This window comes from Polaromonas sp. P1_F8 (genome assembly GCF_056405635.1).
Genome location: NZ_JBFUBS010000003.1, coordinates 505,393 through 615,824, shown reverse-complemented (window position 1 = coordinate 615,824; position 110,432 = coordinate 505,393). Strand labels below are relative to the sequence as shown.

Annotated in this window: 119 protein-coding genes and 1 riboswitch (1 of these 120 running past the window's edge); of the genes, 50 read left to right on the top strand and 69 right to left on the bottom strand. The window is 61.4% G+C overall.

Annotation, left to right across the window (positions count from 1 at the left end):
- A protein-coding gene (locus AC1D1J_RS14850; RefSeq protein WP_477695068.1) for a DNA internalization-related competence protein ComEC/Rec2 crosses the window boundary here: on the bottom strand, positions 1-848 show its 5' end (the start). Its footprint begins 1,711 nt before the window's first position; the window shows 848 of its 2,559 coding nt (coding positions 1-848); its start codon is at positions 846-848; the stop codon falls past the left edge of the window.
- Between the two features lie 262 nt (positions 849-1,110).
- On the opposite strand from AC1D1J_RS14850, the gene AC1D1J_RS14845 reads away from it, so the two are divergent.
- The 3 genes from AC1D1J_RS14845 (at position 1,111) to AC1D1J_RS14835 (ending at position 8,619) form a co-directional block, all read left to right on the top strand.
- Positions 1,111-4,713 carry a transglutaminase family protein gene (locus AC1D1J_RS14845; RefSeq protein WP_477695067.1) on the top strand — a complete coding sequence of 1,201 codons (3,603 nt, stop codon included), beginning with the start codon at positions 1,111-1,113 and terminating at the stop codon, positions 4,711-4,713.
- Positions 4,714-4,897: 184 nt separating this feature from the next.
- On the top strand, positions 4,898-7,687 hold the full coding sequence (locus AC1D1J_RS14840; RefSeq protein WP_477695066.1) for a circularly permuted type 2 ATP-grasp protein: 2,790 nt from the start codon (positions 4,898-4,900) through the stop codon (positions 7,685-7,687).
- Between the two features lie 17 nt (positions 7,688-7,704).
- Positions 7,705-8,619 (top strand): transglutaminase family protein, encoded by a 915-nt coding sequence (locus AC1D1J_RS14835; RefSeq protein WP_477686792.1) that lies wholly within the window; start codon positions 7,705-7,707, stop codon positions 8,617-8,619.
- Here the strand turns inward: AC1D1J_RS14835 and AC1D1J_RS14830 are convergent.
- A complete protein-coding gene (locus AC1D1J_RS14830; RefSeq protein WP_477686791.1) occupies positions 8,585-9,559 on the bottom strand; it encodes a LysR substrate-binding domain-containing protein in 975 nt (324 codons plus the stop codon). The two genes, AC1D1J_RS14835 and AC1D1J_RS14830, sit on opposite strands and share 35 nt — an antisense overlap.
- Positions 9,560-9,640: 81 nt before the next feature.
- Here AC1D1J_RS14830 and AC1D1J_RS14825 point away from each other — a divergent pair, with 81 nt between their 5' ends.
- From AC1D1J_RS14825 to AC1D1J_RS14810, 4 genes are all read left to right on the top strand, one after another.
- A complete protein-coding gene (locus AC1D1J_RS14825) occupies positions 9,641-10,837 on the top strand; it encodes a pyridoxal-phosphate dependent enzyme (RefSeq protein ID WP_477695065.1) in 1,197 nt (398 codons plus the stop codon).
- A gap of 42 nt (positions 10,838-10,879) precedes the next feature.
- Entirely contained in the window at positions 10,880-11,845 is a 966-nt protein-coding gene (locus AC1D1J_RS14820; RefSeq protein WP_477695064.1) for a tripartite tricarboxylate transporter substrate binding protein, read from the top strand.
- A gap of 223 nt (positions 11,846-12,068) precedes the next feature.
- Positions 12,069-12,521, top strand: a complete 453-nt coding sequence (locus AC1D1J_RS14815) for a RidA family protein (RefSeq protein WP_477657712.1) — start codon at positions 12,069-12,071, stop codon at positions 12,519-12,521.
- Positions 12,522-12,624: 103 nt separating this feature from the next.
- Positions 12,625-12,786, top strand: a riboswitch (FMN riboswitch).
- 125 nt (positions 12,787-12,911) lie between these two features.
- Positions 12,912-13,424, top strand: coding sequence for a 6,7-dimethyl-8-ribityllumazine synthase (locus tag AC1D1J_RS14810; protein WP_477686788.1), 513 nt, complete (start codon positions 12,912-12,914; stop codon positions 13,422-13,424).
- A 99-nt stretch (positions 13,425-13,523) separates the two neighbouring features.
- On the opposite strand, the gene parC is transcribed toward AC1D1J_RS14810, so the two are convergent.
- The 3 genes from parC to AC1D1J_RS14795 form a co-directional block, all read right to left on the bottom strand.
- Positions 13,524-15,875 (bottom strand): DNA topoisomerase IV subunit A, encoded by a 2,352-nt coding sequence (parC, locus tag AC1D1J_RS14805; RefSeq protein WP_477686787.1) that lies wholly within the window; start codon positions 15,873-15,875, stop codon positions 13,524-13,526.
- Between the two features lie 127 nt (positions 15,876-16,002).
- Positions 16,003-16,881: a lytic transglycosylase domain-containing protein gene (locus AC1D1J_RS14800; protein ID WP_477695063.1), complete on the bottom strand. Its 879-nt coding sequence runs from the start codon at positions 16,879-16,881 to the stop codon at positions 16,003-16,005.
- Positions 16,881-18,851, bottom strand: coding sequence for a DNA topoisomerase IV subunit B (locus AC1D1J_RS14795; RefSeq protein WP_477686785.1), 1,971 nt, complete (start codon positions 18,849-18,851; stop codon positions 16,881-16,883). The genes AC1D1J_RS14800 and AC1D1J_RS14795 overlap by 1 nt, the downstream gene beginning before the upstream one ends.
- 190 nt (positions 18,852-19,041) lie before the next feature.
- Between AC1D1J_RS14795 and AC1D1J_RS14790 the strand changes: the two genes are divergently transcribed.
- From AC1D1J_RS14790 to AC1D1J_RS14765, 6 genes are all read left to right on the top strand, one after another.
- Positions 19,042-20,262 carry an MFS transporter gene (locus AC1D1J_RS14790; protein ID WP_477686784.1) on the top strand — a complete coding sequence of 407 codons (1,221 nt, stop codon included), beginning with the start codon at positions 19,042-19,044 and terminating at the stop codon, positions 20,260-20,262.
- Between the two features lie 191 nt (positions 20,263-20,453).
- Positions 20,454-21,266: an SDR family oxidoreductase gene (locus AC1D1J_RS14785; protein ID WP_477686783.1), complete on the top strand. Its 813-nt coding sequence runs from the start codon at positions 20,454-20,456 to the stop codon at positions 21,264-21,266.
- Positions 21,267-21,286: 20 nt separating this feature from the next.
- Positions 21,287-21,877, top strand: a complete 591-nt coding sequence (locus AC1D1J_RS14780) for a class I SAM-dependent methyltransferase (protein WP_477695062.1) — start codon at positions 21,287-21,289, stop codon at positions 21,875-21,877.
- A 105-nt stretch (positions 21,878-21,982) separates the two neighbouring features.
- Entirely contained in the window at positions 21,983-22,867 is an 885-nt protein-coding gene (gene dapA / locus AC1D1J_RS14775) for a 4-hydroxy-tetrahydrodipicolinate synthase (RefSeq protein WP_457278927.1), read from the top strand.
- 31 nt (positions 22,868-22,898) lie between these two features.
- Positions 22,899-24,044, top strand: coding sequence for an outer membrane protein assembly factor BamC (bamC, locus tag AC1D1J_RS14770; RefSeq protein WP_477686781.1), 1,146 nt, complete (start codon positions 22,899-22,901; stop codon positions 24,042-24,044).
- A 48-nt stretch (positions 24,045-24,092) separates the two neighbouring features.
- A complete protein-coding gene (locus AC1D1J_RS14765) occupies positions 24,093-24,866 on the top strand; it encodes an MBL fold metallo-hydrolase (protein WP_477686780.1) in 774 nt (257 codons plus the stop codon).
- Positions 24,867-24,972: 106 nt separating this feature from the next.
- Here AC1D1J_RS14765 and AC1D1J_RS14760 read toward each other — a convergent pair whose 3' ends face one another.
- From AC1D1J_RS14760 to AC1D1J_RS14750, 3 genes are all read right to left on the bottom strand, one after another.
- Complete coding sequence (locus AC1D1J_RS14760; RefSeq protein WP_477646831.1) at positions 24,973-25,209, bottom strand: hypothetical protein; 237 nt, start codon at positions 25,207-25,209, stop codon at positions 24,973-24,975.
- A gap of 219 nt (positions 25,210-25,428) precedes the next feature.
- Positions 25,429-25,944, bottom strand: coding sequence for a hypothetical protein (locus AC1D1J_RS14755; protein ID WP_477686779.1), 516 nt, complete (start codon positions 25,942-25,944; stop codon positions 25,429-25,431).
- 30 nt (positions 25,945-25,974) lie between these two features.
- Entirely contained in the window at positions 25,975-27,207 is a 1,233-nt protein-coding gene (locus tag AC1D1J_RS14750; RefSeq protein WP_477695061.1) for a JmjC domain-containing protein, read from the bottom strand.
- A gap of 14 nt (positions 27,208-27,221) precedes the next feature.
- On the opposite strand from AC1D1J_RS14750, the gene AC1D1J_RS14745 reads away from it, so the two are divergent.
- Positions 27,222-27,746, top strand: coding sequence for an FKBP-type peptidyl-prolyl cis-trans isomerase (locus tag AC1D1J_RS14745; protein WP_477686777.1), 525 nt, complete (start codon positions 27,222-27,224; stop codon positions 27,744-27,746).
- Between the two features lie 82 nt (positions 27,747-27,828).
- Here the strand turns inward: AC1D1J_RS14745 and AC1D1J_RS14740 are convergent, their stop codons facing one another.
- From AC1D1J_RS14740 to coaBC, 4 genes are all read right to left on the bottom strand, one after another.
- Positions 27,829-28,338 carry an outer membrane lipoprotein gene (locus AC1D1J_RS14740; protein ID WP_477646834.1) on the bottom strand — a complete coding sequence of 170 codons (510 nt, stop codon included), beginning with the start codon at positions 28,336-28,338 and terminating at the stop codon, positions 27,829-27,831.
- A 233-nt stretch (positions 28,339-28,571) separates the two neighbouring features.
- Positions 28,572-29,018, bottom strand: coding sequence for a dUTP diphosphatase (dut, locus tag AC1D1J_RS14735; protein ID WP_411886537.1), 447 nt, complete (start codon positions 29,016-29,018; stop codon positions 28,572-28,574).
- A 3-nt stretch (positions 29,019-29,021) separates the two neighbouring features.
- Entirely contained in the window at positions 29,022-29,450 is a 429-nt protein-coding gene (locus AC1D1J_RS14730; protein WP_477695060.1) for a hypothetical protein, read from the bottom strand.
- On the bottom strand, positions 29,447-30,739 hold the full coding sequence (gene coaBC / locus AC1D1J_RS14725) for a bifunctional phosphopantothenoylcysteine decarboxylase/phosphopantothenate--cysteine ligase CoaBC (RefSeq protein ID WP_477695059.1): 1,293 nt from the start codon (positions 30,737-30,739) through the stop codon (positions 29,447-29,449). The genes AC1D1J_RS14730 and coaBC overlap by 4 nt, the downstream gene beginning before the upstream one ends.
- Positions 30,740-30,998: 259 nt before the next feature.
- Here coaBC and AC1D1J_RS14720 point away from each other — a divergent pair, with 259 nt between their 5' ends.
- Genes AC1D1J_RS14720 through AC1D1J_RS14695 form a run of 6 tightly spaced genes read left to right on the top strand, consistent with a single transcriptional unit; the run spans position 30,999 to position 36,020 of the window.
- Positions 30,999-32,690, top strand: coding sequence for a CTP synthase (locus AC1D1J_RS14720; protein WP_477695058.1), 1,692 nt, complete (start codon positions 30,999-31,001; stop codon positions 32,688-32,690).
- A 2-nt stretch (positions 32,691-32,692) separates the two neighbouring features.
- A complete protein-coding gene (gene kdsA, locus AC1D1J_RS14715; RefSeq protein WP_477695057.1) occupies positions 32,693-33,550 on the top strand; it encodes a 3-deoxy-8-phosphooctulonate synthase in 858 nt (285 codons plus the stop codon).
- A 33-nt stretch (positions 33,551-33,583) separates the two neighbouring features.
- The gene (locus AC1D1J_RS14710) at positions 33,584-33,889 is read left to right on the top strand and encodes a DUF1330 domain-containing protein (protein WP_457278940.1); all 306 of its coding nucleotides are present in this window, start codon (positions 33,584-33,586) and stop codon (positions 33,887-33,889) included.
- 27 nt (positions 33,890-33,916) lie between these two features.
- Positions 33,917-35,200 carry a phosphopyruvate hydratase gene (gene eno, locus AC1D1J_RS14705; protein WP_477695056.1) on the top strand — a complete coding sequence of 428 codons (1,284 nt, stop codon included), beginning with the start codon at positions 33,917-33,919 and terminating at the stop codon, positions 35,198-35,200.
- A gap of 14 nt (positions 35,201-35,214) precedes the next feature.
- Positions 35,215-35,490, top strand: coding sequence for a septum formation initiator family protein (locus AC1D1J_RS14700; RefSeq protein WP_477686771.1), 276 nt, complete (start codon positions 35,215-35,217; stop codon positions 35,488-35,490).
- A 29-nt stretch (positions 35,491-35,519) separates the two neighbouring features.
- Entirely contained in the window at positions 35,520-36,020 is a 501-nt protein-coding gene (locus tag AC1D1J_RS14695) for a hypothetical protein (RefSeq protein WP_477695055.1), read from the top strand.
- Positions 36,021-36,052: 32 nt separating this feature from the next.
- Here the strand turns inward: AC1D1J_RS14695 and hslO are convergent, their stop codons facing one another.
- Both hslO and AC1D1J_RS14685 read right to left on the bottom strand, forming a co-directional pair.
- A complete protein-coding gene (hslO, locus tag AC1D1J_RS14690; protein WP_477646843.1) occupies positions 36,053-37,021 on the bottom strand; it encodes an Hsp33 family molecular chaperone HslO in 969 nt (322 codons plus the stop codon).
- A gap of 161 nt (positions 37,022-37,182) precedes the next feature.
- The gene (locus AC1D1J_RS14685; protein ID WP_477695054.1) at positions 37,183-37,707 is read right to left on the bottom strand and encodes a gamma carbonic anhydrase family protein; all 525 of its coding nucleotides are present in this window, start codon (positions 37,705-37,707) and stop codon (positions 37,183-37,185) included.
- Positions 37,708-37,857: 150 nt separating this feature from the next.
- On the opposite strand from AC1D1J_RS14685, the gene AC1D1J_RS14680 reads away from it, so the two are divergent.
- On the top strand, positions 37,858-38,670 hold the full coding sequence (locus tag AC1D1J_RS14680) for a ferritin-like domain-containing protein (RefSeq protein WP_477695053.1): 813 nt from the start codon (positions 37,858-37,860) through the stop codon (positions 38,668-38,670).
- Positions 38,671-38,768: 98 nt separating this feature from the next.
- The gene (locus AC1D1J_RS14675) at positions 38,769-40,055 is read left to right on the top strand and encodes a class I SAM-dependent methyltransferase (protein ID WP_477695052.1); all 1,287 of its coding nucleotides are present in this window, start codon (positions 38,769-38,771) and stop codon (positions 40,053-40,055) included.
- A 375-nt stretch (positions 40,056-40,430) separates the two neighbouring features.
- On the opposite strand, the gene xerD is transcribed toward AC1D1J_RS14675, so the two are convergent.
- Both xerD and AC1D1J_RS14665 read right to left on the bottom strand, forming a co-directional pair.
- On the bottom strand, positions 40,431-41,333 hold the full coding sequence (gene xerD / locus AC1D1J_RS14670; RefSeq protein ID WP_477695051.1) for a site-specific tyrosine recombinase XerD: 903 nt from the start codon (positions 41,331-41,333) through the stop codon (positions 40,431-40,433).
- 89 nt (positions 41,334-41,422) lie between these two features.
- A complete protein-coding gene (locus AC1D1J_RS14665; protein ID WP_457278949.1) occupies positions 41,423-42,403 on the bottom strand; it encodes a tripartite tricarboxylate transporter substrate binding protein BugE in 981 nt (326 codons plus the stop codon).
- 110 nt (positions 42,404-42,513) lie between these two features.
- On the opposite strand from AC1D1J_RS14665, the gene AC1D1J_RS14660 reads away from it, so the two are divergent.
- Positions 42,514-43,419, top strand: a complete 906-nt coding sequence (locus AC1D1J_RS14660; RefSeq protein WP_477695050.1) for an AEC family transporter — start codon at positions 42,514-42,516, stop codon at positions 43,417-43,419.
- 80 nt (positions 43,420-43,499) lie between these two features.
- Here AC1D1J_RS14660 and queG read toward each other — a convergent pair whose 3' ends face one another.
- A complete protein-coding gene (queG, locus tag AC1D1J_RS14655) occupies positions 43,500-44,552 on the bottom strand; it encodes a tRNA epoxyqueuosine(34) reductase QueG (RefSeq protein ID WP_477695089.1) in 1,053 nt (350 codons plus the stop codon).
- Positions 44,553-44,567: 15 nt separating this feature from the next.
- Here queG and tsaE point away from each other — a divergent pair, with 15 nt between their 5' ends.
- The 3 genes from tsaE (at position 44,568) to AC1D1J_RS14640 (ending at position 46,849) form a co-directional block, all read left to right on the top strand.
- On the top strand, positions 44,568-45,056 hold the full coding sequence (gene tsaE, locus AC1D1J_RS14650) for a tRNA (adenosine(37)-N6)-threonylcarbamoyltransferase complex ATPase subunit type 1 TsaE (RefSeq protein ID WP_457278953.1): 489 nt from the start codon (positions 44,568-44,570) through the stop codon (positions 45,054-45,056).
- Positions 45,053-46,444, top strand: a complete 1,392-nt coding sequence (locus tag AC1D1J_RS14645) for an N-acetylmuramoyl-L-alanine amidase (RefSeq protein ID WP_477695049.1) — start codon at positions 45,053-45,055, stop codon at positions 46,442-46,444. The genes tsaE and AC1D1J_RS14645 overlap by 4 nt, the downstream gene beginning before the upstream one ends.
- Before the next feature lie 189 nt (positions 46,445-46,633).
- Positions 46,634-46,849: a glycine zipper 2TM domain-containing protein gene (locus AC1D1J_RS14640; RefSeq protein ID WP_457278955.1), complete on the top strand. Its 216-nt coding sequence runs from the start codon at positions 46,634-46,636 to the stop codon at positions 46,847-46,849.
- Positions 46,850-46,914: 65 nt separating this feature from the next.
- On the opposite strand, the gene AC1D1J_RS14635 is transcribed toward AC1D1J_RS14640, so the two are convergent.
- From AC1D1J_RS14635 to AC1D1J_RS14625, 3 genes are all read right to left on the bottom strand, one after another.
- Complete coding sequence (locus AC1D1J_RS14635) at positions 46,915-47,376, bottom strand: aromatic-ring-hydroxylating dioxygenase subunit beta (RefSeq protein ID WP_477695088.1); 462 nt, start codon at positions 47,374-47,376, stop codon at positions 46,915-46,917.
- A 29-nt stretch (positions 47,377-47,405) separates the two neighbouring features.
- Complete coding sequence (locus AC1D1J_RS14630) at positions 47,406-48,728, bottom strand: SRPBCC family protein (RefSeq protein ID WP_477695048.1); 1,323 nt, start codon at positions 48,726-48,728, stop codon at positions 47,406-47,408.
- Between the two features lie 118 nt (positions 48,729-48,846).
- Positions 48,847-49,863 carry a PfkB family carbohydrate kinase gene (locus AC1D1J_RS14625; protein WP_477695047.1) on the bottom strand — a complete coding sequence of 339 codons (1,017 nt, stop codon included), beginning with the start codon at positions 49,861-49,863 and terminating at the stop codon, positions 48,847-48,849.
- A gap of 129 nt (positions 49,864-49,992) precedes the next feature.
- On the opposite strand from AC1D1J_RS14625, the gene AC1D1J_RS14620 reads away from it, so the two are divergent.
- The 5 genes from AC1D1J_RS14620 to AC1D1J_RS14600 all read left to right on the top strand — a co-directional run bounded on the left by AC1D1J_RS14620 (position 49,993) and on the right by AC1D1J_RS14600 (position 54,768).
- Entirely contained in the window at positions 49,993-50,982 is a 990-nt protein-coding gene (locus tag AC1D1J_RS14620) for a substrate-binding domain-containing protein (protein ID WP_477695046.1), read from the top strand.
- A gap of 85 nt (positions 50,983-51,067) precedes the next feature.
- Positions 51,068-52,024, top strand: a complete 957-nt coding sequence (locus AC1D1J_RS14615) for an ABC transporter permease (RefSeq protein ID WP_477695045.1) — start codon at positions 51,068-51,070, stop codon at positions 52,022-52,024.
- Positions 52,024-52,833 carry an ATP-binding cassette domain-containing protein gene (locus AC1D1J_RS14610; protein WP_477695044.1) on the top strand — a complete coding sequence of 270 codons (810 nt, stop codon included), beginning with the start codon at positions 52,024-52,026 and terminating at the stop codon, positions 52,831-52,833. The genes AC1D1J_RS14615 and AC1D1J_RS14610 overlap by 1 nt, the downstream gene beginning before the upstream one ends.
- A 229-nt stretch (positions 52,834-53,062) precedes the next feature.
- Complete coding sequence (locus tag AC1D1J_RS14605) at positions 53,063-53,515, top strand: RbsD/FucU family protein (RefSeq protein WP_477686755.1); 453 nt, start codon at positions 53,063-53,065, stop codon at positions 53,513-53,515.
- A complete protein-coding gene (locus AC1D1J_RS14600) occupies positions 53,512-54,768 on the top strand; it encodes an ROK family transcriptional regulator (RefSeq protein WP_477686754.1) in 1,257 nt (418 codons plus the stop codon). Before AC1D1J_RS14605 ends, AC1D1J_RS14600 begins: the two co-directional genes overlap by 4 nt.
- Here the strand turns inward: AC1D1J_RS14600 and AC1D1J_RS14595 are convergent.
- Together AC1D1J_RS14595 and AC1D1J_RS14590 are read right to left on the bottom strand one after the other, a co-directional pair.
- Positions 54,752-56,602, bottom strand: a complete 1,851-nt coding sequence (locus AC1D1J_RS14595) for an AMP-dependent synthetase/ligase (RefSeq protein WP_477695043.1) — start codon at positions 56,600-56,602, stop codon at positions 54,752-54,754. The two genes, AC1D1J_RS14600 and AC1D1J_RS14595, sit on opposite strands and share 17 nt — an antisense overlap.
- A 127-nt stretch (positions 56,603-56,729) precedes the next feature.
- Complete coding sequence (locus AC1D1J_RS14590) at positions 56,730-57,383, bottom strand: DedA family protein (protein ID WP_477671146.1); 654 nt, start codon at positions 57,381-57,383, stop codon at positions 56,730-56,732.
- Positions 57,384-57,573: 190 nt separating this feature from the next.
- On the opposite strand from AC1D1J_RS14590, the gene mutL reads away from it, so the two are divergent.
- The 4 genes from mutL to AC1D1J_RS14570 all read left to right on the top strand — a co-directional run bounded on the left by mutL (position 57,574) and on the right by AC1D1J_RS14570 (position 62,306).
- The gene (gene mutL / locus AC1D1J_RS14585; protein WP_477695042.1) at positions 57,574-59,496 is read left to right on the top strand and encodes a DNA mismatch repair endonuclease MutL; all 1,923 of its coding nucleotides are present in this window, start codon (positions 57,574-57,576) and stop codon (positions 59,494-59,496) included.
- Between the two features lie 32 nt (positions 59,497-59,528).
- Positions 59,529-60,485, top strand: a complete 957-nt coding sequence (locus AC1D1J_RS14580; RefSeq protein WP_477695041.1) for an alpha/beta hydrolase — start codon at positions 59,529-59,531, stop codon at positions 60,483-60,485.
- A gap of 106 nt (positions 60,486-60,591) precedes the next feature.
- Complete coding sequence (locus AC1D1J_RS14575) at positions 60,592-61,920, top strand: ammonium transporter (RefSeq protein ID WP_477695040.1); 1,329 nt, start codon at positions 60,592-60,594, stop codon at positions 61,918-61,920.
- Positions 61,921-61,946: 26 nt separating this feature from the next.
- Positions 61,947-62,306, top strand: coding sequence for a hypothetical protein (locus tag AC1D1J_RS14570; RefSeq protein WP_477646866.1), 360 nt, complete (start codon positions 61,947-61,949; stop codon positions 62,304-62,306).
- Between the two features lie 43 nt (positions 62,307-62,349).
- Here the strand turns inward: AC1D1J_RS14570 and AC1D1J_RS14565 are convergent, their stop codons facing one another.
- The gene (locus AC1D1J_RS14565; RefSeq protein WP_477695039.1) at positions 62,350-63,108 is read right to left on the bottom strand and encodes a DeoR/GlpR family DNA-binding transcription regulator; all 759 of its coding nucleotides are present in this window, start codon (positions 63,106-63,108) and stop codon (positions 62,350-62,352) included.
- A 95-nt stretch (positions 63,109-63,203) separates the two neighbouring features.
- On the opposite strand from AC1D1J_RS14565, the gene nudK reads away from it, so the two are divergent.
- The 4 genes from nudK (at position 63,204) to AC1D1J_RS14545 (ending at position 66,743) form a co-directional block, all read left to right on the top strand.
- A complete protein-coding gene (gene nudK / locus AC1D1J_RS14560) occupies positions 63,204-63,842 on the top strand; it encodes a GDP-mannose pyrophosphatase NudK (RefSeq protein ID WP_477695038.1) in 639 nt (212 codons plus the stop codon).
- A 63-nt stretch (positions 63,843-63,905) separates the two neighbouring features.
- On the top strand, positions 63,906-65,147 hold the full coding sequence (locus tag AC1D1J_RS14555; protein WP_477686746.1) for a multidrug effflux MFS transporter: 1,242 nt from the start codon (positions 63,906-63,908) through the stop codon (positions 65,145-65,147).
- On the top strand, positions 65,125-66,099 hold the full coding sequence (gene miaA, locus AC1D1J_RS14550) for a tRNA (adenosine(37)-N6)-dimethylallyltransferase MiaA (RefSeq protein WP_477695037.1): 975 nt from the start codon (positions 65,125-65,127) through the stop codon (positions 66,097-66,099). The genes AC1D1J_RS14555 and miaA overlap by 23 nt, the downstream gene beginning before the upstream one ends.
- A complete protein-coding gene (locus AC1D1J_RS14545) occupies positions 66,096-66,743 on the top strand; it encodes an ABC transporter ATP-binding protein (RefSeq protein ID WP_477695036.1) in 648 nt (215 codons plus the stop codon). The genes miaA and AC1D1J_RS14545 overlap by 4 nt, the downstream gene beginning before the upstream one ends.
- Before the next feature lie 14 nt (positions 66,744-66,757).
- Here AC1D1J_RS14545 and AC1D1J_RS14540 read toward each other — a convergent pair whose 3' ends face one another.
- Positions 66,758-67,729, bottom strand: a complete 972-nt coding sequence (locus AC1D1J_RS14540; protein WP_477695035.1) for a threo-3-hydroxy-L-aspartate ammonia-lyase — start codon at positions 67,727-67,729, stop codon at positions 66,758-66,760.
- A gap of 193 nt (positions 67,730-67,922) precedes the next feature.
- Between AC1D1J_RS14540 and AC1D1J_RS14535 the strand changes: the two genes are divergently transcribed.
- From AC1D1J_RS14535 to AC1D1J_RS14525, 3 genes are all read left to right on the top strand, one after another.
- Positions 67,923-70,511: an ABC transporter permease gene (locus tag AC1D1J_RS14535; RefSeq protein WP_477695034.1), complete on the top strand. Its 2,589-nt coding sequence runs from the start codon at positions 67,923-67,925 to the stop codon at positions 70,509-70,511.
- A 217-nt stretch (positions 70,512-70,728) separates the two neighbouring features.
- Positions 70,729-71,181 (top strand): hypothetical protein, encoded by a 453-nt coding sequence (locus AC1D1J_RS14530; RefSeq protein WP_477686741.1) that lies wholly within the window; start codon positions 70,729-70,731, stop codon positions 71,179-71,181.
- Between the two features lie 296 nt (positions 71,182-71,477).
- A complete protein-coding gene (locus AC1D1J_RS14525) occupies positions 71,478-71,693 on the top strand; it encodes a hypothetical protein (RefSeq protein ID WP_477671159.1) in 216 nt (71 codons plus the stop codon).
- A 17-nt stretch (positions 71,694-71,710) separates the two neighbouring features.
- Here the strand turns inward: AC1D1J_RS14525 and AC1D1J_RS14520 are convergent, their stop codons facing one another.
- A complete protein-coding gene (locus AC1D1J_RS14520; RefSeq protein ID WP_477695033.1) occupies positions 71,711-72,619 on the bottom strand; it encodes a LysR family transcriptional regulator in 909 nt (302 codons plus the stop codon).
- A gap of 80 nt (positions 72,620-72,699) precedes the next feature.
- Between AC1D1J_RS14520 and AC1D1J_RS14515 the strand changes: the two genes are divergently transcribed.
- Together AC1D1J_RS14515 and AC1D1J_RS14510 are read left to right on the top strand one after the other, a co-directional pair.
- Entirely contained in the window at positions 72,700-73,122 is a 423-nt protein-coding gene (locus AC1D1J_RS14515; RefSeq protein ID WP_457278980.1) for a DoxX family protein, read from the top strand.
- A gap of 21 nt (positions 73,123-73,143) precedes the next feature.
- The gene (locus AC1D1J_RS14510; protein ID WP_477695032.1) at positions 73,144-73,836 is read left to right on the top strand and encodes a glutathione S-transferase family protein; all 693 of its coding nucleotides are present in this window, start codon (positions 73,144-73,146) and stop codon (positions 73,834-73,836) included.
- Between the two features lie 541 nt (positions 73,837-74,377).
- On the opposite strand, the gene AC1D1J_RS14505 is transcribed toward AC1D1J_RS14510, so the two are convergent.
- Together AC1D1J_RS14505 and AC1D1J_RS14500 are read right to left on the bottom strand one after the other, a co-directional pair.
- Complete coding sequence (locus tag AC1D1J_RS14505) at positions 74,378-75,043, bottom strand: glutathione S-transferase family protein (protein WP_477695031.1); 666 nt, start codon at positions 75,041-75,043, stop codon at positions 74,378-74,380.
- Between the two features lie 196 nt (positions 75,044-75,239).
- Positions 75,240-76,133 (bottom strand): LysR family transcriptional regulator, encoded by an 894-nt coding sequence (locus tag AC1D1J_RS14500; protein WP_477667501.1) that lies wholly within the window; start codon positions 76,131-76,133, stop codon positions 75,240-75,242.
- Here AC1D1J_RS14500 and AC1D1J_RS14495 point away from each other — a divergent pair.
- The 3 genes from AC1D1J_RS14495 (at position 76,132) to AC1D1J_RS14485 (ending at position 78,740) form a co-directional block, all read left to right on the top strand.
- Positions 76,132-76,461: a DUF1127 domain-containing protein gene (locus tag AC1D1J_RS14495; protein ID WP_477695030.1), complete on the top strand. Its 330-nt coding sequence runs from the start codon at positions 76,132-76,134 to the stop codon at positions 76,459-76,461. The genes AC1D1J_RS14500 and AC1D1J_RS14495 overlap by 2 nt on opposite strands.
- 78 nt (positions 76,462-76,539) lie before the next feature.
- Entirely contained in the window at positions 76,540-77,619 is a 1,080-nt protein-coding gene (locus AC1D1J_RS14490) for a PLP-dependent cysteine synthase family protein (protein WP_477695029.1), read from the top strand.
- A 17-nt stretch (positions 77,620-77,636) separates the two neighbouring features.
- The gene (locus tag AC1D1J_RS14485) at positions 77,637-78,740 is read left to right on the top strand and encodes a lipocalin-like domain-containing protein (protein WP_477695028.1); all 1,104 of its coding nucleotides are present in this window, start codon (positions 77,637-77,639) and stop codon (positions 78,738-78,740) included.
- 48 nt (positions 78,741-78,788) lie between these two features.
- Here AC1D1J_RS14485 and AC1D1J_RS14480 read toward each other — a convergent pair whose 3' ends face one another.
- Positions 78,789-79,031 (bottom strand): hypothetical protein, encoded by a 243-nt coding sequence (locus AC1D1J_RS14480; protein ID WP_477695027.1) that lies wholly within the window; start codon positions 79,029-79,031, stop codon positions 78,789-78,791.
- 168 nt (positions 79,032-79,199) lie between these two features.
- Between AC1D1J_RS14480 and AC1D1J_RS14475 the strand changes: the two genes are divergently transcribed.
- The 3 genes from AC1D1J_RS14475 (at position 79,200) to AC1D1J_RS14465 (ending at position 81,244) form a co-directional block, all read left to right on the top strand.
- Positions 79,200-80,111 (top strand): LysR family transcriptional regulator, encoded by a 912-nt coding sequence (locus AC1D1J_RS14475; protein WP_477695026.1) that lies wholly within the window; start codon positions 79,200-79,202, stop codon positions 80,109-80,111.
- A 63-nt stretch (positions 80,112-80,174) separates the two neighbouring features.
- Positions 80,175-80,468 carry a YciI family protein gene (locus tag AC1D1J_RS14470; protein ID WP_477695025.1) on the top strand — a complete coding sequence of 98 codons (294 nt, stop codon included), beginning with the start codon at positions 80,175-80,177 and terminating at the stop codon, positions 80,466-80,468.
- 164 nt (positions 80,469-80,632) lie between these two features.
- Positions 80,633-81,244 (top strand): hypothetical protein, encoded by a 612-nt coding sequence (locus AC1D1J_RS14465; protein ID WP_477686729.1) that lies wholly within the window; start codon positions 80,633-80,635, stop codon positions 81,242-81,244.
- Between the two features lie 132 nt (positions 81,245-81,376).
- On the opposite strand, the gene AC1D1J_RS14460 is transcribed toward AC1D1J_RS14465, so the two are convergent.
- The 41 genes from AC1D1J_RS14460 to AC1D1J_RS14260 all read right to left on the bottom strand — a co-directional run bounded on the left by AC1D1J_RS14460 (position 81,377) and on the right by AC1D1J_RS14260 (position 109,824).
- On the bottom strand, positions 81,377-81,577 hold the full coding sequence (locus AC1D1J_RS14460) for a hypothetical protein (protein WP_477646891.1): 201 nt from the start codon (positions 81,575-81,577) through the stop codon (positions 81,377-81,379).
- A 264-nt stretch (positions 81,578-81,841) separates the two neighbouring features.
- Positions 81,842-82,309: a hypothetical protein gene (locus AC1D1J_RS14455; RefSeq protein ID WP_477695024.1), complete on the bottom strand. Its 468-nt coding sequence runs from the start codon at positions 82,307-82,309 to the stop codon at positions 81,842-81,844.
- Positions 82,310-82,375: 66 nt separating this feature from the next.
- Positions 82,376-82,819, bottom strand: a complete 444-nt coding sequence (locus tag AC1D1J_RS14450; protein WP_477695023.1) for a DUF4826 family protein — start codon at positions 82,817-82,819, stop codon at positions 82,376-82,378.
- Between the two features lie 130 nt (positions 82,820-82,949).
- Entirely contained in the window at positions 82,950-83,528 is a 579-nt protein-coding gene (locus AC1D1J_RS14445; RefSeq protein WP_477695022.1) for a pyridoxine/pyridoxamine 5'-phosphate oxidase, read from the bottom strand.
- Between the two features lie 104 nt (positions 83,529-83,632).
- Positions 83,633-84,481 carry a DUF1444 domain-containing protein gene (locus AC1D1J_RS14440; RefSeq protein ID WP_477695021.1) on the bottom strand — a complete coding sequence of 283 codons (849 nt, stop codon included), beginning with the start codon at positions 84,479-84,481 and terminating at the stop codon, positions 83,633-83,635.
- Positions 84,482-84,589: 108 nt separating this feature from the next.
- Positions 84,590-84,949 (bottom strand): hypothetical protein, encoded by a 360-nt coding sequence (locus AC1D1J_RS14435; RefSeq protein WP_477695020.1) that lies wholly within the window; start codon positions 84,947-84,949, stop codon positions 84,590-84,592.
- 513 nt (positions 84,950-85,462) lie between these two features.
- Positions 85,463-86,050, bottom strand: coding sequence for a hypothetical protein (locus tag AC1D1J_RS14430; protein WP_477695019.1), 588 nt, complete (start codon positions 86,048-86,050; stop codon positions 85,463-85,465).
- Positions 86,051-86,152: 102 nt separating this feature from the next.
- Entirely contained in the window at positions 86,153-86,647 is a 495-nt protein-coding gene (locus AC1D1J_RS14425; protein ID WP_477695018.1) for a hypothetical protein, read from the bottom strand.
- A 97-nt stretch (positions 86,648-86,744) separates the two neighbouring features.
- Positions 86,745-87,422 (bottom strand): DUF1444 domain-containing protein, encoded by a 678-nt coding sequence (locus AC1D1J_RS14420; protein ID WP_477671182.1) that lies wholly within the window; start codon positions 87,420-87,422, stop codon positions 86,745-86,747.
- Between the two features lie 97 nt (positions 87,423-87,519).
- Positions 87,520-88,341: a DUF4261 domain-containing protein gene (locus AC1D1J_RS14415; RefSeq protein ID WP_477686722.1), complete on the bottom strand. Its 822-nt coding sequence runs from the start codon at positions 88,339-88,341 to the stop codon at positions 87,520-87,522.
- A 164-nt stretch (positions 88,342-88,505) separates the two neighbouring features.
- Complete coding sequence (locus AC1D1J_RS14410) at positions 88,506-88,898, bottom strand: hypothetical protein (RefSeq protein WP_477686721.1); 393 nt, start codon at positions 88,896-88,898, stop codon at positions 88,506-88,508.
- Positions 88,899-89,002: 104 nt separating this feature from the next.
- Positions 89,003-89,476 (bottom strand): hypothetical protein, encoded by a 474-nt coding sequence (locus AC1D1J_RS14405; RefSeq protein ID WP_477695017.1) that lies wholly within the window; start codon positions 89,474-89,476, stop codon positions 89,003-89,005.
- Between the two features lie 670 nt (positions 89,477-90,146).
- On the bottom strand, positions 90,147-90,494 hold the full coding sequence (locus AC1D1J_RS14400) for an iron chaperone (protein ID WP_477695016.1): 348 nt from the start codon (positions 90,492-90,494) through the stop codon (positions 90,147-90,149).
- A gap of 104 nt (positions 90,495-90,598) precedes the next feature.
- Positions 90,599-91,351 (bottom strand): transglycosylase domain-containing protein, encoded by a 753-nt coding sequence (locus tag AC1D1J_RS14395; protein WP_477686718.1) that lies wholly within the window; start codon positions 91,349-91,351, stop codon positions 90,599-90,601.
- A 583-nt stretch (positions 91,352-91,934) separates the two neighbouring features.
- Entirely contained in the window at positions 91,935-92,564 is a 630-nt protein-coding gene (locus AC1D1J_RS14390; RefSeq protein WP_477686717.1) for a glutathione S-transferase family protein, read from the bottom strand.
- 110 nt (positions 92,565-92,674) lie between these two features.
- Positions 92,675-93,127 (bottom strand): DUF3592 domain-containing protein, encoded by a 453-nt coding sequence (locus tag AC1D1J_RS14385; RefSeq protein WP_477686716.1) that lies wholly within the window; start codon positions 93,125-93,127, stop codon positions 92,675-92,677.
- A gap of 209 nt (positions 93,128-93,336) precedes the next feature.
- Positions 93,337-94,029 (bottom strand): orotidine-5'-phosphate decarboxylase, encoded by a 693-nt coding sequence (gene pyrF, locus AC1D1J_RS14380; RefSeq protein WP_477686715.1) that lies wholly within the window; start codon positions 94,027-94,029, stop codon positions 93,337-93,339.
- 82 nt (positions 94,030-94,111) lie between these two features.
- On the bottom strand, positions 94,112-94,786 hold the full coding sequence (locus AC1D1J_RS14375) for a hypothetical protein (RefSeq protein ID WP_477695015.1): 675 nt from the start codon (positions 94,784-94,786) through the stop codon (positions 94,112-94,114).
- Positions 94,787-94,826: 40 nt separating this feature from the next.
- On the bottom strand, positions 94,827-95,246 hold the full coding sequence (locus tag AC1D1J_RS14370) for a DUF3052 domain-containing protein (RefSeq protein WP_457279017.1): 420 nt from the start codon (positions 95,244-95,246) through the stop codon (positions 94,827-94,829).
- A 1,038-nt stretch (positions 95,247-96,284) separates the two neighbouring features.
- Complete coding sequence (locus AC1D1J_RS14365; RefSeq protein WP_477686712.1) at positions 96,285-96,545, bottom strand: hypothetical protein; 261 nt, start codon at positions 96,543-96,545, stop codon at positions 96,285-96,287.
- A gap of 56 nt (positions 96,546-96,601) precedes the next feature.
- A complete protein-coding gene (locus tag AC1D1J_RS14360) occupies positions 96,602-96,886 on the bottom strand; it encodes a hypothetical protein (RefSeq protein WP_477695014.1) in 285 nt (94 codons plus the stop codon).
- Positions 96,887-97,229: 343 nt separating this feature from the next.
- Positions 97,230-97,682: a hypothetical protein gene (locus AC1D1J_RS14355; RefSeq protein WP_477686711.1), complete on the bottom strand. Its 453-nt coding sequence runs from the start codon at positions 97,680-97,682 to the stop codon at positions 97,230-97,232.
- Between the two features lie 130 nt (positions 97,683-97,812).
- Positions 97,813-98,127: a 1-deoxy-D-xylulose-5-phosphate synthase gene (locus AC1D1J_RS14350; protein ID WP_477695013.1), complete on the bottom strand. Its 315-nt coding sequence runs from the start codon at positions 98,125-98,127 to the stop codon at positions 97,813-97,815.
- Between the two features lie 25 nt (positions 98,128-98,152).
- Positions 98,153-98,863 carry a hypothetical protein gene (locus tag AC1D1J_RS14345; RefSeq protein ID WP_477695012.1) on the bottom strand — a complete coding sequence of 237 codons (711 nt, stop codon included), beginning with the start codon at positions 98,861-98,863 and terminating at the stop codon, positions 98,153-98,155.
- 560 nt (positions 98,864-99,423) lie between these two features.
- Positions 99,424-99,885 carry a methyltransferase family protein gene (locus AC1D1J_RS14340; protein WP_477695011.1) on the bottom strand — a complete coding sequence of 154 codons (462 nt, stop codon included), beginning with the start codon at positions 99,883-99,885 and terminating at the stop codon, positions 99,424-99,426.
- A 78-nt stretch (positions 99,886-99,963) separates the two neighbouring features.
- Complete coding sequence (locus tag AC1D1J_RS14335) at positions 99,964-100,410, bottom strand: hypothetical protein (RefSeq protein WP_477695010.1); 447 nt, start codon at positions 100,408-100,410, stop codon at positions 99,964-99,966.
- 124 nt (positions 100,411-100,534) lie between these two features.
- Entirely contained in the window at positions 100,535-101,032 is a 498-nt protein-coding gene (locus AC1D1J_RS14330) for a hypothetical protein (protein ID WP_477695009.1), read from the bottom strand.
- 12 nt (positions 101,033-101,044) lie between these two features.
- Positions 101,045-101,392 carry a hypothetical protein gene (locus tag AC1D1J_RS14325; RefSeq protein WP_477667528.1) on the bottom strand — a complete coding sequence of 116 codons (348 nt, stop codon included), beginning with the start codon at positions 101,390-101,392 and terminating at the stop codon, positions 101,045-101,047.
- 915 nt (positions 101,393-102,307) lie between these two features.
- Entirely contained in the window at positions 102,308-103,048 is a 741-nt protein-coding gene (locus AC1D1J_RS14320) for a hypothetical protein (RefSeq protein ID WP_477667529.1), read from the bottom strand.
- A 159-nt stretch (positions 103,049-103,207) separates the two neighbouring features.
- Positions 103,208-103,588: a RidA family protein gene (locus AC1D1J_RS14315; RefSeq protein WP_477686703.1), complete on the bottom strand. Its 381-nt coding sequence runs from the start codon at positions 103,586-103,588 to the stop codon at positions 103,208-103,210.
- Between the two features lie 805 nt (positions 103,589-104,393).
- Positions 104,394-104,771: a rhodanese-like domain-containing protein gene (locus AC1D1J_RS14310; protein WP_477686702.1), complete on the bottom strand. Its 378-nt coding sequence runs from the start codon at positions 104,769-104,771 to the stop codon at positions 104,394-104,396.
- Positions 104,772-104,858: 87 nt separating this feature from the next.
- Positions 104,859-105,260, bottom strand: a complete 402-nt coding sequence (locus tag AC1D1J_RS14305; protein ID WP_477686701.1) for a hypothetical protein — start codon at positions 105,258-105,260, stop codon at positions 104,859-104,861.
- Positions 105,261-105,268: 8 nt separating this feature from the next.
- The gene (locus AC1D1J_RS14300) at positions 105,269-105,679 is read right to left on the bottom strand and encodes a GFA family protein (RefSeq protein WP_477695008.1); all 411 of its coding nucleotides are present in this window, start codon (positions 105,677-105,679) and stop codon (positions 105,269-105,271) included.
- 93 nt (positions 105,680-105,772) lie between these two features.
- Positions 105,773-106,231: an N-acetyltransferase family protein gene (locus AC1D1J_RS14295; RefSeq protein WP_477686699.1), complete on the bottom strand. Its 459-nt coding sequence runs from the start codon at positions 106,229-106,231 to the stop codon at positions 105,773-105,775.
- 366 nt (positions 106,232-106,597) lie between these two features.
- On the bottom strand, positions 106,598-107,119 hold the full coding sequence (locus AC1D1J_RS14290) for a hypothetical protein (RefSeq protein ID WP_477695007.1): 522 nt from the start codon (positions 107,117-107,119) through the stop codon (positions 106,598-106,600).
- 82 nt (positions 107,120-107,201) lie between these two features.
- Positions 107,202-107,729, bottom strand: coding sequence for a hypothetical protein (locus AC1D1J_RS14285; protein ID WP_477686697.1), 528 nt, complete (start codon positions 107,727-107,729; stop codon positions 107,202-107,204).
- 91 nt (positions 107,730-107,820) lie between these two features.
- Complete coding sequence (locus AC1D1J_RS14280; protein ID WP_477686696.1) at positions 107,821-108,171, bottom strand: hypothetical protein; 351 nt, start codon at positions 108,169-108,171, stop codon at positions 107,821-107,823.
- 63 nt (positions 108,172-108,234) lie between these two features.
- The gene (locus AC1D1J_RS14275) at positions 108,235-108,480 is read right to left on the bottom strand and encodes an Imm32 family immunity protein (RefSeq protein ID WP_477695006.1); all 246 of its coding nucleotides are present in this window, start codon (positions 108,478-108,480) and stop codon (positions 108,235-108,237) included.
- Between the two features lie 93 nt (positions 108,481-108,573).
- A complete protein-coding gene (locus AC1D1J_RS14270; RefSeq protein WP_477668236.1) occupies positions 108,574-109,014 on the bottom strand; it encodes a hypothetical protein in 441 nt (146 codons plus the stop codon).
- 103 nt (positions 109,015-109,117) lie between these two features.
- A complete protein-coding gene (locus AC1D1J_RS14265) occupies positions 109,118-109,345 on the bottom strand; it encodes a hypothetical protein (protein WP_477686695.1) in 228 nt (75 codons plus the stop codon).
- Positions 109,346-109,461: 116 nt separating this feature from the next.
- Entirely contained in the window at positions 109,462-109,824 is a 363-nt protein-coding gene (locus AC1D1J_RS14260; RefSeq protein ID WP_477695005.1) for a hypothetical protein, read from the bottom strand.
- Between the last annotated feature and the right edge of the window lie 608 nt (positions 109,825-110,432).

Here is a 110,432-nt window from a genome sequence, read left to right as displayed (position 1 = left end):
TCCCAGTCGGCACGTTCGATGGCGGCCTGGTCGCCGACCACCAGCGCGGCAATGACGCCTGCCAGCTGCCGGTTTTCAATGCGCCCAAAAATCGCTTCGCGCACGGCTTGCCGGGCCTGCTCAATGGGGTGTTGCCAGCTGCTGGAGAGTTTTGCCGGCGGTGCGTCGCGCGGGCCGGCACGCACATAGCCCGTGGCCTGTATGCCCTGCTCCCACAGCCAGAGTTCGTAGTCAAAACCAAACGGGTTGCTGTTGCCGTGCGGCGCCTTGAGCCGCACCGTCATTTGCCAGCGTTCTCCGGCGCGCAGGGCTTGCGGCTGGCGCTGCAAGGCCAGTGCTATCTCGAACGGGTCGGCGTCCTGCGCCGGCACGGTGGGCTCGCGCCCGGCAAAGCCCCAATACCAGCCCAGCATGATTTGCGGCGGCAAGGTGACTGTGCCGCCATTGAGGCGGGCAGATTCCACGGCAAGGCGGAAACGCAGGCCGTCTTCTCCGGGTTGCGGCATTGCCAGCACCTGGCCTGTGACCTCGATATCGCGGCCCTCCAGCGCCGGATCGAGCGCCGCTGACAGGAAGACGCCAGCGCGCCAGCCGGTGAGGCCCACGCCGAGCAAGGCAGCAAGGGCAAAGGCCGAAACCACCCGGCCCCATGAAGGAAGGCCCTGTCTGCCAAAGCGCAGGTACAGGCCAGCCAGGATGCAGGCCAGCAGGGCCATGGCGGCATAAACCTGTTGCGGCCACAAGGCGGGCTGCTGCAACTGCAAGGCAACACCCGCAATAAAACCGGCAAACACCGGCCCCGGGCTTGCCGCATACAGCCGTGCCCCGGCCGATACAGGTCGATTCAAACCCCGCCTCCCCTTTGAACTGTTTTTATGCGCTGACCGCTTTGAGCTTAACGGGAAAGCGCGGCAGGTAAACAACAAACAGCGCCAAACAGCCGGTTCACACTCAAGAGACCACGTGGCGCAGCTCTTGCTTTCAGAAATGCCACCAAATCCGGGTAAGCTGTTTACACGGCGTTCCTGAGACCGCAAGATGTGGCGGTCTGCTGAGCGTATTTTCCTGAGGGCGTGATTGCACGCCCGTTCCTTTAAAAGCGAGGTTGCCTTGTCCATCCACGTCGCCCTGAGCCACATCACGCATTACAAATACGACCGCCTGGTCAAACTCGGCCCCCAAGTCGTCCGCCTGCGGCCTGCGCCGCACAGCCGCACACAGGTACTGTCGTATTCCCTCAGGGTTGAGCCCGCCGGCCACTTCATCAACTGGCAGCAGGACCCGTTTGCCAATTACCAGGCCCGGCTGGTGTTTCCCGAGCCGACGCGCGAGTTCAAGGTCACGGTGGACCTGGTGGTGGAAATGGCGGTGTTCAACCCGTTTGACTTCTTCCTGGAACCGGCTGCCGAGGAATTCCCGTTTACCTACAACGCATTGCAGGCCCGCGAACTGGCGCCCTACCTGGCCACCCAGCCGGCCACACCGCTGCTCAAGCGCTACCTCGAAAAAATCGACCGCACGCCCAAGCGCACCATCGACTTCCTGGTGGGCCTGAACCAGGGCCTGCAGTCGGACATCAAATACTCCATTCGCATGGAGCCCGGCGTGCAGACGCCTGAAGAAACCCTGCGCCTGGCCTGCGGCTCCTGCCGCGACACCGGCTGGCTGCTGGTGCAGTTACTGCGGCACATGGGCCTGGCCGCGCGCTTTGTCTCGGGCTATTTGATCCAGCTGAAAGCCGACGTCAAATCCATCGACGGCCCCAGCGGTGCGGAAGCCGATTTCACCGACCTGCACGCCTGGTGCGAGGTGTTTTTGCCCGGCGCCGGCTGGGTCGGCCTGGACCCGACGTCCGGCCTGATGGCCGGCGAAGGCCACATCCCGCTGGCGTGCACGCCCGAGCCATCCAGTGCCGCCCCGGTCGAAGGCGGCGTCGACAAATCCGAAGTCGAGTTCGAGCACCACATGGCGGTGCAGCGCATTTACGAATCGCCGCGCGTGGCCAAGCCCTACACCGAGGAGCAATGGCAAGCGGTGCTGGCATTGGGCGAAAAGGTCGATAAAGACCTGGCGGCCGGCGACGTGCGCCTGACCATGGGCGGCGAACCGACCTTTGTGGCCACCACCGACCGAGACGCGGCCGAATGGAACATCGACGCACTGGGCCCGACCAAACGCGGCTATGCGACCGAGCTCGTGCAAAAGCTGCGCGCCGAATATGGCGAAGGCGGCTTCCTGCATTTCGGCCAGGGCAAGTGGTACCCGGGCGAGCAATTGCCGCGCTGGGCACTCAGCATTTTCTGGCGCAAGGACGGCCAGCCGATCTGGCAAAACCCGAGCCTCTTCGCCGACGAGCGCCAGCCCTGCAACTACACCAGCGCCGACGCGCAGCGTTTTGTGCAGACACTGGCGGGCAAGCTGGGCCTGGCCACCACCTACATCACGCCAGGCTATGAAGATACCTGGTACTACCTCTGGCGCGAACGCCGGCTGCCAGTCAATGTCGACCCATTTGATTCGAAGCTGGACGACGCCATGGAGCGCGAACGCCTGCGCCGCGTCTTCATGCAGGGCCTGGATTCCGTCGTGGGCTATGTGCTGCCGCTGCAAACCAAGGAGCAACTCAAGCAACGAAACGCAGGCGCCTCGCCCGCGCTGAGTGGGCCCAAATGGACCACCGGCCCCTGGTTCTTCCGCGAAGAGCGCATGTATCTCATGCCGGGCGATTCGCCCATGGGTTATCGCCTGCCGCTGGATTCGGTGCCCTGGGTGTCCAAGACCGACTACCCTTACATGATCGAGTCCGATCCATTTGCGCCGCGACAGGACCTGCCGGCGGCTTCCTCACTGGCGGCGCGCTACAACGGCAGCTTCAGCGCGCCCAGTGGTGCCACACCGGCAGCCCCTTCGGCAGGCGGCAGCGCCAGTTCGCTGGCGCAATACATGGCGCGCTACATGACGGGCAATACCGCGCTGTCGCAAGCCAGCCGCATCCTGCAGTTCCGTCCGCTGGGAAACAACGGAACGAACGGTACGGACGGGTTGAATGGCAAGCCAGCCGCAGAGGAAACGACGCCTGCCGACGATCGCGCGCCCAAGCCCTTTGAATCGGCCGCCTGGCTCACTCGCACCGCGCTCTGCGTGGAAGTACGAGACCCATCCCGCGCCAATGGCCCCAAAGACAAACCGAAGGCCGACCCGGACAGCAAAGCCAACAAGTCGGGCCGCGGCGAAGTGGGTGCGATCTATGTCTTTATGCCGCCGATGGAGCGGCTGGAAGACTACCTCGATCTGCTGGCCGCAGTGGAAGCCACGGCGCAGTCGCTGCGTGTGAGCATCGTGCTTGAAGGCTACCCGCCGCCACGCGACCCGCGCCTGAAAATGCTGCAGGTCACGCCTGACCCAGGGGTCATCGAAGTCAACATCCACCCAGCCTACAACTGGGGCGAACTGGTGGAACACACCGAGTTTCTCTACCAGATCGCACACGAGACGCGCCTGTCGGCCGAGAAGTTCATGACCGATGGCCGGCACACCGGCACAGGCGGCGGCAACCACTTTGTGCTGGGTGGCGCGACGCCCGCCGACAGCCCCTTCCTGCGCAAGCCCGAGGTGCTGGGCAGCCTGATCGCCTACTGGCACAACCACCCGTCGCTGAGCTATCTGTTCTCGGGCATGTTCATCGGCCCGACCAGCCAGGCACCGCGTGTGGACGAGGCCCGCAACGACCAGCTGTACGAACTGGAAATCGCCCTGCGCGAGATCGAGAACAACCGCAAAAAATACGGCGCCGACATGCCGCCCTGGCTGGTGGACCGCACGCTGCGCAACATCCTGGTCGACGTCACCGGCAACACACACCGCAGCGAGTTCTGCATCGACAAGATGTATTCGCCCGACTCCGCCACCGGGCGCCTGGGCCTGCTGGAGTTGCGCGCGTTTGAAATGCCGCCACATGCGCGCATGAGCATTGCCCAGCAATTGCTGCTGCGCGCGCTGGTATCGCGCTTCTGGAACAAGCCCTACCACGGCCGTGTCACACGCTGGGGCACCGAACTGCACGACCGCTTCCTGCTGCCGGGCTTTATCCGCATGGATTTTGAAGACGTGCTGACCGAGCTGCGCGAAGCCGGCTACGCCTTCGACATGGCCTGGTTCGAACCTCACTTCGAGTTCCGCTTCCCGCTGATCGGGCAGGTCAAGTCCAACAGCATCGAACTCACGCTGCGCAGCGCGCTGGAGCCCTGGCACGTGATGGGCGAAGAAGGCTCGGCCGGTGGCACGGTGCGTTACGTGGATTCATCGCTGGAGCGCGTCGAAGTGCATGTGACGGGCCTGAACGACAACCGCTATGTCGTCACCGTCAACGGCCGGGCATTGCCGCTGCAAAGCACCGGCCGCGTCGGCGAATATGTGGCCGGTGTGCGCTACAAGGCCTGGAACCCGCCGTCGGCCCTGCACCCTTCCATCGGTGTGCATGCACCGCTCACGTTTGACATCGTCGACACCTGGATGGAACGCTCGCTGGGCGGCTGCCAGTACCATGTGGCGCACCCAGGCGGGCGCAGCTACGACACGCTGCCGGTCAATTCGTACGAGGCTGAAAGCCGCCGGCTCACGCGCTTTTTCCGCATGGGCCATACACCCGGCAAGATGCGAGTGGCGCCGGCGCAGCCGAGCCGGGAGTTCCCGTTCACGCTCGATCTGCGCTGAATCCGTGCCTGCGGCAGCGGCCCGGGAGCTTGAGAGCCCCGGGCGAAGCGCCTCCCCGTACCGTCAACGGCTGTCTTATGGCTGCAACATTTGCATGCACAGGCGGCATAAATAGCCATTTGGCCGCGCATTGAACCCGCCTTGAGCCTTGCAGGGGATGGGCCGCAGGCATACTTGCACCCACGTGGAAAATAACACCCAGTCACTTTTTGCCGCCCAGTCGCTTGAATCCCCCTGCGCACTGGCTGCCGCGCTGGCGCCTCATGCGGCAGCGGGGCATTTCGATGAGTTGCGGGGCCGTGTGTCCGAAGGCCCCGCGCCCGCTGAAGCAGCCGCGCCGGCACAGCCCGCGCTGCGGGCCGCGGGCAGCCCCCCTGAAACAGCCCCGGCCCGGCCCGAAGCCCCGGCGGCCGGGATGGACGACGCCCTGTCGCCCGACTGGACACGCTTTTTCAATTTCCTCGGCAGCGACGGTTTTTACGACCTGAACCACCGCACCGCCAACCTGCGCCGCCAGATCCGCGACAACGGCGTGACCTACAACGTCTACGCCGACGCCAACGGCCCGCAGCGGCCCTGGTCGCTGGACCTGTTCCCCATGATGGTTTCGCCCGCCGACTGGGCGCAGATCGAGGCCGGTATCCAGCAGCGCGCCCGCCTGCTGGACCGCGTGATGGCCGACATCTACGGCCCGCAGGAGCTGCTCTCCAAGGGCCTGCTGCCCAGCGCGCTGGTGCATGCCCACCCGGGTTACCTGCGCGGCATGCAGGGCGTGCAGCCGGCCGGCGGCACCTATCTGCACATTGCCGCCTTCGACATCGCGCACGGCCCCGACGGCCGCTGGTCGGTGGTGTCGCAGCGCACGCAGGCGCCTTCGGGCCTGGGCTACCTGCTCGAAAACCGCCTGACGATTTCACTGCTGTTCCCCGAAGCCTTCCGCGAAATGAAGGTCGAGCGGCTGGCCGCGTCGTACAAGGCGCTGGTGGATGGCCTCAAGGCCATGAGCCCGACGGACAGCAACGAGGAAAGCCGCGTGGTGCTGCTGACGCCCGGCCCCTACAACGAAACCTATTTCGAGCATGCCTACCTGGCGCGCTTCCTGGGCCTGACACTGGTCGAGGGCAGCGACCTGCTGGTGCGCGATGACAAGCTTTACCTGAAAACCCTGCGCGGCCTGGAGCGTGTGCACGGGCTGCTCAAGCGCCTGGACGACCAATTTCTCGATCCGCTGGAACTGCGCTCGGACTCCACACTGGGCGTGCCCGGCCTGCTACAGGTGATACGCGCGGGCAATGTGCTGGTGGTCAACACGCCGGGCTCGGCCTTCCTCGAATCCAGCGCGCTGCTCGGCTTTCTTCCCGCGCTCTCCGAGCACCTGCTCGGTGAAACGCTGGCCCTGCCCTCGCTGGCCACCTGGTGGTGCGGCGAGCAGGCGGTGATGCAGGACGTGCTGAGCCAGCTCAAGACCTGCGTGATCAAGCCGACCTATCCGGGCACCGGCATGGAATCCGTCATCGGCCATACCCTGTCGCGCCGCGCGCTGGACGAATGGGCCGGCCGCATTGTTCGCCGGGGCGAAGACTTCACCGTGCAGGCCTACCTGCCGCTGCCGCAAACGCCAACCTGGCAGGGCGAGCGGATTTCCCCGCGCTCGGCCATGCTGCGCGTGTTTGCGGTGGCCGACGGCAACGGCTCCTGGCAGGTGCTGCCGGGCGGGCTGGCACGGCTGGCGGGCAAGAACGAAAACATGTCGTCGATGCAGCACGGCGGCAGCAGTGCCGACGTGTGGGTGCTGGGCGACCCCTCGGCAACCAAGGCGGCGGCCGAACACACCACCGCATCGCGCACCGAGCAGCCGGCGCCTGTCTGGGCCGCAGCGCCGCTGCGCCACCGTCCGCCAGTAACCAGCCGCGCGGCCGAAAATCTTTTCTGGCTGGGCCGCTACACCGAGCGTGCCGAAAACTCTACGCGCCTGGCGCAGATCACGCTGCAGTGCCTGGGCGGCGAAGACCAGACGTCGCAGCCGCTGCTGGCCTGGCTGACCAGCATGGCCGTCGGCAATGCGCTGGTGCTGGACACCGTGCCGCCGGCCACGCATGCGCGCCGTGTCTTCGAACGCGCCCTGATCGCCAACCTGGCCGACACCGAACAGGCCGCCAGCGTAGGCTTTAACCTGCGGGCGCTCAAGAGCGCCGCATCTGCCGTGCGCGAACGCCTGTCGCAGGAACAGTGGCACATGATCGTGCGCACCGAGACCGACTTCTTCCAGCGCTGCTCATCGTTCAGCGCCGTGGGCCAGACCCAAAGCCAGGGCGGGCAAAGCCAGAGCCAATCCAGCCAATATCTGCTCGAATACTCTTCCGTCGAGGCGCTGCGGGCGCTGGAATCGGCCAGTGGTTTCCTCTCAGCCATGACGGGTGCACAAACCGACCGCATGACACGCGACGACGGCTGGCGCCTCCTGAGCGTAGGCCGGCTGATTGAACGGCTCAATACCCTGGCCGGCGCGCTGGTGCGCGGTTTCGAAACCGGATCGGTCTTTGAAGAAGGCGGCTTCAACGCCATGGTGGCGCTGTTCGACAGCACCATCACCTTCCACGCGCAGTACCAGCAGCGCCGCGACATCCCGGCCCTGCTCGATCTGCTGGTGCTGGACCGCGACAACCCGCGCTCCCTCGGCTGGGTGGTGCAGACCCTGCGCGGGCGCCTTGCCAAGCTGGCGGGCAGCGCGCCGGGCGACATGCCCGACCTGGCGATGGAACTACCCGACCCCGGCAGTTGGGCGCTTGCTGATTTGTGCCAGGAGGCCCCAGCCAGCATTGGCGATGGCGAAGATGAAAACGGCGGGCAACATGACGGGCGGCTGGTGCAGTTGCTCGAGCAGTGCTGCGATGCCGCGCTGGAGCTGTCAGACACGCTGAGCCGCCGCTACTTCAGCCACGCGGCTTCCGCCAGCCAGAGCCTGGGCGCCTGAGCCCTAGGAGTTTTTCCGTGCTGCTTCACGTCGTTCACGAAACCCGTTACCGCTATGCCCCGGTGGTGGAAAACGCGCACCATGTGGTGCACCTCAAGCCCGCCAGCCGAAATGGCCAGACCCTGCTGGACTATGCGCTGCGGGTTGACCCCGAACCGGTCCAGCTGCGCGAAACCGAAGACGTCTACGGCAACACGCGCACCTACTTTTCCCTGCAGGCCGCACATGAGAGCCTGACCGTCGTGGCCGACAGCATCGTCTCCACGTCGGCCCTCAACCCCCTGCAATCAGAAGCGACCCTGTCCGCCGGCAAGCCTGCATCCCCCGCCTGGGAGCAGGTGCGCGAACAGTTCCGTTACCGTGCCGGCGCAGCTTACGACAGCGCCTCCGAATTCCTCTTCGCCTCGCCCTATGTGCCGCGCGACGATGCCTTCATTGAATTTGCCCGCCCCAGCTTCCTGCCGGGCAGGCCGCTGCCCGAGGCAGCGCGCGACCTGATGGAACGCATTCACAGCACCATGACCTACGAGAGCGAAAGCACCGAAGTCAACACGCCGGCGCTCGAAGCGCTCAAGCTGGGCAAAGGCGTGTGCCAGGATTTCGCGCACATCATGGTGGCCTGCTGCCGCGCCATGGGCCTGCCGGCGCGTTATGTCAGCGGCTACCTTCTCACCACGCCACCGCCCGGCCAGCCGCGGCTGGTGGGCAGCGACGCTTCGCATGCCTGGGCTTCGGTGTACTGCCCCGGCCTGGGCGCCTGGCTCGACTTCGACCCCACCAACAACCGTGCACCGGGTGAAGATTACGTCACGCTGGCCATCGGCCGCGACTTCCTCGATGTATCGCCCATGCGCGGTGTGATCCGCGGCGGCGCGCAGCACATCCTCGACGTGGCCGTTACGGTGGAGCCGGTGGCAAGCGCCGGCGATTGAGCGGCTTCGGCGGCGCTGGCAGCTCTTCCAGCAGCGAACCCTCCGGCAGGCTGCGTGCCAGGCAGCGCCGGCACAGGCTCACAAATTCCTGCGCGGCGCCCGACTGGGCCTGGCGCGGCTTGAAAGCCAGCAAGGCCCGGAACGACACATCCGCCGCCAGCGGGACGCTGCGCAGGCCCAGCGCTACATATTCACGCGCCACCAGCGGATTGGTAACGGCCAGCCCGGCCCCGGCCAGCACCAGCGAACACTGCGTTGCGCTGTAAGGCGTTTCAATCACAAAGCGAGGTTGCACACCCGCCTGTGCAAACGCGGCTTCCAGCCGGCGCTGGGCGGTATCCGAGGCAGACAGGCCCACCAGCGGCACTTCTGCGAGATCCCCGGGCTGCAGGACCTGCTTGCGAGCCAGTGGGTGGGCTGCAGGCATGATGCACACCGCTGGCACCTGGTAAAAAAGCGAGGACACCAGGCCGCTGGTGTCCGCCTCATCGCCCAGGAAGGCCAAGTCCACAGCGCCCTGGAACAGGGCCTCGCGCAGCACTTTCGAGCTGTCGACCAGCAGCAGGCAACGCGTGCGCGGGTAGCTGCGCTGAAACTCGGCAAGCGCCCAGGGCATCACGCTGGCGGCCATGGCATGCAGTGAACCGATGCGCAGCACGGTGTCCTCATGCGACTGCAGGGCCACGATTTTTCGCTGCACGGCTTCCAGGCCTTCGTAGACCCGCTCGACTTCTTCCATCAAAGCGTGCGCCTCCGGTGTGGGCGTGAGCTTGCCTTTGGGCCGGTCAAACAGCTTGAGCCCGGCGCGCGCTTCGAGCTGCTGCAGCAATTGCGTGACCGCCGGCTGGCTCACGTGCAGCGCCGCAGCCGCGCGGTTGGCGGTGCCCAGCCGCATGACCATGCGGAACACCTCAATCTGACGTGCACTGGCTTCGGCCATGGCAGCCTCCTATAAGTTTTACTTATTTTAAATCGCAAACAAGTGATGCAGGGAAGCCCATGGTCTACCTACCATCTGCCCATGAACCCTGTTTTCCCCGAATCCCTTCCAAACTCTGCGGCATGGAACGCCATCAGCCGCAATCCCCGGCTGACCGGGCTGCGCTGCATCCTCTGCGCCCGTGAATACCCGCTGCAGGATTTGCCCACCGGCTGCCCGCACTGCGCGGCGCAAGGCACGCCCGCGAGCCTGGAAGCCGTTTACACCGGGCTGCCCCAAGCGCTGAAAACTGCCAGCACAGGTTATAAGTGGGGCGACTGGCTGCCTTACACCCATGGCGTGTCTCTGGGTGAGGGCGACACGCCCTGCCTGGACCTGCCGCGCCTGGCGCGCGAGCTTGGCCTGCGCCAGCTCAGCGCCAAACACGAGGGCATGAACCCCACCGGCTCGCACAAAGACCGCATGTCGGCGCAAGCCGTCAGCCGGGCGCTGGACGCAGGCGCGCAGACGGTGGTGCTGGCCTCCAGCGGCAACGCAGCGGTGTCGGCAGCAGCCTATTGCGCCGCGGCCGGGCTGCCTTGCGAAATCGCCACCTACCGCGACATGCCGGCACCTTTCGCGCGAGCCCTCCATCACCTGGGCGCCCGGCGCGTGATGTTCGACCATGGCTTTGACCGCTGGAGCCATGTACGCCGGCGGGTCGAGCAGGACGGCGCCTTTGCCCTCACCAACTACAGCGTGCCCGCGGTCGGCAGCCCGGCCTTCGGCGTGGAAGGCTACCGCGCTGTGGCGCTCGAATTTGTCGCCGGCGGCTGCGTGCCGGACCACGTGCTGGTGCCCACCGCCCGCGGCGACCTGCTCTGGGGCATTTACAGCGCACTGCGTGATTTGCACCAGGCGGGGCTCATCGGGCACATGCCCAGGCTGTGGGCCGTTGAGCCCTTCCCCCGCCTTTCCCGCGTGCTCGAGGGCGCGCCGCTGCAGTCGGAATTCAACGGCCAGACGACGCAGTTTTCGACAGGCGGCAGCACCGTCACGCTGCAACAGCAACTGGCCGTGCAGCAGTCGGGCGGCGGCGCCGTGGTCATTGATGATGCCGGCGCCATTGAGGGCAGCGCCCGACTCGCGGCGCAAGGCCTGTGGGTGGAGCTTTGCGCCGGCGCCTGTCTCAGTGCGCTGGCCCGCCTATGCGCACTTGGCCAGGTGCAGGCATCAGAACACGCGTTGCTCCTGCTCACGGCCAAAGGCGACCGCGACACCTTTAACCCCGTCCCCTGACCACACGCCCCTTTTTCTTCAGCCCGCAAAGGAATTTTCACCATGAAGACCCGACTGCTCACCGCCCTGCTTCTGACCTGCGCCACCCTCGCAGGAACTGCCCATGCCGCCTACCCCGACAAACCCATCCGCCTGATCGTGCCCTGGGCACCCGGCGGCAGCACCGACGCCATCGCCCGCGCGATTGCCCAGCGCATGGGCGAAACCATGGGGCAAAGCGTGGTGGTCGACAACCGCTCCGGCGCCTCCGGGCGCATCGGCACCGAAGCCGCAGCCAGGGCCGCGCCCGACGGCTACACCTTCGCCATCGTCGAGCTGCCGCATGCGATTGCGCCGGCCGTGTTCAACAAGATGCCTTACGACCTGCTGCGCGACTTCACGCCGGTGTCCATGGTCGGCACCTCTCCGCTGCTGCTGTTTGCCAGCAGCGCACAGTACAAGAATGGCGACATCAAGGGCTTCCTCAAAAACTACCGGAGCAGCAAGGTGCCGCTGGCGCTGGCCCACAGCGGCAACGGTTCCATCAGCCACCTCTCCAGCGAACTGTTCTCCAGCGCCACCGGGATCAAGGTCAACGCCATTCCCTATCGCGGCTCCGCGCCCGCGCTCACCGACGTCGCGGCCGGCCAGGTGGACGCACATTTCGCCACGCTGGCCAGCGGCAGTTCGCTGCTGGGCGCGAACAGGATCTCTGCCTTGATGGTGACCGGCAATGCGCGCCTGGCTACCATGCCCGGCGTGCCGACCGCGCGCGAAACCGGCATTGAGGGCATGCAGTTCAACCAGTGGTGGGCGCTGGTGGCGCCGGCCACCACGCCGATCGAGATCGTCGAACGGCTGCGCAGCGAAGCAGTGGCGGCGCTGGCGCATCCCTCCACACGCGAACGCCTCACCACCCTGGGCATTGACCTGAAAGGCTCGACACGCGACGAACTGCGTGCCTTCATGCGCAACGAAGTGGACCGCTGGGGTGCAGTGGTGCGCAAGGCCGGCATCAAGCCCGAGTGACGCCGGCATGTGGAACGGTGAAAGGGGCGCGGAACAAGCCGCGCGGGCCCTGCGCCGTTCCATCATTTCCTTTCATGACCCCAAAGGCCTCCGGAACCCGGGCACCGTCCTACAATTCCCTGCACTGCCAGCCGGCCGCGCAGCCTCCTTCGCTATCAAAAGCATAGCTGCTAGCGCTCGTTCCCATTGGGCTGGAACCATTTTTCTTAACCAAAGGACCACCATGAGCGCCTACGACAAGCTGAAAGCACTGAACATCACCCTGCCAACCGTGGCAACGCCCCTGGCTGCTTACCTGCCCTTCGTGCAGACCGGCAACCTGGTGTTCCTGAGCGGCCATATCGCCAAGAAGGACGGCAAGCCCCTCGTCGGCCAGCTCGGCAAGAACATGACGACAGAAGAAGGCAAGGCCGCCGCACGCTCGGTCGCCATCGACCTGATGGGCACGCTCGAAGCCGCCGTCGGCCTGGGCAAGGTCAAGCGCATCGTCAAGCTCATGAGCCTGGTCAACTCCACCGGTGACTACACCGAACAGCACCTGGTGACCAACGGCGCAAGCGAGCTGTTCGCTGAAATCTTCGGCGACGCCGGCAAGCATGCACGCAGCGCGTTTGGCGTGGCGCAGGTTCCCATGGGCGCCTGTGTGGAGATTGACCTGGTGGCTGAAGTCGAATAAGCCGGCTACACAGCACCCGCAATGACTGTGGGGCCGACGCGCGGGCGACAAGCGCTATCCGGCAGCCCGGCTTAAACTCATAGCGCCCGGCCATTTCGCCGGGCAGCGTTCTCAGGGCGGGGTGAAATTCCCCACCGGCGGTGTTTGCAGGCAACTGCATCAGCCCGCGAGCGCCTGGTTGCCGTGCTTCATACGGCAACCAGGGTCAGCAGATTCGGTTCAACTCCGAAGCCGACGGTCACAGTCCGGATGAAAGAGAGCGCGATGTTTACGGCTGTGCCGTGGGCGACGATGGCTGGTGCGGACTCTCCGCGCGGGCTGTTCGCGCGTCCATGGGCTGGCCGCAGGCTCGTGCGCCCTGATTCTGGTAACACCTAATAAGAGGCTTCCATGAGTCAGACAGATATTTCCCCACCTTCGGCTTCCCGTTCGGGCGGCACACCCACCAAGGCACGTTTCGCCTTTATCCAGTCGTCCTGGCACGAAGACATCGTGGACCAGGGCCGCGGTGCCTTCCTGGCCGAGATGGCCCGGCAAGGCACAGGCCCCGAATCCATCGACACGTTTGAAGTGCCCGGCGCGTTCGAGATTCCGCTCCACGCCAAAAAGCTCGCGCAATCGGGCCGTTATGCAGGTGTCGTCTGCTGCGGGCTGGTCGTGGACGGCGGCATTTACCGCCATGAGTTTGTGGCCGACGCGGTCATCAGCGCGCTGATGGGCATCCAGCTGGAAACCGGCGTGCCGGTGTTTTCAGCGGTGCTGACGCCACAGCACTTTCATGAACATGAGGAACACCGAAAATTCTTCACGGAACATTTCCTGACCAAGGGCAAGGAAGTGGCGCAAGCCTGCCTGGAGACGGTGGCAAGCCTGAAAAAGCTTGATCTGTTGCTGGCAGCTTGATTGCTGAATAGCTGAATAGCTGGCCAGACCGGCGAGCGCAGCATATTGCTATCAAATCAATAGCTGCTTGCACCCGCCAGTTATGGCTTTCAGTCAGTTTTACTCAACGCGGCTGATGCCGGTGGGTTTGAAACCCAGGTCGGCCGCCTTGCCCTTGCGCGCGCGCGCCGCACGGGCATTGTTCAGGCTGCGGATTTCCAGCGTTTCCTCGCGCGCCTTGCCGCCGCGGCCAATACCTTCGATCTTCACACTGCGCGTGTAAGCGGCTGCACCGGCCAAAGTGTCTTTGGCTTCAAGGTCGATCAGCATCAGGCCGCGCCCGCCGGCGGCCTGCATCTTGAGTTCGCCAATCTCGAACGTCAGGATGCGGCCGCCGGTCGAGGCGCAAGCCACATGCGTGGCCGGCACCAAAGGCGCGGCGCCGCTGTTGAAGGCGGCATGCGACGGCCTGCAAATGGTTTCGCCTTCGGCGCAGCTGATAAAGGCCTTGCCGGCTTTGAGGCGCGACGTCATGTTCTCGACCGTGGCGAGGAAGCCGTAGCCGCCGCTGGCGCTCAGCAGCAATGCGGCGTTGGCCGGGCCCGCGAAGTAATGCACCAGCTGCGTGCCGGACTCCAGGTCGATCAGGGTGGTGAGCGGCTGGCCGTCGCCACGCGCGCCGGGCAGCAATGACACCGGCACCGAATAAATGCGGCCGCGTGAGCCGAAGGCCAGCAGCGTGTCGATGGTGCGGCACTCAAAGGTACCGTAAAGCCCGTCGCCCGCCTTGAAGGCGAAGCCCGCCGCGTCGTGGCCGTGGCCGCTGCGCGCACGCACCCAGCCTTTGTCGCTGATGACCACCGTCACCGGTTCGTCGAGCACCTTGACTTCGAGTACGGCCTTTTTCTCGGCCTGAATCAGCGTGCGGCGCGCATCGGCGAACTGCTTGGCGTCGGCCTCAATTTCCTTGACCAGCAGGCGGCGTAAGGCGGCCGGGCTGCCGAGGATTTCCTCGAGCTTGCCCTGCTCTTCACGCAGGGTCTTGAGCTCCTGCTCGATCTTGATGGCTTCGAGCCGTGCGAGCTGGCGCAGGCGGATGTCGAGAATGTCATCGGCCTGGATATCGGTGAGCTTGAAGCGCGCAATCAGCGCAGCCTTGGGTTCATCCGACTGGCGGATGATGGCAATCACCTCGTCGATGTTGAGCAGCACCAGCTGCCGGCCTTCCAGGATATGGATGCGGGCCAGCACCTTGTCGAGCCGGTATTGCGAGCGCCGCTGCACCGTCGTCTGGCGAAACTCGATCCACTCGGTCAGCATCTGCCGCAGGTTTTTCTGCGTCGGCCTGCCGTCCAGCCCGACCATGGTCAGGTTGATGGACGAGGAACTTTCCAGGCTGGTGTTGGCCAACAGCGTGTTGATGAGTTCGGACTGGCTGATCTTGCTGGTCTTGGGCTCGAACACCAGGCGCACGGCGGCATCCTTGCTGGATTCGTCGCGCACCACGTCGAGCACGGCCAGGATGGTCTGCTTGAGCTGCACCTGGTCCTGGCTCAGGGCCTTTTTCCCGGTCTTGATCTTGGGATTGGTCAGCTCTTCGATTTCCTCCAGCACGCGCTGGGTGCTGACGCCGGGCGGCAGTTCCTGCACCACCAGTTGCCACTGGCCGCGCGCCAGTTCTTCAATCTTCCAGCGGGCGCGCACCTTGAGCGAACCGCGGCCCGTTTTGTAAGCCGCTGCGATTTCCGCGCTGCTCGAAATAATCTGGCCGCCGCCCGGGTAATCGGGCCCGGCGATCAGCGTGTACAACTCCTCGTCGCTGAGTTTGGGCGTCTTGATGAGTGCCACGCAGGCGTCGGCCACTTCGCGCAGGTTGTGACTGGGGATTTCGGTAGCCAGGCCTACGGCAATGCCGCTGGCACCGTTGAGCAACGCAAACGGCAGGCGTGCCGGCAGCAGCTTGGGTTCCTCCGTCGTGCCGTCATAGTTCGGCATGAAATTGACGGTGCCCTCGTCAATTTCGTCAAGCAGCAGGCGCGCGATCGGACTGAGGCGCGCTTCGGTATAGCGCATGGCGGCCGCACCGTCGCCGTCACGGCTGCCGAAATTTCCCTGGCCGTCGATCAGCGGATAGCGCAGGCTGAAATCCTGCGCCATCCGCACCAGTGCGTCGTAAGCGGCAGTGTCACCATGCGGATGGAAATTGCCCAGCACGTCTCCGACCACCTTGGCGCTTTTGCGCGCCTTCGGACCCGCAGGCGCAGCGTTGGTGAACGACAGGCCCATCCGGTGCATCGCGTACAGGATGCGGCGCTGCACCGGCTTCTGGCCGTCGCAAATGTCAGGCAAGGCGCGGCCCTTGACAACGCTGAGCGCATATTCAAGGTAAGCCCGCTGCGCGTACGCAGCCAGCGAATCCTGGTCGGCGGGTTCGGGAATAGGGGCTACGGCGTCCGGTGTAAAGAGATCCATCTTGAGTTTGGCTTGGCGGGTAAGGTGGCGTGACGCATGCCGGCACACGCGGGTGCGGCTGGCACAGGGTTACAAAAGGAATGCCGTTTTTCAGGCTGCCGGGCTGAACACACGGCGCATTGTGACCTCAGTTCTGCTCGGGCTGGGCCTCTGCCGTAGCGGTGGAGACCACAGTGGGCGACACCATGTTGCTGCGGCCGGTTGCGCCGCCCATCATTTCCATGCGGACACGGGCGGACGACGCCATCATGCTGGGGGGCTTGAGGTGGTTATAAAGCTGCATCACGGTTTTGACGTAGTTTTTGGTTTCGGGGTAATTGGGGATCTTGTTGCCGGCACGCTGCACGGCGCCCTCGCCGGCGTTATAGGCCGCGACCGCGAGTTCAAGCTGGCCGGGGAACATGGCAATCAGGTCGCTGAGGTAGCTGGAGCCCGCCCGGATATTGGTCTTGGGGTCGGTGAGCTTTTTGTGGATGGTGGAATCCTTGGTGGCCCGCACGCCGTAGCGCTCCGCTGTCGGCGGAATCAGCTGCATCAGCCCGACCGCGCCCTTGGGCGAAACGGCCTGGGTGTTGAACCCGGATTCGGTGGCGATCAGGGCCTGCAGCAGTTCGTAGTCGATGCCATGCTTGGCGGAAGCTTCGCGCAACAGGTGCTTGACGGCCTTGTAGTTGGGCGACACATCAAAGTAAGCCAGCAGCTTGGGCGGCGCGTTGGCCACACCGGTGGCCCGGTTGGCGCCGTTACCGACGGCTTTGCCGCTTTTGGCAACATTGTCCCCTGCGCTGAAACTTTCAGCGCCACGAAAGAAAAGTTCATAACGCTCATCCAGCCGCACAGCCGAAAAATGCGCAATGCCGTCTTTGTCCACATAACCCCAGATGTCGGCCCGGGCCGGCGCCGCGAACAGCGTAGCCAGCCCAAGGACGGCCAGGGGCAGGGCCAGCGCGCGTAACAGGCGAGCAAGGCGCGGCAAGGCTGAATACAACGTCAAAAAAGAATCCATCAAATATCTATTTCCACGGCGTCACCGTGCAACTCCATCAGTTCGCGGCGCGCAGCGGCCTCGCCTTTGCCCATCAGCTTGGTGATGAGCGTCTCGGTTTGCAGAAAATCCTGGTTGCCCAGTTGCACGGGCAACAGGCGGCGGGTGTCAGGATTGAGTGTGGTTTCCCATAATTGTTCCGCATTCATCTCGCCCAGGCCCTTGAAGCGGCTGATGCTCCAGGCCCCCTCCTTTACGCCATCCTTGCGTAACTTGTCCAATATGGCGGTCAGTTCGCCTTCATCAAGGGCATACACCTTGGATGCCGGCTTTTTGCCGCGGGCCGGCGCGTCCACCCGGAACAGCGGGGGACGGGCCACATACACATTACCCGATTCGATCAATTTGGGGAAGTGGCGGAAAAAGAGGGTCAACAGCAGCACCTGGATGTGGGAGCCGTCCACATCAGCGTCGCTCAGGATGCAGACCTTGCCGTAGCGCAGGCCGGAGAGGTCGGGCGTGTCGTTCGGGCCGTGCGGATCAACGCCGATAGCGACGGCGATGTCGTGGATTTCGGTGTTGGCGAACAGGCGGTCGCGCTCGACCTCCCAGGTATTAAGCACCTTGCCGCGCAGCGGCAGGATGGCCTGGCTTTCCTTGTCGCGGCCCATCTTGGCGCTGCCGCCGGCCGAATCGCCCTCGACCAGGAAGACTTCGTTGTGCGCCAGGTCCCGGCTTTCGCAGTCGGTGAGCTTGCCGGGCAGCACGGCGACACCGGAGCCCTTGCGTTTTTCGACCTTCTGGCCGGCTTTCTGCCGGGTTTGGGCAGCCTTGATGGCCAGTTCGGCCAGTTTGCGGCCGTAATCGACGTGCTGGTTAAGCCAAAGCTCCAGCGTGGGCCGCACAAAGCTGGACACCAGCCGCACCGCGTCGCGTGAATTGAGGCGCTCCTTGATCTGGCCCTGGAACTGCGGATCCAGCACCTTGGCGCTCAGAACATAGCTGGCGCGGGCAAAAACGTCTTCCGGCAAGAGCTTGACGCCCTTGGGCAGCAGCGAATGCAGGTCGACAAAGCTCTTGACGGCATTGAAGAGGCCATCGCGCAGGCCGCTTTCGTGCGTGCCGCCGGCGCTGGTGGGAATCAGGTTGACGTAGCTTTCGCGCACCGGCTGGCCTTCTTCGGTGAAGGCCACGCACCACTGCGCACCCTCGCCTTCGGCAAAACTCTCGTGCGAGGCATCGGCAAAACCTTCGCCCTCGAACATCGGGATCACCGGGTCGCCGGTCAGCGTCTGCATCAGGTAGTCACGCAGGCCGCCTTTGTACAGCCAGGTTTGGGTGTCTTTGGTTTTCTCGTTGGTCAGCGTCACCGTGACGCCGGGCATCAGCACCGCCTTGCTGCGCAGCAGGTGCGTGAGCTCGGCCATGGGCAGCGCGGCCGATTCAAAGTATTTGGCATCGGGCCAGGCGCGGACGGTAGTGCCCGTCTTGCGGTCGCCCTCGCCGTTTTTGCGCAGGTGCAGCTTTTCGATGACATCGCCGCCCGAGAACACCAGGTGGGCAACCATACCTTCACGATAAGAGGTGACTTCCAGGCGCTTGGACAGCGCATTGGTCACGCTCACGCCGACGCCATGCAGGCCACCCGAGAAGCTGTAGGCGCCGCCTTTGCCTTTGTCGAACTTGCCGCCCGCGTGCAGCCGGGTGTAGACGATCTCGATGACCGGCACCTTTTCTTCCGGGTGCAGGCCGAAAGGAACGCCACGGCCGTCGTCATCCACGCTGACCGAGCCGTCGGTATGCAGCGTGACCTTGATCTTCTTGCCGTAGCCGGCCAGGGCCTCGTCGGCGGAGTTGTCCAGCACTTCCTGGATGATGTGCAAGGGGTTGTCGGTGCGCGTATACATGCCCGGCCGTTGCTTGACGGGCTCCAGGCCCTTGAGCACGCGGATCGAGCCTTCGGAATATTCGGTGGGTAGTTTGTCAGCCATGGCAGATGAAAGAATTGCCGCAATTGTAGTCGGGGCCGGCAAAGTAACTGTATAAACATACAGCCAACCTGATTTGAGACACGGAACGAAGTGCGGCCCGGGCAGTGTTTTGCCATTTTCGTTACAGTCGACAGACAGCGCGTTTTCCGCTCCAGACCTTTCTTTTTTCGCCGCTTGCGGCGGCCCGTCCATGACCACCGAAACCAAAAAACTCTCCATGCTGCAGGTGCTGATCTGCGGCGCCACCATCGTCACGCTGTCCATGGGCATTCGTCATGGTTTTGGCCTCTGGCTGCAGCCCATCACCCAGGCGCAGGGCTGGACGCGCGAGACTTTTGCCTTTGCGCTGGCGGTGCAAAACCTGTCCTGGGGGGTGTTCGGCATCTTCGCCGGCATGGCCGCCGACCGCTTTGGCGCCTTCCGCGTGATCGTGGGCGGTGCCCTGCTGTACGGGCTGGGCCTGGTGGGCATGGCCTTGTCGCCCACCGGTTTCCTGTTCACCCTGACAGCCGGCGTGCTGATTGGCGCCGCACAGGCCGGAACCACGTATGCCGTGATTTACGGCGTGATCGGGCGCAATATTTCGGCCGACAAACGCTCGTGGGCCATGGGCGTGGCCGCGGCGGCGGGCTCATTCGGCCAGTTCCTGATGGTGCCGACCGAAGGTTTGCTGATCAGCAGCCTGGGCTGGAAAGAGGCTTTGCTGGTGCTGAGCGGCGCGGTGCTGCTGATTGCGCCGCTGGCATTGGGCCTGCGCGAAGGCGGTTTTACCGGCGGGCAGCCTGCCAAACGCGAGCAGACCATTGTCCAGGCGCTGCGCGAAGCCTTCAAGTACCCGAGCTTTCAATTATTGATGGCGGGCTATTTTGTCTGCGGCTTCCAGGTGGTGTTCATCGGCGTGCACATGCCCAGCTACCTCAAGGACAAGGGCCTGTCTCCCCAGGTGGCCAGTTATGCGCTGGCGCTGATCGGCCTCTTTAATGTGTTCGGCACCTATATTGCGGGCTCGCTGGGCCAGAAAATTGCCAAGCGCAAGATCCTGGCGACGATTTATTTATCCCGCGCCATCGTGATCGCCGTGTTCCTGGCGGCGCCGCTCAGCCCCCTGAGCGTTTACATCTTTGCCAGCCTGATGGGCCTGCTGTGGCTGTCGACCATCCCGCCGACCAACGCCGTCGTGGCGCAGATCTTCGGCATCCAGCACTTGTCGATGCTGGGCGGCTTTATCTTCTTCAGCCACCAGATCGGCTCCTTCCTGGGCGTCTGGCTGGGCGGCTACTTATATGACCGCACGGGCAGCTACGACATCGTCTGGTACATCGCGATTGCATTGGGCGTGTTTGCCGCGCTGGTGAACCTGCCGGTGCGTGAATCACCGATTGCACGCGCGGCCGTGCCCCAAGGGGCCTGACATGGCAAAAAGAATCGGCCTGTGGGCGCTTGCGATCATCGCGTCGCTGGGGGTGTTTGCCCTCTACACACGGCCGGATTTCCTGTTCACACTCGCCAACCAGGTCTGGGCCTGCTTCTAGCGCAAGGCCCTTCCCAGGGGTTTTATGTGTGTTTTGGGCTGCGGCCCAATCAGGACGGGCGCAAGCAGCTATGAAAACAATAGTAATTACCGGAGCCTCTGACGGCATAGGCGCTGAAATGGCGCGGCAATTGGCCAAAACCCACGGCGCCGGCGTGGCGCTGGTGCTGGCCGCGCGCAATGAAGCACTGCTCAATGAGGTTGCGGGCCAATGCGTTGCCCATGGGGCGTTGACCCTGGCCGTCAAAACCGATGTATCGCAAGAAGACCAATGCCGCCAGCTGGTGGCCGCCGCCATCGGACGGTTCGGGCAAATCGATGCCTTGATCAACAACGCAGGCATGTCGGCGCAAGCCCTTTTTGAAGACGTCAAGGCCCAGGACCTGGCCTGGTACGAACAGTTGATGCGCATCAACCTCTGGGGCAGCGTCTGGTGCACCCATGCCGCCCTGCCTTACTTAAAAGTGCGCCACGGCAGCATCGTGGCTGTCTCCAGCCTGGCAGGCCTGATCGGCGTGCCGGGCCGCACCGCCTACAGCGCCACCAAATTCGCCATGACGGGCTTCTTCGAGGCATTGCGCGCCGAGCTGAAAACGGCCGGCGTCAGCGTAACAACGGCCTATCCGGGCGTGGTGGCCACCCGCATCCGCTACCGCGGCTTCAACGCGGCCGGTGAGGCAGCCGGTGCCAGCGGCCTGAAAGAAGACGACGCCATGAGCGTGGAAGAATGCGCACGGCTGATCGTGCAGGGTATGGAGCGCCGCGACCGCGAAGTCGTCATGACGGCCAAGGGCAAGCTGGGCCGCTGGCTCAAGCTGATCGCACCCGGCCGGGTTGAAGCGATGGCGCTGGCAGCGCTCAAAGATGACGTAAAACCCTACTGATGGAGAACAATACGCACGGCATGGAACCGCCCTCCGCCTGGGTGCAGCGCTGGTCGCACCTGGTGCCAGAGCGTGGCGTGGTGCTGGACGTGGCCTGCGGCTACGGCCGCCATGCCCGCTGGTTTTATGAACGAAATCACCCTCTGGCCCTTGTGGATCGTGCGCAAGCAGCTATCGAATTTATAGCAACCACCCTTCCAGCGCGCTCAACCCAAACCGTTGAAGCCATGGTGGCCGACATTGAGGAAGGCCCCTGGCCCTTTGAAGGACGACAGTTTGAGGCGGTCATCGTCACCAATTACCTGTGGCGGCCGCTCCTGCCCACGCTACTGGCCAGCCTGGCGCCGGGTGGCGTGCTGATTTACGAAACTTTTACGCAGGGCAATGAAACGGTAGGCAAACCCTCGCGCCCCGACTTTTTGCTGCGTCCCGGTGAATTGCTGCAGGTCTGCCAGGGCCTGAAGGTGGTGGCCTTCGAGGAGGGTTTTGAGGAGCGTCCGCCGCGCTTTGTCCAGCGCATCACCGCCGTCCGCGAATCAGCCGCGACTGCGGGTTTATCCGCCCCCCTTCATACCGCAGAGGGGGGTCCACCCCGCTATAGACTGACCTAGGCTCTGGGTAGAATGCAGGATTGGCCTTTTCCGGGGCCGGCTTGAAGCTGTTCAGGCCGGAACACCCCAGATACCTGCATGGCCGCGAACGTTTACAAGCAGAGCATGAAACCCATTACTGGCAGCATCGTTGCATTGGCAACGCCCTTGCACGAAGACGGCAGCGTAGATTACCCCACCCTGCGCAAGCTGGTTGACTGGCACATTGCCGAAGGGACCGACTGCATCGGTGTGGTCGGCACAACCGGCGAATCCCCAACCGTCAATGTCGAAGAACATTGCGAAATCATCCGGGTGTCGGTTGAGCAGGCCAAAAAGCGCGTGCCGATCATGGCCGGCTGCGGCGCCAACTCAACGGCCGAAGCCATTGAGCTTGCCAAATTTGCCAAAGGCGTCGGCGCGGACTGCCAGTTGCAGGTCGTTCCCTATTACAACAAGCCCACCCAGGAAGGCCAGTACCGGCACTTCAAGGCGATTGCGGAAGCGGTTGGCGACCTCCCCACCGTGCTTTACAACGTGCCCGGCCGCACCGTCGCCGATATGGCGCACGCCACCGTGCTGCGCCTGGCCCAGGTGCCCGGCATTGTCGGCATCAAGGAAGCCACCGGCAACATCGAGCGCGCCCAGTGGCTGATCAAGGAAGTGCCCAAGGGCTTTGCCGTGTATTCAGGCGACGACCCGACCGCCGTAGCGCTGATGCTTTGCGGCGGCCAGGGCAATGTCAGCGTGACAGCCAACGTAGCGCCCCGCCTCATGCACGAGCTGTGCGTGGCCGCCGTGGCCGGCGATGCCCGCCGCGCCATGGAGCTGCAACTTAAATTGCTGCCGCTGCATCGAAACCTGTTTGTCGAAGCCAACCCCATTCCCGTCAAGTGGGCCATGGCCCGGATGGGCCTTTGCGGCGGCACACTGCGCCTGCCGATGACGCCGCTGGAAACATCGAACGAAGCCGCCGTGGAAAGCGCCCTGCGCATCTGCGGCCTGGTCTGATTTGCCTGATCTGATTTTTAAGGGAACCCAAGTGAAGATATTGCCAACACATCCTGCATTTTCCAAAGCCCGGAGCGCCGCAACCGTGTCTGCACTGGTTGCCCTCGGTCTGCTCGCCGGCTGCTCCTCCATCAGGGATGTGATGGAAGGCGAACGCGTCGACTACAAAAGCAGCGGCGCCAAAGCTCCTTCCCTGGCGGTCCCTCCCGACCTGACACAACTGAGCCGCGAAACCCGTTATGTGGTGCCCGGCACCGCGGTGTCCGCCAGCAGCTACCAGGTGGGCCAGCCAACCCAGGCCGTGCAGACAGCCGCAGTGACCGTGGGCGACGTTCGCATCGAGCGCGCAGGTACCCAGCGCTGGCTGGTGGTGAACCGGCCGGCAGACAAGCTCTGGACACCCGTGCGTGATTTCTGGCTGGAGAGCGGCTTCCTGCTGTCCCAGGATCAGGAAAACCTCGGCATCATGGAAACCGATTACGCTGAAAACCGCGCCAAGCTCCCGCAGGATTTCATCCGCAACACCATCGGCAAAGTATTCGACAGCCTGTACTCCACCGGTGAGCGCGACAAATTCCGCACACGGCTGGAGCGCCGCGCTGATGGCGGCACGGAAATCTATGTCAGCCACCGCGGCATGGTCGAGGTGCTGACGGGCGTCAAGGCCGGCTCTTCCGGCGGCGACAGCACCATGTGGCAACCCCGCCCTGCCGACCCGGAACTGGAAGCCGAATTCCTGCGCCGCCTGATGGTCAAGCTGGGTGTCACGCAAGAGCAATCGAAGGCCCTGGTGGCCGCCGGTGCGAACAAACAAACCTCGCGGATCGCCACTGTCAACAGCCAGCCCGTCGTGCAGATCGACGAGGGCTTTGAACGTGCATGGCGCCGCGTCGGCCTGGCGCTGGACCGCACCGGCTTCACGGTTGAAGACCGCGACCGCAGCCAGGGGACCTACTTCGTGCGCTACGTCGAGCCTATCGTGAACAAAACCGAGCCCGGCTTCTTCAGCAAGCTGTTCAGCGGCTCGCCAGCCGCTGTGCCGCCGTTGAAGTACCGCATCGCCGTCAAGAGCCAGGGTGAAAGCACCACGGTGTCGGTTCTCAATGCCCAGGGTGCGCCTGAAGCGTCGGCCAATGCCCAGCGCATCATCCAGGTGATTGCCGACGATCTGAGGTAAATCCCGGTTCGTGACCCTGTTCATCCCGACTGACGATTCCATACCGGTGTGTTGAGGTTCAAAAGCCTGGGCAGTGGCAGTTCAGGCAATGCCACACTGGTTGAAGCGTCGGGAATCACGCCGCTTCGCATTCTTGTCGACTGCGGGCTGGGGCTCAAGCACCTGCTCTACAGGCTCGGTGAGGCGGGCCTGCAACCCGAAGACATCCATGCCGTGTTCATCACCCATGAGCACGGTGACCACATCGGCTGCGCCCGGTCACTGTCGCTTCGCTACCGGATCCCGGTCTGGATGAGCCATGGCACCCACGCAGGCATAGGGGCACCGGATTTTGACGGGCTACTGCACAAGGCGCGCGACGGGAAGGCCATTGACCTCGGCGGCATGCAGCTGACGCCTTTTACGGTGCCCCACGACGCCCGGGAACCTCTGCAACTGAGCTGCACCGACGGATCGGCAAAGCTGGGCATCCTCACTGATCTCGGTCATGCCACTTCGCATGTCCTGGAACACCTGGACGGCTGCAATGCCCTGATGCTGGAGTGCAACCACGATTCCGACATGCTCGCCCAATCGTCCTACCCCGCGTTCCTGAAGCGGCGTGTAGGCGGTCAATATGGACATCTCTCCAATACGGCCGCTGCGGATGTCGCCCGCGGCGTCATGCATCACGGGCTACGCCACCTGGTGGCAGCCCATCTCAGCGCGCAAAACAACCGGCCGGAGCTGGTGCAAGAGCTGATAGCCGCAGCCGTGGGTTGGGACGCGGAAGACATCATTGTGGCCAGGCCCGACGTCGGCACACGCTGGATCCATATCTGAAAAAGCGTCGTGGACCCTGCAGCGCGGGTGCATGCCGGCCATGGCGGCAAACAAGCGCCCATAAAAAAAGCCGCCTCACGGCGGCTTTTTTCGACTCGCTGAAGATTTACTTCGCAGCGCTGGCTGGAGCGGCGGTAGCAGCGGCTGCAGCGGCAGCGGCGTCAGCAGCAGGTGCCGATGCTGGTGCGGATGCGGCAGCGGCAGGAGCCGATGCGTCAGCAGCAGGAGCTGGAGCTGGTGCAGCAACTGGAGCTGGTGCCGGTGCTGGAGCTTCTTCTTTCTTGCCGCAAGCAGCCAGAGCAACAGCGGCAACGATAGCTGCCAAAACGAGTGACTTGTTCATTTTTACGATCCTTGATGATATTTAAGAAAACAATTTCCGGAAATTGCCAAAAGAAAACCCAAACCGGAATTCAAGTTATTTTTGACCGGGGAAAGGACTCGAGCTCTTTCTACCCAGCTTTAAATTATATGCCGGATATTACAAATGGGAACGCAAGCCGGAAAACCCTAAGCCAGCCTTTACAGGCCTGTAGCGCCCTCAGACGCAAAAATGCCCGCCTCAAAGCCCCAGCGTAGTGGCGGGGAACGACGGCGAACTTTTCAGCAAACGCTCATTGACTCGCTCCCTCAACGCCACCCGCCTGGCAACCTCAGAGCCGGCAATGCCAGTGCAGCGCTGCACATCCAGCCGCTCAAAGACCCAGCCGGGGCCGAGCAAGGCGCTGGGCATATCGTCCGCTGCACCCGATGTATTAGCGCGGCATTCCACAATGTGCGCCCAGGTACGCCGCCAGGTGACGAACCGGGCGTGCCGCCTGACCACTTCATCGTAGTTTTTGGCCAGCATCGTGAATTTCCGGCCCGTCATGGACCAATCATTCAGCGCCTGAACGACTGCACGTTCTCCCAGGGGCCAGTCTTCGAAATCGGGATCGCACACGATGATTTCGCGCCAACCCTGTGCGGCTGCCGCTGAAAGCGACTGCCTGATCAACTCTGTGAAATCGCTGCGGCCGGTAAACCGGCCTTCCAGCAAGGCGGGCGGCAGGGCAGAACTGGTTTTTTCCGTATCCATAAAACGTCTCCAGGCTGTTTGGCAAGCAGGTCAGTCGTCTCGTGCAGGCAGCGTCTGCCGCAGCCAGCCCGCGTCATGCCAGTCGCCCAGCAGCGCGATGGCCGATGCGCCAGCCTTGCGCAGCTCCCGGGGGGCCAGGCTGCGCTGATCGGCCAGACGGTGCATCAGGGCAGCATCGGCGCCTTTGGCGCGATAACTTTCGCCATTGATAAACACATGGTCGCTGTCATACATCATCCGCGTGCGTGTGTCGAGATGCACGCCGGCACTCCCCTGCCGCGCCGCATCGGCATCCCACTCGCCCTCCGCCTCGTCGAACCATACCGAGGGCTTGGGTTCGGTCATATATTCGCCCAGAGCGCAAGCCACGGCCAGGGGATCTTTCAACGCGTCCAGAACCGCCTGGCCGGCAAAGGCGGTGAGCTCTACCGGCATGGCCGCCGGCGTGGGGGTGGCCAGCTGGCCCGCATCACGGTACAAGCGGGGCGGAGCCTGGCGGCGGCCCACTTCGCCCGCAGCAGATTCGTCGCCGTCATGGCTGTCGTCCTCCGTGAATTCGGCCAGACGATGCAGCAGTTCCGCGGCCAGCTCGCCCTGCGCAGGCGCCCTGAACCCAATGGAATACGTCATGCAGTCTGCCGGTTTCCCGTCGCCCTGCACCGACGCTTCGGCAATGCCGTCGTGGGCATAGCGCGGAGGCAGGTAGAGCATGTCGCCCGCTTCCAGCACAAACTCTTCTTCAGGAACAAAATTCTGGAGGATTTTCAGCGGTACGCCTTCCTGCAGCATCAGGTCTTTCTGCCGACCGACCTTCCAGCGCCGCCGGCCGCTGGCCTGCAACAGGAACACGTCATAGCTGTCAAAGTGCGGCCCAACGCCGCCGCCGGGCGTGGCAAACGAAATCATCAGGTCGTCGAGCCGGGCGTCGGGCACAAAGCGGAACTTCTGCAACAGCGCATGCGCGCCGGCGTCATGCAGGTCCACCCCCTGCACCAGCAAGGTCCAGGCTTTCTGGCCCAGCGGCGGGAGGCTTCGCGCGGCAAAAGGCCCCTGTTTCATCCGCCATCCCTTGGGCTGCTGGACGATCAGCCGGGACTCGACTTGCTCACGCGCCGCGAGCCTGAACAGTGCTGCGCGGCTGAGCACAGGTTGCAGCCCCGGCAGCGCCTGGCGGATGAGAAGCGGCTTTTTTTGCCAGTGCCGGCGCATGAATTGCGCCGGGCTCAGGCCGGCGAGGAGCTCTAGAGATTGATTTACATCCATGGGACAATTGTCGGATGAAAATCACCCCGCAATGCGTCGTAGCCCTGACATGGACGCTGAAAGACACTCTGGGCGATGTGCTGGACGAGCTGGACGAACCCATCGAGTTTTTACTCGGCGGCGATGACCTCCTCGCGAAGATCGAGGAGGCACTGCAAGGCCATGAAGCCGGAGAGAAGCTTGAGCTGCACCTTGAGCCCGAAAACGCCTTCGGTGACTACGACGAGAACCTGGTTTTCCTCGAACCCCGCAAGATTTTTCCCGCCGAACTGGAAGAAGGCATGACCTTCGACGGCATGGCCCTTCCGCCAGGAAGCAGCGGGCAAGCGCCTCATGATCATATTTACACGGTGACCGAGATCTACCCCGATCACGTCGTACTCGATGGCAACCATCCCCTTGCGGGCATCGCCATCCGGTTGAACCTCAGGGTTGAAGCCGTGCGCGAAGCCAGCGAAGAGGAAATCGGCCAGGGATCGCTTGGCACCGGTTTTTTCAAACTCGAACCGATCACACCGGGAAGCGGCACGCTGCACTGAGACGCGTGCAATTCCAGGCGTAAAAAAGCTGGCCATCCCCTGCGGGAGTAGCCGGCTCTTCAAATGCGGATGAACCGCAGCTTTACATGATCCGGTTGATCTGGCCGTTCTCAATCTTCACGCGGTCTCCCACGCGAAGGTTGCCATAGCTGGGCACGTCGTAGGCACGCGAGCTGCCATTGTCCAGTTGCACGGAGACGCGATAGCTCTCACGAATGGTCGCGTTGCGGTTCTTTTCAATGGCGTTACCGGCCACCGCACCGCCCACTGCACCCACCACGGTTGCCGCATCCTTGCCGCTGCCGCCACCGATCTGGTGACCCACCACAGCACCCGCCACACCGCCCAGGACAGCACCGACGCCTGAGCCGCGGCCTTTTTCCGTAGTCTGGATGGCTTCCACATTGATAACCCGTCCGTACTCAACGTAAGCATTCTGCTGATTGGCAGGGTAGGACGAAGAAGCGGGATAGGTTGAGGTGGTGGCCGGATAGGACGAATCGCCGCTCGGGCTCATGGGCGCGCAGGCGGCAAGGCCCACCAGTGCCAGCACAGCGGAAGCCGAGGAAATAAAGCGGAATGTGTTTTGCATGAGTCTCTCCTGTTAATAAGTTCATGAGCTCCCCGGTCCCTGCCATCGGCTTCACGCTAGCGAGAAGCCGATACCAGGAGCGCGGAGACTCCCATGACCCATTAAGGGCACGCCGCAGCAAATACAAGGTGGGGATTAGAGCTGTCGCGGCGTGGGAGCCGTGTCGCAGGGGTTGTAGGAAAACACCCTCCCCTGACGCCTTTTGCCCGCCAGCGCGCCAGCCGTTCAGGCGGTCAGGCTTTGCCCGTAGATCCGTACCCGCCTTCGCCCCGCTCACTGGCGGGAAATTCCGCCACTACATTGAACTGCGCCTGCACCACGGGCACGATCATCAGCTGGGCAATCCGCTCCATCGGCTCGATGGTGAAGGGCACGTCGCTGCGATTCCAGGCGCTGACCATCAGCTGCCCCTGGTAATCACTGTCGATCAGGCCGACGAGGTTGCCCAGCACGATGCCATGCTTGTGGCCCAGCCCCGAGCGCGGCAGGATGAGCGCGGCATAGCCGGGGTTGTGCAGGTAGATCGCAATGCCGGTCGGCACCAGTTGCCACGCGTTGGCGGCCAGCGTCAGGGGCGCCTCCAGGCAGGCGCGCAGGTCCAGGCCGGCACTGCCGGGTGTGGCGTAGGCGGGAAGGTTGCCCTGAAGTCGGGGGTCGAGAATCTTGACGTCGATGAGCATGAATTACTTTTTCTTCGGTTGTTGATTTTTTTGCGCCTCTTCGGCGGCCTGCCGGGCGAGCTCGCGCAGCCGCTGGACCAGCGCACCCGAGGAATTGCGGTTGGCCTTGAAGAGCACCCAGGCCCCATAGACCAGCAGCGCGGGCAGAAACAGAAAGCCCGCACCGGGCAGCACTTCGGAGAACGCCTGGGTGGCGATCCACAAAACCACCACCCATTTGACATGACTGAGGAAGGACATGCCGGCCAAAGGTGCCAGCGCCGCCTTCACCGAAGGCGTGCCCGAACTCGCTGAAAACCGGGCGTTGGCGGAACCACTCACCTGGGGTTTGAGCAAATCCTCACGCACGCCCGCTGCAGCATTGGCCCCCCTCAGGCGCTCCACATAGCTGGCGAAATCACCGTCAGGCGGTGTGTCCGAGGGATGATTCATGGTGCAGCCGCCCTTCCGTGAGATGGCCCGGCCGCCATGCGGGCGGCAATCTCCTGCACCAGCCTGCGCGCCAGCGAGAGCTTGGATGCGCGGGGCAGCGCGGTGCTGCCCTCCGCATCTACCAGCAACAACGCATTGTGGTCCTGCCCGAAAGTGTCGGGGCCGATGTTTCCGACCAGCAGCGGCACTTTTTTGCGCAGGCGCTTGGCCTCTGCGTTGTCGGCCAGGTCATGGCTTTCAGCCGCAAAGCCCACGCAAAATAACCGGCCGGCCTGGGCGGCGGGTGACTGGGCGATGGTGGCCAGGATGTCCGTGTTTTCGGTAAACACCAGCTGCGGCGTCTGGCCGGTGCCGTCTTTCTTGATTTTCTGCGTTGAAGGCGCTGCCGGCCGCCAGTCGGCGACGGCTGCCGTTGCTATAAAAATAGTAGCTGCTTGCGCACGTTCTGTAACGGCTTCAAGCATATTCTGCGCAGATTTGACGTCAACGCGATTGACCCCGCGTGGCGTGGGCAGGCCGACCGGACCCGCAACAAGAGTGACCTCTGCCCCTGCTTCGTGCGCTGCCCGCGCAATGGCAAAACCCATTTTCCCGCTCGACAGGTTGGTGATGCCGCGCACGGGATCTATGGCCTCATAGGTCGGGCCGGCCGTGACCAGCACACGCTGCCCAGCCAGCACCTTGGGCGCAAAGAAGGCAGTCAGGTCTTCGAGGATCTGCTCAGGCTCCAGCATGCGTCCGTCGCCGGTCTCGCCGCAAGCCTGGAAACCACTGCCCACGCCCAGCACCGTGGCGCCATCACCGGCCAGCTGCACAAAATTGCGCTGGGTCGCCGGGTGCGCATACATCTCACGGTTCATGGCCGGCGCCACCAGCAGCGGAACCTTGTCGATGGGCCGGGCCAGGCACATCAGGCTCAGCAGGTCGTCGGCACGCCCATGAAGCAGCTTGGCCATGAAATCGGCGCTCATGGGCGCAACCAGGATCGCATCGGATTCACGCGACAGGTTGATGTGCGCCATGTTGTTCGCTTCACGGCTGTCCCACTGGCTGGTGTAGACCGGCCGTCCGCTCAGGGCCTGCATGGTGACAGGCGTGATGAACTGCTCGGCCGCCTCGGTCATGACCACCTGCACCGTGGCACCCGCCTTGATCAGCGCCCGGCACAGTTCAGCGGCCTTGTAGCAGGCAATGCCGCCCGACAGGCCCAGCACGATGTGTTTGCCGGCCAGGTCCAGGGCTTCATTGCCATCCGGGCCGTTTCCCATGGGATTCACTTGATTCGTCATGTTCCGCAATGTATCTCAGTTGGAGGAAAGGCCCCCACGCTTTTCGCTTCGCGTAATGCGCTGCCCCCCGAGGGGGCCGCTGCGCCTGCGGCCTCTGCTTGCTTGGTCAACACCGGCCAGCTTTAGGTGGGCTGCGAGCCACCGTGCAAGCCCGAACAGCTTTGGGCTGAAATTCAGTATCCCCTGCAAGAGGTAACCCGGCGGGCAACCCGTATAATCTCCGTTTACCACCTCTACGAACTTGCGGTTCGTACCTGACATGACCAAATTTGTCTTCGTCACCGGCGGTGTGGTGTCTTCCCTGGGCAAGGGAATCGCCTCAGCCTCCTTAGCTGCGATCCTCGAATCGCGAGGCCTCAAAGTCACTTTAATCAAGCTCGATCCCTACCTCAATGTGGATCCGGGCACCATGTCGCCCTTTCAGCATGGCGAAGTTTTTGTGACCGACGATGGCGCAGAAACCGACCTGGATCTCGGCCACTATGAGCGTTTCATCGAAACGCGCATGCGCAAGGCCAACAACTTCACCACCGGCCAGATCTACAAAAGCGTGCTTGAGAAAGAGCGCCGTGGCGACTACCTGGGCAAGACCGTGCAGGTCATCCCGCACGTGACCAACGAAATTCAGGAATTCGTCAAGCGCGGCGCCGGCTACGAAACGGCTGATGCGGTCGACGTGGCCATCGTCGAAATCGGCGGCACCGTCGGCGACATCGAGTCCCTGCCCTTCCTGGAAGCCGTGCGCCAGATGAGCCTGCGCCTGGGCGCCAACAACACCGCCTTCGTGCACCTGAGCTACGTGCCCTGGATCGCTGCCGCCGGCGAACTCAAAACCAAGCCGACCCAGCATACCGCCAAGCAGTTGCGTGAAATCGGCATCCAGGCCGACGTGCTGCTCTGTCGTGCCGACCGCCGCATTCCCAACGAAGAACGCGAAAAAATCTCGCTTTTCTCCAACGTTCCCGAGTGGGGCGTAATCTCGATGTGGGACGTCGATACCATTTACAAAGTGCCCCGCATGCTGCACGAACAGGGCCTGGACGGCCTGATCTGCGACAAGCTGCGCCTCAACACACCGCCGGCCAACCTCAAGCGCTGGGACGACCTGGTCTACGAGACCGAGCATCCGCAGACCGAAGTGCACATCGCCATGGTCGGCAAGTATGTCGACCTCTCCGACAGCTACAAGTCGCTCAACGAAGCCCTGCGCCACGCCGGCATGAAAAATCATGCCAAGGTGGTCATCGAGTATGTCGACTCCGAAACCATCACGCCGGACAACGTCTCGCGCCTGGCCCGCTTTGACGGCATCCTGGTGCCCGGCGGTTTCGGCATTCGCGGCGTCGAAGGCAAGATCTGCGCGGCCCGCTTCGCCCGTGAGCAAAAGATGCCCTACCTGGGCATCTGCCTGGGCATGCAGGTAGCGACCATCGAATTCGCGCGCCACGTTGCCGGCCTCAAGGACGCCAACAGCACCGAGTTCGACCCCGCCACCCCGCACCCGGTGATCGCGCTCATCACCGAGTGGAAAGACGCCGACGGCACCATCAAGACACGCAATGCCAAATCCGACCTGGGCGGCACCATGCGCCTGGGCGCGCAAAGCTCGGACGTCGCGGCCGGCACACTGGCCCACAAGATTTATGGTGACGTGGTGACAGAGCGCCATCGCCACCGCTATGAAGCCAACGTCAACTACCTTGATGCCCTGCGTGCGTCGGGCCTGGTCATCTCCGCGCTGACGCAGCGCGAGCAACTTACCGAGATCGTCGAATTGCCGCAAGACGTCCATCCCTGGTTTGTCGGCGTGCAGTTCCACCCCGAGTTCAAGTCCACGCCCTGGGACGGCCACCCGCTGTTCAATGCCTATATCGCAGCCGTACTCCAGCAGCGCGCCACGGCAGGCCAGGACCCGAAAGCTGCCGCCAAGCCTCTCAAGGCGGTAGCCTGACCATGAAACTCTGCGGATTCGACATTGGCCTGAACCAGCCCTTCTTCCTCATCGCCGGCCCCTGTGTGGTGGAGTCAGAGCAATTGCAGATGGACACTGCCGGCACGCTGAAGGAAATCACTTCCTCGCTGGGTATTCACTTCATCTTCAAAAGCAGTTTTGACAAGGCCAATCGCACCAGCGAGACGGCCTTTCGCGGACTGGGCACAGAAAAAGGACTGGAGATTCTGGCCAAGGTCAAAAAGGAAATTGGTGTACCGGTGCTGACCGACATCCACTCCGAAGACCAGATCGCCCAGGTCGCCAAGGTCGTCGATGTGCTGCAAACACCGGCCCTGCTCTGCCGCCAGACCGACTTTATCCACGCCGTCGCACTGTCCGGCCTGCCGGTCAATATCAAGAAGGGCCAATTTATGGCCCCGGGCGACATGAAGAACGTCATCACCAAGGCGCGCGCGGCCGTCAAGGCAGCCGGTCTGCCGGAAGACAACTTCATGGCCTGCGAACGCGGGGCCAGCTTTGGCTACAACAATCTGGTCAGCGATATGCGCAGCCTGGCCATCATGCGAGAGACCAACGCGCCGGTCGTATTTGACGCGACCCACTCGGTGCAACTGCCCGGCGGCCAAGGCACCAGCAGCGGCGGCGTACGCGAGATGGTGCCGGTGCTGGCGCGTGCCGCAGTGGCCGTCGGCGTCTCTGGCCTGTTCATGGAAACCCATCCAGACCCGGCCAAAGCCCTGTGCGACGGTCCCAACGCTGTGCCACTCAAGCACATGAAGGCGCTGCTGGAAACACTGCTCGAGCTGGATCGTGTCACCAAGAAAAACGGCTTCCTCGAAAACAACTTCAGCGCCTGAGCCAACACTCCATCCCAGAAGCCTACACAAGCCATGACATTCGCCTACATCATTGTCGACATGAAGATCACCGACCCCGAGCAGTACAAGCAGTACATGGCGGCCGCGCCCGCCGCGGTTGCGGCCGCTGGGGGCGAATACCTGGTGCGTGGTGGCAAGTTTGAGGCGCTGGAAGGCACCTGGCAACCTGCACGCGTCGCCATGCTGCGCTTTCCCAGTTATGAAAAGGCCAAGGCCTTTTATGACGACGAAATGTACCGCGCCGCACGTGCCAAGCGTGCTGGCGCCACCGAGTTTTTCAATATGGTCCTGGTCGAAGGCGTTGCCGCCCCGGTCTGATCCCCTCTCTACAAAAAAAGGAACCTAATGAGCGCAATTGTTGATATCGTCGGCCGCGAAATTCTCGACAGCCGTGGCAACCCTACCGTTGAGTGCGACGTGCTGCTGGAATCCGGCGTCATGGGCCGTGCTGCAGTGCCTTCGGGCGCGTCCACCGGTTCGCGTGAAGCCATCGAGCTGCGCGACGGCGACAAGTCGCGCTACCTCGGCAAGGGCGTGCTCAAGGCCGTCGAACACATCAACACCGAAATCTCCGAAGCCGTGCTGGGCCTGGACGCCAGCGAACAGGCCTTCCTGGACCGCACGCTGATCGACCTGGACGGCACCGACAACAAATCGCGCCTGGGCGCCAACGCCACGCTGGCTGTCAGCATGGCCGTGGCACGCGCGGCGGCTGAAGAAGCCGGCCTGCCCCTGTATCGTTATTTCGGTGGCAGCGGCGCCATGCAGATGCCCGTTCCCATGATGAACGTGGTCAACGGCGGTGCGCACGCCAACAACAACCTGGACCTGCAGGAGCTGATGATCATTCCTGTCGGCGCGCCCAGCTTTCGCGAAGCCGTGCGTTACGGTGCCGAAGTCTTCCATGCCCTCAAGAAAATTCTGCACGACAAGGGCATGAGCGTGGCCGTCGGCGACGAAGGCGGCTTTGCACCCAATGTGGCCAACCATGAAGCCGCGATCCAGATGATCCTGGAGGCCATCGACGCCGCCGGTTATGTGGCCGGTGAGCAAATTGCCCTGGGCCTCGATTGCGCGGCATCGGAGTTTTACAAGGACGGCAAATACGTCCTGGGTGCCGAAGGCCTGAGCCTGGACGCGACCGAATGGACCAACATCCTGGCCACCTGGGTCGACAAATACCCCATCATCAGCATCGAAGACGGCATGGCCGAAGGCGACTGGGACGGCTGGAAGACCCTGACCGAACGCCTGGGTAAAAAAGTGCAACTGGTCGGCGACGACCTGTTTGTCACCAACACCAAGATCCTCAAGGAAGGCATCGACAAGCAGATTGCCAACTCCATCCTGATCAAGATCAACCAGATCGGCACGCTGACCGAGACCTTTGCCGCCATCGAGATGGCCAAACGCGCCGGCTACACCGCCGTCATCAGCCACCGCTCGGGCGAAACCGAAGACTCCACCATCGCCGACATCGCCGTGGGCACCAATGCCGGCCAGATCAAGACGGGCTCGCTCTCGCGTTCGGACCGCATGGCCAAGTACAACCAGCTGCTGCGCATCGAAGAAGACCTGGGCGACATCGCGTCCTACCCAGGCCGCGCGGCCTTTTACAATCTCCGCTAAAGGCCTGCCTGCACGTGGGAACCCGACTCGTCCCCGCCATCCTGATTGCGCTCCTGGCCATATTCCACGCGCAACTCTGGATCGGCCGGGGCAGCATTCCCAGCGTGCGCGACATGCAGCACCGGCTGACCGAACAGCTAGCCAAAAACACCCAGGCACAGGCCGCCAATGACCAGCTTTCAGCAGAAGTCCGGGATCTCAAGGAAGGCCTCGAAATGGTCGAAGAAAAAGCCCGGATCGAGCTCGGAATGGTCAAGCCGAATGAAATCTTCGTGCAGGTGACCAAGTAAGCCCTGGTATCCAGCCTGCGAAAGTGTCCGTGCTGAAAATTGCCGTTACCGGCGCCCCACTTACCGGAAAGAGGCAGCTTGCCGCTGCGCTGGACTGCGCCCTGAAAATCTCGGGGCACGAAGCCACCGTAGCCGTGACCGATGCCGCGTCCCTTCCTGCCGACCTCCCCAGCTTTGGGCTGACGCTGCTCATGGGACTGGAAGAAGCGCAGGCGACCACAACGGCCGATGAACGCCGGCAACATCAACACAGCGCCGACCAGTCGATTCGTGCAGCCCTGTCGCACGCGGGCATTCCCTATCGCGTCATGTACGGAACCGCAGAGCAGCGCCTTGCCCGGGCGCTGGAGGCTGCGCAAAGCCTGCGGCCCCGTGCCCCGACTTTCACCCGAAGCACGCCCGGCGCGACACCAAGCCCCCAAAAAAGCAGGAAGGCCTGGGTGTGGGTCTGCGAAAAGTGCAGCGATCCTGCTTGTGAGCACCGCCTGCTCAGCGACCTGCTGGCGGAGCGCGCTGCAGCAACCGCTTGAGGCATTGCCCTGCCGCAGCGCGGCCCACGAAACTATTGCACGGTGGACGTGGGTGGCTGCTGGTTGGTCTGGCTGGTGAAAAGCTGCGCCGCATCCACCGGGTCAAATTCATACTGTGCGCCGCAAAATTCGCACCCAACCGCGACCTTGCCGCGTTCGGAAATGATGCTTTCGATTTCGTCTGTACCCAGACTGCGCAGCATGTTGCCCACACGGTCGCGCGAACAGCTGCAGGCAAAACTGGGGGTGGCGGGTTCAAACCGGGTGACCTGCTCTTCCCAGAAAAGGCGACGCAGGATCGTGTCGGCATCGAGGGTTAAAAGCTCTTCGCGCTTGAGCGTGCCGGCCAGCATGGCAATACGTTTGTAGTCTTCATTGACGCCGATCTGGTCTTCATTGGCGTCCCGATCAATCTGGCCTTCAAGGTTCCCCTGGCCTTTGACCGGCAGCCGCTGGATCAGCAGGCCGGTAGCCACCTTGCCGTCGGCTGCCAGAATCAGTTTGGTGTCGAGCTGCTCACTTTGCAGCATGTAATGCTCAAGCACTTCCGCCAGGTTCTCAATCTTCTCGCGCTGATCGCCAAAAAGCGGCACCACACCCTGATAAGCCTGCTGTCCCGGCAACTTGTCCTTGGGGTCCAGCGTGATCGCGCAGCGCCCCTGGTTGCTCACGTTGACCAGCTGGCTCAGTGAGCTGCCCGCATCGACCGTACCCGTCACCGTGGCGGTGGCGCGCAAGCTCAGGTCGGGCTGAACCTCGGCCACGGCCAGTTTGACCGGGCCGTCGCCGAAGATTTGGAGAATGAGCGCACCGTTGAACTTGATGTTGCTCTGCATCAGTGCACCTGCGGCGGTCATTTCTCCCAGCAGCTGCATGACCTCGGCCGGGTAGCCGCCGGCCGCCTGTCTGCGCTTGAGGATTTCCTGCCAGGAGTCGGTCAGGCGAACCAGCATGCCGCGCACCGGCAGGCCTTCAAAGATGAATTTATGCAACTCAGACATTAAACAGGCCCCCACGGTCGCTCACTTCGTGTAGCTCCCTGCCCCCCGAGGGGGCCGCTGCGCCTGCGGCCTGGCGAAGCCAGTTCCGCGGCCCCAGCTGGAAGGGGAGCCCTGACGTTAGCGCTCTGCATGTATTGGGTAGTTTGGTCATTCTTGAGTATTCAGGCGATTTTCTTTAGCCCGGCCTTATAGCGCTGGGCATTTTCTATATAGTGCTTCGCGATCATTTTTAAACCCTCGATCTGCTCGGGGGAAAGCTGCCGCACCGCTTTGGCCGGGCTGCCGATGATCAGGGAGCCGTCCGGGAATTCCTTGCCTTCGGTGACCACGGAGCCCGCGCCTACCAGACAGTTCTTGCCGATCTTTGCGTGATTGAGCACAACCGCCTGAATGCCGATCAGCGAGCCATCGCCGATGGTACAGCCGTGCAGCATGACCTGGTGGCCCACCGTGACATCTTCCCCGAGGGTGAGGGGCACGCCCATGTCGGCATGCAGCACGCTGTTGTCCTGGACATTGGTGCCCCGGCCCACCGTGATGGTTTCAGTGTCGCCCCGGATCACCACGCCAAACCAGACGCTGCAGTCTTCGCCAAGCCGCACATCGCCAATCACCTGGGCGTTGTCAGCCACCCAGGCAGAGGCGGGAACGCTGGGGGTCAGCTTGTCCAATTGGTAAATAGCCATGCGTCCTCACTCAAAATTAAAGCAAAAGGCCACAGGCAGAAAAGAGCGTGGCAGCCGTGTACTGATTGTAAGGAAGCATCCCCCTGCCATCCAGCGCAAGCCGCCGGCAGTCGATCCGGACATCCCCGAGGTATCAACGACAATGGATTCATGACGGATCTACCGGCCCCCGCAGAACTGCGCCAGCAAGCGCTGCAGGCCCTGCTCGCCACAAATCCGGAACAAAAAGTGCTTCTGATCCAACAGGCACGGGCGCAAGCAGCTACTATTTTGATAGCATCTGAGCTGCAAATTCCGGCGCTGCCTGGCGTGCCCGGTTGCCCGGAACGGCCCGAGCTGCGGTCCCACCTCGACGTCCCCAAGCGTTCACCTTTCACCCACGAAGGATTGGCGGCTCTGCTCCACGCCGTCACCCATATTGAGTTCAACGCGATCAACCTCGCCCTGGACGCCATCTGGCGTTTTGCCGGCATGCCGCGGGCCTATTACCTTGACTGGCTGCAGGTAGCCGCCGAAGAAGCCCGCCATTTCAGCCTGCTGCGCGCCCATCTAAAGGCCATGGGTTACGACTACGGCGATTTCCCATCGCACACAGGGCTATGGGACATGACCGCCAAAACCGAAGGCGATGTGCTGGCGCGCATGGCGCTGGTGCCGCGCACCCTGGAGGCCCGCGGCCTGGACGCCACCCCGCCCATGCAGGCGAAACTGCGCAAGGTCGGTTCTCCCGAAGCGCTTCGGGCCGTCGACATCCTGGACATCATCCTCGCCGACGAGATCGGCCACGTCGCCATCGGCAACCACTGGTATCGCCACCTGTGCGCCCAGCGGGGGCTGGACCCGGTGGCGACCTATCCGGTGCTGGCCAGGCAGTATGGGGCGCCTCGCCTGAAGGGCCCGCTGAACCTGGACGCCCGCCGGCGGGCTGGTTTTGACGAGGTGGAACTGGCGCTTCTGGTCTAGGAACAGACTCCAGGACGCGGCGAATTCCTACACATACAGTCACGGCAGGGATTTTCGAACAGCGCTAGACTGCAAAACTCTTGAAAAGGAGTTTGCGCATGATCCGGCATCTCGTTCCAGACATCCCTTCGCAAATGCCGGGCTTGCCCGCGGACATCGCCTTGCAGCTGCCGCAGGGCCAGCGTCTCGGAGAGCCTAACGCCCCCGTCAAGCTCGCGTTTTCGCACTGGTCTTCCATCGCCCGCCTCAAGGCCGGCCAGATCGGCGCCTTGGCAGAGGACTACGTCGAAGGCAAACTCCAGCTCGAGGGCGCCATGCGCGACGTGATGCGCGCCGTCACCAAACTGCTCCCCGGCAACCCGGTGCAAAGCGACACCGGCTGGTGGTCCGGCCTGCTGCATCGCGCCAAGTCCCTGGCCGCCCACACCCAAAGCCGGGATGCAGCGCAAATCCAGTTCCACTATGACGTGTCCGACGCCTTCTATGCGCTCTGGCTCGACCCCCGGCGGGTGTATTCATGCGCCTACTACAGCGACAACGCCATGACATTGGCCCAGGCCCAGGAAGCCAAGCTCGACCACATCTGCCGCAAGCTCATGCTCAAGCCCGGCGAACGTTTCCTGGACATAGGTGCCGGCTGGGGCGCGTTGCTGATGTGGGCGGCCGAGCATTACGGCGTCGACGCCACCGGCATCACCCTGTCGAAAAACCAGCACACGCACGTGCAGCGGCTGATTCAGGAAAAAGGCCTGGAGGGGCGCGTGCGCATGGAGCTGCGCGACTACCGCGACATGCCGGAAGACCAGCCCTTCGACAAGGTATCGTCTGTCGGCATGTTTGAACATGTGGGCCATGCCAACATGACGGGCTACTTCCAGAAGATCATGCGCCTGCTGGCCCCGGGCGGGCTGGTCATGAACCACGGCATCACGGCCGGCGGCCTGGAGAATCGCCAGCTCGGTGCCGGCATGGGCGAATTCATCGAGAAGTACATCTTCCCCGGCGGAGAGCTGATGCATGTCAGCGCCGTACTGGAGCACATGTCACGTGCAGGTCTGGAGATGGTTGACACGGAGAACCTGCGGCCGCACTACGCCCGCACGCTGTGGAACTGGTCGGACGCCCTGGAGGCCAGGCTGGACGATGCGCGCCAGGTACTGGCCACAGACGGCGGAGCCGAACGCGCGGAGAAGACTCTGCGAGCCTACCGCCTATACCTGGCGGGCAGCGCCATGAGCTTTGAACAGGGCTGGATCTCGCTGCACCAGATGCTGGCGGCCAAGCCCTCAGGTGATGTGCACAACACACCGGTCACCGGCGCCCAGTCTAGCTACCCGTTCACTCGGGACTACATGTACACCCCCGTCCAGGCTCACTCTGTGTAGCCTGTTCCCCCCCTTGCAGGGGGCGGCGCCTGGGGCCGGCAAAGCCGAAAAATCGGCACACCCCTATCGGGCTCACTTCGTGTAGCCCTTTTCCCCTTGCAGGGGACGGCGCCTGGGGCCGGCAAAGCCGGACCCTCGGCCCCTGCTGGCGAATATCTCCATCGCTCGTCGTACCCACAGAATTCTTCAACCAATCATGAGCCGCAGGACTGGCTTTGCCAGACCGCAGGCGGGCGGCCTCCGAGGGGCTGGAGCCCGCGGCTGCAAGCCTGCCTGCGCAGGCTTGGACGGGCGACAGAGGCGAAGCGTCTCGCGAGCCGCGGCCTGCAAGGCCTCGGGAGCCACACGAAGTGAGCGACCGTGGGGGCCACATCTCTAGCCTCTCGGGTGATGTTGCGCATGCAAGGCTTTGAGCCGTTCACGCGCCACATGGGTGTAAATCGTTGTGGTGGAAATATCGGCATGCCCCAAAAGCATCTGCACCGCGCGCAGGTCGGCGCCGTGGTTCAGCAAATGCGTGGCAAATGCATGGCGCAAGGTGTGCGGAGACAGCGGCGAGCTGATGCCGGCAAGCCGCGCATATTTTTTCACCAGCATCCAGAACATCACGCGGCTCATGCCCTTGCCGTGGCCGGTGACAAACAGGTCGTCGGTCTGCTGCCCGCCCAGAATCGCCGGCCGGGCGTCCGCCAGGTATTTCACAATCCATTCCCGTGCCACCTGGCCGAAGGGCACCAGCCGTTCCTTGCTGCCTTTGCCCATGACGCGAAGCACCCCTTCGTTCAGTCCCACATGAAATGTCTTGAGGCCCACCAGCTCGCTCACACGCAGGCCGCTGGCGTACAACAGTTCCAGCATGGCGCGATCGCGCTGGCCCAGCGGCGTGCCGTCGTCGGGTGCGGCCAGCAATGCTTCAACCTGGGCTTCGCTCATGACTTTGGGCACCCGAAGCGCCTGCTTTGCCGACTGGAGTTTGAGCGTCGGGTCTGCAGCAATCAGGTGCTCGCGTAATGCCCAGCGAAAATAGCGCTTGAACACCGTCAGGCGCCGGTTGGCGGATGTTGCCTTGGTCGCAGCGTGCCGGGCCGAAAAGTAGCGGTTGAGATCGGCCTCCTCCGTCTCGTCAAGTTTTCGCCCTCCCTGCTCCCTGGCAGCCAGCCATCCGGCGTAGAGCGACAAGTCGCGGCGGTAAGCCGCCAGGGTGTTTTTGGACAGCCCGTCTTCCAGCCACAAGGCGTCAATAAACCCATCAATACTGGACTGGCTTTCTGGCTGCATGGGGTGACCATAACAAAAAAGCCGCCGCACATTTGAATGCGCGGCGGCTTACGGGTAGCTTTGCTTCCGGTCAGCCCGGCTTCAAAGTTCTATTCGAGCTTGAGCTTGGCCGAGTCGACCACTTTTCTATAGACATCAAATTCGGCCTTGATCTGCGCCGTGAACTGCTCGGGCGTATTCGCAATGATCAGGGAACCGGTGTCTTCGATCCGTTTGCGTATCGCCGGATCTTCCAGCGATTTCTTCACCCCGGCGCTGACCTTGTCGACCACGTCCTTTGGCAAGCCTTTCGGGCCGATGATGCCGTAATAGGCCATGCGGTTCACAGGCTCCAGGCCGACTTCCTTGAAAGTGGGTACATCCGGCAGCACAGCCAGGCGCTGGGGCGCGGCCACCACAATGGGGATCAGGCGCTTTTGCTGGATGAACGGCAGGGCCGATGGAAGGTTGTCAAAAATCATGGGCACCTGCCCGGCCACGGTGTCGTTCAGGGCCGGACCTGCACCGCGGTAGGGAATGTGCGTCACGAAGGTACCAGACATGCTCTTGAAGAGCTCCATCTGCAGGTGACCGATGCCGCCGGTGCCCGAGGATGAATAGGAATACTTGCCGGGGTTCTTTTTGAGCTCAGCTACAAACTCCTTGTAGTTGCGCGCCGGAAAGCTCGGGTGAACCGCAATGATGTTGGGCGTTGCGGCGATGTTGATGATGGGCGTGAAGTCCGTCAGCGTGTTGTACGGAATTTTGGGGTTGATGGCCGGGTTGGCCGCGGTGGTGGACACCGTGGCCACGCCCAGCGCATAACCATCGGGAACGGCGCGCGATGTCTCGAGTGCGCCCACCACGCCGCCGCCGCCGGCCCGGTTTTCGACGATCACGCTCTGGCCCAAGGCCTTGCCCAGGGGCTCGGAGATGACGCGGGCGACGATATCAGTGGTGCCACCGGGTGCAAACGGCACCACGAGCTTGACCACCTTGTTGGGATAACCCTGTGCCAATGCGGGGCCTGCGGCGGCGCCCAGCGCAAGCGCGGACACCACGGAATAGGCAAACAGATAACGACGTTGCATGTTCAGTCCTTCAATAAAAACAGCAGAAATGGTAATCGCAACATTCATGCCCCGCAGTTGTGGATTACGCATAAGGGCAAACCCGGGGGGATTGCGGTTATTCTCGGCGAGTGAACTACGCGCAGCTTCTTTTTCCCGACTTTTCCCTCATTGTTTGCGGCTACCTCGTCTGCCGCTACACCGCCCTTAACCGCACCGTTTGGGAGCAGGTGGAGAGCCTGGTTTATTACTTTTTGTTTCCGGTCCTGCTTTTTCATTCGATCGTCAAAAGCCCGCTGGACCTGGGCGCCGCATCCAGCCTCATCAGCGCCGGCATCCTGCTGGGGATTGCCGGTATTGCGATGGCCTACAGCCTGCCGCACCTGCCTTGGCTGGGCAAGCACATCGACTCGCGTGAGCACGCCGCCAGCGCGCAGGTGGCATTTCGCTTCAACTCCTTCATTGCGCTGGCTCTGGCCGACCGGCTGGCGGGCAGCCAGGGCCTGCAATTGATCGCCGTGCTGATTGGTGTGTGCGTGCCCCTTTTCAACGTGGCGGCGGTGTGGCCCATGGCGCGGCATGCCAGGCGCGGCTTCATGGGCGAGCTGGTGCGCAATCCGCTGATCCTGGCCACGGCCACAGGCCTGGTGGCCAACCTGCTCGGCTTTACCCTGCCTGTCTGGCTCGAACCTACGGTGACGCGCATTGGAGCCGCCTCGCTGGCCCTGGGCCTGATGGCGGCGGGCGCCGGCATGCAGTTCGGCCACCTGTCGCAAGCCAAAACGCTGGCAGTGGCCGTGCTGTCGATACGGCACCTGTTGATGCCGGTCGTGGCACTGGGCCTGTGCAAAGCCTTCGGGCTGTCGCCGGTGCAAAGCACCATCCTGCTGGCGTTTTCCGCCTTGCCGACCGCTTCCAGCGCGTACGTGCTGGCGGCACGCATGGGCTACAACGGGGGTTACGTGGCGGGGCTGGTGACCTTGTCCACCATGCTGGGCGTAGTCAGCCTGCCGTTTGCCCTGGGTGTGCTGCGTTAGGGAGAAGCTGGCTACTTGCTATTGATTTAATAGCTGCTCGCGCACGTCCTTAAAGGGTTGCAGGCCAATTTCATTCAAATTTACTGATCAAGGGCCCAGGCCACGTGTTCCCGCACCAGCTCGCTGGGAGAGGCGGCATGCATTTGCAGGGCCTCGCGCAGGGGCTGTCCCGCCTCAGGATCGATTACACGCAGGGCATTGCCCATGGCCACCGCAATGTTGCGCAGCCAGCGTTCATGGCCAATACGGCGTATCGGGCTGCCTTCGGTGAATCGCAAAAACGCTGCTTCCGTCCAGCTGAACAGCGTGACCAGTTGCTGCCCGGTCAAGCCGCTGCGCTCGTCAAAGTCAGGTAAGGCGCTACGCTGGGCGAACTTGTTCCACGGGCAGACCAGCTGGCAGTCGTCGCAGCCATAAATCCGGTTACCCATCAGCGGACGAAGCTCCAGCGGGATCGGACCCGCGTGTTCGATGGTGAGGTAAGAGATGCAACGCCGTGCATCGAGCTTGTGGGGTGCGATGATCGCCTGCGTCGGGCACACGTCAATGCAGGCCTGGCAGGTGCCGCAGTGCGGCGTCACCGGCTCGCTGGGCGGCAGGGCAATGTCAACGTAGATTTCCCCCAGGAAGAACATGGAGCCCGCTTCCCGGTTGAGCAGCAAGGTGTGCTTGCCGCGCCAGCCCTGGCCGCTGCGGGCTGCCAGCTCGGCCTCCAGCACAGGCGCGGAATCGGTGAAGGCCCGATGGCCCAGCTGGCCGACGTGGCCGGAGATGCGTTCGCTGAGTTTTTGCAGGCGCGCGCGCATGATCTTGTGATAGTCGCGGCCACGTGCATACACCGACACAATGCCTTCGGCCGGCCGCTCAAGCCGGCTGAACTCAAGGGCCTGCCATTCGCCCGGGGCGGCAGCCGTCGATGCGGGCAGGTAGTCCATGCGTGCCGTGATGACGCTGACGGTACCCGGTATCAGTTCGGCCGGCCGGGCCCGTTTGAGCCCGTGCGCTGCCATGTAATGCATGTCACCATGGAAGCCTGCGGCCAGCCAGGCTGATAATCCGGGCTCGGCCGACGATAAATCCACACCGGCCACGCCAATTTGCGAAAATCCAAGCTCGCGCGCCCAGGTTTGAATTTGAGAAACGAATTGATGACTGTTCAAAGAATTGCTGGCGGGCACCCGCTGATTGTAAAAAACATTCCCTGGCCCGACGAAGCGGCCACGGCGGCATTCGCGCAAACACTGGCGGGTCATCCCGCCATTGGCCGCGCGCTCATTGAGCTTCAGGGCGACCTTGGCGCCGGCAAGACCACCTTTGTGCGCCACCTGCTCAAGAGTTTGGGCGTCGAAGGCCGCATCAAAAGTCCCACGTATGCAGTGGTCGAGCCCTACACTTTGCCGAAGATGAATATCTGGCATTTTGACTTCTACCGCTTTAACGATCCGCGCGAGTGGGAAGAGGCGGGGTTACGCGACATCTTTGCCAGCACCGGGCTCAAGCTGGTCGAATGGCCGGAAAAAGCAGGCCCGCATCTGCCGCAACCTGATCTGCGGCTCCACCTGGAAGTCCTGCCGGACGATACCCGCGCAGTTACCCTGACGGCTCACACGCCCACAGGCGCGGAATTGCTGGCATGAAGCGGCAGCCCGTCACCCGCCGCAGCGCCCTGCAACTGGGCAGCGTAGTACTTCTGCTGGGCGTGCAGCACATCGCGCGCGGGGCGACCATCGTGGCCGTACGTGTCTGGCCGTCCAAAGACTACACGCGGCTCACCATCGAGTCGGACGGCGAGATCAAGGCAAAACAATTTTTCATCGCCGACCCGCCGCGCCTTGCCGTTGACATGGAAGGCATAGACCTGATTCCCGCGCTGCGCGAACTGGTCGCCAAGGTGAAATCCGACGACCCGAATATCTCGGGCATACGCGTGGGGCAAAACGCCCCTGGCGTGGTGCGGCTGGTGATAGATCTCAAGCAGCCCATCCAGCCGCAGGTGTTCACCTTGCCGCCTGTGGCGGCCTACCAGTACCGGCTGGTGTTTGACTTGTACCCGACGCAGGTCGCCGACCCGCTCGAAGCACTGATTGCCGAGAAGCTCGCCGACAGGCAACCGGGCGCGGCGCCCGCGCCGGCCAATGACCCTATCGCCGATCTGATCGCGCGGCAGTCGGGCAAGCAGGCCGACGGGAAGCCACCGCCGGCAGCTGTCGCGGAGAAAGACAAGGACAAGACCCACGGGCCAACGACCGGCCCCGCCAGCCCGGGCGGAGCCAAGACCTTGCCCGAAGCGGCCGTCATCGCGAAGAACAAGACCGACCGCCTCGTCATCGTCGCGCTGGACCCGGGCCATGGAGGGGAAGATCCCGGCGCCGTCGGCCCCGGCGGCACGCGCGAGAAAGACGTGGTGCTGCAGATCGCGCATCGCCTGCGCGACCGTATCAACCAGCAGCCCAATATGCGCGCCTACCTCACGCGCGATGCCGACTTCTTTGTGCCGCTGCATGTGCGCGTGCAAAAAGCGCGGCGCGTGCAGGCCGACCTTTTCATCAGCATCCATGCCGACGCATTTTTTACGGCACGACCGCAAGGCGCCAGCGTCTTCGCGCTCAGCGAAAAAGGGGCCTCCAGCAGCGCCGCGCGCTGGATCGCCGATAAAGAAAACTCCGCCGACCTGGTGGGCGGCATCAACGTCAAGGCCAAGGACGCCCAGGTACAGAAAGCCCTGCTCGACATGAGCACCACGGCGCAGATCAACGACAGCCTCAAGCTCGGCAGTGCCATGCTGGGCGAGATCGGCAATGTCGGCAAGCTGCACAAACCGAAGGTCGAGCAAGCCGGCTTCGCTGTCCTGAAAGCGCCTGACATTCCCAGTGTGCTGGTGGAGACCGCCTTCATCAGCAACCCCGACGAAGAAGCCAAACTGCGCAGTGACGAATACCAGGTACAGCTGGCCGACGCCTTGATGCGCGGCATCACGCGCTACTTCGCGCGCAACCCGCCGCTGGCACGCAACCGCGCCGTTTAAGCACCGCGTCGGCGCACACGGATGCGCCGAAATTACCACCCGGGACCGCAGCAAGCCGACACGCCGCGGCAGCCTTCTCCTACAACCGCCACCGACCCGCCCCTCCTACAGTGAAGTCACAGGCAAGGTCGGGGCTTCACGATGTGAACACCCGCAGCAAGCCTGAAACTTTGAGCAAAGGCGGACAGGATGAATACGAAATTGATGATGTCAGCGGTAGCAGCGGCGGCACTGATAGGCCTGGGTGGTTGCAGCACCAGCCCGACCAATGCACAGATAGGCACCGGTGTTGGTGCCGTGGCCGGTGGCCTGGTCGGTAATGCCGTATTCGGCAGCACCCTGGGCACCGTGGGCGGCGCGGCAGCCGGAGCGGTGATCGGTAACGAGGTCGGTAAAAGGCGCTAAAAGAAACGCCAGGCAACGCGGCCCCGGCACCTGCCGGGTTGGTGCTGCCTGCACCAGTATCCCTGCTACACCGGATAGATCAGCGAGTTGAGGATCATCTCGCTGTCATACACACAAAGACGGCTCCTGAATTTCAGGACGCCGTCTTTTTTGATGAGCTCGTCGATATAACGCCCGACGTTGTAGACCTCGCTCACCCCACCCGGCTTGGTGCGGAATACCGCGTAGTTGGCCTCGGCCTTGACGACATCGCCTTCCTCCGAGAGGATGCGCGCCGGGCTGATGATGTGGCGCATGTAATAAGGTCCGTGATAGATCGTCTGCGTGACGCCATACACCCGATCCTTCATCATGCCCCGGCTTTCCAGCGCCATCAGGGCCAGCGGCAGGCCGCGGTCAAAATTCTCGCGGGCCTGCACCTTGTAGCGGCCTTCCTCCACAAAAAATTCCGGCCACGCTTCAAAACGTTTTTCGTCCAGCGCCGCCGCGTAGGCTGCGTTGAGCTGGTCCACCTCCAGTTGCAGCATCAGGCGCTGCAGTCCCTGTTCACTCGCCGTCATAGACCCATGACTTTCTTCCAGTAGGCATACATGCTGCGGATCAGGGCTTCGGTGACCATGTGCTCCGTCATCTCAGTGCCGGTGCCGCCCAGTTCGCACAGTGTTGAGCCGGTGTCGCCAGCCTGTGCAAAGCCGGCCTGGCTGAACTCGATCACTTCACCGTCATCCGCACTAACGAAACCGGCCGGGCCGAACAGGTTGGCCTGGCGCAGGCGGCGCTGCGTCATTTCGGGTGTGTCGTCGGCAAAGCCAAAGTGCGTCCAGATGAAATCAAACTCACCCTGCCCACGCGGCACGATGTGGCGTGTGCTCAGCGAATTGACCTGCTGCTGGATGATCAGGCTGGGAAACAGCGTGATCATGGTCACGGTCGGCGTGATGTCACGGCCCGGGCTGGATGGGTCGGGCATCTTCCACCAGGGCTCGGGCACCACGTCCAGCAGGCGGTCGTCATGCAGGGCCATGTTGGCCTTGAACGAGGTCACGCCTTCGGTCACGGCGTCGTTCTGCCCACCCTCGTTGCGGCGCGAAATCATCACGGCATGGCGACCCTCGCCGTCCATCACCATGCGGCTTTTCTGGTCGGCGCGCCAAAGGCCGAAGGTTACAAACCAGGTGTGCAGCAGGCCGGGGTGGTATGGGTCCTTGATGTTTTCCATCATCAGCTTCCAGTTGCCCGGAATGCGCTGGCGGTTGTAGCCCAGCAGCGTCAGTTTGCGCGCTCCGTCGGGGCCTTTGAAGATGCGGTCCAGCCACGGCGTGATCTGCGGGCCGAGGTAGTCTTCCAGCGGTTCGGTGTCGTCGCTGAAAGTGGCAAACACCAGGCCGTGCAGCACTGCAACACGCAGTTTGGTCAGCCCATGGTCCTTGAGATCGAACCCTTCGGGCATGCCGCCGTTGACGCAATCACCCTCTTTCACGCCGTCCTTGAAGGGCAGCCCCGCCAGGTCACCATTGAGCTTGTAGGTCCACTGGTGATAAGGGCAGACAAAGCTGCGCGCATTTCCCTGCGGGTTCTGGCAAAAACGCACGCCACGGTGGGCACAACGGTTTTCCACCACGCGTATGCCGTGATCGGTGGCACGGTCCTTGGGCGCGATACGGTCACGCACCATCAGCACCTGGCGTTCACCGACATGGCTGAGTTTGTAGTCGCCCACATTGGGAATCTCGGCCTCCAGGCCGACATAACACCAGTGCGCGCCGTAAAAGATTTTCTCCAGCTCGCGCTGGTACAGCTGCGCATCGGTGTAGGCCCAGAAGGGCACGCGACTGGAGCCGGGGTCGCTCCAGCGTGACAGGGTATGGGGTGCGTTCATCTGAATGTCTCCGGGTCCTGCAGCATACGTGTGCACAGGATTTCGGACAGATAATACGCTTACTTACGATCTCTGACTTCTTTCCCTGATCTTTTCAGTAAGGCATCGGTAGCGGCCGTCAGTCAAATACGCAGGTTGCCTGTTCAATCCTGGCCTGCACTTCCGCCCCGGTCGGAGGCACACAGCCACGCTGCATGACACACAAGCTGGCGCTGGCCACAGCATGGGCCAGCAAGTTACGCCCCACATCGTCGGGCAGCGTTAGCAGGGCGCCAGTGCCGCTCGCACCGGTTTTCCGCGCGAGCAAGGCGGCCATGAAGCCGGCTAGGAAACAGTCGCCTGCACCCACGGTATCCACCACCGCCAACGGCCGGGACTCACGCGCGCGCCACTGCCGGCCATCGCGCGCCAACAGACAAGCCCCATGTGGCCCCAGAGTCAGAACCAGCAAACCAGCGCCGCTCGCCTCCAGCAAATGCTGCGCCCGCACAAACACATCCGCGCCCGGTATCTCGAGGTTTTCCAGGTCTTCATCACTGACTTTGACGACGTCGGCGTGTTGCAGCGCAGCGTGCACGTTGCGCCTGTAGTCCTGCAGGTCCGGCATGACCGACGGCCGCAGGTTGGCATCCACCACCACCACGCTGCCCGCCTGATGCTGGGCACGCAGCCATGGCAGGTAGCGGCCCGCATCCTCGGGCGCGAGTGCCAGGGCGCCGGTGTATACCATCTCGAGCGCGGGGACGCGTTGACACGACTGGATCAGGCTGTCCGCCGTGACCGCACGGTCCGCCACTTCCTGCCGGTAAAAAACGTAGTCGGGATGGCCAGCGTCATCCAGCCCCACTACGGCCAGTGAGGTGCTTTGTGCCACAGGCTGTGGACAGGCCAGCCGCACACCATCGCCAGCCAACGCTGCAGCCAGCTGGCGGCCAAAGCGATCGCGCGACAAAGGGTTGAGGTACAGGGTGTTGACGCCCTGCCGGGCCAGCGCACGCGTCAGGTTGAAAACAGCGCCACCCGGGCAGGGTTCATAACGTCCGTCCGGTTGAACGATCAGGTCAATCAATGCTTCACCAGCGGTTGCAACTTGCACCAATTTCCCAGGGTTTTCCATGATCTCAGGGTAATCCATAACTAAAACAACTTGATTTAATAACTCAAGCGCCACTATAGTTCACCAAGGCCCAGCACTCATGGGTACTTTCCCTCGAACCCCAGTGCCTGGCGGCCTGGAATGCCGATTCAACAAGGAGACAATTTGATGAAAAAGACCACCACTCTCTTGGCACTGTCCAGCCTCGCGCTGGCCGCCACATCAGCCTTTGCAGCGGGCGAACCTGTGATCGGCCTGATTACCAAAACCGAAACCAACCCCTTCTTCGTCAAGATGAAGGAAGGCGCTGAAGCCGAGGCCAAAAAACTCGGCGCCAAGCTGCTGACCGCCGCCGGCAAATCGGACGGCGACACCGCTGGACAGATCACGGCCCTCGAAAACATGGCTGCCGCCGGCGCCAAGACCATTTTGATCACCGCCAGCGGCGATGCCATCGCACCCACCGTCAAAAAACTCCAGGCCAAGGGCGTGCAGATCATTGCACTGGACAGCCCTTTTGCGGGAGCTGACGCGCTGTTTGCCACCGACAACTACAAGGCCGGTGTGCTGATTGGCCAGTACGCCAAGGCAGCAATGGCCGGCAAGCCTGCCAAAATCGCCACGCTCGATTTGTTTCCCGGTCACCCCGTGGGCGCGCAGCGTCACAACGGCTTCATGAAGGGTTTCGGCCTGGCAGCGGCCGATGCCAAATCCAACGAGTTATCCAAAGACCCGGCCGTGGTCTGCATGGCTGACAGTTTTGGTGACCAGGCCAAAGGCCAGACCGCCATGGAAAACTGCCTGCAAAAAAATCCCGATATCAACGTGGTCTACACCATCAACGAACCTGCAGCCGCCGGCGCATTCAATGCACTGAAAAAGGCCGGCAAGGAAAAAGGCGTGACCATCCTCTCGGTTGACGGCGGCTGCCAGGGCATCAAGGACACGGGAGCCGGCATCATCACCGCAACGTCGCAGCAATACCCCCTGACCATGGCGGCGCTGGGCGTGGCAGCGGGTGTCAGCTACGCAAAGGGCGGCAAAAAGGCTTCGGGTTACACCGACACCGGGGTGACCCTGATCTCGGCCAAAGCCCTCCCGGGTGTAGACAGTAAGGACACCAAAACGGGCCTGGACCTTTGCTGGGGTGCGAAGTAATCGGCCAAACGCTTGCCGCCCGTCATCCCGCACCGGACCTGGTGCAGGATGACAACATCATTTTCCTCATCCTGGGCCCTTACCGATGAACCTGTCTTCGCGCCACATCCCCTGGGGAGCCCTCGGCCCCTGGCTGGCCTTGCTGGCCACCTGCATCTTTTTTACCACCCAGTCCGACCGCTTCCTGACGGGTGAAAACCTGTCCCTGGTTCTGCAGCAGGTGATGGTCGTCGGTGTCCTGGCCATTGGTCAGACCCTGATCATCCTGACGGCTGGCATCGACCTGTCCTGCGGCATGGTGATGGCACTGGGCGGCATGGTGATGACCAAGTTCGCCGTGAATTACGGCATCAACCCCTATCTGGCCATTGCCTGCGGCCTGGCGGTCACGACCGGCTTCGGCCTTCTCAATGGCCTGCTGGTCACCCGTATCAAATTGCCCCCTTTCATCGTGACGCTGGGCACCCTGAACATCGCATTTGCGATCACCCAGATCTACTCCAACGCGCAAATCGTTCCCAACCTCCCGACGGAATTGACGGCGCTGGGCAACACCTTCGATGTGGGCAGCACCGAAGTCAGCCTGGGCACCGTCGCCATGATCGGCCTCTACCTGCTGGCGTGGTTTGTCTTGCGTGACACCGCACCGGGCCGGCACCTGTATGCAGTGGGCAATAACGCCGAAGCCGCACGGCTGACCGGCATCCGGGTCGACCGCGTGCTGGTGGCCGTGTACGCGCTGGCCGGTCTTTTTTACGGCATCGCCGCGCTCCTGTCGGTGGCGCGCACCGGCGTCGGCGACCCGAATGCCGGGCAAACCGAAAACCTGGATGCCATCACTGCCGTGGTGCTGGGCGGCACCAGCCTGTTTGGCGGACGCGGCATCATTCTGGGTACACTCGTCGGCGCGGTGATTGTGGGCGTGTTCCGCAACGGCCTGACCCTGATGGGCGTTGCCTCCGTCTACCAGACACTGATTACCGGCATTCTGGTGATCCTGGCGGTCGCGGCCGACCAGATGTCGCGCAAAGGGCCCCGCTGATGAACACCCCAACGCCCCTCCAAACTCCTGCGCCTTTGATCATGCAGGCCAAAGGGCTGGTCAAACGCTACGGTCAGGTCACCGCACTGGACGGTACCGACTTCGAACTACGCGCCGGCGAAATCCTGGCCGTGATCGGTGACAACGGCGCCGGCAAATCCTCGCTGATCAAGGCGCTGTCGGGCGCCACCGTGCCTGACGAAGGCGAACTGTTGCTCGACGGCACGCCGATGCGCTTCAAGTCTCCCATCGATGCGCGCCGTGCCGGGATCGAAACCGTCTACCAGGATCTGGCCGTGGCCCCTGCCATGAGCATTGCGGAGAACCTGTTTCTGGGCCGCGAACTCCTCAAGCCCGGCCCCCTGGGCCGGTGGCTGCGCGTGCTCGACAAGAAGAAGATGCTGGAGCAGGCCATTGCCCGCATGCAGGAACTCAAGGTCGGGATTCGTTCGATGACACAGGCCGTGGAAACACTTTCGGGCGGCCAGCGCCAGTGCGTGGCCGTGGCGCGCGCTGCCGCGTTTGCGCAGCATGTGGTCATCATGGATGAACCCACGGCTGCCCTGGGCGTGAAGGAGGGCAACATGGTGCTGGAGCTGATTCGCCGGGTGCGAGACAAAGGACTGCCCGTCATCTTGATCAGCCACAACATGCCGCATGTGTTTGAAATCGCCGACCGCATCCACATCCAGCGCCTGGGCCGTCGTGCGGCAGTCGTGAATCCGAAGACCATCAGCATGAGCGACACCGTGGCCGTGATGACGGGCGCCAAGACGGCCGAAGAACTGCCGGAGTCCGCGCTTGCCTGACATATTGGCCCCCACGCTTGTCACTGCGTGTACTACGCTGCCCCCCGAGGGGGCGCTGCGCCTGCGGCCCGGCGAAGCCGGTTCCGCGGCCCCGGCTGGTGAAGAGGAAATCCCCACGCCTGTCACTGCGTGTACTACGCTGCCCCCCGAGGGGGCGCTGCGCCTGCGGCCCGGCGAAGCCGGTTCCGCGGCCCCTGCTGGTGAAGAGGGAACCACATGAGGCCCGCTCATGCTTAAAGGCATTGACCCTCTGCTCACGCCCGACTTGCTCAAGCTCCTGGCGGAGATGGGTCATGATGACGCGCTGCTGCTGGCCGATGCCAACTTCACGGCCATGAGTGTGGGCGCGGGCAAACCGGTGCTTCGCCTGCCTGGCCACGGCATGGCGCGAACAGTTCGGGCCGTGGCTTCACTGCTGCCTCTGGCTGAAGACGTGGATCATCCGGTGGCTTACATGCAGGTCAGCGGTACCGAGGCTCCCTACCGTTCAGAGCTGCAGCGCGAGGTACTGGCGCTGCTGGCCCCGAACTGGCTGCCGCACCAGCAGGCCGAGGCCGTTGAGCGCTACGCGTTTTATGAACGGGTACGCCAAGCCTATGCGATTGTGGTGACGGGTGAATTGCAGCCTTTTGGCAACTTCATCCTGCGCAAAGGGGTCATCGGCGAAAATCTGCGTCCATGACCGAATCTCCTGTCACTGCGGCCACTCCCGCTACCTCTGCGGAATCCGAAGCAGCCACGCCTGTGTGGCTGCGCCAGCGCGGCTCCAACCACGTGGGCATGCGCCAGTTCAATGAACGCGTGGTGCTGCAGGCCATCCGCCTGCACGGCAGCGTACCGAAAGCCGAACTGGCCCGCCTGACCAACCTGACCGCACAGACCATCGGGCTGATCACTACCCGGCTGGAAGAAGACGACCTGCTGATCCGGCACGATCGCGTGCGCGGGCGCATTGGCCAGCCCTCGGTGCCGCTGGCGCTGAACCCCGACGGCGCCTTCTCCGTGGGGATCAAGATTGGCCGGCGCAGCACCGACTGGCTGCTGGTCGATTTCACCGGGCAGGTCCGCCAACGCCTGTCGCTGGCCTATGCCTTCCCCGATGCCGACACCCTGCTCCCCGTGATCGGCCAGAACCTGCGCACCCTGCGCGAGCAACTCGGTGCACTGGCTCCGCGGCTGGTCGGTGTGGGGGTGGCCGCGCCCTTCCAGCTCGGTGGCTGGCACCGGATGCTGGGGCTGTCAGCGCAGCAGTCGGACCGATGGAACCACATCGACCTCAGCGCCGAAGTGCAGGCCATGACCGAGCTGCCTGTGAGTTTTGCCAAAGACACTTCGGCGGCCTGTGTGGCCGAACTGGTGTCGGGCCGCGGACGCGACCTCAAGAGCTTTCTCTACCTGTTTGTCGACACCTTTGTGGGCGGCGGCCTGGTCATCAACTCACAACTTCACGCCGGCATCCACAACAACGCCGGCGCCGTGGCATCGCTGCCATTGCAGGCGGCCCAGCCACCCGGCGCGCCGCCACAGCTGGTCAGCCAGGCTTCGCTGTGGGAACTGGAGCAGTGTTTCAAGGCACGCGGGCTTGATCCGACTGCAGCCTATGACGAACGCGCCCTGCAGCCGCCGTTCGAGTCCGACACCCAGGCCTGGGTGGCCAGCGCCGCCAATGCACTGGCCCACAGCGTGGTCAGCGCAACGGCCCTGCTGGATATTGATGCCGTGGTGATGGATGGCTCCTTTTGCCGCCCGCTGCTGCAGCGCCTGATTGAAGCCACGGGCGCAGCACTCGGCCGCTACAACTGGGAAGGCCTCTGGCCCGCCCAGGTGATCGCCGGCAGCATTGGCTCCGACGCCCGCGCACTGGGCGGCGCCATGCTGCCTCTGCATGCCAACTTCGCACCCGACCGCGACCTGTTTCTCAAGGGTGGGCGCTGATCCGCGCTTCGGGACGGTACATCGCCTCGATTTCGCGCGCATAACGGGCCATCAGATTGTTGCGCTTGAGCTTGAGCGTCGGGGTCATCAGGGTGTTTTCGGGCGTCCACGGCTCCCGCGTAAGGTACACGGCACGCGGCGTCGCATAGCGTGCAAAGTCTTTCGTCTGGATTGCCATGCGCTCCAGCGCAAGCTTGTGGACAGCCGGCAGGTGAAGGCTGGCCGGGTCCTCGGGGTCCAGCGCCAGCGCTGCAGCCACACGCCGCCATTCGGCCGGGTTGACCACTGCCACACAGGCGATGAAGGGGCGGTTTTCACCGACCACAAAGACCTGGTCGAACAGAGAGTCGGCGGCAATCGCCACCTCCAGGTCGCCAGGCGGTACTTTTTCGCCGGTCGACGTCACGATGATTTCCTTCAGGCGTCCCATGATGCGGATACGCCCGCCATCGATCACGGCCTGGTCTCCCGTGCACAGCCAGCCGTCTTCTGTCAGCACGCGGGCCGTGTCTTCGGGGCGTTTCCAGTAGCCCTTCATCACCAGCAGGCCGCGCACCTGCAGCTCCTGGTTGGCGCTGATGCGCACCTCGACACCCGGCAAGGCCCTACCCACCGTGGCCGGGTCGTTGTCGTCCACACCATTGCCCGACACCACGGGCGATGTCTCCGTCATGCCGTACCCCTGCAGCAGCGGCAGGCCCAGCCCGAGGAAACAGCGTGCCACCGCGTGCGACAAGGGCGCACCACCGCTCACGGCCACCCGCACGCGCCCACCAAACTGCGCCCGCAGGGTTCCGGCCACCAGCCGCTCCAGCAGGGGCCAGACCAGGGGATCCAGCCATGCCCACGGACTTTTTCCGCTTTCCGCCAAAAGCAATCCCTGTGCGCGGCAAAACCGCCGCCAGCCGACAGACTGCGCCGCCAGAAACAGGCGTGTTTTAAGCGGCGACTGCGTCAGCGCTTCCTGCAGTTTGGCAAATACGCGTTCGTAAATACGCGGCACCGAAATCAGCACTGTGGGGCGCACGGTTTTCAGGTCCTCGGCCAGCAAGGGCACGGAACGCGCATAAGCCACACAGCTTCCTGCGGCAATGGGCAGGTAATAACCGGCGGTCCGTTCAAACGTGTGCGACAGCGGCAGAAACGACAGGAACACATCGTCCTCCGCCGGTACCACCAGCGACAGGATGGCCCGCACGTTGGACACGATGTTGAGGTGCGTCAGCATCACACCCTTGGGTTTGCCCGTGGTGCCGGAGGTATAGACGATGGCCGCGAGGTCGTCCTCCTGCGGTGCGGGCAGCAAGCCGGCGTACCCCTCCCCCGCCGCCAGCCAGTCGGTCAGGGTCACAACAGCCACCGGCCCACCCGCCCCGCTCAATGGCGCTTCGGGCGCGGCGACCACCACACAGCGCAGCGCCGGCAAGGGCGTTCCCACAGCCTCAATGGCCTGCCACTGTGAAAGCGACGACACCATCAGCAGGGAAGCTTCGCAGTCGGCCAGGATGTAGGCAATGCTGCCGGCATTATCAATGGCGTGCAGCGGCACAGGCACCAGCGCCAACGACAGGGCTGCCTGGTCGATGCTCACCGCATTAAGGCCGTTAGGCAACAGGATCGCAACACTTGCATGGGCCGGCAGCTGCGTGGCCGCCAGCGCGCGCCGCCACTGCGCGACCCGCTCGCTGGCCTCAGCCCAGCAGGTGCTGCGCCATTGCCCGGTGACGGCATCAAATTCACGGTAAGCCTCAGCCTCGGGGCTGTGTGCCACGCGAAAGGCCAATAATTCCGGCAGCGTGTGCACTGCGGCAATATCCAGGGGAGTGATGTTCATTCAGGTTTTCCTGCCAGCCAGAAAGGCGGCACTGTCATTTTTTATCACGTGCGCAGTTGCGCGTGACTGCGTTGCATCAAGCCCGCTCAACAACAGGCCTTTTGGGCGGGTGCGTATCAGCGCACCTTCAGGCGCCGGCGTTGCCTGCTTTGCGCCTGGCTTTCCAGGCGCCGAAAATAACAATCAGGCCGGGAATAAAAATCATGGCCCAGATGATTTTGTCAAGATGGGTTTTGACAAACGGAATGTTGCCGAAAAAATACCCTACCGTGATGATGCCGCCGACCCACAGCGCGCCGCCCACAAGGTTGTACAACGTGAACTTGCTGCGTGTCATGTCCGACACGCCTGCGACAAAGGGGGCAAAGGTGCGAAGAAAGGGCATGAAACGCGCCGCGATGATGGTGATGCCGCCATACTGCTCGTAAAACGCGTGGGCCTGGTCAAAAGCCTTTTTGTTGAACCAGCGCGAGTTTTCCCACTGGAACACTTTGGGGCCCAAGGCCCGCCCTATGCTGTAGTTGCACTGGTCGCCCAGTACCGCCGCCACAAACAGCAACGCCACCGCTACCGGAAAACTCATGAGGCCGACGCCGCACATCGCACCCACCACAAACAACAGCGAATCGCCCGGCAAAAAAGGCATGACGACTACGCCAGTCTCCACAAAAATAATCAGGAATAACAGGGCATACACCCATGCGCCGTAGCTGGTGACAAAGGCTTCCAGGTGCTTGTCGACATGAAGAATGAAATCGATGAGAAAGGTGACTAGTTCCATGCCGGCAATTTTGACAGGTATGAAACCAGCAGGCCTGCAGGGCCGGCCAATGCGCTTCATGGCATGCCCCAAACCTTGCAAATCGCCAACAGACTATTACAAGTTGGTGATTGAACCGGTGCGGGAAGGCCTCAGGACGCAGGGGGTTTACGGCATGTCCCTCAACAGCCAAACCCGTAAAATCTGCGCAATGACCCTGCCCGCCCGCCGCCCGATCCGCGAACTCCCCGATGAACTGATCAGCCAGATTGCGGCCGGCGAAGTGGTGGAGCGCCCAGCGTCCGTCGTGCGCGAGCTGGTCGACAACGCACTGGACGCCGGCGCCACGCAGGTGACTGTGCGGCTGCTGGCCGGTGGCGTGCGGCTCATCGTGGTCGAAGACGACGGTTTTGGCATCCCGCGCGAAGAACTTCCCGTCGCCCTGCGGCGCCATGCCACCAGCAAGATTGCGTCGTTGCAGGATCTCGAAGCCGTCGGCACCATGGGTTTTCGGGGCGAGGCGCTGGCGGCGATCAATTCGATCGCAGACATGAGCCTGCTGTCCAGAACCGCCGCGGATGAACACGCATGGCAGCTTGACGGCCGCACCGGCGAACTGAAGCCCGCCGCCCGCAGCCGCGGTACCAGCGTGGAAGTGCGGGAGCTGTTTTACGCCACGCCCGCGCGCCGCAAATTCCTGAAAACCGATGCCACCGAACTGGCCCACTGCATTGAAGCCGTACGCCGCCATGCCCTGGTGCGGCCCGATGTGGGTTTTGCCATCTGGCACGAAGGCAAGCTGGTCGAGCAATGGCGCGCGGCGACAGGCGACAACGCCCACCAGCAGCGCCTGGCCGACGTGCTGGGCAGCGAATTTGTCGAGCAGTCCGTCGCCGTCAACTACGTTAGCTCAGCCCGCCGCGCCGACGGCCTGCCCGCCGTGCGCGTGTGGGGTGTGGCCGGCATCCCGGATGCCGCCCGCTCGCGTGCCGACCAGCAGTTCGCGTATGTCAATGGCCGCTACGTACGCGACAAGGTGCTGACCCACGCGGCGCGCAGCGCGTATGAAGACGTGCTGCATGGCCACCGCCAGCCGGTCTATGCGCTGTATGTCGAGATCGACCCGTCCCGCGTGGACGTGAACGTGCACCCGACCAAGATCGAAGTGCGTTTTCGCGACAGCCGCGAGGTGCATCAGGCCGTGCGCCATGCCACCGAGAACGCGCTGGCCATTCCGCGCTCCATGGCAGCTGTCCAGGCCGGCGCGGAAGACGCTGCTGTCACGCCCACCGGATTTCTTGAGCAAAACAAGGCTTTTGCGCAACAGGGATGGGCGCAACCAGCTATCAATTTTGTAGCAAGCGGCGGCCACCGGGCCTCCGACTTTGACGCCATGTGGCCGTCATCGCAAGCCGTCGCGCCCAGCCAGCGGGAGCCGGGCGAGGATGCCCTGTACGTCACCATTGCCCCAGCCGGAAATGGCATGGCAAACCCCGGCGTGCCTGAAGGCGCCATCGCCCTGCCCTCCGGCGACTGGCCACTGGGCCGCGCCATCGCCCAGTTGCAGGGCATCTACGTGCTGGCGGAAAACACCCAGGGCCTTGTCATTGTGGACATGCACGCTGCCCACGAGCGCATCGTCTATGAACGCCTGAAAACCCAGATGGACGGTGTCGATGGCGCCGACGGTGCCAGCATCATCAGCCAGCCGCTGCTGATTCCGGCCACCTTTGCCGCCAGCCCCCAGGAAGTGGCCACGGCCGAGGCCAACGCCCAGGCATTGGCAACGCTGGGCCTGGAAATCACGCCTTTTTCGCCCAAAACCCTGGCGGTGCGCGCCGTGCCCACCAGCCTGGCGCAGGGCGATGCGGTGGAGCTGGCCCGCAGCGTGCTGGCCGAACTGGCCCAGCACGACGCCAGCACCGTCATACAGCGGGCCCGGAACGAGTTGCTGTCGACCATGGCCTGCCACGGCGCCGTGCGCGCCAACCGCAAGCTCACGCTTGACGAAATGAACGCCCTCTTGCGCCAGATGGAAGCCACCGAGCGCTCCGACCAGTGCAACCACGGGCGGCCCACCTGGCGGCAGGTCAGCATCCGGGAGCTTGACACGCTCTTCATGCGCGGGCGCTGAACTTTTCAGCCTCCGGCGAATCACTCACTTGCATGAAACGCTGGCACCTCTTTACTTCTTTCCTGATGACGCTGGCGTTGCTGGCGGGCTGCGCCACCCTTGACGAAAAGCAGCGGGCCTGGATCTTTCAGCCCAGCGACCGCACCTGGAGCGGGGGCGCTGCCGCCGCCGTTGGCATGGAAGACGTCTGGATTGACTTCAACGCCGCTGGCGGCAACGGCAGTGGCGTCGACCACCCCGTCCGCCTGCACGGCCTGTGGCTACCCGCAGACCCGCCTGATGCCGCAGGCAAAACCCCCGTGCTGCTGTACCTGCATGGCGCGCGTTACAACGTCACCGGCTCTGCGCCGCGCATGCGCCGCATGCAGGAGCTCGGCTTCTCGGTCCTGGGGATCGACTACCGCGGTTTTGGCAAAAGCACCTACGAGCTGCCGTCGGAAACATCGGCCTACGAGGACGCCCGCGCCGCCTGGGACTGGCTGGCCAAAAAGTACCCCGGCCGTCCCCGTTACATCTTCGGACACTCGCTGGGCGGGCCCATTGCCATCAACCTGGCCACTGAGGTGGCCGATGAAAGCGGCACGATTGTCGAAAGCACATTCACCTCCATCGCCGATGTCGTGAGTACGTCCCAGTGGGGCTGGATGCCGGTGTCGCTGCTCATCACCCAGCGTTTCGAGGCCGTCCGAAAAGTCGGCAAGATCGGCTCCCCCCTGCTGGTGGTACATGGCGGCGAAGACCGCCTGATCCTGCCGGACCTGGGGCGCAAGCTTTATGACGCTGCAGCGCAGCCCAAGCTCTTCTTGCTGGTGCCGGGTGGCTCGCATCACGACACCAACCTGGTCGGCCAGCCCCAGTACCGACAAGCGCTGGCACAGCTGTTCCAGATGGACAGGAGCCTTGCTGACGGTGCGCACAATGAGGCATTGCAGGTGGCCGGCGGCAAGCGCGCCCCAAAACAAGCCGAAATGCTACAGAACAAGGAATAATGCCCAAAAACGGGTATTTTTTACTTACCCAATACATGTAGCCGGATGTAACATTCCCCGTACCGCATAGCAGCTGATAGCAGCTAAAACAACGAGAGGGGAATGTATGAGCCAAGTCCTGGTTACCCGCAGGCCGTCTGCCTTCACTTTGCTGGCCCCTGTGCTGGCGCTTCTGGCGTCTGCCCCCCTTCATGCCCAGACTGCCGCCGCCGCGGCGCCTGCCGTTGCGAAATTCAATGGCGCAGACACCGCCTGGATGCTCATCTCGACCGTGCTGGTGCTGCTGATGACCATTCCCGGCATCATGCTGTTCTACAGCGGCATGATGCGGGCCAAAAATGCGCTCTCCATCGTGGCGCACACTTTTGCGGCTACCACGGTTGTCACGCTGGTATGGGCGGGCATTGCCTATTCACTGGCCTTCACGCCCGGCAACCCCTGGATCGGCGACATGAGCCGCGCGCTAAGCGAAGGGCTGCTGGGTGCAAAAGTCGGCGCGCACGTTTCAGCGCCTTCCGTGCCGGAATCCGCATTCTTCCTGTTCCAGCTGGCATTTGCCATCATCACCTTCGCACTGATCATCGGTGCGACCGTGGAGCGCATGCGCCTGAGCGCCACCATCTTCTTCGCGGCTTTCTGGACGATATTGGTTTACGCGCCGGTAGCGCACTGGATCTGGCAACCCACCGGCTGGCTCGCCAGCATGGGCCACATGGACTTTGCGGGTGGCACGGTAGTGCACATCGCGGCCGGCGTCAGTGGCCTGGTGGCGGCCAAGGTTGTGGGTCCGCGCAAGGGTTTCGGAACCGAACCCATGGTGCCGCACAACCTCTTGATATCCATCATCGGCGCCGGACTCTTGTGGGCGGGCTGGTTCGGCTTCAATGCCGGTTCGGCCTTTGAGGCGAGTTCACGCGCCGTGGGCGCCCTGCTGGCCACCCAGGTGGCGGCCTGCGTTGGCGCGTTCATGTGGGGCATTTGCGAATATGTCCAGCGCGGCAAGTTCAGCGTGCTGGGCATGGCAACAGGCGCCATTGCCGGCCTCGTCGCCATCACGCCGGCGTCCGGTTTTGTCGGCGTCATGGGCGCATCGGTGCTGGGCTTTGCGGGCGGCGTCGGCTGCTTCCTGGCCGTGACCCGCTTCAAGCGTGCCACAGGAATTGACGACTCGCTCGACGTATTTGCCCTGCATGGCGTGGGCGGCATCATCGGCACGGTCCTGACGCCGGTCTTTGCGCTCAAGGAAATTGCACCCGTGACCGCCACCGTGTTTACCAACCTCGTGGGAGCCTGCGCCGTTGCAGCTTACGCAGGCGTCGCGACCTGGCTGATTTTGCTGGTGGTCAAGCCCCTTGCAGGCCTTCGCGTAACCACGGCAGAGGAAGAACTGGGTCTTGACCTTGCCCAGCACGGCGAGATGATTTCAGGTGCTTGAGTTCCCCCCATCAAGACACGTAAACCATGCTGCTAACCATGACACCGCCTGACGACTCCGATCTCATGGCCTACGCGGTGCGGATGGTCATTCCCATGAAGCGGGAGTTCGGCCGTTCGTTGAACGTCCATCAATTCCTGCATGACCTGCCGTACGCCACTGAAGTAATTCAGGAAGCGCTCAACAGCAAGGACGAGCGCCTGCGCAGCTATGCGGCCTATGCGCAGACCAAGATTTTCGGACCCCGCAGCGGCAGCGAACCGTTGCTGTCAGCGTCCGCAGCATCGCCCGCCGTAGCGGCTGCCGCTCCCGCCGCAAGCGAAACAGAAATCAGCGAAGACCTGCGGGCCAAGGCCATCGCCCGGTACAAGTCGGGCCTGCGCTGAACAGCCTGGCCGCCGCGGCAAAGCCCTGATACCCCAGGCTTGATCAGCCCGCCCTCACCACGCGCACGCCGGCACGTCTGGCGCTGCTGATCCACGCTGCTTGCGTGCCCTTGTGAACTACCACCGCCGACACATCGGCCAACGCCATGATGCGGCAGGCCGAGGCCGCGCCAAGTTTTTCGCCCGATGCCAGCAGCACTGTCTCCGAGGCACAGCGGTGCAGCGCCCGCTTGACGGCGGCTTCTTCGGAATCTCCCGTGGTCACGCCCGCCGACGCATGCACGCCGGTCGCCCCCATGAAAAACACATCGGCCCGCAGGCGCGAGAGCTGCTCCATCAGCTCGGCCCCCATGGCCACCATGGAGTGCCGGAAAAGCCGCCCGCCAAGCAGCTGAATCACGATGTGGGGACAACGCGCCAGTTCCATGACAACCGCCGGGCTGTGGGTAAACACCGTCGCATGGAGGTCTTCGCTCAGGTGCCGCGCCATCTGCAACGCTGTGGTGCCGCCGTCGATGATCACCACCTGCCCGGGCTGGACCATGGCCGCCGCCGCCCGGCCGATGGCCTGCTTGTCCAGCGGCGCAATCTGCTTACGCACCGCCACATTGCCGACGGCCGGCGAAGCAGGCAAGGCCCCGCCATGGACACGCTGGAGCTTGCCCGCCTGGGCTAGCTCGCGAAGGTCGCGACGGATGGTGTCTTCCGAAATACCCAGTTCCTGGCTGACGGCCTTGGCAACCAGTTGCCCGTCACGGTCAAGGCGCGTCAGCAGCAGGTGTTTACGTTGGCTGGTCAGCATCGGGTTTCGGCTCCGGTCTCTTGTGCGGTCTGGAACTGGACATTGCACGAAATTTCGTGATAATTCACGATATTACACGAAATCAGCCAACCCGAATGCGCCCTTCCTTCCTGATTCCACCGCCCGCACCACACGTGCGCGTGCTCGGCGATGAACGCCTGTCCGACAACTGGTATGTGTTGCGCAAACTCACCATCGAGCTGCGCCGCCGCGGCGGCACGTGGCAGCAGCAGACACGCGAGGTCTACGACCGCGGCAACGGCGCAGCGATCCTTCTTGTCAACGCCCGGCGGCAGACCGTGGTGCTGACAAGGCAGTTCCGGTTGCCGGCCTGGGTCAACGGTTGTGCCGACGGCATGCTCATTGAGGCCTGCGCCGGACTGCTCGATGGCGACGACCCCGAGACCTGCATCCGGCGCGAAGCAGCCGAAGAAACCGGGTTCCGCATCCAGGCGCCGCACAAGGTGTTCGAGGCCTACATGAGCCCGGGCTCGGTCACTGAAAAGCTGCACTTCTTCGTGGCATCCTACGAAAGCTCAGACCGCACCGAAGAAGGCGGCGGCATCGTCAATGAAGGCGAAGACATCGAGGTGATCGAGCTGCCGCTGGAAGACGCACTGGCCATGGTGCGCAGCGGCGCCATCGAAGACGCCAAGACCATCATGCTGCTGCAACACGCAAAAATCACCGGCCTGGACCGCCTGCTCCCTCCGCTCCCTTCTTCCGGGTCCTGAGCTCATTCTGGAGACGGCCGCTCCGAGGGGCCACGCCAGCATTTGTCTGATACGCTCAGCTCAATGGATGTTCCTGTTTCGAAGACCGCGGCGCCCGCCATGTCGCCCGGCATGGTCGTGTTGGTGCTGTCGATGCTGCTGGGCATCCAGCCGGTCACGACCGACCTCTACCTGCCCGCCCTGCCCGCGCTGACCGAAGGCTTCGGCGCGCCGATGTCGCAGGCGCAGCTCACGCTCAGCGCCCTGTTGCTGGCCTTCGGCACATCCCAGCTGATCTGGGGCCCGCTGTCGGACCGCTTCGGCCGCCGCCCCATCCTGCTGTGGGGCCTCTCGGCCTACACCCTCGCATCGATCGGCAGCACGCTCGCCCCCTCGATGGCGATGCTGATCACCTGGCGCATCGTGCAGGGCGCCGCCATGGGCGCGGCAGTGATGTGCGCGCGAGCCATTGTGCGCGACCTGTACCAGCCGCTTGAAGGCGCCCGCGCCATGTCCAAGGGCTTGAGCGGGCTGGGTGTTCTGGCCTGCATCAGCGCTCCACTGGGTGGCCTGTTGTCGGAGCTTTTCGGCTGGCGCATGGCCCTGATGGCGCTGGCCGTGTTCGGCGCGGCCACGCTGGCCCTCATCTCACTGCGGTTTGAGGAAACCCTGGCACAGAAAAACCCGCGTGCGCTGCAGCCGGCCACACTGCTACGCACCTGGGTTCATATTCTTCGCAACCCCACGTTCCTGGCGTTTTCGGTGTTGACCGCGGCGTCCTACGGCGGCCTCTTCACCTTTCTGGCCACCTCGTCGTTCGTGTTTATCAAGGTGCTGGGCCTGACCAAAACGCACTACGGACTCATCATGTTTTCGATGTGTTTTTGCTACCTCACCGGCACCTTCATCTGCCGACGGCTGCTGCCACGCTTTGGCGTGCGGCGCTCGGTGGCGGTGGCCGCGTGCCTCACGCTGGCCGGTGGAACTTTGATGGGTGTGCTGGCCTGGGCCGGCATCCAGAACGTCTGGGCCATCATGCTGCCCTACTACCTGTTCATGCTGGGGCACGGCGTGCACCAGCCCTGCGGGCAGAGCGGCGCGGTAGGCCCCTTCCCCCAGGCGGCGGGTGCAGCCTCGGCCCTCAACGGTTTTCTGATGATGGTCGTGGCCTTCGGCATGGGCGGCTGGCTGGGAACCCACATGGACGGCACGGTGCGGCCGCTGACCAACGGCGTCTGGTTCTGGAGCGCACTGATCGCCGCCACGGCCTGGACCGTGATCCAGAAATACGGAGAGCCTGCCCATGAGGCCGCAGCCAGGGCCTGACATGCGCGGCATCGCGCTGGCCGGGCCGACGGCCTCCGGCAAAACCGCCGCCGCCATGGCCATCGCGCAGCGCCACGCGGTGGAAATCATCAGCGTCGACTCCGCACTGGTCTATCGCGGCATGGACATCGGCACCGCCAAGCCCACACCGGCCGAGCTGGCCGCTGTGCCGCATCACCTGATCGACATCCGTGACCCGCTGCACGCCTACAGCGCGGTCGAATTTGTGGCCGACGCCAACCGGCTCATGGAAGACATCCGCGGGCGCGGCAAACTGCCGCTGCTGGTGGGAGGCACCATGCTGTACTTCAAGGCGCTGTTCGACGGGCTGGACGACATGCCCAGGGCCGACCCCACCGTTCGCGCCGTGATAGCCGACGAAGCAGCCGCCAAGGGCTGGCCGGCGCTGCATGCCGAACTGGCCCGGGTGGACCCGGTCACCGCCGCCCGGCTCGCACCGAACGACTCGCAGCGCATCTCGCGTGCGCTGGAGGTTTTCCGCGTGTCAGGCCAGCCGCTGTCATTCTTTCATCAGCAAACCGCTACAAAAAACATAGCTGCTGGCGCACAGCCATCAACGGCTACAGCCCTTATTTCCCTTGAACCGCAAGACCGAAGCTGGCTGCACGAGCGCATTGCCCAACGCTTCGACGCCATGCTGGCCGGCGGGTTGATGGACGAAGTGAAAGCCTTGCGCGCACGCGGCGACCTCACGCCCGACCTGCCTTCGATGCGGTGCGTCGGCTACCGCCAGGCGTGGGAAGCAATGGATGGCAACTACCCGCTGGCCGAGCTGCGCGACAAAGGCATTTTTGCCACGCGCCAGCTGGCCAAGCGCCAGATTACCTGGCTGCGCTCCATGCCGCAGCGCCAGGTCGTGGCCTGCGATGCGGCCGATGCGTTGCAGCAGGTTCTTGCGCTGGTTGACGCTTCCGTGGGGCAGATAACGTGAGCCTTCAACTCAGGGACCTCGCCAAACGCTACGGCACAACCGCCGTGTTCAGCCATGTCACGCTGGATGTTGAGCCCGGCGAGTTCGTCGCGATCATCGGCGAGTCGGGTGTCGGTAAATCAACGCTGCTCAATTGCATGGCCGGCCTCGACACCTGGGACGAAGGCACGGTACTGCTGAACGGCCAGGACCTGGGCGCCATGACTGACGACCAGCGTGCGCTGCTGCGGCGGCGCCATGTGGGTTTTGTGTTTCAGGCCTTTCATGTGCTGCCGCACCTGGATGTCGCGCAAAACGTGGCCCTGCCATTGCTGCTGCTCGGCGAGCCGGACGACGCGCGCGTGCAGTCACTGCTGGATGCGGTCGGCCTGTCGGGCATGGGCGGGCGTTTGCCCCAGCAGCTCAGCGGCGGCCAGCTGCAGCGCGTGGCGATTGCCCGCGCCCTGGTGCACCGGCCCAGCCTGCTGCTGGCCGACGAACCCACCGGCAACCTGGACCCAACGACGGCCGCCAAAGTGATGGATGCGCTGATTGCCCAGACCCGTGAACACGGCGCCTCGCTGGTGCTGGTTACCCATTCGGAAGCCGCCGCAGCACGCGCCGATCGCAGGCTGCATCTGAGCGCCGACGGCATTCTTCCGTAAGCTGCTCCCCCTGCTCAGGCCTGGCCGAGCAGCTCCGCGTAACGCTTCAAGTCAACATTTCCGCCGCTGATGATGACGCCCACTTTTTCACCGGGCGCCGGCGGATTGGTCTGCAGCGCGGCGCACGCCCCGGCAAACGCCAGGCAGCCTGTCGGCTCCACCACCATCTTCATGCGCTCGGCAAAAAAGCGCATGGACTCGACCAGTTGCGCATCACTGACGGTGAGGATGTCGTCCACATCGCGCCGGATGATGGCAAAGGTGTACTCGCCCAGGTGCTGGGTCTGCGCACCGTCGGCAATGGTTTTAGGCGTTTCAATATGCACGACGCGCCCTGCACGCAGCGACTGCTGACCGTCGTTGCCGGCTTCAGGCTCTACGCCATAGACCTTGCACTGCGGAGACAAGGCGCGCGCTGCAAGCGCCGAGCCGCTGGTAAGCCCGCCGCCGCCCAGGCATATGTAGAGACGGTCCAGCGGGCCGGTTTCTTCGATCAGCTCTTTCGCTGCCGTACCCTGGCCGGCGATCACGTCGGGGTGGTCATAAGGCGGGATCAACGTCATGCCGCGTTCGGTGGCGAGCCGTTTCGTCAGCGCCTCGCGGTCTTCGGTGAAGCGGTCGTACAGCACCACTTCCGCGCCATAGCCCTGCGTGGCGGCCAGCTTGGCAGCGGGTGCATCTTTGGGCATCACGATGACCACGGGCATACCGAGCAGCCTCGCCGAAAGCGCCATCGCCTGCGCATGGTTGCCTGACGAAAACGCGATGGCACCAGCCCGGCGCTGCGCCGCGTCGAACTTTGACAGCGCATTGAAGGCGCCGCGAAACTTGAACGCGCCCATGCGCTGGAAGTTTTCACATTTGAAAAAGAAATTCGCGCCCCAGCGGGCATCGGCAGTACTGGACCGCAACACGGGCGTGCGGTGCGCATGGCCTTCAAGCCGCGCGGCAGCGGCGGTGACGTCGTCGTAGGTAGGGAGTTGCATGGTGAATACGCTTTCATTCCGGGGTAGAAACTCAGAAAGATCCGGGGAGGCATCCAAAAGAGACTGCAAGCTTAAATGACGAGGCATTTTCTGGGCAGAGCCAGAAAGCCCGATTCTGTACCGATACAGATGGCTGATTCGTTCAATTGCTGCGAGCAGGTTTCGCCGCGGCGCTGAAAGGCACAATGAGCGCATGCGCGCCCTGCTTTCAAGTTTCTCCTGGCGGGAACTGCAACACCACCCCTGGCGCAACGCCGCCGCCGTGGTGGCCGTGATGCTGGGCGTTGCCCTGGCGTTTTCCGTGCAGCTCATCAATGCGTCGGCACTCAGCGAATTCTCACAGGCGGTGCGCGCAGTCAACGGCCAACCCGACCTGGAGCTGCGTGCCGTGCAGGGCAGCTTTGACGAGGCGGTGTACGCGCGCGTGGCCAACCATCCGCAAGTCGCACTGGCCAGCCCGGTGCTTGAAATCAGCACGTATGCGCTGGACGACACCTCCCCCACCGGCCGCCTGCCGCTGCGCATCATCGGCATCGACGCGCTGGCGGTGGCCGCCATCGCGCCGTCGCTGATGCCGGTGCCGTCTTCCGACGCGGGACGCTTCGCCCTGTTTGCGCCTGGCAAGGTGTTTTTAAACCCCGCCGCACGGCAGGCTCTGAGTGCGCCTGAGTTGCGCCTGCAAAGCGGCCTTGAACTGCGCAGGGTTTCTGTGGCCGGCAGCGTCGGCGCCGGCGGCGGGCCGCTGGCCGTGATGGACATCGCCGCCGCGCAAGATCTCTTCGGCAAGGCCGGGCAACTCTCGCGCATCGACCTCAGGCTCAGCGCCGGCGCCGATGCGCGCCGTGTGATCGAGTCGCTGCAGCTGCCGTCCAACATCACCGCAACAGCGCCGGGCGACGCGGCCGAACGCGTCAGCAACCTGTCGCGCGCCTACCGCGTCAACCTGACAGTGCTGGCCTTGGTGGCCTTGTTCACAGGCGCCTTCCTGGTGTTTTCGGTGCTCTCGCTGAGCGTGGCCAAGCGTGCGCAGCAGTTCGCGCTGCTGGGCGTGCTGGGCCTCACGGGCCGCGAACGCCTGCAGCTGGTGCTGGCCGAGTCGCTGCTGCTGGGCGTGGCCGGCAGCGTGCTGGGCATCGCGCTGGGTACCGGCCTGGCCGCGCTGGCGCTGCGGCTGCTGGGCGGTGACCTGGGAGGCGGCTACTTTTCCGGTGTCGCACCCACCTTGCAGTGGAACAGCTGGGCTGCACTGACCTACGGTGCGCTGGGAATTGCTGCTGCCGGGGTGGGAGGATGGTGGCCGGCTCGTGCGGCGCAAAAACTGCCGCCAGCGCAAACCCTCAAGGGCCTCGGCGCTGCGGCAGGCACCGGCGGCGGCCACTGGTTCAGTATCATTTTGATAGCTGCTGGCGCTCTGCTGGCGCTGGTTCCGCCGCTATTTGGCATTCCACTGGCAGCGTACGTGTCGGTGGGCTTGCTGCTGGTCGGCGGCATCACCGCCTTGCCCTGGCTGATTTCGCTGATCTACAACCGGCTCAGCCCCTGGGTGGCTCACCGGCTGCTGCCGCTGCTGGCTGTGGAGCGCGCGCGCCGCGTGCGCGAAAGCGCCGCGGTGGCCGTGAGCGGCGTGGTGGCATCGCTCAGCCTGGCCGTGGCGCTCACGGTGATGGTGACCAGCTTTCGCGAGTCGGTGACGCACTGGCTGGACGTGGTGCTGCCGGCAGACCTGTATGTGCGCACGGCGCTGGGAACCTCCGCCAGCGACACGGCGTACTTCTCGCCGGAGTTTGTTGATGCGCTGGGCCGCCTGCCCGGCGTGGCGCGGGTGGGCAGCCTGCGCACCACGCAGCTGCTGCTGGATACCGCCAGGCCCAGTGTCACGCTGATCGCCCGCCCGCTGGACAACCCGGCCACCACGCTGCCGCTGGTGGGCCAGGCGCTGCCGGTGCCGCCCGGGCACATTGGCATCTATGTGAGCGAGCCGATGGTGGACCTGTACGGGGCACGCCCAGGCACCGTCTTTCGCCCACTTTCACAAGCTTTTATGGCTCTAGCCCAATCAGGACGGGCGCGAGCAGCTCCTTATTTGATAGCAAGCAAGGTGGAATCCGAGACGCCCGTGTTTTATGTGGCGGGCGTCTGGCGCGACTACGCACGCCAGTTCGGCGCCATCGCCATGGCCCATACGGACTTCGAACGCCTGACCGGCGACCGGCGCACCAACGACCTCGCGCTGTGGCTGAAGGAAGGCGCCAGCGACAGCCAGGTGCAGCAGGCCGTGCGCGGCCTGGCCGAACAACAGTCCGGCGCTGGCGCGCTGCTGGAGCTGGCCTCCGTCAGCCAGCTGCGCGCCACGTCGCTCCGGATTTTTGACCGCAGTTTTGCCGTCACCTACTGGCTGCAGGGCGTAGCGATCGCCATCGGCCTCTTCGGCGTGGCCGCCAGCTTCAGCGCCCAGGTGCTGGCACGCCGCAAGGAGTTTGGCCTGCTGGCGCACCTCGGGCTGACACGCCGGCAAATCCTGGCCGTGGTGGCCGGCGAAGGCGCGGCCTGGACGGTGATCGGCGCGCTTGCGGGGCTGGCCCTGGGACTCGCGGTGTCGACCGTGCTGGTGTACGTGGTGAACCCGCAAAGCTTTCACTGGACCATGGACCTGATGGTGCCCTGGCTGCGCCTGGCCCTGCTGTGCGCCGCGGTGGTGGTGGCCGGCACCGTCACGGCCTGGCTGGCGGGCCGCGCGGCCGCAGGCCGGGACGCCGTGCTGGCGGTGAAAGAAGACTGGTAAGCCTTCCTTGCCCCTTTGCGGCATTGCCGCGAAAAGTGCGCCGCGGGCAAGGGCAGCGCCGTGCACCGTCCTACAGGCGTGGAGGCCGGTTTCCGACGCTATCCGGCCGCTCCCGGCATCACACTGTGACTCATGCGGTGGCGGTCAAGTGCGCAGGTGTTTTGCCAGCCCTTGTCTCCCACGCCCTTTTCTCTTTCACATGCCTGCGGAGAACGCGATGACCACCAACACCAGCCCCCAGACCGGCACCAACGCGAACCCGACGGGCAAGTTCGCACGGCATGCTTCCTCCCGGCCGTCCCGCGGCTTGCAGCTCACCCGCAATGACGACGGCAGCGTAACCCTGGCACTCAACCAGCCCCTGAGGCTGCAGGCGGAAGAGCTCGAAGAACTCGTCGCCAGCCTTGCCGGCGTGCGCGCCGACATGGACCCGCCCTACCCGCTGGACTGCCCGCCATTGAGTGCGCTGGAGCCCAGCTACAGCCCACGGCACTGGGTTGCCTGCGACCCGTTGACCGGAAAAATTCTGCTGTTCCTGCGGCACCATCTTTTTGGATGGCTGGGCATTGTGCAAACGCCGGAGACCGCGCTCGACATGCTGAAGTCGGTGGCCGTCGAGATGAAAAACCTGGAGCTCTCCGAGCGCGATCCGCGGCGCGAACTGCACTGAGCATTGCTGCCCGCCACGCAATGGCCGCTTCGCCGCGCGAGCCTCGTCTCATCGTGTTTATCGTGCTGTACATCTTGATACGAGGCGCTCCGCGGGTTGGCCAATGAATGCAGGGCCTGCGCGCTGCATGGTGCAGCACCTGCTGCCTTCCCATCTTTAGCTTTCCCCAATGCACGCGGCCACGCCGAAAGGCGTTTTCGTTTGCTTACTCATGGTCACGTTTCTGACGCGCGATTGTCATCACAGCGCCGGGATGAACTCCTACCATGGAGGCATTCACCAGAGAGGTTGCAATCATGAGACCTGCTAAAGCACCGCCGCACGACTACCGCATTGAAAACGTCGATCCGGCCGAGGGCAGCCTGCTGCCGTCGAGCTCGAATCACCTTTTTGCAGACTACTCGCTGGCCGTGGCTGTCGCCGTGAAAAGCGTGGCCGACCCCACGCGACAGGAAGTGCGCGTCGTGCACGTTCCCAGCGGGGAAGTCGTCTTCCGGACTTCAGCGTTTTGACGTCGATGTCCGCCGCATCAGGCCAGCCTGATGCTGTTTGCAAAGTGGTCATACACCACGGAAATTCTCCGCAGGTGGCGCGATTCCGCGTGCGCCAGCAGCCACAGGTCTGACTCGCAGTCGGCCAGGGTGTCCCCCAGCGGCACCAGCCCGGGCTCTCCCGCCAGCATGAAGCGCGGCACAATGCCCACCCCCAACCCCGCCTTGATCGTATCCATCACCGCCACAATGCCGTCCGCATAATGCCGCGGCGTGACCTTGGGCAGCTGCTTGCGCCGCCACAGCACCGAGGGATGCTCCGGAAGCGATTCGTCAGGCGCTATCCAGTCCAGTTTCGCCAGCGCATCAAGCAAAGGGATTTTTTTGGATGACACCGTCTTCGCTTGCGCTTTGGATCCGCACAGCACAAAGCGCACGGTGCCAAGCTTGCGGCCCACCAGGTGGTCGGGCGGCTTGCGTGTCGCACGCAGCGCCAGGTCCGCGTCGCGCCGGCTCAGGCTCACGAGTTCATTGCCGGTGCGCATGTCGAGTTGCAGCAGCGGATGCTGTGCCAGCAGCGGCTTGAGCGAAGGCAGCACCAGCCCGCGTAATACCGCGTCAGTCGTGGTCAGGCGCACCAGGCCTGAAACGCCTTCATGCGGCCGCTGCATGCTGGCGCGCACCGCTTCAAGCTCGGCCTCCACGCGCTCCGCATGCGGCACCAGGCCCAGCATGGGCTCTGTCGGCAGGTAGCCCAGGCGCGACCTTTCGAACAGCCGCTGGCCCAGGTTTTTCTCGATGCGCTGTACCGAGCGGAACACCGTGGACGCATCTGCACCCAGCCGCCGCGCGGCCTCGGCCAGCGTCATGCCGCGCACCATGGCCAGCAAAATTTCCAGGTCAGAGGCCGTCAGCGCGTATTGCGTTTTTGCAATGGAAGTTTTCATGATTGCCAATTTACATTGTATTTTTGCAATCGTAAAGTGGCGACTCCTTCAACGCTGCGCCCTTTGCCGGGCTTTACACCATGACCACCGACACTTCCGAAAACTTCAGCGCCAGCCACGGCGCCACCCTGCTGCGCCTGGCCCTTGGCACCATGTGGGTCACCCACGCGCTGCTCAAAATCTTCGTCTTCACCCTGCCCGGCACGGCGCAGTTCTTTGAATCGGTCGGCCTGCCCGGCTTCATGGCCTACGTTGTCGTGGCAGTGGAGCTGGCCGGAGGCGCGGCGCTGCTGCTGGGCTTTTATGGGCGCCAGGCATCGCTGCTGCTGGCGCCAGTGCTGCTGGTGGTCGTCTGGGTGCACTGGCCCAACGGCTGGGTGTTTACCAGCCCCAAGGGCGGCTGGGAATACCCGCTCTTTCTGCTGGTGGCCTCACTCGCCCAATGGCTGCTGGGCGACGGCGCCTGGGCCGCACGCCGCAGCCGCCTGCTGGTGCCGCGCTGATCTGCGCTGAAAGACACCGCCATGAAGCTCACCCTCATCAGCCACACGCTGTGCCCCTACGTGCAACGCGCAGCCATCGTGCTGGCCGAAAAAGGCGTCGCCTTTAAGCGCATTGACGTCGACCTCGCCAACAAACCCGACTGGTTCAAGGCGATCTCGCCGCTGGGCAAGACGCCGGTGCTGCAGATAGATAACGACGCTAGCGACGCGATTTTTGAATCCGCCGTGATCTGCGAATACCTGGACGACACCCTGCTGCCGCGCCTGCATCCCGCGGATGCCCTCAAGCGCGCACAGCACCGCGCCTGGATGGAGTTCGGCTCTGCCCTGCTCAATGCCATCGGCGCGTTTTACAACGCTGCTGACGCGGCGTCCCTGGCTCGATATCGCGAAGATATTGGGCACCGGTTTGGCCAGCTTGAGGTCGTGCTGCCAGACCAGGGGCCTTATTTCGCCGGCGCTTCTTTCAGCATGGTCGATGCCGTGTTCGGGCCCGTGTTCCGTTACTTCGATGTGCTGGACGACGTGGGCGAAACAGGGTTCTTTGAACAGTTGCCAAAGGTGCAGGCCTGGCGAACCGCTCTCGCTGCGCGTCCCTCAGTCCAGCAAGCGGTGGGCAGTGGCTATACCCGCGAGCTGCATCGCTTCTTCCTGGCCCGCGGCTCCGAACTCTCGCGCCGCATCAGTGGGAGCAAAGGTAGCCTGATGCTATAAAGCGGGTGGCTACTTTCGGCCATAAGCGGACACTCACCTGCCATACACGATGTTCAATAAGGGAAAAAATCACTCCAAGCTAAGTTGGAATTGCCGATGGTGCCGAGAGTCATCGCCGTCCCCCAATAAGCACTGCGTCGGTTGTGGGCAGCCTAGCTCGGCGCTTTGGGCTGATCGACTGCTATTCGGCATGGCATTTACTGCTTTTCTGATCCTTGGTGTTTGCGCCCTCGGACGCATTGGAGGTTGGCCAATACGAGCTGCGGGCATTGCTCTAAGCGGGGCATGTGGGGTCATGCTCATACGCCATTGGAGCAAACGATTGCCCTTGCGATACAGCGGGTCTAGATTGTTTTATGAAGATCGGCCCCTCGCGTATCACTTCTGTGCTTGGGCAATAATTATTTTCACATTGGGCATCTGCATTGGCGCAGTTCTCAGCGCCATATTTGACTTGCAACCGTAATGTCCGCTTTGGGCCTAGAGTGGGTGCGCACGGTTTCCGAAATGAACGCTGCAAAGCTGCTATCGCGACCTGCAGTCAGTCGATGGGTGGTGTGCCAGTGAAAACCGCCAATTGAGCATCAAAAGCACGTTGGTAGGCAGGCCGCGCTTCACCACGGGCGACATAGGCTGAGAGATTCGGGTATTTCTCCAGCAGCCCCGATACGCCCGCCCTGCGCAGCACCGTCACCATCAGCAGGTCACCAGCACTGAACGCACCGTCAAGCCAGTCGGCATTGCCGAGCCGGATGGAAAGTTCGCCCAGCCGCGCATGGACGCTGTCCTCGAGGGCGGGCAGGCGATCCGCATGCCAGGGCTTGTCACGCTCGAAGAGCACCGCCATTGATCGGTCAATGATGGGCGGCTCTACCGTGTTGAGCGCGGCAAACATCCAGGTGACGGCGCGCGCACGGGCATTCACTTCGGCTGGCAGCAGACCTTGATGGCGTTCTGCGATATGGAACACGATGGCCCCTGACTCGAACAGCGCGAGATCACCTTCTTCATAGGTTGGAATCTGCCCGAAAGGATGAAGCGCCCGATGCGCGGGTTCCTTCATCGCCGTGAACGAAACAAGGCGAACCGCGTAAGGCTGGCCCACTTCTTCAAGCGCCCAGCGAACGCGCATGTCACGCGCCAGCCCCCGGCCGCGGTCGGGCGAGCGTTCAAAGGCCGTTATGGTAGGGGTCGTCGGAAGGGTCATGGTGGTTTCTCCTTTTGCTGAGATGTCTGGTTGAGTGCTTTGTTGATACCGGACATGCGATTGACCGGTCACCTACCTCACGACGTTCGGGATAGTCTCAAATCGACATTTCTGCGCCACTTTTTTTGTGAACTCTGAAAAAAAGGCGAAATTGGGTGCCGTCAGCAGCGTCCCGTTGTCGCGGCCACGCCCCTGCTCAGGTCTGCCGAAAACTCGCCAGCGTCTTGAGCAGGTTACGGGTGGCGCCGTCGAGCACATCCAGCGGGCGGTGGACCATGGCCGTGTGGCGCGTCAGCGCGGGCTTGAGCGGCACCAGCTGTACGTCATGCCGCACGTTGGATTCCTCCAGCGACTGCTCCCTGGGCAGCACCGCGGCGCCGTAGCCGGCGGCCACCAGGCTCTTGATGGCCTCGGAATAATTGAGTTCGATGCGCGCGCGCGGCGTGAAACCCGCGTCGGCAAACCAGGCCATGGTCATGCGGTACATGTGGGTCGGGGTTTCGTTGAAGATCAGCGGGCGGGTGGCCAGCCATGCGGGCGTGGCGTGCTTGGGCGCCTTCCAGCGCTTGGGTACAAACGCCATCATCGGGTCGCTGCGCCAGTGGGTGATCACCATGCCGCGCTGCGCGGGTGGCGGTGTGGCGACCAGGCCGACGTCGAGCGTGCCGTCAAGCAAGCGCTGCAGCGTGTCGGCGGAACCAAGAATACTGACCTCGACATCGATGTCGGGGTGGGCTTGTTCCATGGCCTTGAGCACTTGCGGCAAAAAGTACACCAGCACGCCGGTGGTGGTGCCCAGCCGGACCCGGCCGGTGCGGCCCTCGACGTGGCGCTTCACCGCATCGACCGCATCGTCGGCATCGCGCAGCAGGCGGCGGGCCCGCTCAACCAGCACGGCGCCTGCCGGTGTGGGCTCCACACGCCGGCCGCCGCGCACCACCAGCGGCGTGCCCAAACGGCTTTCAAGCTCGCTCACATGCAGGCTCACGGTGGGCTGCGCCAGGTGCAGGCCCTGCGCCGCGGCAGAAAAGGTGCCCAGGTCTGTGATGGCCACCAGCGTTCTTAATTGGTCCAGGTTCAATTCGCGCATGGAAGTGTCTCTATCAGTAATTCTGATAATTTCGATCAGAAAATTCAACTTCCACAATATCATGATTTTCAGCACCATAGGGCACTTCCTACCAGGAGTGCGCGAAATGCTGACGAAGACAATGAGAATCTTTCCGGGAGCCCTGCCCGGCTTTCCAGTCACAAAGCTGGGCCAAAGGTTTCTGGCCGCCCTGCGCAAAAACGCGCAGAGGCGACGGAACCTGAATGAGCTGCGACTGATGAACGACCACCAGCTCAATGACCTCGGCATTGGCCGCGGTGAAATCCCCGGCCTGATGAATGACCCGGGGCCCCGCCGCTGGGAATGACGCTGAAACCCCCGCGCCGGGCCGGCAAGCCGGTAAAAGACGTTTTACGCCAACAGGTCTTGCTGCGAGAATCGGGCAATGACTTCCCTACAGACCTCCAGCAGTTCCTGGCTCAGCGCCGCCATCGCCCGCATTGAAGCCGACTACCTGCGCAGTGCCGACACCCACCTGATCCCGCTGCCGCTGCCGGAGTTCGCTGCGCGCGGCATTGATTTTTACCTCAAGGACGAATCCACCCATCCCACCGGCAGCCTCAAGCACCGGCTGGCACGCTCATTGTTCTTGTATGCGTTGTGCAACGGGTTGATCCACGAGAACTCCACTGTCGTTGAAGCGTCCAGTGGCTCGACCGCAGTCAGCGAAGCCTACTTCGCGCGGCTGTTGGGTTTGCCCTTTGTTGCGGTGATGCCGCGCAGCACCTCGCCCGAGAAGGTGGCGCAGATCGAGTTCTATGGCGGGCGCTGCCACTGGGTGGAAAGCGCGGTACAGGTGTACGACGAAGCGCGCAAAGTGGCGCTTGAAACCGGCGGCCACTACATGGACCAGTTCACCTATGCCGAGCGCGCCACCGACTGGCGCGGTAACAACAACATCGCCGAAAGCATGTTCAGCCAGATGGCCCGCGAGCGGCACCCGGTGCCGCGCTGGATTGTGGTGGGTGCCGGCACGGGCGGCACCAGCGCCACCATCGGGCGTTATGTGCGCTACCAGCGCCACGGCAGCCAGCTGTGCGTGGCTGACCCGATGGGGTCTGTTTTCAGCGCCTATCACCGCACCGGCGATGCCGGTCTCACCGGTGCAGGCTCGCGCATTGAAGGCATTGGCCGCCCGCGCGTGGAAGCCAGCTTTATCCGCACGGTGATAGATCGCATGGTGGAAGTGGCCGATGTGGACTCGCTGGCCGCCATGCAGGCCTTGTCGCAGCTGCTGGGCCGCAGGGTCGGGCCTTCGACCGGCACCAACCTGGTAGGCATGCTCACCCTGGCGCATGAGATGCTGGCGCGCAGCGAACAGGGTTCTATCCTGTCGCTGCTGTGCGACTCCGGCGAGCGTTACCTGCCCACGTACTACAACGCCAGCTGGGTCGCTGAAAAAATGGGCGACTGCACGGCAGCGAACGAGCAGATCAACCGCTTGATGCGGCCGGTGCCGGCCTGAAGAACCCCGGAGCCTGCATGCGCCCGCCCCTGCCCGCCGGTTTGCCGAGACGCCAGCTGTTGCTGGGAGGCGCGGCCGGCCTGGCGAGTCTGGCTGGCCTGGAAGCCCATGCCCTGCCCACCAAAACACTGGTGTTCCCGCGCGACCGCGGCGCACATCCCGGCTTTCGCACCGAGTGGTGGTACATCACCGGCCAGGCTACGGCCAGCGCCGCGGGTGGTACAGCGGGGAGTCGCCTCTTCGGCTTTCAGCTGACCTTTTTCCGTTCACGCGTGGACGATACGCAGGGCATGTCGTCAAAATTCGCCGCAAGGCAGCTGGTTTTTGCGCATGCCGCCATCACCGATGTGCAGGGCAACAAGCTCTGGCACGACCAGCGCATCGCACGGGAAGGTTTTGGCATTGCCAACGCCAGCGAGCAGGACATGGCCGTCAAGTTGCGCGACTGGTCCCTGAAAGCCGAAGGCGCAAGGTACACCGCTGAACTGCCCGCCAGCGACTTTGCACTCAAGCTGCAGTTTGAAGAAACGCAAGGCGTGCTGCTGCAGGGCAACAAGGGCCTGTCGCGCAAAGGGCCTGACGAAAAACAGGCCAGTTACTACTACAGCCAGCCGCAGCTTGCTGCGCGCGGCAGCCTGCAAGTCAAAGGAAAAAACTTTGCCGTTACCGGAACAGCCTGGCTGGACCACGAGTGGAGCGAAGAGATCCTGCATTCAGACGCCACGGGCTGGGACTGGATAGGCATGAACCTGCTGGACGGCAGCGCCCTCACCGCTTTCAGGCTGCGCGGCAAAGACGGCAACACGCTGTGGGATGGCGGCTCGTTCCGCTCAACGAAGGGCGGGCTTTACACCTTCGGCCGCGGCGAGGTGATTTTTAAACCCGTACGCCACTGGAAAAGCCCACTGACGCAAGCGACTTACCCAGTGGAATGGATAGTGCGAACACCGGCCGATTTTTATACCGTACGTGCGGTAATCGACAACCAGGAGCTGGACAGCCGCCAGTCGACAGGCGCCATTTACTGGGAAGGCTTGAGCGAGCTGATCGACAGCAACGGCAAGCGCGTGGGGATGGGGTACCTGGAGATGACGGGGTATGCGCAGCGCCTGAAGATGTAGCGCCCCAGACCGGCGCCGGCCGCAGTTGCGGCGCAGCGCCCAAAGGGATCAATAGTCGGCGCGGATCAGGCGCTGGGCGCGCGGGCTCATGTTGCGGCGGATATTTGCCGTCAACCATGGGTAGGGCTGACCAGGCACAGGGGCCACAGATGGCGCGCCCGGCAGGAGGAATTGCGCAGCATCCATCACCTTGCGCAGCAAAGAAGACAACGAAGAAGAAGCCTGCAACGAACGGCCGCCGACAGAGGCGTTGGCGGAAGCGGGCTCAGTGAAAAATGCGGTGCGTGTCATGGAAGGTCCTTTCGAAGTGACGTGAGCGGCAACGATTGCCAAAACAGAGGTCATGACGAGAATATAGGGTTTACGAGTATAAAAGTAAAACGACTTATATTGCGTTTGAGTGCAGAAAAATTGCATTTAGAGCACGACCTCTAAGGCCGGAAAAATGGGAGACACGCCATGGATATCAACCTCGCCCGCACCTTCCTCGAAATCGTGTCCTGCCACAGCTTTGTCCAGGCCGCAGAACGGCTGCATGTCACCCAGACCGCGGTCAGCGCCCGCGTGAAGACCCTGGAGGACCTGCTGGGACGCACGCTTTTCGTCAGGAACAAGGCCGGCGCGTCGCTCACGCCCGCAGGCGAGCAGTTTGTACGGCACGCCATGACGCTGGTACAAGTCTGGGAGCGCGCCCGCCACCAGATGGCCGTGCCACCCGGGCGCCGCGCGCTGGTGACCGTTGGCTGTGAAATCAGCCTCTGGCAACCGCTGATGCTCGACTGGCTGTTCTGGATGCGAAAAAACGCGCCCGACCTGGCGCTTCGCACCGAGGTGGGTGTTGCAGAAGATCTGCTGGAACGCGTGGCCCATGGAACACTGGACATCGTCATTGCCTATGCACCACGGCAGCGCCCCGGCCTCAGGATCGAACTGCTGATCGAAGAAAAGCTGGTGCTGGTCACCACCTCCCCCAAGCTCGAGATGCCGCAGCCCGCCGACTACGTCTACGTGGACTGGGGGCGTGAATTCTCGGCACAGCACAGCCTGGCGTTCCCGGAGCTTTCCAGCGTCGGGGTCTCCTCCAGCCTGGGGCCATTGGGGCTGGAGTACCTGCTTGCTGTGGGCGGTGCCGGCTATTTCCGGCAAAACGTGGTGCGCAATCACATAAAGGAAGGCCGCCTGTTCTGCGTGCCAGGCAAGCCCGAGTTTTTGTACCCCGCTTATGCCGTCTACGCGGCCAACGCAGACATGAAAGTACTGGAACCCGCCCTGGCAGGCTTAAGGCAAGCCGCGGCGGGAAGCCAGGGCGGCAAGGTTCGCACTGCCAGGCCGCCAAAAGCCCCCGGCAAGGGCAAACAAACTTCATCGTGAATCTCGCAGCCCCAAGCCCCTCACCTTCATCACTTCATTCATCACTTCAATCAGGATGGCCCAATGCGCTGGATAGCCCTATTTGACGACACACCCGCCATGCTGGCGATCCGGCAGGAGCGCGAACCCCTTCACCTTGTCTATCTTCGGCAACACCAGGACGAAATCCTCATTGCAGGCGGTTTGCGTGAAGCGCCCGGCGAAAGCTTTGTGGGAGGCCTCTGGGTCATGGAGGTTGCGTCCAGAGCGCGCGCCGTGGAGCTGATCGAGAACGACCCCTACTATGTACCGGCTCATCGCAGCTACCGGTTGCTGACCTGGGGCAAGGCACTGGCCGAGAGACAGGTGATTTTGTAAGCAGAACCCACGAATCGTTGCACCGGTTTCACCATCAAAGACAGAAGGGAATCAGGGGTCAGGGGTGTTACGCGGCAGTCAGCGCGGGAAAGGGTTGCGTGACTACACTCAACCCATGCTGACAAGATCCTTGCCAGCGCTTGACACATGCAACCGGAACTGAAATGGACTTTTTTCTCCTGGTGACCTTTGTCGCCATCGGCACCTACCTCCTGAAAGCCAGGGAAGAACGCCAACGCATAGCACTGCTGGGCAGCCACCTGGGCAATTACCAGATTGAAAAGCTCATGGAGACGCTTGCCGACGGTTACCTGCGGGCACTCGGCGAAAAAGAACCCGAGCGGCGCGAGCAGGTCTGGCAACAACTGGCCAACTCTGAAGCGCAGCTGGCTGTGCAGTTCAGTAAATTTGCGACAGAGTTTGCCAGGGTGCCTGAACCCGACGCGCGCGTGAGCCGGCTGCCCATCAGTTTTCCATTTGCCACCCTGATCCTGCCGGCCATGAGCTTCGACATGCGCATTGCCCTGGCGATTCACGCCGCCGGCATTGCGCGCGTGGCCCAAAATGCGGCCGGGCTTAGCCCAAAGGCCAAGGCCTTCACGATGTCGGCCGAACTCTTCCTGATGCAGCACACCTGCCACTGGTTTTGCAAATCAAAGGCCATCGCCTCGGCTCGCGTTCTGGTGCGCCACAAGACGCCGCATGCGCAGCTGGTGGATTCCGTGTCGCCGGAGACGCGTGAGGCTTATAGCGTGCTGATCAGTGGCGGTAGATAGTTAAACGGGTAGCTCCTGCTTCCCGACTCATGCTCGCGCTACTGATGTGTGAAACACTTCCACGCCTTTATGGAAAAAACGACGGTGACATCCACAGGTGTTACCAGGGCGCATTTGCCGACGGAAAAAACACTATTCATCAAGGAAATCCCCTCGATAAAAGCTCCAGGCCGTTCCGTCGTGAAGATAGAAGTACCCGTCGGCGCAAAAGTCTTTGCCGGGGAAAAATTCACGATACGCCTTGGGAACGAGCCGTGACAGCTGCGCGTCCGTGAGTTCGTCGAACTGCTCGGGCGTAATCGGTTGGCCGACTCTGAGTTTGGGAGATTCCATGTGTGAGCTGGATGGTTGGAGGCGTATGGATGATGAGCGTCATTGTGCGGTGAAATCCTGCCCTTCACTTCGACGCAGAAGGTGCGGAAACCTCGGAAGCAGAAAATCGACCCAAAGATTCAGGGAGTAACCGGGCCGCCGCTTCCAGCCGTTCGCCGTAAACCATGGACTGAGCGCGCGCTTCAGCGCAGCGTGTACGACCTTGCTGGTTGCATAAATGGTCATCATGACGCCTAACGTTTGAGATAAGAAGGCCAGGCGGCTTCAGGAGAGCCATTGAATGGCCAGCATCACAAAGAGCAATAACCAGACCGTTGAGCTCAATACAGCTGTAAGCCAGTTTGTCCATTTAATGCTCCCTGGGTACATGCGGCCCAGAACGACAGGGCTTGACGCTGCGTCGTAGAGCGACCAGCCACCTATGGCGGTAAAAACGGCCAGGCCCCACAGGCTTCCTTTTGATGCCGAATTGAAAGAGACCGCCGCAATGGTTGTGGCCAGGGCGAACCAGACAACGCTGATCCAGAGGAATCCTCTGGCCATGTCACCTTTTTCCGCCGGCGCCATCGAAGGCTCGACTGTCTCTACAGCTGCGAGCAATTCCGGCAAGGGTTGCCTGGAACGCAGCGACGCAAGAAGCAATGCGGCCTGAACGCCAGACCACGCGAGAAAAATGAACAGGGCTTGATTTGTTGATGGCATATGCGAAGAACTTAAGGTTTGCGTGCCCACCCGAAGTAAGGCTCAGGCCTGTGATGCGAGCAGACCGAGGTCATTAGAGAAAAAACTTGAAGCGGGTTAAAGCTCATCTTCTTCCCACACCGCAGGGTCATCGGCCCATTCCAGCAGTAACCCCGCCCTCGATGCGAGCATGGGGGCGAGTTCTTCCATGTTCTCTCCCGTACCAATGACAAACGTTGGGTGGCGCTCCCCACGCGCCATGCATCGAGCCGCGTCCTGCCAGAGTGAAGCGATGGCATGTACCGCCTCCCGTGGAGTTCCAGCCTTGCTTGAGGAAACATAGTCGTTCGGCATATCGCCAGAGATAGCCCACCAGCCCACTGAACCAGGGCTCTCAAGGCTTTCGACGGTCCAAATTGAGACATAGGGGGCAAGGTGCCACGCAGGCTCAACACCGATCCGGCCATGCACCAAGCCTTCTCGCTGCAAGTATTCGGATACTTCAGCACGGCGCTCTGCACACCACTGAGCTTCAACTTCGGGGTTGTCGTAATCGGGCATTGTTAAGGCCTAACATTTGGGCTGAGTGGACTGTAGCAGCAGGCCGCGCGGAACCGGAACTAACAGCACGGTGTCACGTGGCCTGCTGTTGCGGTCCGCTCAGATGATGGGTTACTCCCGGCGAGATACCCTAAGGTTGCAGGAACGCTTGCTCCCAGCGGGAACCGATGCGGGAATAGGCCGTCCGTGCATGCAGGCGGCTCTCTTTGAACTCCAGAAATTCAATGTGCTCGACCCGGAGCCTGAATCCGCCCCAGTTCGCGGGGCGAGGGATTGGCTTGCCGTCGTACGCAGCTACGGCGCGTCCGTATTGATCCGAAAGCGACTCGAGGCTTGCAAGCGGACGGCTCTGCTGAAATGTCGCTGTGGCAATTTGGGCATCCCGCAGACGGCCCGCCCAATGTACTTCGGCCTCCTGTTCCGGTATTACCGTACAAACGCCTTTGATGCGTACTTGCGTGGCGATATGCTCCCACCACAGCGTGATGCCGGTCTTGGGGTTGCGAGCGATGTCCAAGGCCTTGCCAGAGTCCAAATGCGTGCAAAAGACGAAACCCGTCTCTTCCGCTTCCTTCAAATCGACAAATCGCGAACTGGGGTATCCATCCGCATCGATGGTGGAAACACAAACAGCGTTCCTGTGCCTGGACGACCCGCGGCTCCTGGCGTCGAGCCATACAGTTTTGAAGCGCTCAACGGGACTGTGCATATTTTCTCTTGATGTCTAAGGTTTGAGATGAGCGGCTCGACCCGGCATGCCGGGGTGCGCCCTCTTGATGGAAGGGTCAGGCATTGATGCGGCCACCTTGGCACTCACTGTACGGGCATCCATCGCTCAGCGGTCCATTTGAGTACGGTGCTTGGCGAAAGAGGATTGGATGATTTTGCAGCGGTGTCTTTGGAGAGCGCCCGAAGTGCATCTATTGCTGACGGAGTGGATTCCGATATGTACAAGACCATATCCGTTGTTGGAAGAGCTATAACAAGGAGACCTTGCTGAGCATTTGCAAGAGGTGCCCACTGAGAAAGAATGGCGACGCGGCCGACCTCATACACGCCACCTGGAATAGCTCCAATCTGCCCGCTTCCGACGGGCTTCGCGCTGTCAGCGAGAGGTTTCAGTGTGGCCTGCAGATTCTCACCACCAAGTTCAAATAGCTGATTCTGTGACATGTTGAGCTTTCTCAGGTCGCGATCATCAAGCGGTCTCACCGCGCGCGGCGTATCGAGCACGGCTACCGATACCAGCCCTTCAACGAGTGGTTTCGCCTGAAGCGTCGGGCCATCACTACCCAAAGATTCCTGCGCTCGCTTGATATATTCGCTTGACCGGACAACGAGACGCACTGAGCTTTTATCTACCGGCGCATTCTGTTGTTTTAGCACTTGCGCCACGCCCTTGGCATACCGGTCGATTTCGGATACGCAACCAGAATTATTAGAGCGGCAAAAACCGAAAACCCTCTCTAGATTGGCCTGCAAGGCGCCAACCGACAATGTAAGTGGCCCCTTTATTGAGACAGGCGTGTCGCCAACCTCGCGCCGTACTGCTTGTGCGGCAAATTCAGTAAATGTCTGGTCCTCCATTGGTATGGCTTGGGCTGCGGCTTCAACTGAGAAGAAGGCCAACAAACTTGCCGATACTGCACATGCTTTGTTCAAAACTAGCTCCCTTGCAAATTGGTGACGCTGAAAGACGCCGAAAGTTCGACGTGAGCTGTCAGGCTGCAGAGCGAAGGCAATATGCCATCAAGAAAATCGAACGATTGGTCACGGCTCGGCTCTTCCCGTAGCATCGGCGCCTGACTTCACAAACAGGCCGGCAGCGCCGCTGGCCGTCATGAACGCAAAGATTGGCCAGAGTACTCCCTGGCCTACAGATTCAGAAACGATAAGCGCGAGGCCGGCGGCACTTACGCCCAGGCCAATGCATAAAACGAAGCCGTATCGCCGCTTTCTGAAGACACCGATGGAGGCGATGAGGCAGCCCACTCCGAACGCGACGATGGCAGATAGCATTCCAAAGAACATGGGTGAGTTGGGCTCGGCCTGGATGATGGCCGCGCTCCCTACAAGGACCAGCAGTACTCCAGAGAGTGCCAGGAGTGCGGCGAATAGCTTTGCTAGCATGAGGTAGGGAAGAAGGAGCCTAACGTGAAGATGACCGGACCACCAAGACTCGGGGCGAAGCCGCCTCCTGCTGTTGTGGATCCGTGTCGATTGACATGTTATGCATAAGTCACCATAAGTCACTTCTTCGCTCGTTTCGGCCTTAGCGCCCAACCCGCCGCAATCAGGATGAGGCCAAATGCCAGCAAACCCCACACGAGCATACTTGACTCCCTGGTGGGAACGACACGCATGTAGCGCGGAGTCGAAGCGCCAGACCAGAGAACTTGAAGCCAAAGAAAAAAGTCAACTGGCAGCAGGTCGCCAACCCCCAAAAGCAGCAGTAAAGCAATGACTACGACAGAGTAGCCAACGCACCGAAGCCAGGTCGAAGCTCTCATGCCATTTCGGTTCGCATGCCTACGCTGCGAATTGATGCTGGACAACGTTGGAGCTGACCGGACGGCAATACTCGCGGCGAATCGGCCTTCTGCAGTTGTGGGTCCGCATCGAGCGACATGTTGGATTTCGCCGTCACTGCCCTGCCTCCTGACTGAAATGCGGACGAACCAATATAGAAATAACTTGAGCGATAGTCCAAGCCGCCGCATATGCAACGCACGTCAACAGAAACACTGGACTCAACTCAAAGGACATCAACAATGCGCCGGCTGTAGCGGCGGCGAGTGCACCCACTGTCACCGAACCAATGCATCGAACGAACAGCAATCGGCCACTGATTGACTTGGCCGAGCCCGGCAAGAGAACAAGTGTGGGCCCCAAGCATGCCGCCAGTGCCACCCACAAAAATTCGTATTGAAGCGTGAATACGACCCCGATGATTGCCACAGAAGGCACGATACCCGCGGCGATGAGAATCGAGCTCCGAAGTCCAAGCTTTGTCTTTTGAGTCTTCGATATGTCGAAACCGGCAACACGAGCAGTGACTTTCGTTAAGAGGAACATGAAAACACCAAACAGGACGCCACCAATCAAAAATAGGCCCGTTACCAGAAGAAGCGTAAGGACTGGATTCGAACCGCCTCGAAAATCATAAAGAAAGAAGACCAACATGGCCAAGCCCCATGCGAGTCCAAGCAAGATGAATCGCCAGATAGTCATGTGAGGCCTAACGCTCGAGCAAAGACACGCGCGGAGGCGAGACGGCTTGCCGTAGCGCGTCGGCGCTTGAGCAAGGGGTTAGGCCGCATACGGCGACGTGGCCTACGGCTTGCCGGGGCAACCATCATGTAGCGCTATTTCTTGATACTCGACCGCGTGTTCTTGGGGAAGCGGAACTATCTTCTTGACCTCAGGTAGGCGTGCGTCTTCCAGGCTGAATAGGAACAAGACGCCAGGCTCTTCTGGAAGGCCGGGAGGCAAGGGCGACGTCTTGAACAGAACCTGGATGTAGTCGGGCAGGAATTGCTTGTCGTGATACCAGGACCCAGCCAGGGCAACTCCTTTCCGCGAACTGGCAGGGACAAGTTCGAGCAAGCAGCCTTTTACGACAGTGCTCTTTCCGACGGAAGTTAGTGTCAGCTTCGTGAGCCTTCCTGCTCTGCCCTTCGAGAACTCGATCTGAACGCGCGTTGCTGCGTACCGGGGAGGCAGTTCGGGGATTGCTCCTCCCGAAGACAGCGAAAGTCGTCTGTCTTGATGGGCCGATGCACCAGACGCTGCGATACAAAGGATGAGGGTGATGGTAAAGCGTTTCATGCGGCTTAACGTTTGACATGAGAGGCGGCCGACAGCAGGCGAAGCCCAATGTTGAACGCCCTCCCGATGAAAGGGTTAGGCGTCACGCGGTGCTCCACTACCTCGCCACTGGAGCCTGGAAGACTGACCACTTTCCGTCCTTGAAAAGATACAGCGCAGAAGAGACGCGAAGACGTTCGCTGCTGGAGTGCAAATACTCAACTCCCTTTCGCATTCCCTCGACGGCCTTTTGATCCGACAAGGGTGAGTAGAGTAAACCACCACGCTTCGCAACGAGGGCAACAACACCTTCAGGATGTTGTTTGAGCAGACCCAGCCAAAACTCCCGGTCGAGGAAATAGCTGCTGTCGAGATCGGGCGACGTTCCTTTGACCTGCATGAGATCGTTCCAGGGAGTCGCCTTGGGCTCTCCATACACACGCTTGATGTTGCTGACCGCAAGCTCGAGCGCTGCCTCCGGCGTGAGCCTCAAGCGCTCCAGGTCTTTCGGAGAGGCGTTCGGCATTGACGTGGGTGTATCGAAGACAAAACGAACGTGCATGTCTCCGATGTACGAGTACCATCCCGTTTCGATTTCGATTTCCTTGCCGTCCGCAAGCTTGACCTTGGTTTTGCCCATTGGCACCAGCGATTCGTCCTGCCTGTTCGAACCAACAGACTCCCGTAACACCACCATGAGGTTCGAGGAGCTGTTGTCGAACGACTGAGCCGGTTGTGCGAAAGCGACGGAAGATGCGGCAAAGGAGATGAGAAGTGACAGGAGTTTTCGAATCATGACTGGGTACGCAAAGTTAGATAGTGACGCCGAATGTAATGTATGCCGCAAACCCTGCGGTATAGCCTGGCGCTTGCAATCTGATCCGGACATCAAATCATTCTTTTGGGTACATCACTCTGTAGACTGTGACACCTTCCCGCCAATAAGACGGTCCCTGGTGAACCCTGATGTTCAACGCTGGTGAAGCGCCTATCGTTTCCCCGTCTTTAATCACCGGTCCACTGCTGACGAGATACTGGGCCATGTTCATGAGCAGGGAGAAAACTTCCAGGCCATTTCGGTTCACGTCCTTGGCTTCGATTTCCCGCAGGTCAAACTTCTCCATTCCTTGTGTGGACAGCGAGAACCCCTTCTCCAGATCGGTTGAGATACGAAAGTTAGTCCAGAGCCAAACGGGCGGCCCCGCCCGACTGGCCTGCGCGCTCTGTTTCAGGAACGCTTCTCGGGACTGCAAGCTGGCGCCCCAATAGCTTGCGATGGCATTCTGGTCCATCAGCGTTGCCACCACGTCGGTCTGCAAGAGATAAGCGTCCAGCTGATCGAGATTCGTGTCCAGAATACTGACGTAGACGTGGGCTTTGTGCCGGGCAGTCTCTTCGCAGGCCCTCTTCCAGTACCAGGCGCCTTGGCACAAGTCGTCAATCTGGCCTTTTGGCAGGGGCGCATCGATCAGCCCAATCATCACGGTGCCACCCCGCGATCGAAGAAGAATGACCTTTTGGCCGTCTGTTTCCATGTCATCAATCTTGACCCTTCCCTTGAGCCGCACCTCGAGCTGTGCACGGAAGGCCGCTGCATCGGGAAGCCTTGATTCAGCAAGAAGTACAAACGAGCTAGCTCTGACCTTGCTGGGCTCTGCAGCCGTGGCAAGTGTTGAGATGAGGACAAACGCAAGCAGGGCTAGAAGTGAACGCATGGTGTTGTGTGTGATGCTTTCCGCGTATTAAGCCAGTAGTCCGCGTCAGACAGCAAGAGTGGAATTGCCGTCACGTGCACGGCTGAACGCTTTGGAAGGGCCGTGCTGACCGGTCTTCCGATCAGCCCCCCCGATAGAAGGGTTCGGTGCCCCTTCTAAAGCACTCAAGGTACACCGTGCGGATTGTATTTGCCGGCGACAAGAAAGTAGAGCGCTATGGGCAAGCAGGCAATCCCGATAACCACTCCGATGACACCAAACAAAGAGGTAACCAGGCTCATGGCGATCAGGCCAAGGCCTACGGTGAAGATTGCGACTGCCAGGACAACCCTGATCAACAGCGGCATAGGCCGCCAGTGGGATTCTTCGGCTTCATCCTGAGCTTCGGTTGACGGGCGCAGAAGGACTGAGCTGACGTATCCAGCAACAACGGCACCGACTGCCATCTTGACGAATGGCCACAAGGAGATGCCAGCTCTCAGATCGGTCTTGACGGTGGCGACGACATAGATCAACCAGAAGGCCCAGCACGCACCGACGAGCAGAAGTTTTTGCATGGCTAGTGACACCTAACGTTTGAGACAACCGGCACTGCCCAGCTTGCCGGAGCAACTTCGGTTTATGAAAGAGTCAGGACGTGACAAAGCCACTGCGCTTTTGGTTAGCTCGCGGCCACCTTACGGCCAAACCAGAAGCCAAGAACGCCCAACGCCACTGCGATCCAGCCAATGGTGTAGCCGCCGCTGTTGCCCTCGACAAGCTTGGCCTTGAACGCAGCTGTATCCCGGTACGCGATTACCTGGCGGCTTGGGGTGCTCAGACTGAACACCGACTTTTCATCCTTCGGATCGAACTTGGCTGTCACGGTTTCGCCGCCCAGCCCGTCCAGCGCGCGCTCAGAATTCGGCTCGCCCACGCGCACAGTCTCGATGCCTGCGGAGGTTTGTATGTCCAGCTCCGCATAGCGGCTCGCCAGTACACCCTTTTTGGTCTTGCGCTCAACAACACGGGCGCTCAGGGCTTTGCCGGTAGCAGTGCTCAATTCGGCCTCGGAAGGGACCTTGTGGCGCGAGGGGCGCTTGCGGTCCTCCGCATACTCGGCGCCAAGCCATACCAGGCCCCCAATGAACAGCACAAGTGAAATCTTTGTCAGGCTCAAAGCAATCCCCCAATATCAGAAGTACATCAGTGACGAACGCACGGGGTCCTTACCCAGTGCTCGTCGCTTGTCTCGCAAGAATGCAAGGATTCCCATCCCAGGCGGGCCTCCGGTCGTGAGACCTGCGGCTTCATCAGTTCACCTGGGGAGGTAATTCACGGCGATTATCACCATGAGAATCGACCTCGCCAAGAACGCTTTGGAATCTATGGCGTAGATGCGACAGACAAGCACGGACGCGCATGTGTCCGGTCATCAAATGGGCCCCCTCCTGCTCGAAATGCTATTGATTTAATAGCTTCTTGCGCCCGTCCACATTGGTCTGCAGCCAGTCTCCATGCATAAAAAGAGGTCAAAACCGCTCTTTGGAGGCCACTACAGGGTCTTTTGCGAGGTATGGCAGCGCCGAAATCAATTGTTTTTGGGCATTTTCATATGCGAAACAGACCCCAAGACCAATGCAGATGAGCGCAAGCAGCTACTGATTTGATAGCAAAGACGACGAACAAGGCGCAGTCTTTGTTCCAGCTCATACAGAAGCCGGCCTCGACGTACGCAGCTGCAGCGTCGGCGCGGACAACCCTTCCCTGTATGCGGCGTGGAGAACTCCAGAAAGCAACGAAGGGTCAGAGACCACGCTCATTGCTCACTTGCGGCCGTACTCTTGCGACAACGCCAGGGCAACCCGGCCAATGAGCTCAATTGGAAGCTCCTCCTTCAGCGGGAAAGACAAGTTACCCTTTTCGCCACGGTATGGCGCGAGTTCCTGCATGAGGCGTGCATCTTGCGTGACGGGCGGATAGACACCAATGTGTTTCTTGAATGCAGCGAAGTAGAAGAACACGCGACCGCGCTTGAACGCGGGCATGTTGTAGCTTATGCAGCGCGAGGCGCCAGGCACCAAGGTCTCCACTTTTTCCTGAATGGATTGGAGCTGAAGGCGCGACTCAGCGGGCACGCTCGCGAAGTACTCTTCATGTGATGCGAAAGCCATGGCGTAATTTGTGTTGCCTAACGCTTGAGATGTGAGGCGTGACCCGGCTTGCCGGGACGTGTTCTCTCAATTAAAAGGCTGGGCACCACGGCAAGTCAAGTGCGTTAGCTGCCAGCGCGCTCAGGCCTTGCGTCGGTGACAAGCCGCAAGAATGACATAAGGGCTTCTTCCGCCAGTGTTCCGTGTTGCTTTCCGTCGTAGTCAACATCCAGCAGGCTCGCAGGTCGATACTTGCCAGAGAGGTAGGCGTGAATACGTTGAACGCGTTGGGTGTTTTCGGGCGTCCCAGGCTTCAGGTTATCGGGGGCTATGTGCATTGCAACGAGCGACAGGAACTCTTCGTCAGTGAGTTCCGAAAAGCTCTTGCCGAAATATGCCTGTGCGGCGGCCGCATAGCCATGAACAGGCTGGCCGTTCCTGCTGCCCAGGTAGCAGATATTCAGGAACAGTTGCATTTGATCGTTCTTGGAAACCAGCGAATCCAGAGCGTACTGTGCAATCAGCGTCTGGCGAACTTTGGCGATACCTTGCTTGAACCCGCCTGGGAAGTAAATGAGCTTGACCAAACCTTGCGTGATGGTCGTCATTCCTGCGCCGGGAGTTTCAAGATCAACGCCGTGATGCCGGGTGAACGCCGGGTCTTCGACTGCCAACAACATGGCTTGCCTGTCCTTCGACAAGTCTGTGGGTTTCAGCCGGGCCCCAAAGCGCTTCCAGGTTTCGGAAACCAGAGACGGTGTTGCAACCCTGGCAACCCTCACTTCGTTGGCGTAATAGCCGGCCGCAACCACCAGGGCAAGTGCACCTGTACCTGAGAGCCATAAGGCCGCGCGAATGATTGCTTGACCGATCTTCATGTTGTGGCTGATGCTGGAGAGTGATGTGCGAGGGAAGTTGGTGACGCCTAACGCAAAGATGACCAGACTACCGACACAAGCGGCGAAGCCGCCTCCTGCTGTCGTGGATGCGTGTCGATTGACATGTTAGACGGCATCTCCCGTGTCCTTGCCGCCTTCAGACGGCGCGCTCCGCAATTCGGTTGAGCCTCGGCCATTTCGGCCAATATCGAACGGCAACAATGTCCCTGGCACGAAAGCTATAGCGCGTCGTCTGCTTCCCCGCTTGAATCTGAGGCGCACCGGACGTCGAAGTGGCTGTGAATTCATAAGACACGACGTACACCACGCCTCCATCGTCATTCTTCTCTACTGAACGTACCACTGCACCTTTCGTGCTGCGGCCCCAGCGCTCGAGCACATACGACGCGGCAGCGCGAAGGCACAACGACCCGATCACCGCGAGCCCAATTGCGATGCCTCCGAGGAACTGCCATGTGCTATCGAAACCCATGCTGATGCCTTCTAGCGTTTGACATGAAAGGCGGGTCAAAGGACGCACGAAGCGACCTCTGGAGGGTCCGCCCGGCGGAAGAGTCATGTGTCATTTCGGCGGCCCCTCCTCTTGAGCAATGACCTTTTCGACGAGAGGAAGAGCCAGCATTCGCGCCCTGTGATCGAGGATTCGGGGAAGGCGGGAGAGGTCCACCCCGTCACCCTCCAGCCAGCGGGCGAGGGTCAGAAGATACAGATCTGACACAGAGAGCTCTTCTCCCAGAACCCACGGTCCACGTAAATACTCGCCTTCAATAAGCGAGAAGGCGTCGCCCACGGATTGAGGAACCTTCCTTCGCATCGCGTCCCACGCTTCAGGTTCGTCTGCCCATCTGTGACCGCGCATTCGATGGGCGTGGGCGACATGAACCGTGGAGCACAAATAGCTGTTGAAAGCGTTCATCTCCGCAAGTCGAAACGTGTCATCAAGCGGAGCCAGATGCGCGTCCGGGTACGTCTGGGCGATGAACATGAGCATGGCCGGTGTTTCCGTCAGGACCCCGCGTGCAGTCACGAGCGCTGGAACCCGGCCCTTCGGATTGACCTTCAGATAGTCAGCCGCCCGTTGTTCGTTCTTCGAGAAGTCGATCCGGACCAGTTCGTACTCTGCATTTACATGAGCCAGTGCCAGATGCGTTGCCAGCGCACAAGTATTGGGGGTGTAGTAAAGCGTGAGCATGTGACCTCTCAATTTTGAATTGACGATGCAAGGAACTACTTCAAGTGAGGCCTATCGTTGAATTTAAGCGGCCCGCCGCAGTCGGGTCTGCTTGAAGGAAGGATCAGACATCATTTCGCACGCCCTGAAAAGAAGAAGCGGATGACCAACATGGCCAGTCCCGCAAGCAACATATAGCGACCAACGCCCTTCTGGGCATCAGAGGAGTCGTCCTGGTTGATGTCTTGAAGCGTGCTGGGTGCTTCAGGTAGATAACGGACCGTCATGGTGGATGGGACAGAGTTGCTGCGCAAGGCACGGCCAAGCTCCGCAGCAACGCCGACTTCAGTCCGAATTTCGCGACCATCCTCCGTCGTGAAGCGAACATGCGCTGTGTACAGGCTGTCAGCATGGGTATTCTTCTTTTCCTTCCACTCCAGCTTGGTTACCTCGGCCTTTGTCGTCTTGCCGTGATCGCGCAATGCCGAAAACTTGGTGGCGTTCTTGTGACCGGCATACATGAGAAAGACGCCAAACACAACAACACAGACAGCGACCATTGGGCTAAAAAGGATTCGAAACATAGGTGGCTCCTTAGGCCTGACGTAAAAATGATCGGACCACCAACAAATGGGACGGAGCCACGTCCTGCTGTTGTGGCTCCGCGCCGGTTGATATGTTATGCGGCGTGGCGTGTCGCGACTTCATATGCGACCCAAACCAGGAATGTAGCGAGGACGACGCCGAAAAACAAGATGCCGGCTTGCCGTGGTATGTCCGCTTGATTGAAGGGTTAGACGCCATTGTTAAACGACTCGACTGCTGTCCGATACGCTGCCAGTGGCTCCGAAGCACCTGCGATAGCGCGGCCTATGACGATGTGCGTGGCGCCTGCCCTGGCTGCCGCGGCAGGACTGGAGATGCGCACCTGGTCTGTGGCCGCCAGGGAAAGCTGAATGCCGGGGCAGACGATGAGTACCCCGGCAGGCAAGGAACCACGCAAGTAGGCGGCCTCTTCGGCGGAAGCCACGATACCATGGCAGCCTGACTTGCAAGCCAGCGAAGCGAGGCGGAAAACCTGGTCTTTGACTGATGGTGCGAGGCCGATCTCTGGGAGCTCGGCGTCAGAAAGGCTTGTGACGACCGTAAGGCCAAGAACTTTTAGATGGGGGTATGACTCGGCAGCCCTGGCAGCCGCTCGCAGAACAGCCGAACCCGCTGACGCATGGACCGTGACCATTGAAACCCCAAGCTTGCCAGCGGCCTTGACTGCATTGGCTACGGAGTTCGGTATCTCATGAAGTTTGAGATCAAGGAAGACCTGTTTGCCTGCTGACACCAGCTCTCGAACTACCTGCGGTCCAGCCTCTGTGAGCAGCTGAAGGCCGACCTTGTAGTGATCGGCTTCGGGGCCGAGCCGATTGACCAATGCCAACGCCTCAGCCGAGGATTCGAAGTCGAGCGCGACGATGACTGGTGATGGCATATGTGAAATGGAGTCTAACGGTGGAGGCCAGACGCGGCCGCAGATCGTCGCCACTGGGTCGATTTGTTAGCTGTCTTGCTCTTCATCGGGATCGCACCTTGAAGTTTTCGTCAATGTGGACGACCGAATCAGACGAGCCACGGTTCGAACAGTCAAAGCCTTGCAATCTGAGTATCGGAAAGCTGTTGAGGCGAACGTTGACGTCCTTGTGTCTCTTGCCCGCGTGGCGTGAATGAATGGCAGTTTTCGTCAAGTAATTGTTGCTGACCCTGTAGTAAGACCCATCGTTATAGTTCTCGTCAAGAGTCTCTTCGCCGACGAATTCAAGGTCTTTGAGACTCGCGTTGTATCGAAACTGCATGGTGTAACTCGACGCGCGAGCGGCATCCGCATACTCGACCGCCTGAACAAACACAGAATTCTTTTTTATATCGATGTTATAGAACTTGCTCACGCGACAAAACTCGTCAGACACGGAAAGGACTCCATAGCTTCCATCCGGATTTCCCTTGAGAATGAAAAGGCGCTCCTCGCGCTGTGGATTTCCACCTCTCTGCCCAGTGGCCACCAAAGCCAGATCAGCGATTCCGTCACCGTCCAGATCGCCCTCGGCGCTGGTCCAAATGAAATCCAGATGCGGAAAAGCGGCCGAAATTGCGGAGATGGCCTTGCGCCCCGTTGGCGTGTATTCAGCAGATACAGGCAGGGCTGAGGTGCAGAGAAGAGCAAAGATCAGCAGGAGCTTGGTGGTGACCATGACCTAATGTTTGTCTTGATGGAAGGGTTAGGCCGCATTCTCAGCGAAGCTCCTTGCGAACCACCAATTTGAGCCCCGACCAAACTTCCGTGACGGCGCAGACCTTGATATCTACGAAGCCAAGTGGCAGCGCCAACTCGCGGATAGTGTCTTCTGTGATGGTGGTCGGAACCTTGGCGGACTTCTTCGGCCAGGAAACCCACAGCGCTGCGTCGGGCTTCAGCTTCTTGCGCAAGACACTCAGAGTCTTTGCCAGTTCTTCTCGCTGCGTGACAAAGGCGTGAGCGATATCTACCTTTGAATCGGGCTGGCTCACAAACTGCACGGCAGGTGGAAGTGGGGCCAACAGGCTTTCGTACTCCTCAGGTGCTGCGATGAGCAGCACTCGATGCGCCTCTTTGATGCCGAGTTTCCTGGAAAGCGGCGTTCCAGAGTATCCAGCGGTGTTTGAGGTTGCCATGCGTCTTAACGTTGGACATGAGAGGCGGCACAAGGGTGAAGCCCCTGTACCGCTCTCTCGATGGAAGGGTTAGTCGCCTGTTTCATCTGCGAGGCTTGGCTTTTTGCCCTTGCGGCGTGTTGGCTCCTGGCCCACAAAGTATGCAAGTACCATGAGTCCCAGACCGAGCAAGATGAAGAATGGAGGTCCAAGGAACAATAACAACACGGCGCCAACCAGGACAAGAAGGGAGAAGCCTGGCGCGTTTTCGGCGCGTGTGGCCTGAACGGCACCCTGCGTTCCGCCTAAAACCGCAACCCACATTGCCCAAGCCGCCACAAATGAGAGCAGCCCTGCCAGGAGCAGAACCCTACGCCATGCCTTGGATGCACTCGGCGCGCCAAACGCTACGGCGGCACCGAGCATCCAGGCGCCAACAGGCGCCGCAGCACCTGGCAGGAGTGATCCGAATGACACCCAACCAAGCAGAGCAACGAGGGCTCCGCCTAAAAGTGCAGGGCCCAAGCGACCGGCAATGGTGAAACTAGGCATGCTTTTTTGGGATGTCATCTGTGCTGGGGGGCTAGGGAGTTTGCTGCGGCCTAACGTAGAAGTGATCGGCAGACCATATGCGCGCGACAGCGTGCCTCGAGGACGTCCGTGTCGACTGCCATGTTATGCATTGCCCGTCCCTTTGGTTAGCTGCTTGCTCCGAATATGAAAGGCCCCGCCAAGTGCCATGAGCAGAAGACTTCCTTCCGCAAACACGGGGCCGATCGCCACGAGGATTCCGAGCCACCGGGCCGCCCCGATCACCAAGAGCGTGATCCCCAGAATCCGTAGCCTCTCGCCACGTTCGATGCCTCGGTTAGCCAACGCGAGCCAAAGGGATACAAGGGCAAATGGCACGGACAGCATCACCCCCGCGACTATAAATGCTGCGGCGTACTGAGCTGGGTGTCCAGCGGACGGCGAACCCGCCAACACCGTAATCGCCGTGGCAGCTCCCCCCCCCCCCGCCGCCCCCCCTGCCGGTGCGTGTCCGTGTCGAACGACCTGTTAGACCGCATCGCTCGGAGGTTTCCGCGGCCTTAACAATGGCAGGAATCCGGTCACCCAGAAGGTGAGCCCAACAGAAGCCAGGAAGGTCGGCAATGCGAGATTGCTATGCATGAACGCCCACCCACTTAGGATTCCAGCCTCCTCGCAGGCCCAAGCCACGAGCAGGGAAATGAACGGGCCGGCGAAAACAGCGACCCCAAGGCGGGCCACAAAGCGCGCGATCCGCGCCAACACTGCTCGTTCTTGCTCGATGTCCATGTGCGGTCTAACGTTTGAGTTCAGCGCCGCCGAAGGCGGTCCGCTGGAACGAAGGGTTAGACGACATCATTCTGCAACCACCTTCTCGCACGCTCGAGCGCTTCACTTGGCGTCTTAAGCAGTAGCGTTTCCGATACGTATTCGACATCGTACGTCGCACCATGCCACAACTCCAGTTCATACTCATCCGCGACTTTGCGAAGCTCGAGCGAATGGATGTTCTTTAGCCCAAATGCCAAGATGAATGGGCCACGAAGTTTGTCATCGCGAACGCTGATATCGTGGCAAATATCTGCCATTCCATCTACCAGCGCAGTGATTTGTGCACGAGTGTCGGTCATGCCGTCTAACGTAATGTATGCCGCAAAACCTGCGGTATAACTTGGCGCTTGCAATCTAATCTGGACATCAAAACCTCCTGTAAGCCGCTTGCATGCTGGACTTCAAGGCAATATACTGTAAATTCATACAGGTATAAAAATTCCGTGAAACCCCGCAATCCTCCACTGCAGTCTGCCCGCTTGCTGGATCAGGTCCGGGAGCGGGTTCGGTATTTGCACTATAGCCTTGGCACCGAGAAAACTTACCTGTATTGGGTTCGATTTTTGTCAGCCGGCATGGCCGCAACGGCCACATGACGCATCCGCGCGACAGGGGGCACGCGCATCCTTGCTGCTCCTCCGCCTAGCGCCGACGTGCAGGCATCAAGAGCTCAAGGTCTTGAATGGCGGCGGTGGCTTTCGACCTGGCCCAAACTACTGGAATGAGGTTGAACAGTGGAAGCAGAAAAACGAGATAGAAGAAGAGTTGAACGCCCGCAGCAATTTTCATGGTTCCAAGTAGCCGGGTTCGCTGCACAAATTCGGTGTTTTCCAGATCGCCTTCCCATAGCGATAGCTGGCGACAAACGATTATGAACCCGACGATCGCCAGGGCGGACGCCGTGAGGCTCAAAAACCAAAACGTCTTTTCCGGCATTTGCCTGTTGCCCAGGATGTTCAGGTGAAGCAGTAAATCGGCTTGTCTGAGCGCGATCTCGATCAGAAACGGGAGCTGAAGCACTATTGCCGCAGTGAGGAGTTTGCGTGCCAACTGCAAGGTACTTTTGTGCCTGTGAATTTCGCGAAGTGCTGTCATGCTTGTTTGATGATGAGAGATGCGCCGCTGATGAGGCTTAACGTTCGGGCTTCCCGGCGCACAGCAAGCGCCGCGTAGCAGCACCCTGCTGCTGCGTGTCCGAGCCGGGCGAAATGTCAGACATGCCTGGTTACCTGGTTTGCTTTAGATGAATACACTCCGGCTGGCCTCGGACTTTGGCCCAGTACTCAAGCCTGGCATCGTCATCAATGTCGATAATGCCGCCGTACATCGTGTCGCCACCTTTCCTCTTGGGGCCAGAGATCCAGTAACGCGCTCCCGTCTCTTCCTCGATGCAGTTGTATTTGTAGCCGGACTTCGTTTTCAGAAAACGCTTCCCCGCGTACGTGTACGAGCGCGTCGAGCGCGACATCTCCACCCAGCCAATGCGGCCGGAACCGCCCAAACCACCTGATTTGTTCTCGATGTACATGATGCGCTTCATGCTCCGGCTCTCTACTCTTAATGTCTCACGTTTGACTTAAGCGGACCGCCGCAGGCAGGTTCGCTTGAAGGAAGGATTCGGCACCACTCAGGTCGACCAAGCCAAGTTGAATTGGAACTTGGTAGTCCGCGGCAATGAGGCTGGCTCGAAAGGACTTTCGAGGATGGATCGTGAGCTTGTGATCAACGATGGCAATGCGATCGACCAAGCTTGGCGCATCATCGTAGAACTTCACCTCCGCAACTCTAACCATCTTCGAGCGCTGCGTTCTCAGATTTGTGACTTCAACGAATACTTCGGCGGGTTGTGGATGCACGGGAACCGTTTGCTCGACGCGTACACGGTATTGCTTCGTCGCTTTGACCTTAAGGCACACTCTGAGCGCCTCGCCTTCTGACTCGACTGAGTGTCGAAGCACTTCAAGCGCTGGCGCCTCGGTTGGCGCAAGCATGCGCAGTGCTGAAAACGTTGCCTCGGTAACTACAGCCAGTTTTCTTTCGTCCGGCATGGAGTTGAACGCTGGATCCATTCCGCAGAGCACGAATCGATGCCAATGCTCCGTGGCGTATTCGGTCATCCTGACTGCCCCATCGGGCAGAGATGGTGTAAAGCACAGGTAGAGATGATCAGCGTGGCCGATGGACATTCCAAGTTCTTCGCACTTCATCCCGACGCGCTGGCCAAGAGCTACACATGCGCGTGGGAAACCATAGAGCTTCGATGCGTAGTTCGGCATGGGATGCTCGAACTGAGGGGGATCGATGCTCTCGAAGTACCGAATGTCGCGCAGAGGCTTGGGTGTTTTGGGTGGTGAGCGCATATTGACACCTAACGTTGGAGAGGACCAGCGACCAGAGAACAGGAGCGCCGTAAGCGCGGACGCCCTTGGGCGTCCGTGTGGACCAGCATGTTAGAGCATGCACCTAGAAGCACGTGCCCGCCCATGAACATCCGATGAAGATGGCTGTGAGTAGCACCGGCATAGCCATGGCCAATACGTAAGCCACGGCGATTGCAATTCGGACCCTGAGCGAGCACGGCATGTATTTGATCAGGCCGAACGCGCCGACAAACGGAAGCAGTAACAGTACGGCCAAGAGTATCCATTCGGCAACTGTGCCATGCAACGAGCGAAACCGGGGAAGGAGCAGCACGCATACGCCGAGCGCCATGGGGCCGAATAAGACGGCTAGCGTCAGAAATTTCCAGGATGCAGCTATCGTCGGCCTCATGGACACACTCACATTTGACTTATGCGCCCGCCGAGGGCAAGTCCGCTTGAAGCAGGGTTAAGCCTCACAGCCACCTTCGCACCCTCTGTGTGTACGACGTGTAATCGTTACCAAACATGCGCCGCAGCACCCTCTCTTCGGGTTGAATCTGGAAGCGAGTGACATAGAGAACGAAGAGCGCAGAGCCGGCCAGAAGCGCAGGCGCTGACAAGTAGAAACTCCATGCCACCAGAAGCAAGGCGAGTGCGACGTACATTGGATTGCGAGTGATCCGATAGACACCAGACGTGACGAGTGACGATGCCCTCTCCGGCTTCAAAGGATTGACCGTGGTCCTGGCTCGCCGAAACGCAATGGTGCCAGCGATGCTGAAGTAGCCACCAATGGCCGCGACGACGCCGGCTGCGACGATGCGAGTAGCGGGCGACAGTTCAAGCGTCGGCGCAACATTTCTAGCGATCCACATGGTGATCGCGATGATTAGCGCCACGAGCGGCGGTGGGATCTTGAGTTCTAGGGCGCGCATAGCTTGGACTCTGAGGCCTAACGTTTGACATGAGAGGGGGTGCCCGGCTTGCCGGGCCACATCCTCTCGATGGAAGGGCTAGGCGTCACTGTCGTCAGTGTCTGATGACTCACCTTGATGAGAAAGCTTGAGCCCGCCTTTCCCGTCCGGTAGCCACACTGCCCCGGTTTCTGAGCTCGCATCAAAAAACCCAAGTTGATGCTTGGCTGCAAGGCTAAAGACCTGCTCATATGCGGCTTCTGCCTTGGACCAGGCGAACGCGGCGTAGATTGCTTCCTTCCCGACGCTATAGTCGGTGACAGCCGAATCATCCTCTGGAAACTCTTCCGAAGAGAAGGGGCCGTTCATTGCCGGGTACGACTTGATCATCTCAAGGAACCAAGCCTGAAGCTCTGGTGTGGAGACCTTTGGATCGTCGTAGCTGTGATCCTCAGACCATTCGGATGTCTCTTCCCACCAGGAAAGAAATGCCTCGCGTTCATTCGGCGCCTTAGCGGGTGCAAAGACAAGCAAGTCATAGCTCATTCAGGGTCTCCAGGTGTAAGCAGTTCGGCTATGCGCCTTGTGACGCCTAACGTTAGATAACCGGCGCACAACACTTCGCGGCGACGCCGCCTCCTGCTGTTGTGGGTCCGTGTCAATTGATAGGTCAGGCTTCACCTGGTACTCTTCCAAGAAGATCGACGATTGAGTTCCAATAGCTTGAGTTGGGCACTGAGTCCATCATCTGAAAGCCAAGATTAATGGGGCGCCAAACTGCTCCGCCTATCAGGCGAACAGCCAGGAACGGATAGTCGAAGAAGTCCTCTTCATTTGGGGGTTGATCTGGCTTAAACCACTCGCCGTGCCTGGCCCTAAGCAAAACCTCACCAGCAAACGAACCGAAGGCATAGATGGACTTTGCTACCTGTTCCATCCTGGCACCGCCGGTTTTCCATTCTTCCAGAACGGAGTCGACTCGGCGCAGTGTGGATGGGGCAAACGAGGAAATGTCGACGGCGTAGATCTTTTGCGTCATCCGAATGGCATCGCTGGCATATCCATCTATTGTTTCGATGGATGGCTGAAAGTGCAATGGAATCAATGCTTCCCCCGAGGATTGTGTGAAATCTAACGTGTATGTGAGCGGTCGCCACAGGCGATCCACTCAACGGGCGTGTCAGGAATCATCCTTTTCGAATGCTTCATTTGTGAGTTCCTCGTCAAGTAGCTCGTGCATCCAAGAGCCACCACCAGAGTAGACCAACTCCGCGTAGTCTGGCTTCTTACCTGTGCCTTTCGTAAAAGCCAGTACGGGGTGCACATATTCCGCGCCAGTATTCATCACCCTCGACCCATCGACGATGCATGCCAAATGGAACGCCAGGTTTTCAGTCAACTCCCGCAGCTTCTTCTCCTTCTTCACTCCAGCTTCGACGAAGCCATCGCGGACCGTTATCAGGATCTCCAGCAGCATGCGTCGTTGGTGCGCCTCAAAGGCTGAAGAATCATTCACAAGGGTGCTCATTGATGACTCCTAACGTGAAGATAATCGGCGCCCACCCAAGGTGGCCGCGAAGCAGCAGGACGCCTTTGGGCGTCCGCGTTGACTGACCTGTCAGGTTTCAATGCCACAATTTCACCGACTCCATGCGAATAGTGCGATCCCCATCAGAGATACCAACAGGACGAACAAGAGCACAAGATATGAAGGGTAACCTAGCCAGCCGAAGTAGCGCAATTCCCGGCTTTGAAAGATCGCGTTGCATCCAGGGCAGCGAACTCCGAATAGGACTACCCCAGGTACCTCGCCCGCGCTCGTTGGAAGTAGCATTCCGAAAAGGCGAGCCACGGTAATCTTCAATCGATGAGCGCGCCCCATGAAGGATTTCCCGCACTCTGGACATACATCATGCTTCTCCATGAAACCCTAACGTAAAAATGAACGGGCCACCAACACTTGCGGCGCCGCCGCCTCCTGCTGTTGTGGCTCTGTGTCGATTGACCAGTTAGATGTGCACGCAGGAACCAGCTTGCTCATTGCGTACCTCCTGGCATTGGATCAGAACCATCACCCGGCGGAAGCGTTTTGCGTCTGCGAGGCTCCGCGTCGGTCAAGTGCACAAGCAAAACGCAGACTACTCCAAGGACAGGCAATAGCCACACGATCAGGCATTGAAAGGTCTTCTGAGTCGTAGTCAGTGCCGGCGAAAGCACAACCCATGCAGCGAGGGCAAGGTTCGCCACGACCAGAACGACGACGCATATGGCGAGTGTGTTCATCATCTAACGTTTGAGGTAAGCGGCAGAACCCGGTACCACGGGGGGCTGTCCGCTTGACCGAATGGTTAGACCGCATTCTGGCCGAGTATGCGTCGGACTTCTGCGAGAACAAGGCCGCGCCAGCCAGGAAATGGCGCGAGTGCAAGTCCCGGACCGGGAATCAGCGTTTGCCAAATGGCCACAGCTGGTGAATGGCATCCCATGGTCCTTGAGCGAAGCGCAAATGCGGCGCCTCCCCCTTTTTTAGTATGTCCTCCGCTGTAATCAAGTGATTGACCCGATCGATGACCTCCTGCGCTTCGATCGACACACTGTGCAAATTGATTTTCTCGGTACGCAGCTGGGCGCGCAGGCGCTCCAGCGCCTTGCGGAACGCTGGAAGCTGATGCAATTGATCGCGAGTCACGATGGTGCTGGTTATGACCAACAGCTGAAGCACACCTCTCTTGTTCATCAACGGACGCACCCGCGTCTCGCTATCAACAGAAGCCGCCACCTTTGTCACAGCAGCATCTATGAGCTTCATCACGGACTCGAACGGATCGGCCGGAGGCGCCGGAGGAACTACTGGTCCATCGTCATATAGACGGACCGGGCGAGCTGCAGTCGAGGATTTGATAAAGACATCAATGTCGCCCGGCAGGATCATGAAGCGAAACGCCACCGCTGCCTTGCCGAACTCGTCCTCAAGCTGTTGCCATCCGGCGGGGGGCAATGCGAGGAAGGCTAAGGTCAGCCCGATGGAGTCGACGCAACAACGAAGCTCCCCAACATGCGGTTGCCTCGACTGGGTGTGCCAGATCAGGTCGTCTTCATGATTGAGCATGTCATCCCAGCTACAGCTTGCGGGGGGCCTAGCCAGCATGCGTCGGGCCAGTTTCAATTGATTGTCTGGTGTCATGTCCAACCGGATGCTGAGTTTGTATTTTGGTTTGAAGCAGTGCTACGGAATTCCAAACAACGGTCATTGAAACAGCACTACTTCACGCTCTAACGTTTGACATGAGGGGCGGCCACAAGCAGGCCAAGCCTGATTGTGGACGTCCCCTCGATGGAAGGGTTAGGCCTCGGCGACTGCCGCAATGGAGACCTTCAGACCAGGGATGCGTGCAGGAAGCTTGGCGCCCTGGCGAGCTGGCGGATTCGAAGGAAACCACCTGAGCCATTCCTCATTCATTCCCGGGAAGTCGTCTTCGTCCGCTAGCACGACTGTGACACTGACAAGCTTGTCTAGCGAACTACCCGCTTCCTCAAGAATGGCCTGTATGTTGGTCAGGCACTGCCGAGTTTGCTCCTGAATGGTTGCGCCTTTGATCGCGCCCGTACCCGGATCGGCCGGGGCTGTGCCAGAGACGAACACCAGGCCGGCTGCTTTGACGGCTTGACTGTAGGCCGGCGGCGGCTTGGCCGCCTTTGGCGTAAAGACGATTTGACGAGCCACTTTGCCTCCTGAGCGTTGATGGGTGGGCTGTATTCCGAGGCCTAACGTGAAGATGACTGGACCACATCACCTTACGGCAAAGCCGCCTTGTGATGTCGTGGGTCCGTGTCGATTGACATGTTAACCATCGATTGCTCCCGGAGCGAACCAACCGACTGAGTGCTCGGAAATCCCAAAAAAAATCTAGTGCGTCGAGGATGTCACGGCGCTTGCAGACTCCGTTTTCAAAGAGAACCAATAGCTCCACGCCGCCCGCAGGACTTTGCTCGAACTCTTCGAACCCGACTTGGCGCCCGCTATCGGACCGCGCACCGAAACACTTCGCAGGGCCGAGACCGTCCTCGATGTAGGACTCCAACCGTGCGCCGACTACCGCGGCTAGGCCCTCTATAGAGCAGGCGCCCTTGTCGATATGCGCGCCGTGGCGGTAGTCGCCCTTCGCCCAGGCATCTGGAGGAACGAACGTGAACCTTGCAGCCATTGAGGGTTAACGTAATGTATGCCGCAAAACCTGCGGTATAACCTGGCGCTTGCAATCTAATCTGGACATTAAAACCTCCCGTAATGCGCTTGCACGCTGGGTTTCAAGGAAGTATTCTGTAGATTCAAAGAGTGATAAAAATTCCGTGAAGCCCCGCAATCCGCCCTTGCAGTCTGCCCGCTTGCTGGACCAGGTCCGGGAGCTGATTCGGTATTTGCACTATAGCCTTGGCACCGTAAAAACTTACCTGTGTTGGGTCCTTTTTTTGTCCGCCGGCATGGCCGCAATGTCCGCATGATGCATCCACGCGACATGGAAGCCTCGCTACGCCTGTGGCTGGAGTCCTCCCAGAGTCCACAATCCCTCCGGGCAATGACACTGACCCGCGGAATCATCAAGTACAGAGAATCCAAGCGCAAGGGCCTCCGCCAGCATGACAGGAAGGAACGTTTGACGCCCCTCCGGAGTGATATTCAGTATGTACAGCGCAGAGTTATCAGGCACCTCCTCTAGCGGTTTGGCAAGTGTCCTCTCCAGGAGCTCAGCTGGCAGGGATTTCGTTAGTTTCTGGCTCAGAGCCTCGAACTTTTCATGCGCGGCCCGGTACCGGAAGCCGTACAGGCGGCTCTGGCGTTGGGCGTCATGAACGTCCTTGAAGTTTGGGTGCTCGAAGATGTAGAACGGCTGAAAATCTTGCGACATCAAGTACTTTCTTTGAGGTTAAAACATGAGACTTCCACTGCGCGCGAAATAAAGGACATTTGAACGGAGTTGTAAAGAACATCGGGCTTACGAGTTGGGGCCAAGGGCACGAATCTTCTTTGTGTGCGCGTTAATCCAGATAACCCCGTCAAGACTTAAACCGTGGTGAATGACACGGATTTCCCAAATCCACTCTCCTCGCGTCGCGAAGTCCTTGATGTCTCTTCCGATACGAAACAAGCCGGTAGCGCCAACGCCTTCTTCAGCGAGAAGCCCGTGATTCTTAACCCAGTATTGCAGGGCCATATCTTCCGCGATCAAACGCGATGGAACGAAGCTCGCAAGAAGCGTCTCGAAGGACTCAACTCGCATCTCCTTCGCAAGCTCGAAGGTCGATAGATAGTTTCCATCCCATGACTTGAGCGCCGGTTCTGCGCCTTGAGCCATGGCGCAGATGCCAAAAAAGAGTGCTGTGAGCGTCTTTTTCATGGCTAGGGTCATTCAGTTGGTGGAAATTCGGGATATCGAGGCAGTTGGTCGGCAACGTGCAACCACGGAAGGCGCCTGGATTCCCAATAGTGAAACGTAGGTGCCACCTGGCTTGGATCGTCAAAACTGCAGATCGTGACGTCAATCAGCCCGGGAATGTAATCCGCGGCAAAGCTGATTTGCGTGCCGCAACGTGCACAGAATCCGCGGCGCGAACCCGGCGATGACTCATAAACCGTTGGCAACTGTCTCGTGAAATCGACTTGCGCTTCTTGAAACATTGCCCACGCGACCGCGGGCGCCGCATTGGCACGCCGACACATCGAGCAATGGCAGAGTGCGGCCATCACCGGAGAGCCTGAGACCCGATATCGAACCGAACCACATTGGCAGCCACCTTCGAGTGATAGTTTGTCCATGGTGCTCCTTCTGGCGACTAACGTTTGACATGAGGAATGACCCTTTTAGGCATCCCCTCGATGGAAGGGTTAGACCTCATGTTGGAGTAACGCTCAAAGTTTGCTCGGAAAGCGGTGGTACATAAAGAACTGCGAGTCTTGGCTCCAGCCTTGTGCTTCATAAAGTGCCTGACCGGACTTGTTTGTTCTTGCGACATTCAGTGTGACTCGGACGGCGCCAAGTGACCAGGCATAGGTTTCAACAGCGGCCAATAGTTCGGAGGCTACGCCCTTCCGCCGGCCGAATTCGTGCACGAAGAGGTCGTTCAGCACGAAGACGCGTTCCAGCGAGACCGATGAATAGCTCGGATACAGCTGTGCAAAACCTAAAGACACATTTTCGTCTTGTGCGATAAAGATGACAGACTCGCCGTGATTGAACCGCGCCTGAAGAAACTGTTGCGCAGCAGCCAAGTCACTCTTTTCTCCTTGAAACTCGCGATACTCGTTGAAGAGCTTCGCGAGTTCTGCGAGATCAGACAAGACGGCCTGGCGGACGGTGATGCGGCTCATGCGATGTGACTTTGAGGTCTAACGTTCGAGGTAACCGGCGCCCACCCAAGGCCGCGAAACGGCCGGACGCCTCTGGGCGTCCGCGTTGACTGACCAGCTAGACCGCACGCTCCACCTCCTGTTGAATTCTATTGATCATACTAGCCAGGTCGGGCTGGTCACCATACATATCAAGCTCGCGTGTGGCGATTAGTCCCATGCTGAATGGCCCGGGAGCAGGCTCCGTCTCCTCCCCACGAGAGAACGATAGGCACCACTTCAACTGCCGAAGAATGGTCTCTGCCACAGCCCAACCCTGCGCGGCCATTGGTTCAATTTGGGCGATGGCTTGCTCGATGTGCTGCGTGAGCTGCGGGTTCATGCGGTCTAACGTTGGACATGAGCGGCGCCGGGAAGCGTGGGTAGCACGCTGGAAGATATCCGATCGATCGAAGGGGTGGGTGGCTTTGTGCGCCGCGTTGGCGGCAGGCCGCGATCGCTAACCTCGTCAGCCAGCAAGCCAAACAGCGCCATGCATACCAAGAGCGCCAAAGCCCACGGCAGATTGCTACGTATCCCTCCCGCAGTTTCTCCAAAGAAATGAAACCAATCGTTCCTTTGCTTTGAGGGAAGAAGCACCAAACAAATCGGAAGAGCAACACCCGCGAGAACGATGAGCCCGGTGGCCCAGAACCAATCGCGAAAGTAACTGAAGAAGGCTTTTGAATTCTCACCGTGCGCATATGCCATGTACGGATTACTGTTCTTTCTTTTAATGAGCACCTCACCATCAATGAACGTTTCCCAGCCAAGGTAAAAAAAGTAGCTGCCAAAAGCGACCAATAGGGCAGACGCAATGAGGAGCCGTACGATCCCGCCGCTTCGGCTTGAAATGACTGATCGTGCCATAGCAGCCACCTAACGTCGGAAATGACCGGCGGCGCATAGGCGGGCGAAGCCCGCCGCGTCGACGTCCGTGTCGATTGACCTGTTAGGCCTCATGTGCGCAGCCTGCCAGGAAGGCGGAAAACTCAGCGCCGAGAGTGGCGGCTGTGGCCTTAGGAATAGCAATTGCCTGGACTCCGGTGAGAAACAGGTAGTGGTTTCGGTCGTCTTCCGAACAGTCGATGATCGCCGTCCGACGGACAACTGACCTGGCGGACGCTGACTCCAAGACTAGCGAGCCGTCCTGAAGGTCCACCGATTGCTTCTCGGTGAATGCGCTGTTCGCGGCGGAAACATACTTTTGGTAGAGCCACTGCCCCGCTAGCGGCCGAACACAGGCAAACAGGAAGCCGACAACTGCGAAGAACAGAATTACTCCGTAGCCTCGTGCGACATCAGGCGTTCTCTCCCACTGCTTAAAGAAGGTGAACGCTGCGAGAGCAATGAACATCCATGCAAGCACCTGCGCAAAGAAGGCCAAATTCATCCGTCCGTGATTCCGCTCAAAGCGGGCTACCACGGCGCGCTCCAGCAGCTTGAAGTCGGTAGCGTCGAGGGAAAAGCTTACTGGCATGTGTGCTGAGGCCTAACGTAGAGATGACCGGACCACCAACATGAGCGGCGGAGCCGCCCTCTGCTGTTGTGGGTCCGCGTCGATTGACATGTTAAGCCTCACCACGCACCTCTAATACTTCAGCGTTGGCCACCAGTTTCGGGCCCTCTTGGATGCGCCACCGGCGGCCCACATGCAGGAACTCAGTAAGTCCAAGGCCGTTCAGAAACAGGACCTCCAGGGTGCGAGTTTCTCCGGGACTCACAACTTCACCCTCGGGAATTTGGAGTTGTCCGATATAGAACCACCGGTCATCCGGTCCACCAAAATTGTGATTCGGTCGATACGGCCCCCTGCAAGGCCCACGGCGGCCGCCTTCCTCGGTCGCGAGAAAGGAAACTCGCGCCAGCACCCGGCGTGGCGCGCCCTCTTCAAGCTGATCGACGAACGAGAACGGCTCCATATCAGGTTTAACGTTTGACTTGAGCGGCGCCGTCAGGCGCCCGCTCGAAGGATGGGTTAGGTCTCACGCTGCATCCGCCCTAAAGACCACGAAGTGCGGCGACGACTTATTGAACTCTTTCATTCGGTCTGCCAAGTGAATGTGATCGTAGGTCTCGCCCATCCGATCCATCTCCGCCGCACAGAAAACGAGAAACTCACCGAGGCGTCGGAGCTCAGTTGGCGTTGCGCTCAACGTGATCTCAGCCAATTCTTCCGAAACGACATGCTCGGGCTCGACGTTTTGATTCGCGTATCCAGAGATTTTCATCTGAGACCTAACGTTTGACATGAGCAGCGGCTGGAAGCAAGCGAAGCTTGCTGGAAGACGTCCGCTCGATGGAAGGGTTAGGCACCGGTGTATTCACTGCTGCGCCTTGCCTTGCTGCATACGAGCACGTACTTGCTCGCGCATGCGTTCGTTGAGTTGTTGAAACTCTCGAATGAGCTTGTCGCATGGCTCTTTCGTGGCCTGGCAAAGAGCGGCCATTTCAACGTAGACCTCTCCGTTTGGCCGCTGCTGGATGATGCGGCGCACGACGGCCGGATGCGCATAGTGACCTTCTGGAGTGAACGACCACACGGCAAATGCCGGGTTGGGCTCGTTGATGATGACCCAGCCGTCGGGTTTGGTGATGTTGATGCTGACACCAGGCTTCGCCTTGAGGGACTCAAGCGCCTGGGAAACGCTCGCATATCCGAGAGCTTGCGCTGCGCCCCGCGACTCCTCAAGCGGTACTTCGGACTGCGCCAGGCAGATTGCGCAGCTCGTGGCTAGAAGGAGTGTTGCGACGTAGTGTTTCATATGAGGTGCCTAACGTTGAAGCTGACCGGAACGAAACACATGCGGCGACGCCGGAACTTGAAGTTGCGTTTCCGTGTCGAGCGCCCTGTTAGAAGGCATTTGGTCAGTCACCACGATAACGCTCCCAGAACAAGACAAGGCCGATTAAAACAAGCACGCCAAGAGCGGAAAGAACCCAGCCCAAGATACTTCCACATCCGAAGGTGAACTCATTGGCGATGCACGTGACTTTGTCGCCATCGTTCAGCCACCGGTAGAGAGCCGTGCCAGCTGCAATGCAGACGGACAAAGCCATCACAAGCAGCACAGCTAGAGAAAGCGATTTCCTCACGTCTTACCTTCTAACGTAAAAATGACCGGCCCACCAACATGAGCGGCGGAGCCGCAGCCTGCTGTTGTGGGTCCGCGTCAATTGACAAGTTAGATCGCTGCACGCACACGCTCCGATTACTGCCCGAGTAGAGCGACGTACGTGGCGGCGACGCAGAAGAATACACCGAACACACCGCCTGTGACGACCATTGCAGGGGAAAGAGCCAGTTCATCGCGGCGCTTTGCAACCGCGATTGCGCCCGCCAAGGCCATGAGCGTGACATACGCAACGAAGGAGAGCGGCAACCACTTGGGTACATCAAACTTCGCCGTCCACCAGACGTAGAACGACGTGCCTGCCCAAACGTACTCGAAGAACGAAAAGGCGGTAGTGACTGCTGATGCCCTACCGGCGCCCTTGGAAAGGGCGTATGCATCGACCACTTGCGCAGCACCGACAGCGATGCACAGAAGCACATAGATAAGACCGGGCGTCAATTGCTGCAATCTAACGTAGACGTAACCGGCGTCTTGCGCCAGGAGTGCGCGTAGCGCACGAGCGCCGCAAGGCGTCCGTGTTGATGGCCAAGTTATGTGGCTGATAGTTCAACGGCGAGCCCCCTCTCTGTGAGTGAGATGACGAACTTTCCCGGTTCGGCCTCGGCCTTTTTGTCTCGATAGACCGCTACTCCATCAATTTGGGGTAGTTGCTCAGGGTGTGGATCAACGTCCGCAATCTCGCTCCAATCCGAGACAAACGCAAACCACTTGGGTGAGTCGAAGGTGCGCCACTCAACTTCACCGTTGGTACCCCGCGAATTGTCCATGGTCGCCTTCGTCCATACCACCGATACAACTGGCTGCGCCCATGGGAGCGTAGCCGACATCGCTCTCACGTGAAGTAGCGCGACTTCGGTGAAAACTACTTCAGCCACGAGAACATCGCCCCGGGGGGGTCTGCCATATAACGGTTGAGCTGAGCGGCGCGCGCGCTGCTGTATGGACTTGGCACTTTATCCCTCACGCGTCCGCTCCAGCGATTTGTTAGATTTCCGTTCACTTCACCACTCGTGTATTGATCGGAGCGGTCCAAGCCTTACCGCGAC

What these genes read in the sequence shown, in the direction of transcription:
- AC1D1J_RS14425 (WP_477695018.1), bottom strand. Translation starts at nt 86,647, where the DNA reads ATGAAACGCTTTACCATCACCCTCATCCTTTGTATCGCAGCGTCTGGT.
- AC1D1J_RS14400 (WP_477695016.1), bottom strand. Translation starts at nt 90,494, where the DNA reads ATGGCTTTCGCATCACATGAAGAGTACTTCGCGAGCGTGCCCGCTGAG.
- AC1D1J_RS14450 (WP_477695023.1), bottom strand. Translation starts at nt 82,819, where the DNA reads ATGCCCGATTACGACAACCCCGAAGTTGAAGCTCAGTGGTGTGCAGAG.
- AC1D1J_RS14810 (WP_477686788.1), top strand. Translation starts at nt 12,912, where the DNA reads ATGAGTCAGACAGATATTTCCCCACCTTCGGCTTCCCGTTCGGGCGGC.
- AC1D1J_RS14680 (WP_477695053.1), top strand. Translation starts at nt 37,858, where the DNA reads ATGACGGATCTACCGGCCCCCGCAGAACTGCGCCAGCAAGCGCTGCAG.
- AC1D1J_RS14685 (WP_477695054.1), bottom strand. Translation starts at nt 37,707, where the DNA reads ATGGCTATTTACCAATTGGACAAGCTGACCCCCAGCGTTCCCGCCTCT.
- AC1D1J_RS14800 (WP_477695063.1), bottom strand. Translation starts at nt 16,881, where the DNA reads ATGGATTCTTTTTTGACGTTGTATTCAGCCTTGCCGCGCCTTGCTCGC.
- AC1D1J_RS14410 (WP_477686721.1), bottom strand. Translation starts at nt 88,898, where the DNA reads ATGCAAAAACTTCTGCTCGTCGGTGCGTGCTGGGCCTTCTGGTTGATC.
- AC1D1J_RS14790 (WP_477686784.1), top strand. Translation starts at nt 19,042, where the DNA reads ATGACCACCGAAACCAAAAAACTCTCCATGCTGCAGGTGCTGATCTGC.
- AC1D1J_RS14515 (WP_457278980.1), top strand. Translation starts at nt 72,700, where the DNA reads ATGACCACCGACACTTCCGAAAACTTCAGCGCCAGCCACGGCGCCACC.
- AC1D1J_RS14345 (WP_477695012.1), bottom strand. Translation starts at nt 98,863, where the DNA reads ATGCCGAACTACGCATCGAAGCTCTATGGTTTCCCACGCGCATGTGTA.
- AC1D1J_RS14745 (WP_477686777.1), top strand. Translation starts at nt 27,222, where the DNA reads ATGAAAATCACCCCGCAATGCGTCGTAGCCCTGACATGGACGCTGAAA.
- AC1D1J_RS14780 (WP_477695062.1), top strand. Translation starts at nt 21,287, where the DNA reads ATGGAACCGCCCTCCGCCTGGGTGCAGCGCTGGTCGCACCTGGTGCCA.
- AC1D1J_RS14580 (WP_477695041.1), top strand. Translation starts at nt 59,529, where the DNA reads ATGAAACGCTGGCACCTCTTTACTTCTTTCCTGATGACGCTGGCGTTG.
- AC1D1J_RS14355 (WP_477686711.1), bottom strand. Translation starts at nt 97,682, where the DNA reads ATGACAGCACTTCGCGAAATTCACAGGCACAAAAGTACCTTGCAGTTG.
- kdsA (WP_477695057.1), top strand. Translation starts at nt 32,693, where the DNA reads ATGAAACTCTGCGGATTCGACATTGGCCTGAACCAGCCCTTCTTCCTC.
- AC1D1J_RS14420 (WP_477671182.1), bottom strand. Translation starts at nt 87,422, where the DNA reads ATGATTCGAAAACTCCTGTCACTTCTCATCTCCTTTGCCGCATCTTCC.
- AC1D1J_RS14310 (WP_477686702.1), bottom strand. Translation starts at nt 104,771, where the DNA reads ATGTCGCAAGATTTTCAGCCGTTCTACATCTTCGAGCACCCAAACTTC.
- tsaE (WP_457278953.1), top strand. Translation starts at nt 44,568, where the DNA reads ATGACTGTTCAAAGAATTGCTGGCGGGCACCCGCTGATTGTAAAAAAC.
- AC1D1J_RS14720 (WP_477695058.1), top strand. Translation starts at nt 30,999, where the DNA reads ATGACCAAATTTGTCTTCGTCACCGGCGGTGTGGTGTCTTCCCTGGGC.
- AC1D1J_RS14825 (WP_477695065.1), top strand. Translation starts at nt 9,641, where the DNA reads ATGAACCCTGTTTTCCCCGAATCCCTTCCAAACTCTGCGGCATGGAAC.
- AC1D1J_RS14590 (WP_477671146.1), bottom strand. Translation starts at nt 57,383, where the DNA reads ATGGAACTAGTCACCTTTCTCATCGATTTCATTCTTCATGTCGACAAG.
- hslO (WP_477646843.1), bottom strand. Translation starts at nt 37,021, where the DNA reads ATGTCTGAGTTGCATAAATTCATCTTTGAAGGCCTGCCGGTGCGCGGC.
- AC1D1J_RS14385 (WP_477686716.1), bottom strand. Translation starts at nt 93,127, where the DNA reads ATGTTTCGAATCCTTTTTAGCCCAATGGTCGCTGTCTGTGTTGTTGTG.
- AC1D1J_RS14495 (WP_477695030.1), top strand. Translation starts at nt 76,132, where the DNA reads ATGGAAGTGTCTCTATCAGTAATTCTGATAATTTCGATCAGAAAATTC.
- AC1D1J_RS14760 (WP_477646831.1), bottom strand. Translation starts at nt 25,209, where the DNA reads ATGAACAAGTCACTCGTTTTGGCAGCTATCGTTGCCGCTGTTGCTCTG.
- AC1D1J_RS14785 (WP_477686783.1), top strand. Translation starts at nt 20,454, where the DNA reads ATGAAAACAATAGTAATTACCGGAGCCTCTGACGGCATAGGCGCTGAA.
- AC1D1J_RS14740 (WP_477646834.1), bottom strand. Translation starts at nt 28,338, where the DNA reads ATGCAAAACACATTCCGCTTTATTTCCTCGGCTTCCGCTGTGCTGGCA.
- xerD (WP_477695051.1), bottom strand. Translation starts at nt 41,333, where the DNA reads ATGCAGCCAGAAAGCCAGTCCAGTATTGATGGGTTTATTGACGCCTTG.
- AC1D1J_RS14505 (WP_477695031.1), bottom strand. Translation starts at nt 75,043, where the DNA reads ATGACCCTTCCGACGACCCCTACCATAACGGCCTTTGAACGCTCGCCC.
- AC1D1J_RS14510 (WP_477695032.1), top strand. Translation starts at nt 73,144, where the DNA reads ATGAAGCTCACCCTCATCAGCCACACGCTGTGCCCCTACGTGCAACGC.
- AC1D1J_RS14375 (WP_477695015.1), bottom strand. Translation starts at nt 94,786, where the DNA reads ATGGTCACCACCAAGCTCCTGCTGATCTTTGCTCTTCTCTGCACCTCA.
- AC1D1J_RS14600 (WP_477686754.1), top strand. Translation starts at nt 53,512, where the DNA reads ATGACCGAATCTCCTGTCACTGCGGCCACTCCCGCTACCTCTGCGGAA.
- AC1D1J_RS14270 (WP_477668236.1), bottom strand. Translation starts at nt 109,014, where the DNA reads ATGAAACACTACGTCGCAACACTCCTTCTAGCCACGAGCTGCGCAATC.
- AC1D1J_RS14820 (WP_477695064.1), top strand. Translation starts at nt 10,880, where the DNA reads ATGAAGACCCGACTGCTCACCGCCCTGCTTCTGACCTGCGCCACCCTC.
- pyrF (WP_477686715.1), bottom strand. Translation starts at nt 94,029, where the DNA reads ATGCCATCACCAGTCATCGTCGCGCTCGACTTCGAATCCTCGGCTGAG.
- AC1D1J_RS14525 (WP_477671159.1), top strand. Translation starts at nt 71,478, where the DNA reads ATGAGACCTGCTAAAGCACCGCCGCACGACTACCGCATTGAAAACGTC.
- AC1D1J_RS14630 (WP_477695048.1), bottom strand. Translation starts at nt 48,728, where the DNA reads ATGAACGCACCCCATACCCTGTCACGCTGGAGCGACCCCGGCTCCAGT.
- AC1D1J_RS14485 (WP_477695028.1), top strand. Translation starts at nt 77,637, where the DNA reads ATGCGCCCGCCCCTGCCCGCCGGTTTGCCGAGACGCCAGCTGTTGCTG.
- AC1D1J_RS14615 (WP_477695045.1), top strand. Translation starts at nt 51,068, where the DNA reads ATGAACCTGTCTTCGCGCCACATCCCCTGGGGAGCCCTCGGCCCCTGG.
- AC1D1J_RS14395 (WP_477686718.1), bottom strand. Translation starts at nt 91,351, where the DNA reads ATGAAGATCGGTCAAGCAATCATTCGCGCGGCCTTATGGCTCTCAGGT.
- AC1D1J_RS14665 (WP_457278949.1), bottom strand. Translation starts at nt 42,403, where the DNA reads ATGCAACGTCGTTATCTGTTTGCCTATTCCGTGGTGTCCGCGCTTGCG.
- AC1D1J_RS14415 (WP_477686722.1), bottom strand. Translation starts at nt 88,341, where the DNA reads ATGCGTTCACTTCTAGCCCTGCTTGCGTTTGTCCTCATCTCAACACTT.
- AC1D1J_RS14280 (WP_477686696.1), bottom strand. Translation starts at nt 108,171, where the DNA reads ATGGAGCCGTTCTCGTTCGTCGATCAGCTTGAAGAGGGCGCGCCACGC.
- mutL (WP_477695042.1), top strand. Translation starts at nt 57,574, where the DNA reads ATGACCCTGCCCGCCCGCCGCCCGATCCGCGAACTCCCCGATGAACTG.
- AC1D1J_RS14535 (WP_477695034.1), top strand. Translation starts at nt 67,923, where the DNA reads ATGCGCGCCCTGCTTTCAAGTTTCTCCTGGCGGGAACTGCAACACCAC.
- coaBC (WP_477695059.1), bottom strand. Translation starts at nt 30,739, where the DNA reads ATGACGAATCAAGTGAATCCCATGGGAAACGGCCCGGATGGCAATGAA.
- AC1D1J_RS14350 (WP_477695013.1), bottom strand. Translation starts at nt 98,127, where the DNA reads ATGAAGCGCATCATGTACATCGAGAACAAATCAGGTGGTTTGGGCGGT.
- parC (WP_477686787.1), bottom strand. Translation starts at nt 15,875, where the DNA reads ATGGATCTCTTTACACCGGACGCCGTAGCCCCTATTCCCGAACCCGCC.
- AC1D1J_RS14635 (WP_477695088.1), bottom strand. Translation starts at nt 47,376, where the DNA reads ATGCTGCAACTGGAGGTGGACCAGCTCAACGCAGCCTACGCGGCGGCG.
- AC1D1J_RS14795 (WP_477686785.1), bottom strand. Translation starts at nt 18,851, where the DNA reads ATGGCTGACAAACTACCCACCGAATATTCCGAAGGCTCGATCCGCGTG.
- dut (WP_411886537.1), bottom strand. Translation starts at nt 29,018, where the DNA reads ATGCTCATCGACGTCAAGATTCTCGACCCCCGACTTCAGGGCAACCTT.
- AC1D1J_RS14295 (WP_477686699.1), bottom strand. Translation starts at nt 106,231, where the DNA reads ATGAGCCGCATCACCGTCCGCCAGGCCGTCTTGTCTGATCTCGCAGAA.
- AC1D1J_RS14755 (WP_477686779.1), bottom strand. Translation starts at nt 25,944, where the DNA reads ATGGATACGGAAAAAACCAGTTCTGCCCTGCCGCCCGCCTTGCTGGAA.
- AC1D1J_RS14445 (WP_477695022.1), bottom strand. Translation starts at nt 83,528, where the DNA reads ATGCACAGTCCCGTTGAGCGCTTCAAAACTGTATGGCTCGACGCCAGG.
- AC1D1J_RS14275 (WP_477695006.1), bottom strand. Translation starts at nt 108,480, where the DNA reads ATGAAAATCTCTGGATACGCGAATCAAAACGTCGAGCCCGAGCATGTC.
- AC1D1J_RS14730 (WP_477695060.1), bottom strand. Translation starts at nt 29,450, where the DNA reads ATGAATCATCCCTCGGACACACCGCCTGACGGTGATTTCGCCAGCTAT.
- AC1D1J_RS14465 (WP_477686729.1), top strand. Translation starts at nt 80,633, where the DNA reads ATGGACTTTTTTCTCCTGGTGACCTTTGTCGCCATCGGCACCTACCTC.
- AC1D1J_RS14675 (WP_477695052.1), top strand. Translation starts at nt 38,769, where the DNA reads ATGATCCGGCATCTCGTTCCAGACATCCCTTCGCAAATGCCGGGCTTG.
- AC1D1J_RS14605 (WP_477686755.1), top strand. Translation starts at nt 53,063, where the DNA reads ATGCTTAAAGGCATTGACCCTCTGCTCACGCCCGACTTGCTCAAGCTC.
- eno (WP_477695056.1), top strand. Translation starts at nt 33,917, where the DNA reads ATGAGCGCAATTGTTGATATCGTCGGCCGCGAAATTCTCGACAGCCGT.
- AC1D1J_RS14830 (WP_477686791.1), bottom strand. Translation starts at nt 9,559, where the DNA reads ATGGCCGAAGCCAGTGCACGTCAGATTGAGGTGTTCCGCATGGTCATG.
- AC1D1J_RS14610 (WP_477695044.1), top strand. Translation starts at nt 52,024, where the DNA reads ATGAACACCCCAACGCCCCTCCAAACTCCTGCGCCTTTGATCATGCAG.
- AC1D1J_RS14490 (WP_477695029.1), top strand. Translation starts at nt 76,540, where the DNA reads ATGACTTCCCTACAGACCTCCAGCAGTTCCTGGCTCAGCGCCGCCATC.
- AC1D1J_RS14290 (WP_477695007.1), bottom strand. Translation starts at nt 107,119, where the DNA reads ATGGCACGATCAGTCATTTCAAGCCGAAGCGGCGGGATCGTACGGCTC.
- AC1D1J_RS14305 (WP_477686701.1), bottom strand. Translation starts at nt 105,260, where the DNA reads ATGAAAAAGACGCTCACAGCACTCTTTTTTGGCATCTGCGCCATGGCT.
- AC1D1J_RS14710 (WP_457278940.1), top strand. Translation starts at nt 33,584, where the DNA reads ATGACATTCGCCTACATCATTGTCGACATGAAGATCACCGACCCCGAG.
- AC1D1J_RS14435 (WP_477695020.1), bottom strand. Translation starts at nt 84,949, where the DNA reads ATGCTAGCAAAGCTATTCGCCGCACTCCTGGCACTCTCTGGAGTACTG.
- AC1D1J_RS14750 (WP_477695061.1), bottom strand. Translation starts at nt 27,207, where the DNA reads ATGGATGTAAATCAATCTCTAGAGCTCCTCGCCGGCCTGAGCCCGGCG.
- AC1D1J_RS14520 (WP_477695033.1), bottom strand. Translation starts at nt 72,619, where the DNA reads ATGAAAACTTCCATTGCAAAAACGCAATACGCGCTGACGGCCTCTGAC.
- AC1D1J_RS14540 (WP_477695035.1), bottom strand. Translation starts at nt 67,729, where the DNA reads ATGCAACTCCCTACCTACGACGACGTCACCGCCGCTGCCGCGCGGCTT.
- AC1D1J_RS14430 (WP_477695019.1), bottom strand. Translation starts at nt 86,050, where the DNA reads ATGACTATCTGGCGATTCATCTTGCTTGGACTCGCATGGGGCTTGGCC.
- AC1D1J_RS14620 (WP_477695046.1), top strand. Translation starts at nt 49,993, where the DNA reads ATGAAAAAGACCACCACTCTCTTGGCACTGTCCAGCCTCGCGCTGGCC.
- AC1D1J_RS14475 (WP_477695026.1), top strand. Translation starts at nt 79,200, where the DNA reads ATGGATATCAACCTCGCCCGCACCTTCCTCGAAATCGTGTCCTGCCAC.
- AC1D1J_RS14325 (WP_477667528.1), bottom strand. Translation starts at nt 101,392, where the DNA reads ATGAGCACCCTTGTGAATGATTCTTCAGCCTTTGAGGCGCACCAACGA.
- AC1D1J_RS14335 (WP_477695010.1), bottom strand. Translation starts at nt 100,410, where the DNA reads ATGAGCTATGACTTGCTTGTCTTTGCACCCGCTAAGGCGCCGAATGAA.
- AC1D1J_RS14565 (WP_477695039.1), bottom strand. Translation starts at nt 63,108, where the DNA reads ATGCTGACCAGCCAACGTAAACACCTGCTGCTGACGCGCCTTGACCGT.
- AC1D1J_RS14595 (WP_477695043.1), bottom strand. Translation starts at nt 56,602, where the DNA reads ATGAACATCACTCCCCTGGATATTGCCGCAGTGCACACGCTGCCGGAA.
- AC1D1J_RS14480 (WP_477695027.1), bottom strand. Translation starts at nt 79,031, where the DNA reads ATGACACGCACCGCATTTTTCACTGAGCCCGCTTCCGCCAACGCCTCT.
- AC1D1J_RS14645 (WP_477695049.1), top strand. Translation starts at nt 45,053, where the DNA reads ATGAAGCGGCAGCCCGTCACCCGCCGCAGCGCCCTGCAACTGGGCAGC.
- AC1D1J_RS14815 (WP_477657712.1), top strand. Translation starts at nt 12,069, where the DNA reads ATGAGCGCCTACGACAAGCTGAAAGCACTGAACATCACCCTGCCAACC.
- AC1D1J_RS14470 (WP_477695025.1), top strand. Translation starts at nt 80,175, where the DNA reads ATGCGCTGGATAGCCCTATTTGACGACACACCCGCCATGCTGGCGATC.
- AC1D1J_RS14530 (WP_477686741.1), top strand. Translation starts at nt 70,729, where the DNA reads ATGACCACCAACACCAGCCCCCAGACCGGCACCAACGCGAACCCGACG.
- AC1D1J_RS14365 (WP_477686712.1), bottom strand. Translation starts at nt 96,545, where the DNA reads ATGGACATCGAGCAAGAACGAGCAGTGTTGGCGCGGATCGCGCGCTTT.
- dapA (WP_457278927.1), top strand. Translation starts at nt 21,983, where the DNA reads ATGAAACCCATTACTGGCAGCATCGTTGCATTGGCAACGCCCTTGCAC.
- nudK (WP_477695038.1), top strand. Translation starts at nt 63,204, where the DNA reads ATGCGCCCTTCCTTCCTGATTCCACCGCCCGCACCACACGTGCGCGTG.
- AC1D1J_RS14340 (WP_477695011.1), bottom strand. Translation starts at nt 99,885, where the DNA reads ATGCGCGCCCTAGAACTCAAGATCCCACCGCCGCTCGTGGCGCTAATC.
- AC1D1J_RS14390 (WP_477686717.1), bottom strand. Translation starts at nt 92,564, where the DNA reads ATGCTCACGCTTTACTACACCCCCAATACTTGTGCGCTGGCAACGCAT.
- AC1D1J_RS14575 (WP_477695040.1), top strand. Translation starts at nt 60,592, where the DNA reads ATGAGCCAAGTCCTGGTTACCCGCAGGCCGTCTGCCTTCACTTTGCTG.
- AC1D1J_RS14285 (WP_477686697.1), bottom strand. Translation starts at nt 107,729, where the DNA reads ATGCCAGTAAGCTTTTCCCTCGACGCTACCGACTTCAAGCTGCTGGAG.
- AC1D1J_RS14640 (WP_457278955.1), top strand. Translation starts at nt 46,634, where the DNA reads ATGAATACGAAATTGATGATGTCAGCGGTAGCAGCGGCGGCACTGATA.
- AC1D1J_RS14555 (WP_477686746.1), top strand. Translation starts at nt 63,906, where the DNA reads ATGGATGTTCCTGTTTCGAAGACCGCGGCGCCCGCCATGTCGCCCGGC.
- miaA (WP_477695037.1), top strand. Translation starts at nt 65,125, where the DNA reads ATGAGGCCGCAGCCAGGGCCTGACATGCGCGGCATCGCGCTGGCCGGG.
- AC1D1J_RS14320 (WP_477667529.1), bottom strand. Translation starts at nt 103,048, where the DNA reads ATGACACCAGACAATCAATTGAAACTGGCCCGACGCATGCTGGCTAGG.
- AC1D1J_RS14500 (WP_477667501.1), bottom strand. Translation starts at nt 76,133, where the DNA reads ATGCGCGAATTGAACCTGGACCAATTAAGAACGCTGGTGGCCATCACA.
- AC1D1J_RS14625 (WP_477695047.1), bottom strand. Translation starts at nt 49,863, where the DNA reads ATGGATTACCCTGAGATCATGGAAAACCCTGGGAAATTGGTGCAAGTT.
- AC1D1J_RS14300 (WP_477695008.1), bottom strand. Translation starts at nt 105,679, where the DNA reads ATGGACAAACTATCACTCGAAGGTGGCTGCCAATGTGGTTCGGTTCGA.
- AC1D1J_RS14370 (WP_457279017.1), bottom strand. Translation starts at nt 95,246, where the DNA reads ATGGCAACCTCAAACACCGCTGGATACTCTGGAACGCCGCTTTCCAGG.
- AC1D1J_RS14570 (WP_477646866.1), top strand. Translation starts at nt 61,947, where the DNA reads ATGCTGCTAACCATGACACCGCCTGACGACTCCGATCTCATGGCCTAC.
- AC1D1J_RS14360 (WP_477695014.1), bottom strand. Translation starts at nt 96,886, where the DNA reads ATGACCGACACTCGTGCACAAATCACTGCGCTGGTAGATGGAATGGCA.
- AC1D1J_RS14460 (WP_477646891.1), bottom strand. Translation starts at nt 81,577, where the DNA reads ATGGAATCTCCCAAACTCAGAGTCGGCCAACCGATTACGCCCGAGCAG.